Annotated in this window: 101 protein-coding genes, 5 tRNA genes and 1 pseudogene (2 of these 107 cut by a window edge); 36 read left to right on the forward strand and 71 right to left on the reverse strand. The window is 52.4% G+C overall.

Annotated elements, in window-relative coordinates; translation table 11 throughout:
- From KHS78_RS00265 to KHS78_RS00290, 6 genes are all read right to left on the reverse strand, one after another.
- Positions 1-763, reverse strand: the 5' portion of a protein-coding gene (locus KHS78_RS00265; RefSeq protein ID WP_211824080.1) for an MFS transporter. Its footprint begins 491 nt before the window's first position; the window shows 763 of its 1,254 coding nt (coding positions 1-763); it begins with the start codon at positions 761-763; its stop codon lies off the left edge, out of view.
- Between the two features lie 150 nt (positions 764-913).
- Complete coding sequence (locus KHS78_RS00270; protein WP_211824082.1) at positions 914-1,288, reverse strand: MerR family transcriptional regulator; 375 nt, start codon at positions 1,286-1,288, stop codon at positions 914-916.
- Complete coding sequence (ihfA, locus tag KHS78_RS00275) at positions 1,263-1,571, reverse strand: integration host factor subunit alpha (protein ID WP_211824083.1); 309 nt, start codon at positions 1,569-1,571, stop codon at positions 1,263-1,265. Before ihfA ends, KHS78_RS00270 begins: the two co-directional genes overlap by 26 nt.
- A gap of 3 nt (positions 1,572-1,574) precedes the next feature.
- Positions 1,575-3,953, reverse strand: a complete 2,379-nt coding sequence (gene pheT / locus KHS78_RS00280) for a phenylalanine--tRNA ligase subunit beta (RefSeq protein WP_211824086.1) — start codon at positions 3,951-3,953, stop codon at positions 1,575-1,577.
- A gap of 93 nt (positions 3,954-4,046) precedes the next feature.
- On the reverse strand, positions 4,047-5,048 hold the full coding sequence (gene pheS, locus KHS78_RS00285; protein WP_211824087.1) for a phenylalanine--tRNA ligase subunit alpha: 1,002 nt from the start codon (positions 5,046-5,048) through the stop codon (positions 4,047-4,049).
- A 212-nt stretch (positions 5,049-5,260) separates the two neighbouring features.
- Positions 5,261-6,877 (reverse strand): hypothetical protein, encoded by a 1,617-nt coding sequence (locus KHS78_RS00290; protein ID WP_211824090.1) that lies wholly within the window; start codon positions 6,875-6,877, stop codon positions 5,261-5,263.
- 352 nt (positions 6,878-7,229) lie between these two features.
- Between KHS78_RS00290 and KHS78_RS00295 the strand changes: the two genes are divergently transcribed.
- Together KHS78_RS00295 and KHS78_RS00300 are read left to right on the forward strand one after the other, a co-directional pair.
- Entirely contained in the window at positions 7,230-8,528 is a 1,299-nt protein-coding gene (locus tag KHS78_RS00295; RefSeq protein WP_211824092.1) for a hypothetical protein, read from the forward strand.
- A 471-nt stretch (positions 8,529-8,999) separates the two neighbouring features.
- Entirely contained in the window at positions 9,000-9,923 is a 924-nt protein-coding gene (locus KHS78_RS00300) for an esterase/lipase family protein (RefSeq protein WP_211824094.1), read from the forward strand.
- Between the two features lie 218 nt (positions 9,924-10,141).
- Here KHS78_RS00300 and KHS78_RS00305 read toward each other — a convergent pair whose 3' ends face one another.
- On the reverse strand, positions 10,142-11,257 hold the full coding sequence (locus KHS78_RS00305) for a hypothetical protein (RefSeq protein WP_211824096.1): 1,116 nt from the start codon (positions 11,255-11,257) through the stop codon (positions 10,142-10,144).
- 372 nt (positions 11,258-11,629) lie between these two features.
- On the opposite strand from KHS78_RS00305, the gene KHS78_RS00310 reads away from it, so the two are divergent.
- Entirely contained in the window at positions 11,630-12,778 is a 1,149-nt protein-coding gene (locus KHS78_RS00310) for a Na/Pi symporter (protein ID WP_211824098.1), read from the forward strand.
- 12 nt (positions 12,779-12,790) lie between these two features.
- Positions 12,791-13,060: a hypothetical protein gene (locus KHS78_RS00315; protein WP_211824100.1), complete on the forward strand. Its 270-nt coding sequence runs from the start codon at positions 12,791-12,793 to the stop codon at positions 13,058-13,060.
- 51 nt (positions 13,061-13,111) lie between these two features.
- Here KHS78_RS00315 and KHS78_RS00320 read toward each other — a convergent pair whose 3' ends face one another.
- Positions 13,112-13,657 carry a hypothetical protein gene (locus tag KHS78_RS00320; protein ID WP_211824102.1) on the reverse strand — a complete coding sequence of 182 codons (546 nt, stop codon included), beginning with the start codon at positions 13,655-13,657 and terminating at the stop codon, positions 13,112-13,114.
- Positions 13,658-13,946: 289 nt separating this feature from the next.
- Between KHS78_RS00320 and KHS78_RS00325 the strand changes: the two genes are divergently transcribed.
- Genes KHS78_RS00325 through KHS78_RS00340 form a run of 4 tightly spaced genes read left to right on the forward strand, consistent with a single transcriptional unit; the run spans position 13,947 to position 21,550 of the window.
- Entirely contained in the window at positions 13,947-15,308 is a 1,362-nt protein-coding gene (locus KHS78_RS00325; RefSeq protein WP_211824104.1) for a hypothetical protein, read from the forward strand.
- Positions 15,295-16,071: a chromosome partition protein MukE gene (locus tag KHS78_RS00330; RefSeq protein ID WP_211824106.1), complete on the forward strand. Its 777-nt coding sequence runs from the start codon at positions 15,295-15,297 to the stop codon at positions 16,069-16,071. The genes KHS78_RS00325 and KHS78_RS00330 overlap by 14 nt, the downstream gene beginning before the upstream one ends.
- Complete coding sequence (gene mukB, locus KHS78_RS00335) at positions 16,068-20,513, forward strand: chromosome partition protein MukB (RefSeq protein WP_211824108.1); 4,446 nt, start codon at positions 16,068-16,070, stop codon at positions 20,511-20,513. Before KHS78_RS00330 ends, mukB begins: the two co-directional genes overlap by 4 nt.
- Entirely contained in the window at positions 20,510-21,550 is a 1,041-nt protein-coding gene (locus KHS78_RS00340; protein ID WP_211824110.1) for a Wadjet anti-phage system protein JetD domain-containing protein, read from the forward strand. Before mukB ends, KHS78_RS00340 begins: the two co-directional genes overlap by 4 nt.
- Before the next feature lie 59 nt (positions 21,551-21,609).
- Here KHS78_RS00340 and KHS78_RS00345 read toward each other — a convergent pair whose 3' ends face one another.
- The 6 genes from KHS78_RS00345 to KHS78_RS00370 all read right to left on the reverse strand — a co-directional run bounded on the left by KHS78_RS00345 (position 21,610) and on the right by KHS78_RS00370 (position 23,486).
- Positions 21,610-22,470 (reverse strand): basic helix-loop-helix domain-containing protein, encoded by an 861-nt coding sequence (locus tag KHS78_RS00345; protein WP_343216849.1) that lies wholly within the window; start codon positions 22,468-22,470, stop codon positions 21,610-21,612.
- Positions 22,471-22,902: 432 nt separating this feature from the next.
- Positions 22,903-22,979 (reverse strand) — tRNA-Arg (locus KHS78_RS00350).
- Positions 22,980-23,024: 45 nt separating this feature from the next.
- Positions 23,025-23,101: transfer RNA gene (locus KHS78_RS00355), tRNA-Arg, on the reverse strand.
- 51 nt (positions 23,102-23,152) lie between these two features.
- Positions 23,153-23,229, reverse strand: a tRNA-Arg gene (locus KHS78_RS00360).
- 49 nt (positions 23,230-23,278) lie between these two features.
- Positions 23,279-23,355 (reverse strand) — tRNA-Arg (locus tag KHS78_RS00365).
- Positions 23,356-23,409: 54 nt separating this feature from the next.
- Positions 23,410-23,486: transfer RNA gene (locus KHS78_RS00370), tRNA-Arg, on the reverse strand.
- 141 nt (positions 23,487-23,627) lie between these two features.
- Here KHS78_RS00370 and KHS78_RS00375 point away from each other — a divergent pair.
- From KHS78_RS00375 to KHS78_RS00385, 3 genes are all read left to right on the forward strand, one after another.
- Complete coding sequence (locus tag KHS78_RS00375; RefSeq protein WP_211824114.1) at positions 23,628-23,993, forward strand: DUF3301 domain-containing protein; 366 nt, start codon at positions 23,628-23,630, stop codon at positions 23,991-23,993.
- A 45-nt stretch (positions 23,994-24,038) separates the two neighbouring features.
- The gene (gene efpL / locus KHS78_RS00380; protein ID WP_211824116.1) at positions 24,039-24,605 is read left to right on the forward strand and encodes an elongation factor P-like protein EfpL; all 567 of its coding nucleotides are present in this window, start codon (positions 24,039-24,041) and stop codon (positions 24,603-24,605) included.
- Positions 24,606-24,680: 75 nt separating this feature from the next.
- Positions 24,681-25,313: a DUF416 family protein gene (locus KHS78_RS00385; RefSeq protein ID WP_211824118.1), complete on the forward strand. Its 633-nt coding sequence runs from the start codon at positions 24,681-24,683 to the stop codon at positions 25,311-25,313.
- Positions 25,314-25,351: 38 nt separating this feature from the next.
- Here KHS78_RS00385 and KHS78_RS00390 read toward each other — a convergent pair whose 3' ends face one another.
- Positions 25,352-25,954 carry a hypothetical protein gene (locus tag KHS78_RS00390; protein WP_211824121.1) on the reverse strand — a complete coding sequence of 201 codons (603 nt, stop codon included), beginning with the start codon at positions 25,952-25,954 and terminating at the stop codon, positions 25,352-25,354.
- Positions 25,955-26,309: 355 nt separating this feature from the next.
- On the opposite strand from KHS78_RS00390, the gene KHS78_RS00395 reads away from it, so the two are divergent.
- Positions 26,310-26,510, forward strand: a complete 201-nt coding sequence (locus KHS78_RS00395; RefSeq protein WP_211824123.1) for a DUF2788 domain-containing protein — start codon at positions 26,310-26,312, stop codon at positions 26,508-26,510.
- Between the two features lie 38 nt (positions 26,511-26,548).
- Positions 26,549-28,204, forward strand: a complete 1,656-nt coding sequence (locus KHS78_RS00400; protein ID WP_211824125.1) for an acyl-CoA dehydrogenase family protein — start codon at positions 26,549-26,551, stop codon at positions 28,202-28,204.
- Positions 28,205-28,210: 6 nt separating this feature from the next.
- On the opposite strand, the gene KHS78_RS00405 is transcribed toward KHS78_RS00400, so the two are convergent.
- From KHS78_RS00405 to KHS78_RS00415, 3 genes are all read right to left on the reverse strand, one after another.
- Complete coding sequence (locus tag KHS78_RS00405) at positions 28,211-28,564, reverse strand: DUF4156 domain-containing protein (protein ID WP_211824127.1); 354 nt, start codon at positions 28,562-28,564, stop codon at positions 28,211-28,213.
- 158 nt (positions 28,565-28,722) lie between these two features.
- Positions 28,723-29,118, reverse strand: a complete 396-nt coding sequence (locus KHS78_RS00410) for a hypothetical protein (protein WP_211824129.1) — start codon at positions 29,116-29,118, stop codon at positions 28,723-28,725.
- A gap of 63 nt (positions 29,119-29,181) precedes the next feature.
- Positions 29,182-30,216, reverse strand: a complete 1,035-nt coding sequence (locus KHS78_RS00415) for a DUF2157 domain-containing protein (protein ID WP_211824131.1) — start codon at positions 30,214-30,216, stop codon at positions 29,182-29,184.
- 293 nt (positions 30,217-30,509) lie between these two features.
- Here KHS78_RS00415 and KHS78_RS00420 point away from each other — a divergent pair, with 293 nt between their 5' ends.
- A complete protein-coding gene (locus KHS78_RS00420; RefSeq protein WP_211824133.1) occupies positions 30,510-30,914 on the forward strand; it encodes a hypothetical protein in 405 nt (134 codons plus the stop codon).
- A gap of 57 nt (positions 30,915-30,971) precedes the next feature.
- Here the strand turns inward: KHS78_RS00420 and KHS78_RS00425 are convergent, their stop codons facing one another.
- The 3 genes from KHS78_RS00425 to KHS78_RS00435 all read right to left on the reverse strand — a co-directional run bounded on the left by KHS78_RS00425 (position 30,972) and on the right by KHS78_RS00435 (position 33,582).
- Positions 30,972-31,817, reverse strand: coding sequence for a methylated-DNA--[protein]-cysteine S-methyltransferase (locus tag KHS78_RS00425; protein ID WP_211824134.1), 846 nt, complete (start codon positions 31,815-31,817; stop codon positions 30,972-30,974).
- Positions 31,810-32,709, reverse strand: coding sequence for a DMT family transporter (locus KHS78_RS00430; protein WP_211824136.1), 900 nt, complete (start codon positions 32,707-32,709; stop codon positions 31,810-31,812). The genes KHS78_RS00425 and KHS78_RS00430 overlap by 8 nt, the downstream gene beginning before the upstream one ends.
- 213 nt (positions 32,710-32,922) lie before the next feature.
- On the reverse strand, positions 32,923-33,582 hold the full coding sequence (locus KHS78_RS00435) for a class I SAM-dependent methyltransferase (protein WP_211824138.1): 660 nt from the start codon (positions 33,580-33,582) through the stop codon (positions 32,923-32,925).
- A gap of 558 nt (positions 33,583-34,140) precedes the next feature.
- Between KHS78_RS00435 and KHS78_RS00440 the strand changes: the two genes are divergently transcribed.
- The gene (locus KHS78_RS00440) at positions 34,141-34,839 is read left to right on the forward strand and encodes an SNARE domain-containing protein (RefSeq protein WP_211824140.1); all 699 of its coding nucleotides are present in this window, start codon (positions 34,141-34,143) and stop codon (positions 34,837-34,839) included.
- Between the two features lie 446 nt (positions 34,840-35,285).
- Here KHS78_RS00440 and KHS78_RS00445 read toward each other — a convergent pair whose 3' ends face one another.
- On the reverse strand, positions 35,286-35,975 hold the full coding sequence (locus KHS78_RS00445; protein WP_211824142.1) for a DUF3047 domain-containing protein: 690 nt from the start codon (positions 35,973-35,975) through the stop codon (positions 35,286-35,288).
- A gap of 477 nt (positions 35,976-36,452) precedes the next feature.
- Here KHS78_RS00445 and KHS78_RS00450 point away from each other — a divergent pair, with 477 nt between their 5' ends.
- Positions 36,453-37,169 (forward strand): pseudouridine synthase, encoded by a 717-nt coding sequence (locus KHS78_RS00450; RefSeq protein ID WP_211824144.1) that lies wholly within the window; start codon positions 36,453-36,455, stop codon positions 37,167-37,169.
- Positions 37,163-37,624, forward strand: a complete 462-nt coding sequence (locus tag KHS78_RS00455) for a VanZ family protein (RefSeq protein ID WP_484825358.1) — start codon at positions 37,163-37,165, stop codon at positions 37,622-37,624. The genes KHS78_RS00450 and KHS78_RS00455 overlap by 7 nt, the downstream gene beginning before the upstream one ends.
- Here the strand turns inward: KHS78_RS00455 and KHS78_RS00460 are convergent.
- Positions 37,577-38,002, reverse strand: a complete 426-nt coding sequence (locus KHS78_RS00460) for an Mpo1 family 2-hydroxy fatty acid dioxygenase (RefSeq protein WP_211824148.1) — start codon at positions 38,000-38,002, stop codon at positions 37,577-37,579. The two genes, KHS78_RS00455 and KHS78_RS00460, sit on opposite strands and share 48 nt — an antisense overlap.
- A 264-nt stretch (positions 38,003-38,266) precedes the next feature.
- Between KHS78_RS00460 and KHS78_RS00465 the strand changes: the two genes are divergently transcribed.
- Complete coding sequence (locus KHS78_RS00465) at positions 38,267-39,079, forward strand: lipopolysaccharide kinase InaA family protein (RefSeq protein ID WP_211824150.1); 813 nt, start codon at positions 38,267-38,269, stop codon at positions 39,077-39,079.
- Positions 39,080-39,114: 35 nt separating this feature from the next.
- On the opposite strand, the gene KHS78_RS00470 is transcribed toward KHS78_RS00465, so the two are convergent.
- From KHS78_RS00470 to KHS78_RS00500, 7 genes and pseudogenes are all read right to left on the reverse strand, one after another.
- Positions 39,115-39,624 (reverse strand): DUF1439 domain-containing protein, encoded by a 510-nt coding sequence (locus KHS78_RS00470; RefSeq protein WP_211824151.1) that lies wholly within the window; start codon positions 39,622-39,624, stop codon positions 39,115-39,117.
- A gap of 395 nt (positions 39,625-40,019) precedes the next feature.
- Positions 40,020-40,911, reverse strand: a pseudogene (locus KHS78_RS00475) (IS5 family transposase).
- 356 nt (positions 40,912-41,267) lie between these two features.
- Positions 41,268-41,624 carry a 50S ribosomal protein L20 gene (gene rplT / locus KHS78_RS00480; protein ID WP_211824153.1) on the reverse strand — a complete coding sequence of 119 codons (357 nt, stop codon included), beginning with the start codon at positions 41,622-41,624 and terminating at the stop codon, positions 41,268-41,270.
- 42 nt (positions 41,625-41,666) lie between these two features.
- A complete protein-coding gene (rpmI, locus tag KHS78_RS00485) occupies positions 41,667-41,858 on the reverse strand; it encodes a 50S ribosomal protein L35 (RefSeq protein ID WP_211824155.1) in 192 nt (63 codons plus the stop codon).
- 141 nt (positions 41,859-41,999) lie between these two features.
- Complete coding sequence (gene infC / locus KHS78_RS00490) at positions 42,000-42,551, reverse strand: translation initiation factor IF-3 (RefSeq protein ID WP_425513951.1); 552 nt, start codon at positions 42,549-42,551, stop codon at positions 42,000-42,002.
- Between the two features lie 9 nt (positions 42,552-42,560).
- Positions 42,561-44,495, reverse strand: coding sequence for a threonine--tRNA ligase (gene thrS, locus KHS78_RS00495; protein WP_211824157.1), 1,935 nt, complete (start codon positions 44,493-44,495; stop codon positions 42,561-42,563).
- A 259-nt stretch (positions 44,496-44,754) separates the two neighbouring features.
- Positions 44,755-45,690, reverse strand: coding sequence for a substrate-binding domain-containing protein (locus KHS78_RS00500; protein ID WP_211824159.1), 936 nt, complete (start codon positions 45,688-45,690; stop codon positions 44,755-44,757).
- Positions 45,691-45,958: 268 nt separating this feature from the next.
- Between KHS78_RS00500 and mnmH the strand changes: the two genes are divergently transcribed.
- Entirely contained in the window at positions 45,959-47,074 is a 1,116-nt protein-coding gene (gene mnmH, locus KHS78_RS00505; protein WP_211824161.1) for a tRNA 2-selenouridine(34) synthase MnmH, read from the forward strand.
- Between the two features lie 72 nt (positions 47,075-47,146).
- Here mnmH and KHS78_RS00510 read toward each other — a convergent pair whose 3' ends face one another.
- The 3 genes from KHS78_RS00510 to KHS78_RS00520 all read right to left on the reverse strand — a co-directional run bounded on the left by KHS78_RS00510 (position 47,147) and on the right by KHS78_RS00520 (position 50,589).
- Positions 47,147-47,479 carry a DMT family transporter gene (locus KHS78_RS00510; protein ID WP_211824163.1) on the reverse strand — a complete coding sequence of 111 codons (333 nt, stop codon included), beginning with the start codon at positions 47,477-47,479 and terminating at the stop codon, positions 47,147-47,149.
- A gap of 2 nt (positions 47,480-47,481) precedes the next feature.
- Positions 47,482-47,904 (reverse strand): DMT family transporter, encoded by a 423-nt coding sequence (locus tag KHS78_RS00515; protein ID WP_211824165.1) that lies wholly within the window; start codon positions 47,902-47,904, stop codon positions 47,482-47,484.
- Positions 47,905-48,180: 276 nt separating this feature from the next.
- Positions 48,181-50,589: a CRTAC1 family protein gene (locus KHS78_RS00520; RefSeq protein ID WP_211824167.1), complete on the reverse strand. Its 2,409-nt coding sequence runs from the start codon at positions 50,587-50,589 to the stop codon at positions 48,181-48,183.
- Positions 50,590-50,743: 154 nt separating this feature from the next.
- Between KHS78_RS00520 and KHS78_RS00525 the strand changes: the two genes are divergently transcribed.
- From KHS78_RS00525 to KHS78_RS00535, 3 genes are all read left to right on the forward strand, one after another.
- Positions 50,744-51,895: a MalY/PatB family protein gene (locus KHS78_RS00525; RefSeq protein WP_211824170.1), complete on the forward strand. Its 1,152-nt coding sequence runs from the start codon at positions 50,744-50,746 to the stop codon at positions 51,893-51,895.
- An 80-nt stretch (positions 51,896-51,975) separates the two neighbouring features.
- Positions 51,976-52,719 (forward strand): tRNA (N6-threonylcarbamoyladenosine(37)-N6)-methyltransferase TrmO, encoded by a 744-nt coding sequence (gene tsaA / locus KHS78_RS00530; RefSeq protein ID WP_211824172.1) that lies wholly within the window; start codon positions 51,976-51,978, stop codon positions 52,717-52,719.
- Between the two features lie 134 nt (positions 52,720-52,853).
- The gene (locus KHS78_RS00535; protein WP_211824174.1) at positions 52,854-53,765 is read left to right on the forward strand and encodes a hypothetical protein; all 912 of its coding nucleotides are present in this window, start codon (positions 52,854-52,856) and stop codon (positions 53,763-53,765) included.
- 15 nt (positions 53,766-53,780) lie between these two features.
- Here KHS78_RS00535 and KHS78_RS00540 read toward each other — a convergent pair whose 3' ends face one another.
- The 6 genes from KHS78_RS00540 to rbsD form a co-directional block, all read right to left on the reverse strand.
- Positions 53,781-54,866, reverse strand: coding sequence for a substrate-binding domain-containing protein (locus tag KHS78_RS00540; RefSeq protein ID WP_211824176.1), 1,086 nt, complete (start codon positions 54,864-54,866; stop codon positions 53,781-53,783).
- Positions 54,799-55,728, reverse strand: coding sequence for a ribokinase (gene rbsK, locus KHS78_RS00545; RefSeq protein WP_211824178.1), 930 nt, complete (start codon positions 55,726-55,728; stop codon positions 54,799-54,801). The genes KHS78_RS00540 and rbsK overlap by 68 nt, the downstream gene beginning before the upstream one ends.
- An 80-nt stretch (positions 55,729-55,808) precedes the next feature.
- Positions 55,809-56,720, reverse strand: coding sequence for a ribose ABC transporter substrate-binding protein RbsB (rbsB, locus tag KHS78_RS00550; RefSeq protein WP_211824181.1), 912 nt, complete (start codon positions 56,718-56,720; stop codon positions 55,809-55,811).
- Between the two features lie 106 nt (positions 56,721-56,826).
- A complete protein-coding gene (rbsC, locus tag KHS78_RS00555) occupies positions 56,827-57,837 on the reverse strand; it encodes a ribose ABC transporter permease (RefSeq protein WP_246505960.1) in 1,011 nt (336 codons plus the stop codon).
- A gap of 14 nt (positions 57,838-57,851) precedes the next feature.
- Positions 57,852-59,366: a ribose ABC transporter ATP-binding protein RbsA gene (gene rbsA, locus KHS78_RS00560; protein WP_246505962.1), complete on the reverse strand. Its 1,515-nt coding sequence runs from the start codon at positions 59,364-59,366 to the stop codon at positions 57,852-57,854.
- Positions 59,366-59,785, reverse strand: a complete 420-nt coding sequence (gene rbsD / locus KHS78_RS00565) for a D-ribose pyranase (protein WP_211824183.1) — start codon at positions 59,783-59,785, stop codon at positions 59,366-59,368. Before rbsD ends, rbsA begins: the two co-directional genes overlap by 1 nt.
- 247 nt (positions 59,786-60,032) lie before the next feature.
- On the opposite strand from rbsD, the gene KHS78_RS00570 reads away from it, so the two are divergent.
- The 4 genes from KHS78_RS00570 to KHS78_RS00585 all read left to right on the forward strand — a co-directional run bounded on the left by KHS78_RS00570 (position 60,033) and on the right by KHS78_RS00585 (position 62,593).
- Positions 60,033-60,251: a YheU family protein gene (locus KHS78_RS00570; RefSeq protein WP_211824185.1), complete on the forward strand. Its 219-nt coding sequence runs from the start codon at positions 60,033-60,035 to the stop codon at positions 60,249-60,251.
- A 2-nt stretch (positions 60,252-60,253) separates the two neighbouring features.
- Complete coding sequence (locus KHS78_RS00575) at positions 60,254-60,667, forward strand: cereblon family protein (protein ID WP_211824187.1); 414 nt, start codon at positions 60,254-60,256, stop codon at positions 60,665-60,667.
- A 173-nt stretch (positions 60,668-60,840) separates the two neighbouring features.
- Complete coding sequence (iadA, locus tag KHS78_RS00580) at positions 60,841-61,977, forward strand: beta-aspartyl-peptidase (protein ID WP_211824189.1); 1,137 nt, start codon at positions 60,841-60,843, stop codon at positions 61,975-61,977.
- 208 nt (positions 61,978-62,185) lie between these two features.
- On the forward strand, positions 62,186-62,593 hold the full coding sequence (locus KHS78_RS00585; RefSeq protein ID WP_211824191.1) for a hypothetical protein: 408 nt from the start codon (positions 62,186-62,188) through the stop codon (positions 62,591-62,593).
- A gap of 61 nt (positions 62,594-62,654) precedes the next feature.
- On the opposite strand, the gene KHS78_RS00590 is transcribed toward KHS78_RS00585, so the two are convergent.
- The 24 genes from KHS78_RS00590 to KHS78_RS00705 all read right to left on the reverse strand — a co-directional run bounded on the left by KHS78_RS00590 (position 62,655) and on the right by KHS78_RS00705 (position 92,323).
- A complete protein-coding gene (locus KHS78_RS00590; RefSeq protein ID WP_211824193.1) occupies positions 62,655-63,233 on the reverse strand; it encodes a transglycosylase SLT domain-containing protein in 579 nt (192 codons plus the stop codon).
- A complete protein-coding gene (gene ligA, locus KHS78_RS00595; protein ID WP_211824195.1) occupies positions 63,230-65,266 on the reverse strand; it encodes an NAD-dependent DNA ligase LigA in 2,037 nt (678 codons plus the stop codon). The genes KHS78_RS00590 and ligA overlap by 4 nt, the downstream gene beginning before the upstream one ends.
- Positions 65,267-65,379: 113 nt before the next feature.
- Positions 65,380-66,459, reverse strand: coding sequence for a cell division protein ZipA (zipA, locus tag KHS78_RS00600; protein ID WP_211824197.1), 1,080 nt, complete (start codon positions 66,457-66,459; stop codon positions 65,380-65,382).
- Positions 66,460-66,701: 242 nt separating this feature from the next.
- The gene (smc, locus tag KHS78_RS00605; protein ID WP_211824199.1) at positions 66,702-70,214 is read right to left on the reverse strand and encodes a chromosome segregation protein SMC; all 3,513 of its coding nucleotides are present in this window, start codon (positions 70,212-70,214) and stop codon (positions 66,702-66,704) included.
- 346 nt (positions 70,215-70,560) lie between these two features.
- Positions 70,561-71,628 (reverse strand): ADP-heptose--LPS heptosyltransferase RfaF, encoded by a 1,068-nt coding sequence (rfaF, locus tag KHS78_RS00610; RefSeq protein ID WP_211824201.1) that lies wholly within the window; start codon positions 71,626-71,628, stop codon positions 70,561-70,563.
- Positions 71,629-71,672: 44 nt separating this feature from the next.
- The gene (gene ccmI, locus KHS78_RS00615; RefSeq protein ID WP_211824203.1) at positions 71,673-72,887 is read right to left on the reverse strand and encodes a c-type cytochrome biogenesis protein CcmI; all 1,215 of its coding nucleotides are present in this window, start codon (positions 72,885-72,887) and stop codon (positions 71,673-71,675) included.
- Positions 72,884-73,366 (reverse strand): cytochrome c-type biogenesis protein, encoded by a 483-nt coding sequence (locus tag KHS78_RS00620; RefSeq protein WP_425513947.1) that lies wholly within the window; start codon positions 73,364-73,366, stop codon positions 72,884-72,886. Before KHS78_RS00620 ends, ccmI begins: the two co-directional genes overlap by 4 nt.
- Positions 73,363-73,902: a DsbE family thiol:disulfide interchange protein gene (locus tag KHS78_RS00625; RefSeq protein ID WP_211824205.1), complete on the reverse strand. Its 540-nt coding sequence runs from the start codon at positions 73,900-73,902 to the stop codon at positions 73,363-73,365. Before KHS78_RS00625 ends, KHS78_RS00620 begins: the two co-directional genes overlap by 4 nt.
- A 7-nt stretch (positions 73,903-73,909) precedes the next feature.
- Positions 73,910-75,901 carry a heme lyase CcmF/NrfE family subunit gene (locus tag KHS78_RS00630; RefSeq protein WP_211824207.1) on the reverse strand — a complete coding sequence of 664 codons (1,992 nt, stop codon included), beginning with the start codon at positions 75,899-75,901 and terminating at the stop codon, positions 73,910-73,912.
- Entirely contained in the window at positions 75,898-76,365 is a 468-nt protein-coding gene (gene ccmE, locus KHS78_RS00635; protein ID WP_211824209.1) for a cytochrome c maturation protein CcmE, read from the reverse strand. The genes KHS78_RS00630 and ccmE overlap by 4 nt, the downstream gene beginning before the upstream one ends.
- Positions 76,362-76,538 (reverse strand): heme exporter protein CcmD, encoded by a 177-nt coding sequence (ccmD, locus tag KHS78_RS00640; protein WP_211824212.1) that lies wholly within the window; start codon positions 76,536-76,538, stop codon positions 76,362-76,364. The genes ccmE and ccmD overlap by 4 nt, the downstream gene beginning before the upstream one ends.
- A gap of 55 nt (positions 76,539-76,593) precedes the next feature.
- On the reverse strand, positions 76,594-77,331 hold the full coding sequence (locus KHS78_RS00645) for a heme ABC transporter permease (protein WP_211824214.1): 738 nt from the start codon (positions 77,329-77,331) through the stop codon (positions 76,594-76,596).
- A 128-nt stretch (positions 77,332-77,459) separates the two neighbouring features.
- A complete protein-coding gene (ccmB, locus tag KHS78_RS00650) occupies positions 77,460-78,155 on the reverse strand; it encodes a heme exporter protein CcmB (protein WP_425513948.1) in 696 nt (231 codons plus the stop codon).
- Positions 78,155-78,838, reverse strand: a complete 684-nt coding sequence (gene ccmA, locus KHS78_RS00655; protein WP_211824216.1) for a cytochrome c biogenesis heme-transporting ATPase CcmA — start codon at positions 78,836-78,838, stop codon at positions 78,155-78,157. Before ccmA ends, ccmB begins: the two co-directional genes overlap by 1 nt.
- A 136-nt stretch (positions 78,839-78,974) precedes the next feature.
- Positions 78,975-79,367 (reverse strand): rhodanese-like domain-containing protein, encoded by a 393-nt coding sequence (locus KHS78_RS00660; RefSeq protein WP_211824218.1) that lies wholly within the window; start codon positions 79,365-79,367, stop codon positions 78,975-78,977.
- Positions 79,368-79,502: 135 nt separating this feature from the next.
- A complete protein-coding gene (locus KHS78_RS00665) occupies positions 79,503-80,231 on the reverse strand; it encodes an RNA polymerase sigma factor FliA (protein WP_211824220.1) in 729 nt (242 codons plus the stop codon).
- Positions 80,232-80,233: 2 nt separating this feature from the next.
- Complete coding sequence (locus tag KHS78_RS00670) at positions 80,234-81,052, reverse strand: P-loop NTPase (protein WP_211824222.1); 819 nt, start codon at positions 81,050-81,052, stop codon at positions 80,234-80,236.
- A gap of 350 nt (positions 81,053-81,402) precedes the next feature.
- A complete protein-coding gene (gene fliO, locus KHS78_RS00675) occupies positions 81,403-81,849 on the reverse strand; it encodes a flagellar biosynthetic protein FliO (protein ID WP_211824225.1) in 447 nt (148 codons plus the stop codon).
- Entirely contained in the window at positions 81,818-83,272 is a 1,455-nt protein-coding gene (locus KHS78_RS00680) for a sigma-54 dependent transcriptional regulator (RefSeq protein WP_211824227.1), read from the reverse strand. Before KHS78_RS00680 ends, fliO begins: the two co-directional genes overlap by 32 nt.
- Positions 83,273-83,553: 281 nt before the next feature.
- Complete coding sequence (locus tag KHS78_RS00685; RefSeq protein ID WP_211824228.1) at positions 83,554-84,801, reverse strand: OprD family outer membrane porin; 1,248 nt, start codon at positions 84,799-84,801, stop codon at positions 83,554-83,556.
- Between the two features lie 147 nt (positions 84,802-84,948).
- Positions 84,949-85,278, reverse strand: a complete 330-nt coding sequence (locus KHS78_RS00690; protein WP_211824230.1) for a hypothetical protein — start codon at positions 85,276-85,278, stop codon at positions 84,949-84,951.
- Between the two features lie 138 nt (positions 85,279-85,416).
- Positions 85,417-86,538, reverse strand: a complete 1,122-nt coding sequence (locus KHS78_RS00695; protein WP_211824232.1) for a beta-ketoacyl-ACP synthase III — start codon at positions 86,536-86,538, stop codon at positions 85,417-85,419.
- A 93-nt stretch (positions 86,539-86,631) separates the two neighbouring features.
- A complete protein-coding gene (gene hrpA, locus KHS78_RS00700; protein WP_343216851.1) occupies positions 86,632-90,522 on the reverse strand; it encodes an ATP-dependent RNA helicase HrpA in 3,891 nt (1,296 codons plus the stop codon).
- Between the two features lie 103 nt (positions 90,523-90,625).
- The gene (locus tag KHS78_RS00705) at positions 90,626-92,323 is read right to left on the reverse strand and encodes an AMP-binding protein (protein ID WP_211824234.1); all 1,698 of its coding nucleotides are present in this window, start codon (positions 92,321-92,323) and stop codon (positions 90,626-90,628) included.
- Positions 92,324-92,514: 191 nt separating this feature from the next.
- Here KHS78_RS00705 and KHS78_RS00710 point away from each other — a divergent pair, with 191 nt between their 5' ends.
- Together KHS78_RS00710 and KHS78_RS00715 are read left to right on the forward strand one after the other, a co-directional pair.
- Complete coding sequence (locus KHS78_RS00710; RefSeq protein WP_211824236.1) at positions 92,515-93,528, forward strand: alpha/beta hydrolase; 1,014 nt, start codon at positions 92,515-92,517, stop codon at positions 93,526-93,528.
- Positions 93,449-93,958 carry a MaoC family dehydratase gene (locus tag KHS78_RS00715; RefSeq protein WP_211824238.1) on the forward strand — a complete coding sequence of 170 codons (510 nt, stop codon included), beginning with the start codon at positions 93,449-93,451 and terminating at the stop codon, positions 93,956-93,958. Before KHS78_RS00710 ends, KHS78_RS00715 begins: the two co-directional genes overlap by 80 nt.
- 22 nt (positions 93,959-93,980) lie before the next feature.
- On the opposite strand, the gene KHS78_RS00720 is transcribed toward KHS78_RS00715, so the two are convergent.
- Positions 93,981-94,232 (reverse strand): YkgJ family cysteine cluster protein, encoded by a 252-nt coding sequence (locus KHS78_RS00720; RefSeq protein ID WP_211824240.1) that lies wholly within the window; start codon positions 94,230-94,232, stop codon positions 93,981-93,983.
- A gap of 236 nt (positions 94,233-94,468) precedes the next feature.
- Between KHS78_RS00720 and KHS78_RS00725 the strand changes: the two genes are divergently transcribed.
- Entirely contained in the window at positions 94,469-96,874 is a 2,406-nt protein-coding gene (locus KHS78_RS00725; RefSeq protein WP_211824242.1) for a hypothetical protein, read from the forward strand.
- A 455-nt stretch (positions 96,875-97,329) separates the two neighbouring features.
- Here KHS78_RS00725 and KHS78_RS00730 read toward each other — a convergent pair whose 3' ends face one another.
- The 3 genes from KHS78_RS00730 to KHS78_RS00740 all read right to left on the reverse strand — a co-directional run bounded on the left by KHS78_RS00730 (position 97,330) and on the right by KHS78_RS00740 (position 99,936).
- Complete coding sequence (locus KHS78_RS00730) at positions 97,330-98,073, reverse strand: amino acid ABC transporter ATP-binding protein (RefSeq protein ID WP_211824244.1); 744 nt, start codon at positions 98,071-98,073, stop codon at positions 97,330-97,332.
- On the reverse strand, positions 98,057-99,046 hold the full coding sequence (locus tag KHS78_RS00735) for an amino acid ABC transporter permease (protein ID WP_343216852.1): 990 nt from the start codon (positions 99,044-99,046) through the stop codon (positions 98,057-98,059). The genes KHS78_RS00730 and KHS78_RS00735 overlap by 17 nt, the downstream gene beginning before the upstream one ends.
- A gap of 80 nt (positions 99,047-99,126) precedes the next feature.
- Positions 99,127-99,936 (reverse strand): transporter substrate-binding domain-containing protein, encoded by an 810-nt coding sequence (locus KHS78_RS00740; RefSeq protein ID WP_211824246.1) that lies wholly within the window; start codon positions 99,934-99,936, stop codon positions 99,127-99,129.
- Positions 99,937-100,567: 631 nt separating this feature from the next.
- Here KHS78_RS00740 and KHS78_RS00745 point away from each other — a divergent pair.
- From KHS78_RS00745 to KHS78_RS00755, 3 genes are all read left to right on the forward strand, one after another.
- The gene (locus KHS78_RS00745; RefSeq protein ID WP_211824248.1) at positions 100,568-101,827 is read left to right on the forward strand and encodes a cation:proton antiporter; all 1,260 of its coding nucleotides are present in this window, start codon (positions 100,568-100,570) and stop codon (positions 101,825-101,827) included.
- 791 nt (positions 101,828-102,618) lie between these two features.
- Positions 102,619-104,136 (forward strand): oligopeptide:H+ symporter, encoded by a 1,518-nt coding sequence (locus KHS78_RS00750; RefSeq protein WP_211824250.1) that lies wholly within the window; start codon positions 102,619-102,621, stop codon positions 104,134-104,136.
- A 75-nt stretch (positions 104,137-104,211) separates the two neighbouring features.
- Positions 104,212-105,600 (forward strand): aminopeptidase, encoded by a 1,389-nt coding sequence (locus KHS78_RS00755; RefSeq protein WP_211824252.1) that lies wholly within the window; start codon positions 104,212-104,214, stop codon positions 105,598-105,600.
- Between the two features lie 67 nt (positions 105,601-105,667).
- Here KHS78_RS00755 and KHS78_RS00760 read toward each other — a convergent pair whose 3' ends face one another.
- The 3 genes from KHS78_RS00760 to KHS78_RS00770 all read right to left on the reverse strand — a co-directional run bounded on the left by KHS78_RS00760 (position 105,668) and on the right by KHS78_RS00770 (position 108,524).
- Positions 105,668-106,267, reverse strand: a complete 600-nt coding sequence (locus KHS78_RS00760; RefSeq protein ID WP_211824254.1) for a YiiX/YebB-like N1pC/P60 family cysteine hydrolase — start codon at positions 106,265-106,267, stop codon at positions 105,668-105,670.
- A 69-nt stretch (positions 106,268-106,336) separates the two neighbouring features.
- A complete protein-coding gene (locus KHS78_RS00765; RefSeq protein WP_211824256.1) occupies positions 106,337-107,164 on the reverse strand; it encodes a hypothetical protein in 828 nt (275 codons plus the stop codon).
- Between the two features lie 91 nt (positions 107,165-107,255).
- A complete protein-coding gene (locus tag KHS78_RS00770) occupies positions 107,256-108,524 on the reverse strand; it encodes an alanine racemase (protein WP_211824258.1) in 1,269 nt (422 codons plus the stop codon).
- A 187-nt stretch (positions 108,525-108,711) separates the two neighbouring features.
- Here KHS78_RS00770 and KHS78_RS00775 point away from each other — a divergent pair, with 187 nt between their 5' ends.
- The 3 genes from KHS78_RS00775 (at position 108,712) to KHS78_RS00785 (ending at position 112,242) form a co-directional block, all read left to right on the forward strand.
- Positions 108,712-109,965: a valine--pyruvate transaminase gene (locus tag KHS78_RS00775; protein WP_211824260.1), complete on the forward strand. Its 1,254-nt coding sequence runs from the start codon at positions 108,712-108,714 to the stop codon at positions 109,963-109,965.
- A gap of 199 nt (positions 109,966-110,164) precedes the next feature.
- The gene (locus KHS78_RS00780; protein WP_211824262.1) at positions 110,165-111,553 is read left to right on the forward strand and encodes an amino acid permease; all 1,389 of its coding nucleotides are present in this window, start codon (positions 110,165-110,167) and stop codon (positions 111,551-111,553) included.
- 140 nt (positions 111,554-111,693) lie between these two features.
- The gene (locus KHS78_RS00785; RefSeq protein ID WP_211824264.1) at positions 111,694-112,242 is read left to right on the forward strand and encodes a PepSY domain-containing protein; all 549 of its coding nucleotides are present in this window, start codon (positions 111,694-111,696) and stop codon (positions 112,240-112,242) included.
- A 67-nt stretch (positions 112,243-112,309) separates the two neighbouring features.
- Here the strand turns inward: KHS78_RS00785 and KHS78_RS00790 are convergent, their stop codons facing one another.
- A complete protein-coding gene (locus KHS78_RS00790; RefSeq protein ID WP_343216853.1) occupies positions 112,310-113,794 on the reverse strand; it encodes a YfcC family protein in 1,485 nt (494 codons plus the stop codon).
- Positions 113,795-114,521: 727 nt separating this feature from the next.
- Here KHS78_RS00790 and arcA point away from each other — a divergent pair.
- A protein-coding gene (gene arcA / locus KHS78_RS00795) for an arginine deiminase (protein WP_211824266.1) crosses the window boundary here: on the forward strand, positions 114,522-115,343 show its 5' portion. Its footprint extends 402 nt past the window's final position; the window shows 822 of its 1,224 coding nt (coding positions 1-822); it begins with the start codon at positions 114,522-114,524; its stop codon lies off the right edge, out of view.

Here is a 115,343-nt window from a genome sequence, read left to right on the forward strand (position 1 = left end):
GCTGGGCAATCATGGACGGCAGGAACAGGCAAAAGGCTGACACTGTGCCGGCAATAGCCACCAACCCGATGGCAATTAACAGGTTCTGTCGGTTAGACCGCCACAATTGCAGGAAAGGCACTTTCGCTATCTCTCCCCGCTCCACGATGGCGATGAACAGCGGTGTTTCCGCAATATGTCGCCGCGCCAGGTAACCAACCACACCCAGCGCGCCGCCAGCAAAGAATGGCAGTCGCCACCCCCACTGCTGAATTTCTCCTTCCGTCAGTGTTGCGGCAATCAGCATGGCGACCGCGCCGGCCAGCACATGCCCCAGCGTGGCCGAGGTTATGATGGAGGCCGTCACCAGCCCGCGCCGGTTAGGCGGCACTTGCTCTGCGGCATAAATGATCGAGCCAGGTAACTCACCACCTACCGATAATCCCTGAATAATCCGGCACAGAACCAGTAACCCCGGCGCCAACCCACCCACCAGCGCATAACCGGGTAACAGCCCAATACCCAGTGTTGCCAACGACATCAGCAGGATCGACAACCGAAACAAGCGCTTTCGGCCAATGCGGTCACCAAAGTGACTGAACAGCAAACCACCCAAGGGACGGGTCAGATAACCCAACGCAAAAATAGCAAAAATCCACAGCCGACTGCCCTCTTCCCCCGGGATAAAAACCCGGGTCAGCACGTCCGCAAACAGGAACAGGATGGCAAAATCAAAGAATTCCAGGACGGCGCCTACGCAGGTAACCAGCAACAACTGCCGCACTTCAGACTCCGGAGGTCAGTGAATGTCAGTGCGGGAAATATAGAGCAGCCAACGACAGGCTGTGGTGGGAGGTATTAAAAAAACGGGAATAAACAAAAAAACAGGCAATAACACGTAATCACGTCTATTGAGCGCGCGGATAAAAAAATCTCAGCGGGATTTCAGGACATCCAGCACATCATCCAGCTCGGCCTTCATCTGCTTGACCAGCTGCCGGAACTGGCTGGCATCCTGGCTTTCCTCTTCGCCGGATAGCCGGGCGCGAGCGCCGGGAATAGTGTAACCCTGCTCGTAAAGGAGACTGCGGATCTGGCGAATGGTCAGCACATCCTGACGCATATAATAACGGCGGTTGCCACGGCGCTTGACCGGTTTGAGCTGGGGAAATTCCTGCTCCCAGTAACGCAGCACGTGGTTCTTCACATCACAAAGCTGGCTGACCTCACTGATGGTGAAGTAGCGCTTGCCGGGAATGGGAGGAAGAGAACCCTCCTCTTCCTCAGTTGCTGGTATCGCTTCCTGCATAGGCCTCTACTCTCACCCTGAGTTTCTGGCCGGGCTTGAACGTCACCACCCGCCGGGGAGTGATGGGGATTTCTTCACCCGTTTTCGGGTTGCGGCCGGGGCGCTCACCTTTGTCACGCAGGTCAAAATTCCCGAAACCGGAAAGTTTAACCTGCTCATTGGCAATCAAAGCCTGGCGGATTTCCTCAAAAAACTGCTCCACCAGGTCCTTGGCCTCGCGTTTGTTGAAGCCGAGTTCTTCGTGAAGATAATCGGCTATTTCCGCCTTGGTAAGCGCCCCCATCCCTTACTTCCTCAGTGTTGCCTTAACCCCGTTCTCCAGTGCACTGACGACACCGGCAAATAACGCGTTAATCTCATCATCCTTAAATGTGCGGGAAGGATGTTGCAAGGTCAACCCCAGGGCCAGGCTTTTTTGCCCTTCCGGCACACCTTGACCGGTGTAAACATCGAACACCGTCACAGTTTTCAACCATTCGCCCGCCTGCTTCCGGATAATCTGCTCGATGTCACCAGCCGGTACAGACTGGTCAACAACCAGCGCCATATCGCGACGTACTTCCGGGAACTTGGACAGTGCCAGGTATTCTGTCACACGACCCTGCTCAACGGCAGCAACGTTCACTTCAAACAGGTACGCAGGGCCATTCAGATCCATCAGCTTGACCAGGGACGGATGCAGTGCACCCACTACACCAACCACTTCACCATCACGCAGTACTTCAGCGCACTGGCCGGGATGCATGTTGGCACGACGTGCGGTACGGAAAGACCAGACCTGATCATCACCCCCAAGCGCCAGCAGGGCTTCCAGATCTCCCTTGATGTCGTAGAAGTCTACCGGCGCGTTATTGCCGGTCCAGCCTTCCGGCTCACGGGAACCGGTGATCACGCCGGCCAGCCAGAGTTCCTGCGCCAGTTCGCCGTTCTTGGTGACGAAGGTCTGTCCGGATTCGAACAAACGGACACGCTGCTGCTGACGATTCTGGTTGTACTGAACCGTTTTCACCAAGCCCGGCAGCAGGCTGGTGCGCATGACCGACATTTCACTGGAGATCGGGTTGGACAGCGCCACCGGTTCCAGCTCCGGCTCAAACGCCTTGTGCAGAGCCGGATCAATAAAACTGAAGTTGATCGCTTCCTGGTAACCACGAGCCACCAGTACACGACGCATAACTTCAATGCCCTTGCGGCCTTCATCGATCTGCTTCAGCTGCACCCGGGCCACCGGCGTGGTTTCCGGCAGGTTGTTGTAGCCGTAGATACGACCCAGCTCTTCGATCAGATCTTCTTCAATGCTGATGTCGAAACGCCAGCTGGGAACGGCCACCGTCCAGGTGCCTTCACCGGTTGCGGTCAGGGTCAGGCCCAGACGGCTCAGCAGGGCTTCGATATGGTCGTTTTCAATCGCTACACCCAGCAGGGATTCAACCTTTTCCGCACGCAGGCTGACCTGCTTCAGGGATGGCAGATCCGCTTCGCTGGCGACTTCAGAGACTGGGCCGGGCTTGCCGCCGCAGATTTCCAGAATCAGCTGGGTCGCGCGCTCAACAGCCTTGCGCTGCAGCTGGAAGTCCACACCACGCTCGAAACGGTGAGAAGAATCCGTGTGCAAGCCGTAGGAGCGTGCCTTGCCAGCGATAGTGATCGGGTTGAAGAACGCACTCTCAAGGAAGATGTTACGCGTCGCGGTGGTGACGCCAGTATTCTCGCCGCCCATGACGCCGGCAATCGCCAGTGCCTTGCTTTCGTCAGCGATGACCAGAGTCTCAGTGGTCAGCTTCACCTCGGAGCCATCCAACAACGTCAGCGGCTCATCAGCTTCCGCCATACGTACACGGATGGAACCGGACAGGGTGTCCAGGTCAAAGCCGTGCATGGGCTGGCCCAGCTCGATCATCACGTAATTGGTGACATCCACCACCGGGTCGATGGAACGGATGCCGGCACGACGCAAGCGCTCGCTCATCCACAGCGGGGTTTCAACAGCGACGTTCACATCACGGATCACCCGGCCCACGTAACGGGGACAGGCGGCCGGTGCTTCCAGGGCAACCGGGAAGGTATCATCAATCTGCGGCGCACATTCAGCGACTTCCGGCTCACAGACATCGGCCAGGTAGTTGGCACTGACCTCACGGGCGAGACCGGCAATGCTCAGGCAGTCACCCCGGTTCGGGGTCAGGTCTACGTCGATGATGGCGTCTTCCAGCTGCAGGAATTCGCGGATATCCTGGCCAACCGGTGCATCAGCAGGCAGTTCCATCAGGCCGTCAGAGGGAATATCCATGCCCATCTCTTCGCCAGCGCAGAGCATGCCGAAGGATTCCACGCCACGGAGCTTGGCCTTCTTGATCTTGAAGTTGCCGGGCAGTACCGCACCGATGGTGGCAAACGGAGCTTTCAGGCCCACACGCGCGTTGGGCGCACCGCAGACCACCTGAAACTCTTCACTGCCGGTGGAGACGCGGGTCACACGCAGCTTGTCCGCATCCGGGTGCTGTTCGCAGGCGACGATCTCGCCGACCACGATACCGGTAAACTCACCGGCCACCGCTTCAACACCATCCACTTCCAGGCCGGCCATGGTGATCTTGGCAGCCAGCTCATCGGTACTTGCCTCAGGGCTCACCCACTGGCGCAACCACTGTTCACTGAATTTCATGCTTTGTTCGTCCTCATCGCCTGACGGTGTTTTGAGGCCGTCAGGACACACTCAAATACTGTCAAATCCCGCCCTTTCCTGTGGGAAAGGTGATCAGTGGAACTGCTCCAGGAAGCGCATGTCGTTTTCGAAGAACAGGCGCAGATCCTTCACGCCGTAGCGCAGCATGGCGAAGCGTTCGACACCGAGACCAAAGGCATAGCCGGTGTATTTGGTGGCATCGATACCGGCGTATTCGAACACCTTCGGGTGTACCATGCCGCAGCCCAGCACTTCCAGCCACTTGATGGAACCGTCTTCATTGCGACCCCACTCGATATCCACCTCGGCGGAAGGCTCAGTGAACGGGAAGTAGGAGGGACGGAAACGGACCTGAAGATCGTCACGCTCGAAGAAGACGCGCAGAAAGTCCACCAGCACGCTCTTGAGGTCGGCAAAGCTGACTTTCTCGCCCACATACAGGCCTTCGACCTGGTGAAACATGGGGCTGTGGGTCTGGTCAGAATCGCAACGGTACACCTTGCCCGGGCAGATGATCGCAAACGGCGGCTTGCCGCTTTCCATCACCCGCACCTGAACCGGAGAGGTATGGGTACGCAGGACGGTGCCGGGGTTGAAGTAGAAGGTATCGTGCATGGCACGGGCCGGGTGGTGAGACGGGATATTGAGCGCTTCGAAGTTGTGGTAATCATCTTCGATCTCAGGGCCGTCGGCCTGCTCAAAACCGATGGTGCGGAAATATTCGGTAATCCGCTCCATGGTCCGGGTCACCGGATGAATACCGCCAATGGCCTGGCCGCGGCCAGGCAGGGTGACATCGATGGTTTCGCCAGCCAGGCGGGCTTCGAGCGCGGCGTTTTCCAGCGCCTCGCGGCGGGCGTTGATGGCGGCCTGCACCTGTTGCTTGGCGGCGTTAATACGGGCACCGGCGGCCGGTTTCTCGGCGGGCGGCACGTCACGCAGACTCTGCATCAGCAGGCTGATTTCGCCCTTTTTGCCCAGGTACTGCACACGTACCTGATCCAGGCTTGCAGCGTCACTGGCGACGGCGACGGCCTCCAGTGCGGCGTTGGTCAGAACTTCGAGATTTTCCATGGGATTTGAGCGTCGGAACCTTGATTCACGGATGATGCAAAACGGGCTAGTTTACCGGCAATGCTGAGACTTGAACAGCGGAAGGACTGGATGCAGCTGCGTTAAATCACTGACAAAGAATGCATGCAATCATAACATCCTCACGCAAAGAAAAACCCGCCGGAGCGGGTAATCAAAAGTGTCGTTTGTCATATGATCATTATTCTTTTGAATCAACTGCCCTTACGGGGAGGCTTGGGCGCTATTGTCGGATAGCCGGGCTTAGCCTTGCGCGGAGCCTCTGACACAGCACCCTGCTCGACCGAAGGCGGTGGCGGAAAATCATCTCGGTGATTAGCTGCAAACCCCGCGTCATCCACCTCTGGTAGAGGTGGTAAATCGTCGTCAGTCGCTTTGGCCTCCTCGGATTCGATATATGCTTTAGTCAGAGCTGGCGGAGGTGCCGGCCACTCTTCATGGCCATCAACTGCCGTTTCATCCTCCACAACTGGCTCACGCTCACAATCTTGAGTGGCAACGGTATACCTGTGACGAGGCACGTCATAGATTGGCTCATGACGGTCGGGTGATGCATCACGAGGTACAATCTCTTCATAAATCGGATCATCCACAGGACGGTTTGAAGGCGGCACATCATAGTGACCTCTATCATTTTCGACAGCCACAATATGTGGCGACATCATCTCAACGTATACCGACTCATCACTCCCAGAATGCACAGGACGATTGGATGTGGGCACATCATAATGGCCGGACATTGCTCCACTGATAAACGGAGTCTTTACCGTCATATCCATGTAATCAGACTCAACGTCCGACACTTCTTCCAAGCTGCCTTCTTCTAACAGATCAGCCAATGCAGAGGTATTCGGACCTGCTTCTACCAACCCTGCGGCTTTAACATGGAATTTGCTTTTCAACTTCTCAGCCAGCATGTAGCGTTCTTTGGCACTGAGTTCATCGCATGCATCGCTTAACGGATAAGTGACATCTTCTATAAATTTTTTGATCTCTTCCTGCATTCTATCGACCAACTCAAGCAGGCCATGCTTCAGCTCTGTGCGTCGGGACTCCTCCACCACCGAATCCCACCTGGACGTCTCCAACTCCTGCTGCAGGAGATTGTACTCACTGGCCAACCGCTGAAGCTCTGTACCCGGAGCGAACAAAACCATCAAAGAAGGGGAAATTACCTTGAAGTCCTTGGCTTTGACCTCCCCCTGATGACGAGCAACCAGGGTACGTACTTTTCGCTTTAGGTGTTGAAATAGAATCCATAAGCGACTGTATTGTTTCACAGCGACTTTCTTCGATGAATCCATCTCAAAGCTGTCAATGACGGCGTCTGCACCATCGCCTGCTTTCTGGTTTCGATCACCATCAACCACAATCCTGTCCACGACAGAATTTACCGGCAGACTCCTCTCTTCTGCCAACTGGTTCAGCACTTTGTCGAACTGTAACACCAGGATTGGATCCCGCTTGTCATTATTAGAAGATCCTGAAATTACCTCTTGAGACAGGCTCTCTGGGCGAGGACATGTGGCATAGGCTTTTTGGGCCGATTTTTTGATACTTTCTTCAAGTCCTGGCTGCTGTTTCAAGGTCATGATACGGTGTTCAAGTGACCGAAATTCCATGTCTGCCTGCAGCTCTGACAGAGGTTGGGAATGGCTGGCCAGTATTGATTCACCAAGCACATCCACCACATTCTGGCTGTTCAAACGTCCTTTTTGTTCTCGCCCTGCTGACTCAAAAGAAACCCCCGCCTGATTATCGCCCGGACAGGCAATAACTGTCCCTGCACCAGCTTTATTCAATCCTGACATAATACTCTCCTTGCGAACGCATTTTCATTTTTGTTGTTCAGCACACACTGCTGTTTATTAATTCAACCCCAACAAACACCAGATAAAAATAAAACATTCATCTAATAGAATAATTTGCACTAAAAACAACAAGAACATCTCAAATACCGCAAAACAAAAAAACACGATAGTTCATTTTGAAATAACAAAAACGTACAAGCTTTAAAAATTCATCACCAAGAAACAGATCACAAAAAAACAATCACAAAAACAAAGCAACCTCAAAAAAACGTTATATTTTATACAAAGGGCTAATATACCGAACTATCTGGTTTCTATTTAATAGCCAGATAACTCAAAAAAGGACTAAATCATGAAAATCAACAACAATGGAAACACAAGAAGTACACATATCGACAAAAAAAGCGACAAAGAAAATGTAAAAAGTGGCCGCGTCGAAAAAAGAGGGAAAAAGCGACTAAAAGGGAAAGCTGTCAAAACAAACCCAAACGTCATGCGCAACATTGCCGATAATAAGAAAGCCGGTGCTCAGGCTGATCCCAGTAATACCATGGAAAGAAAAAATTCCTCTCCTATCAAGACAGGTAACGTTACCTCACAGAATGAAGCTTTCAAGAAAGAATTAAACAAGCTACTTCAAGGACAGCTTGAATCAGCGCCATCCAGTAACCGATCTCAGTTTTTCGTCAACCTCTCAGATAAAGCCATTACTGAATGTTTATCCGACATACAGGAATCTGCTAGTGAGGCGAAGCCAGTAGAGGTTACATTATCAGGTCAGTATCAAACCTATCAAGATAGCCTGGACTCATTAAAAGAAAGTCTTGGCGGCGCACCCAACTATCAAGGCAAGAAACCCTCACTTGAACTGCATAAGAAGTTTCTTGGCTTACCTATAGACACAGTAAAAACATGGATTAGCAAATCACTTGAAAAGCGCTGGGCTCCTCGACCTTTATGGAAAGCACTCGGTCGGCGTTTCCAATTAGCAAAGACTGGAATGACGCATTACGAATATTTATCATTAACGCTGCAAAGCATCAATAAGATGAAGCAAAACCTGTCTCAAATACAAGATAAATTACGTAATAAAGATAATGCCTGCCACTTCTTCCATAAGGCAACGGGGTTGACCTTCCACGAGAAGCTTAACGATCCAACCATGCTAGCGAACTCATTGAATGACTATATAGAAATGTTCGAAAAACACATGGACAAGGCTGTCCGTGAAGGTACGCTTCAAGCGTTTGTAGAAGAGGCTATGCCTAAGACTGATGTTTGTTTCGAGGCCAGAATGAGCTCCATGATTGCATACACTGCATCTCACCCACTAGATGGAGAAGATTCAATTTCTCTGGATAACATTGCCGATTACAGCTCAGAATCATCAATGGAAGATGCATTGAATGAAGAATTGAAAGTCCTCCTGATGGGCGGCAATGAAATCGCCGAGATTGATGCCGAGTATATTTTTGACTACCTCGTCAACCAGAGAAATCTTGTGGGGCAAAAATTCCAGGGTGGGTACACCAATACCGAAGATTTCGCAGCCATGATCGGAGAAAGCACTGAAAATCAGGAAATCACTATTACTGAGGATCTTCTACGACAGTATCTTGATTATGCAGAAAATATCCTTTGTCTATTCTAACGTCTGAATAGACAAGCTTACCTGTTTAACGGTCGAACAGTAGACATATGACAACCGACATCACTCATGGCATTTCATAAATGCTGTGCCATGAGTGAAACAATCAAAAATCAACAATCAATATCACCTTACCCTTTATAAACCATTGACCACTGGAGTAGTTCACAGTTGATTCTGAGCATAAGATCAATAACACTCCAAAACAACTATTTCATACATACCAAGTCCTGCACAATTCCACTCAAATCAGAAGCTCGCCCTTTAGTTTCTATCTAAATCTTCCCGCAGCTAACATTGACCAATCCGTCTACGCTCAGCCTGAGTTTGGTGACACTACATCTTACAACGACCGAAGCCAAATTTAACAACCCCATAATTGAACAAATTATAACTTCCTCACTATATCGGCGATATTTTATCTTAAACTGATACAAATAAAACACACTCTACAATCATGAAAACAGGTAGACCATGAAAATAAAACCTAATAACGGATATTCTAATACCAACAAAGAACAATACCCCTCTACTTCCGACTCCTCTCCAGGAAAATCACATGGCCCCTGGAAAGTTACTACGACCCCCGGCCTAGAAAGATTGACGCGCATTCATCTAAGGTACTGGAAACTCCGCTCAGTTTTTGACAGAAAAGTTTCAAACATAAAATTTTCATACATGAAACTTCTACAAAGAGTTTATAACGCAAGCCCCTCTTTAGCGTTCATTCTTTCCGAGCCAGCGCAATTACTCAGGAGAACGATTCCTCACATAGCAGGTCGAAAGAAAAACTTCACAATGTATGGCATCAATACAGGAGAACCCTCATCGCAAGATGAGGTGTTTCGGCCGGTCATTCTCGTGCACGGAGATAAGGCAAATCAAGGATGCTGGTCTCAGCTTGGTAAAGCTTTAATGAAAGATGGTGGTGGTGATGTTTACACACTCAACCTTCCACCTAACCTCGAAGATCGACCCGAATCACTGTTAGACAAAATTAAAGAAGTGGCTCAAAAAATCCCAAAAGGACAACCTCTCTGCATTGATTTAGTTGGACATTCGAGAGGCGTAGAGACAATTATTGAAGCGTTAAGCCAGTTACCCGAAGACATCTACGTCAACTGTTGCTATCTATTAGGTCTTCCCGAAGCCAATATCAATATGCATTTCGATGCTTTCGCCAAGGCAAAGGAGAAGAAAAATGAGATTGTACAGTTCCATGGCCGGTATGATTTACTGGAAGACTCCAATGCCTTTTCGCCCGATACCAACTTAGATAGCTCCGACGATGTACATGTTGCCGAATGTGGACATATGGGTTTGCTTTCAAATCGTAAGGTCATCAAGAAAATCGTTGAAAAACGAAAACAATCACTTCAGCAAGCAAATAAGACATGAGGAACTGGCACTCAGATATGTTTGTGCCACGAACCAGACAGACAGGTTATTAAGATGAGCCAGCAATAGTGACTCATTGCGATAAAAGGGTTGAATGCCCCTACAGGTTTTGAATGCAGACAAGTGAAATAGAAGAAAACAACAAATAGGAAGAGTCTGATCTGACAGTATAAACAACGAAATCAAGAAAGCGTCAGATCATATCTCCCCCCTGTAAATCACGGCTTATTGATTGAACGTCCTGACTCATCCTCTGAATCCGGTGGTGGCGGCATTATTTGTACTGCCCCCATATCTTTCGCTTCTTCGTACAATTCTGGTGGAGGAGGCGGCAAATCTTCCATAGGGATTAGCCCATCATCGGTAACCAACTGAGCAGAGGCTGATTCACTATCTCTCCCGTCTTCAAGCGATGAGACTTGCTGTGATACATCGGCTTTTAGGCGATTTGGATCGAATCCTATACAGTCCTTTAATACCCTTTTTATCGCAGTAGCAGTATTCTGATCATCAATCTCCAGCAGGTCATGATTCAATAATGCATCTGCATCATCAACCAGCCTGCCAGCTTCCTCTATGATTGTGTGGGACAGTGCAACCAATTCATCCTTCAAACTATCCCGCTCTTTCTGCTCAAAAATTTTGTGAGCATCTAACAGTTGAGCACGCTTGAAGTTATAACTGTTTACGCTCTCCTTCAACGTTGTTCCCTCTGCCAGCACCTTAACCAGCTTAGCGGGAATCTCTTTAAAATCCTTGCCTTTGACGTTGGAAGCATCACCAATCAGCAGAGAACGAATAGCCTGTCGGAAGCGGCTCGCCCATAGCCTTAGGCGGGAGTGCTTTTTAAAACGCTCTTTTAGTTGATCAGGCTGAGCGACCGAAACGGTGGCCCGATCCAACGCTTCGACATCTTCTGCATTTTCAAGACCGAATGCAGTCTCACCATTCTCAGCGGCCTCTCCAAGGATCAGACCAAACTGAGCATGAGAATCCTCCCCTATGACGCTCTCTTGCAGCAAATTGCTCTGAGGATTGGGTACCGATACTTGCAGGTCCTGCGGTTTTTTCCCCGCACTCAAAACACTATTCTCAAAACCTTTACTGCCAGTGAGCATTTCTTTAATCTGCTCAATCGACTTTTCAGCCCCCGTAGAGATGGATGATTTTTTACCAGCCTCTTTCTGGATATGCTTCTCTCCTTCAGCAGCCTCCACGTCCAAAGACAAGCCCTTCATTCGCCCCTTTACCGGCTGATCCGGTGACTCCTTATGATCTTCCACTTCTCCACGTTGAACAGGTTGTCCGGCATTCGTTCTATTGATTTCAGGCATTACAGCATCCTCTCTGCACCTTTGTTTTTATCAGTATAGATAGGCCTGCAAAGAGTAAATCAACTGATCTCGCCTCTTTCCAGACCATCTAAAGCAACAGCTCCTGAAACCTTCGCCAACATATTGCGCAGAGCTAATATCACTGAGATACCTGGTGAGTAATAGATCTTTTTTGCATTGACAAAGGGTGGAATATCGTAAAACCAACTACGTATATCCCGCGCTGTAGTGATGCCAACCACTATTGTTGACCTCCACCCACCTGAATAAAGTGCGCGCTCATCCTGCCTGCAGGTGAATTGACAACCTTGAACGAATACAGGAACCATCCAAAACGGGTGGTTTTTGCATTTCCATGGTAAAGGTATAACGATGCAATCAACGCAAGCGGCTCCCCGTTCGGCAGCCAACCACAACTTCGCCCCCTGGCTGGGTGTTATCTTCCTGATCTACCTGCTGCTTGTGGCGGTTGGCATGATCGGCGCCGGCTTCAAATGGGCTTCCGGTGGCGCTGACGGTGCACGCCAGCTGTTCGCTTTTGCCACTAACCCCTTGATGGGCCTGGTGGTCGGCGCCATGGCTACCGCCCTGGTACAGTCTTCCAGCACCGTGACATCGGTCATCGTCGGCCTCGTGGCTGGCGGCCTGCCGGTACCAACGGCCATCCCCATGATCATGGGCGCCAACCTGGGCACTACGGTAACCAATACCCTGGTCAGCATGGGCCATGTCGGCAAGCGCAAGGAATTCCGTCGGGCGTTCTCCGCCGCCACTGTGCACGACTTCTTCAACCTGATGGCCGTGGCAATATTCTTGCCGCTCGAAGTCATGACCGGCTACCTGTCCAAGACATCTGAATACCTGGCCAACCTGCTGGTGGGTGGCAGCAGCGTCAGCATCAAGGGCCTGGACTTTATCAAGCCGCTGACCCAGCCAGTACTGGACGTCTTCAAGGACCTCTATGCCGGGCTGCCGGGCATCACTGGCGGCGTCATGCTGGCCCTGACAGGTCTGGCGTTTATCTTCCTGTCCATCGTCTTCCTGGGCAAGCTGCTCAAGCGGTTGATGGTCGGGCGCGCCAAGGCGATCCTGCACAAGGCGATTGGCCGTGGCCCGGTCACGGGTATTTTCTCCGGCACCCTGATGACCATCGCGGTACAGTCCTCATCCACCACCACCAGCCTGATCGTACCGCTGGCGGGGAACGGCCTGTTCAAGCTGAAGGAAATCTACCCCTTTACCCTGGGCGCCAACATCGGCACGACCATCACGGCATTGCTGGCTGCCACGGCAGTGTCTGGCAGCCATGCTTTTTTTGCCCTGCAGATCGCCCTGGTACACCTGGTTTTTAACATCAGCGCCGTTGTCTTAATTTATGGCATTCCACAGCTGCGGAAAATCCCCCTGCGTACAGCACGGCGTTTCGCCCAGATTGCCAGCCGCCGCAAGTGGATTGTTCTGGCTTATGTTGGCGGGGTATTCTTCGTTATCCCCGGCCTTTTGATTGCTATTACTGCGTAAGAGAACCCTGCCATGACGACGATGAAGGAATACAAGGCACAGCGAAAAGCCCTCAAAAACCAGATTGAGGAAACCCGGGCACTGCTTGAGCGTCTTGAGGCGGAGCTGGAAGAAGACCGGCACGAGATGCAGCATGAAGAGGTGGACCATCTTGAGGAATACATCGAGAAGGCCCAGCCGCATATCGGCGACTTCCGGACCCTGACCCAGACGGCGATGGAAGACCTCGGAAAATCTGTTCACCGCCTGATCGATGCGATCCGCGGCCAGAAAAAAGACTGAAAAAAATGCCCCGAAAGGGGCATTTTTTATGCGTGCATGACAGGAAAACGTTCAGCGGACAATTTCATGGAAGCGGGAAAGGATGGTATCGGCAATATCCAGCCGTTGAAACGCTGAAAGATTACTCATGCGTTCAAGATCGAGCCAATGCAGGTGCAGGTAAGGGGAGCGGGCCTTGAACTCGCGCAGATCACCTTTCTTGATGAGCGGAAGAAAACTGTCCTTTTTACTGAGCACCCGGTCAAAGGCTTCGCTCAGAGGCATCGTTACCCATTTCTTATCCCCTTTGACAGGCATTCGCACAAAGAAACCCTCTTTACCCAGAAGCTCCCCAGGAAACAGCATGATATTGGAGGGTCTTACAGCTTCCCCCCTGACCGAATCAAATGTCTCATGCCAAGCCTGCTCATCGGGCAGGATCTGAATTTCGTTTTCACCGAGTCCATCGATGTAATGCAAACGGTAGTTACTGTAGAGCTGACACACACTTTCAGAATAAACGCAAAACACATCACGAAACTGATGCATGTAATCGTAGGCTTTCTGCTGGTGAATAATATGCTTCAAGCCCCAGCGTAAGTCCGTATTCGTTTCCATAGCCCCCCCATACCAGGCGTAGATCTGCCACTCACTCCAGCATCCTGCTATCGGGCAATGCATTTTCATCACAGGTTATCAGAGCGCGGCTTCCTGTACTGTGAGCAATATCAAGCTATCACACATAATACCGATGATGAATCATCGCGTTCTATCAACATTCTGTAAATGGATACGCATTCATTTCATTCCGCCATCAATACCACGCACATACCAGCTATGTAATCCCTTTGCCATGCCCACCCTATTTTCAGATAATTGGTGTTTTATACAGTAAATGGAGCCGCCGTTGGCAGATCACAAGGACATCCCCCACCTGGTCAGCGAAATTATCACTGCCGGCCTGCAGCTGCAGTTACAACCTGCCGACCTGGCCTTCCTGGCCGCCCTCCACTTCTGGAAAGATCAGGAATCCCAGCCTGAGTTCGGGGAAGATGAGCTGCATGTGGTCTACGAAGTCATTGATCGCACCCAGCTCGACAGCAGTGAAGAGACCCGCCGGCAACGCTGTAACAATGTCATCCGCCGATTCCTGGACCAGCACCTGCTGCTCTGCTTGGAAGGCAGCGGCCAACGAGCCCATGCCTATCTGCTGACCCCCATGGCTGAGCAGATTGTTGAGTCAGTCTGCAGTGGCTTCGATGCCTCGCGCACCGCACTGAGCACACTGTTCATGACAGTGAACAGCAACTTGCGGGAAATCCGGGATGCCGCAGAGACCGGCGGCAACGAGCCTTTCTGGCGGCTCCAGGTGGAAGCGCCACTGGATATCTCCGTACTCCAACTGGTGAACACCATCGACCATCGCCAGCGCCAGCTGGACCGGGAAGCGGTCGACACCCGGAAAACCGTGGTCGCCATGCTGAAGCAGGACTGGCAGGATGCCATCAGCCGCTGCGAAACATTACTGGAAGAAACCCAGGAACGCCTTCAGGATCTGCAACAACTACTGTTGGCCAACTGCCAGGAAGCACGGCGCCTGCTGGAAAGCATTGCCGCCACCGCTGAGTCGGCCGGCCGCAACCGTGCACTGGACGCCATCACCCGACTGGAACAGCACCTGGATCGCATCGAGCACTGGAGCGGTGAGCGCCTGGAACACTGGGAAGGCTTCCACCTGCGGGCGCACCAGTATCTGCGCCAGTTCATCAATATGGATGAGCGCAAGGCCCTGAGCGAGCGACTACTTGACGCACTCAAGCGTTACCAGGCACTGCCATGGTCCCTGAACACCATCGCGGCAGAGCCACTGCCTCGCCTGCGAGAAATCGAGCCGCCGCCGGAACAGAAGGTGACCGCCCGCCTTATTCTCGACGAAGAGAGCGTGGTCGACAGTGATGACCAGGACAGCCTTCGCCGTGAGATCAGTCTTTGGCTGGATACCGTCACCGCCAGCCGCGGCACCTTGCCCGCCTATGAAGAGGCTATGACAGAACTGGCTGGCCGCTACCCGCTGCACCGTCTGTTCCGCATTGCCGGCTGGCTCTTTGAAGCCATGACCGAACGGGGCAGCGCCCGCCACCAGAAACAGATACCCGAGACCCGATGGCATCCCATCGTGGAAGACCTGGAAGTGGAGTCCCTCAGCCTGACCCTGCGTCAACCTTCCCACACCACCGCAACCGAGGAAGCTACTGTTGTCGGCGAATAATCTGTTTGAAGACGCGGCACCGATCGCCGCTGACAGCCCCTACACCTGCCTGGCGGATATCATCGGCGATGACCGGTTCCCGGAACTGGACAGCCGCCTGCGCCAGGGGGAACACATTGATATCCGCCATACGTACCTGTTCGCCATGCTGCGTGACGGGGAAATCTGGCTGAGTGGGCACTACCGGCGCTATGGCGTTGAACTGATTCAGGCACCGGAGGATTACTGGTACCTGAAGCCCAACCTGGGCAGCCGCAACCTGATCCGCTCCCGCAAGTTGGACGAACTGCAGATGATAACCGGCCAGGTACTGGCCATCTGCCACCTGGACCCGGAACAGCTGGAAGACAGCGGCTGGATTACCACTGAATCGTTATTTGACCGACTGCGTCTATTGCTGGAGGAGGAACACCTCTGCCGCCTGCTGGAACGGAAAAAAATCAACACCCAGCATGACCAGCAAAAAGCCATGGACGTGTTGAAGCGCTGCCTGCGCCAGCTGGCGCGGCTGGGCATGATCCGGCTGGACGGCCAGCAGGCGGAACGCTTCCAGACCCAGTCGCCCCTGATGCGCTTTGCCGAGCCGGTCCGTGCAGCGCCGCTCACACGCGAAGCCCTGGAGAGATTGGTCTCAACCGGCTTTATCAGCCTGGAAGCCGACAGCGAAGTCGCCGATGACGACACTTCCGCCACCGCAGAACCATCCGATGCCAAACCGGTTGAATCCGCTGCAGAGATCGAGGCACAGGAGGACACCCCATGAGTCCATCACAAAGAACCCGTATCCGCAGCCTGTCGCTGGTCAATTTCCGAGGGATCTTCTTCAAGACCCTCAACCTGCACCATCTGATGAGCAACCTGATCGGCCACAATGGCGCAGGTAAAACCACCATCATGGGTGCCCTGCTGATCAACCGGGTGCCGGACAATCGCCTGGTACGGCTGCGTAACAATTCGGACAGCGCCTCAGATCGCAGCGACAACGGCATCTATGGCCGGATCGAGGCGGGCACCTGCTACAGCCTGGTGGACTACGACCTGTACGATGGCCGGCGTGTCATTGCCGGCGTACAACTGCGCCGGCTGGCGGCGCCCCGGGTGGAACTCAAGCGCTTCGCCATTACCGGCATTGATCCGGACATGTCAATACGCGACCTGGTCATGGAAGCGGTCGACAGCAACCTCTTTGAACCACTCGACGGCAAGGCTCTCAGAAACCGCATCGCCCGCCTTGGCGGCACCATGGAAACCTTTGACAACGTCGCCCACTACATGCGATGGCAGTTTGACTGCCGCATCATCCCCCGGGCCATGGAAAACAGCGGCGACCGCCAGCGTTACTACCGGATGCTGGAAACCAGCCTGTACGGCGGCCTGTCTGCCGAACTGCAGAAAGGGCTGCGTGATTACCTGCTGCCCGCTGACGACCAGGTAAAACGCTCGGTCAGCTCCATGCAGAACGCATTGATGGAAACCCGCAAGACCCGGGTCAAGATTGAAGCGACCCGGGATAAGCGCCAGTTTATCCAACGCATTCTTAACGACAGTTATGCATTGGGTGAACAGGTGCTGGCCCTGTCCGCACAGGAACATCGCAAGCAGAATGATCGGCTGGATACAGCCCGGTCAACGGCATCCCGACTGGAAAATGACCGTGAGACTGCCCGCCAACAGGCCCAGGGCCTGCAAGATCAGCTTGATCGAATGGATGAAGAACGGGATCAGCTGGAGCATGACCTGCAGGCTGCTTCCCACACCCTCAGCCAGGCAAAGGACCTGACCCGCCTGCACCAGGAACAGGCGCAACTGGACAATGAACTGACGAACATCCGTTCGCGCTTAGCCGAGAAACGGCAGGAACACACCCTGTTTGAAGCCCAGCGGCAAGAACAGGCCGCCGAACAGTCCCTGCTGGAAGAAGACCTTGAAAGCCTGGTCAACCAGCTGGCCAGCGCAGAAGACGCCTATTCAGAAGAAGCCCGTAAGGCCGGCCTCTACCAGGACGCCATGCGTAGCCTGGAGGAATCCCGGGCGGCCAGTGGTGACGATACCCTCTCAGCCGAATCGCTCCCTCCCCTGCTGACGCAATTGCAGCATCAACGTAACACCGAATCCGATCAGCTCCATCAGCGCCGGCCATTGCTGGAGCAAGCTGAAAAGATCCGGGAACAGTTTGCTGTCGCGCTGCCCATCATTCAGCGGCTGGATAACACCGATATCACACCCGCACAGGTCGCCGAACGCACAGCGTTCTGGCTTAGCCACTGGCGCACTCAGAAAGATCTGGCCGGCACCCAGGGACAGTGCCAGCAACACATGAAAAACCTGGAGAAAAGCCGTCAGGCACGTGAGCAACTCCTGTCCGCCATCACCCCTCTACCTGAGGCATGGCGCACCCCTCTCACCAGTGCGGAAAGCTGGCAGGAAACACGCGAACAAGCTAATGCAGCTTTTCAGGAAAGCCGTGCGCAACTGGAAGTACAACAGGAAGCACTTCGAGAACTCAACGACGGCCTTCATAGCCTGCGTCTGCAGCTGGATCAGGCACAGCGCGACCGGCAGGCCTGGCTGCAGGCCACTGAACTGACAGCCGAAATCACCCGACTCCACCCGGAGGCCCGACTCGACGGCCGCGATCAGCTTCACTCACTGCGTCAGGCACTGAATGACCAGCGGGATCAATGCGGCCAGCGTGACAGTGTGATCACTCATGAGCTGGACACCGTGCGCCAGCAACTCCGCGGGCTGGATCAGGACGACTCCGACGAGCGGAACCAGCTCCACCGCCTGGCCGACCTGACGGGCGGCACACTGGTCAGCGACTATCTCGACAGCGATGACATCTCGCTCGACGAGGCGGCCTACCTGGAAGCCAAGTTCGGCCCACTGAGGCAGGCCCTGCTGGTGCCGGACATGGAACGGGCCGCCGCCCTGATCCGGCAAGAAGCCGACCGCCCGAATGATGTCTGGCTGCTCCAGGGTAACCCGGGCGATGCATTCTCTGAGGAAGACTACCTCCACTCACCGGACGATCAGTCAGAAGATGACGATGGCAGCGTATTCGTCCATCAGGCCGACCGTATTGCCCGGGTCAGCCGTGAACCCGAATTCCCAACCCTGGGTCGACTGGCGCGGGAACAGGCGCTCAAACGCCTGACAGAGCAGGAACAGACCCTGCTGGATGAACGCCAGACCCTGGCCGTCAACCGCCATACTATCAGCCGCATCCAGGGCCTACTGGATGAACTCGCCCCCATGAGCACCTGGCTGGGTGTCGACGAACCGCCTGTCTCAGCACTGCAGGCACAACTGGAAACACTGGATCATCAGCAACAGTCGCAACAGCAGGCAATTGCCGCTGGCAAGCAGGAAGTGTCGAACCTGCAACAGGTCTGCAACACCCTTGATATCTGGCAGGCTAGCGCATCACTGCTGACAGAAAACAACCTGGATGACGCGATCCAGACGGCGGCAACCACACTGAACGAAAGCCTGGCGGCACAGACCTGGATCACAGACAACCAGGCCGACATGCTGTCACTGGAACAGCGCCAGTTCTACCTGCAGACCCCACCGCCCGATAACATCGGCACACTGCGTGATGAACTAAATCAACTGCAGACCTCTATCAGCCATCTCGGGCGCGTCATCAGCCTTCTGGCCAGCACTGCAGACAAACTGCCCAACCTCCGCTTTGCTGCTTCTGTCGAGCGCAAGGATGCATCAGGCTCCCTGCGTAACACCTTGCGCCAAGAGTACGAGCAGAAATCCGCCCAGCACAAAACGGGCAAGCGAACCCTGGCACTGACCATTGCCCAGTGTAACGACCTGAACACCGCGATCCGGAGTGATGAATCGCGACAGCACGATAAAGAGGGCGCCCACCTGCTCAAGGGGCAGGAGATTCGGGAGATCCCCCTGACCTGGCGTGAAAACCTGGTCGTCCAGTGCGAGGAACAGTATGAGCAATTGCGCAAACACGTGCGAGGCCATGAAGAGAAGCGACGACAGTTTATTGATACCCTTGCGGAAACCCGTTCAACCCTCAAGCAGCTGGAGCTTCAGCACCAGGAAGCAGTCGCACACATTGCCCGACTGAAGCCTGTTGCCGAAGCCGCCACCGCCAACTGGCTGGCAATCAGCACGACCGCGGAATCCTCAGGGCTGGCCGGACGACTGCACCGTGAGGGATTGCTCGCCACCGAGAGCGAACAACTGAAATCAGGCATTGCCGATGCCCGTGCCAGTCTGATCCAGGCGCTGGCTGCTGAGCCGGACAACCGTTTACGTCAGGTACTGGAAGCCACCGCATTACACGACTTGGCACTTCTATTTCATTGCGTGGTTGATGCCCAGCACTTCTTGGCCGAACGAATGGACCAGACACTGGTCAACGCAGAAGATCCTAGACAGGCACTTGAGCAACTGGAACATCAACTAACCCGGCTGGAAGCCCGCCTGAAAGACGCCGAGAGCCGTTTTCTCGCCGAGTCTGACCGTATGGGCCAACATATTGAGCGAAGTATCAACCGGGAACGGAAGCAGATTCACCAGCTCAATAGCGCACTGTCGAGCGTACACTTTGGAACCATTCGCGCCATCAAGGTGGAGCTTGAAGTCATCGACAGTTTCCGCAAGGTGCTGGAGGCCCTGCAACAGCGCTTCTATCCGGATCTGTTCAACCAGCCGGATATGAAAATTGAGGATGCGTTGGCGGAAATTTTCAAAAAGGAAACGGGTGGCAGCATCGCCGGGGAAAAACTGCTGGATTACCGGGAATACATCAAGCTGCAGGTACTGGTGCAACGGGCCAACCACAAGCAGTTCGAGCCGGCCAACCCCACCAACCTGTCAACCGGCGAGGCCATCGGCACCGGTTTGGCCGTACTGACCATGGTACTGCACTCCTGGGAAGTCACTACCCACAAACGGGTGGGTCATGGCCACTCAGCCAACCGGTTGCTATTCCTTGACGAAGCAGCCAGACTCGATGCCAGAGCCTTGGCAACCCTTGAGGAACTCTGCGCCAACCAGTCACTGCAGTTGCTGGTCGGTGCACCGGATAATGTCCTGCCCAAGAATGGCGTCACTTACCGGATGGTGCGGCTCATGGAACCTTATGAGCATGTGATTTTCTCAGCCGTACGGGGCAAGATGCCTGCTGCACCGTTACCGGCAACAGAAACGGCCGAGCTTGGCGCATGACTTCAGTCATTAGACCTGCTCAATTAGGCGACATCCCGCTGGCTGTCGCCCGCCCAGTCGCTTCAGCACTGCTGGATACAGGCGAATGCCGCTGTTCCCACAAAGCAAAAGCGTTTCTTGAATATCTCCATCATCATGAAGTCATTGATGAATGTCCTGACCGGCGCAACACAACCTATCAACTAACATACGACGGTGACTTCACACTCAGGGAAATGATGTGCAATTGCTACGGTGATAACTGGCATATCAATCCCGAAGAAAGCCGTCAAATACAGCGAGAATTGTTCCTTCAGATGGTATTGGTCTCACCCTTACCAGATACCACCCATGAACGCGTTGCCCAAGCCATCTGGGCACAACATTCCAAAGACCGAAAAGCAGACAACACCTACATCCCCGCCCAACTGAATACCCATCGAAACGATATACTACGCCTTCGAACCCATGCCCCAATGCGGATTCATGGTGCCGGTTGGGTGATTGACACAGAAGCCGATATGCAGCGCTTTGGTGAGATAATCCTGAATGAACATGTGATTTCCAACATTCAGCAAATCGAGTCACATGACCAACTGCCAGTCATGACGATTGAAAATATCGGCGCCTGGGACAGCTGCCCCTTAATAAACAACCTGCTGACCATTTTCACACCGGGTCATGATACCCGGCTGACAATCCGGTTTCTCCAGCATCTAAACACTTTTCATTGGCAGCATTTTGGAGATCTGGACTATCACGGCATAAAGATTGCGGAACAACTCTCACAAAAACTGGAAAAACAGATACAGTTATTTATTCCTGATTGGTGGAATGAATATCTGCCCACTCACGCCCTGACCATCACAGAAGCTGATAAGAAAAAACAGTGGCCCAGCACAACGCTACTGTCCAGATTAATACGTCAACACCGAGTGATTCGACAGCTATGCTCGTCACAATCATGGCTGGAACAGGAGGCCATAATGCTGGACAGACGGTTGCCAGATGCTCTCCACTCATTCATAAACCCGAAGGAAAACAAAGGAGGGTTCTAATCTGACGATGCGTTCTAGCAGTTATACATTTGAATTCAAAGCCACATATTGACAGATATTTATTGAGATTTATCTGAAATGGTCGGTAAGAGTTGATCGCGCTGTGCTTTCAATGCCCTGATCATTTCCAACGCCACCTGTAGCGTCAGTATTTCAGAGAACTTTCGCTTAAACGGTTCAAGCCCCTCACACATCAGATCTATGCGCATCCTCTCTAAATCACTATCTGTCATTCCTCCAGAAGCATTAATTCCTAAACCAGCAAGCGTCTCTCTCAAGGTTTCAACGGCTTGGGTAATAACTTCGTGGCGATAGTTTTCTCTTTCTGCAGAATTACCCCGTGGCGTCTTTCTTGTTATGAGTGCTGATGCTGAGAACTGCTCCACTGAACCGCTGAACCGCTGAACCGCTGAACCGCTGACATTTATATTATCCGTTAACCGAATAATCTCACCGCCTAACTCATTGAGGTAATCAACGGTGTAGGCAACCACAAATTTTTTCTGAATATTTGCCCTTCGATGAGTACGATTTTTGAATTTATCAGGCAATTCATCCCTAAGCCCATTCAAAGCCTCTCGAATTCTATCCATGCGATTCCTTTCCGCAATATTCGTTTCCTCCCTGGTCATTCCTGGAGTCCTCGCTCGTCTTCTTTGTCTTCTTCGCCTCCCAGTGATGTTTCGACTCAACACTGATCGCTCTAAAACACCCGAAGCTTCCAACTGAAAAGCACTGCTGACTACAGTCACTTCGCTCGTCGTGCGAGCTGGCAATCCAGAGGTACCGGGTCGATCCTCAGGTAACGCAACTACGTCAACAGGCATTTCAGATGAACCATCAACTGGCCGCTCATCGTGCTCTCTCGGCGCTGCAAATGTTGCCAGTCGGTATTCCTGAGCTGAATGAGCCCCATTCATGAGTGGATCACCATACGAAAATGAATATAAACAGTCGAACTAACAACCGAAGAATGGGATTGACTAAATAGTTGCACATCCGGTCATACGGGTCAGTCAATAGCATTTTTTACATCAATATCTTTCTTCCCGTTACAACATTTTTGTTAGAAATATGAACTAAATGACGGCATTCAAGACAAAAAAAAGGCCGCACAAGGCGGCCATAGATATGGGGTTTGAGCCACACCACCGGTGCAACCTGTCATCCCGTGACAGGCACTGGAGAAGCAACCGATGACAGGCTCAGAATAACGCGGTGCCCGACGACTGACCACCGGCTTTACGGAGTCTTACGCATAGCTGACTGCCGCATCGAAACAGATACAAAAGACTACAAACCACACGTTCTGTAGTTTTTCAATGCAATGAATAAAGGAATTTAAACGAAGATGGCGCGCTCGGGAGGATTCGAACCTCCGACCGCCTGGTTCGTAGCCAGGTACTCTATCCAGCTGAGCTACGAGCGCGCAAAAGATGTGACAATCGGCATTGTCAGATTGACTTGCAGAATATGGCGCGTCCGGGAGGATTCGAACCTCCGACCGCCTGGTTCGTAGCCAGGTACTCTATCCAGCTGAGCTACGGACGCACATGAACTGCAATTTCATCACACACTGCAAGATGCAATGCTTTAATGAACTGGCGCGCTCGGGAGGATTCGAACCTCCGACCGCCTGGTTCGTAGCCAGGTACTCTATCCAGCTGAGCTACGAGCGCGCAAAAACGGATCAGGATGATTAATATCACCCAAAAGACTGTCAGGAAATGGCGCGTCCGGGAGGATTCGAACCTCCGACCGCCTGGTTCGTAGCCAGGTACTCTATCCAGCTGAGCTACGGACGCACATTATACTGCAGACTTGCCAGCCAATATCTTGCGATATTGCCTGAGTAAGTATGGCGCGCTCGGGAGGATTCGAACCTCCGACCGCCTGGTTCGTAGCCAGGTACTCTATCCAGCTGAGCTACGAGCGCGTTGCCTTACGGGATGCGAACTATAGAGATACGCGGTGTTTGAGTCAATATGCGGGAAACCGAACCGCCGTCTTTTTTATGCCTCTCTTATACCGGATCAATCCGTCGCAACAGGCACGGCTTTCTCATACAATACGCGCCATGAGCGAACTGATAGCACTGTTGTTGCTGATTGCCGGCATCTGGTACTGGCAAGACACGGCCATAGCCCGCGAGATCGCCCTGCGCCAATGCCGCAGGAGCTGCCGGGAACTCGGTCTGCAGTTACTCGACCAGACGGTCGAGCGAACACGCAGCCACCTGATACGAATCAACGGCGGGCCACGGGTATTGCGCCGGGAATACCGGTTTGAGTTCACCACCACCGGGGAACAGCGTTATGCCGGTTTCATCTGCATTGTCCGGCGGCAGGTGCAGGATCTACACCTCGACCTGCCGGGTGAGGCAAAAGATGGCCATGCAGCGCCACACCAGCTTTTCCTGCAACCCGAACAGCAAGAGCATTGATACCGTCAGGCCGCACCACACGCTTTATCACAGGGATTACTGACAATGCCCAACGCAAACGAACTCAAGAAAGGCCAGATTGTTGAAATCAACGGCCACTATTACATGGTCAAGAATATCGAGTCGAAGAGCCCGTCCTCCCGCGGCGCCCAGACGCTTTACAAGGTGCGCTTCAACCAGGTGCCCGGTGGCCGCAAGTATGACGACACCTTTACCAGCAACGATATGCTGACGGATGTCAACATGATGCGTAAGCCGGTTTCCTTCCTCTATAAGGAAGGCGACCTCTATACCTTCATGGATCAGGAAGATTACAGCCAGTACACCCTGGAAGCCTCTGCGCTGGAAGACCAGCTGCCCTATATCCAGGACGGTATGGAAGGCATCACCGCCCTGCTGGTAGACGACAGCCTTCTAGCACTGGAGCTGCCACAGTCCGTAATCATGGAAGTGGTCGAGACCAGCCCGGCCATCAAGGGCTCCACCGCGGCCGCCCGCACCAAGCCAGCCCGCATGGCCACCGGCCTGGAAGTCCAAGTGCCGGAATACCTGGAGCAGGGTGAAAACATCAAGATCAACACCGAGACCGGCAAATTCATGTCCCGGGCTTGATTCACTCAAAGCACAAATGCAGAAAGGAATGACCGGCAGCACCGCCGGTCCGATGGCAAGCACAGGTTGATGACCGTGAACACACAAGCAATCCTACTCGACAGCCGGGCCAACGCCCGTCAACTGAGCCACCGCCTGAAAACCTTGAAACCCTGGCAGCAGGCGGCCTTCGCCATTGCCATGGCGGAACGGGGCTGGCCTAACTTTGCCCTGTTTGCCGATATCGCGGAATTTGGTGAGCCGGATGAAGTCCGCCATTGCCTCAATATGCTCTGGGATTTTGTGGCAGGCCATCAGTCAGCCAAGAACTTCGAGCGGCTGCTTGAAAGGCTCGACGAGCAGACACCGGATGTCGATCAGTATGATATGTATGGCGTCTATCCGGCGCTGGACGCCATTGTTGCCATCACGACGGCGGTTCAGTGCGCCATGGAACCCTCGCTGGAAGAAGCCGCCAGTACCGGCGCGCTGACCCTGGCCACGATCGGTCGGTTCATCCGCTTTCGCGAGGCCGAGGAGCTGAGCGGTACGGAGCTGGCCCAGTACATTGAAGAGCACGAACTGTTTGAAGCGCAACAGGCGTTCATCAGTGATGTGATTGATTGCCTGGAACAGGCTCCAGCACAAAAACCCGAACTGAAGAAAACCTTAAAAGCCCTGGCGTCCAACGACAACACCAGCCACCTGGGCATCAGCCTGGACGGCTAACATTACACCCCCGTTATACCTTCCCGGGTATAACGGGGTCACCGGTACAGTCTGACCAGATTTTTCACTATCACCTCGCGAATCTGCACTACATCAATGGCAGGTACTTCAGACAGCTGAGAAACATCCAGCGTATGGAGCGTCAACGCAGGCATGCCCTGCTCAAAATCATCCAGCTCTTCCCGAACGAGTACGGGTAAAAAGTCATGACCAAGAGTCAGGTAACGGTTGACCAGCTTCTTCAAGCCTACCTGGAAAGGCACTTCCCGTGACCCTACCAACCGGTTTCTGGCAGGAATTTTCAGGTAAAGGCCTGAAGCTCCGACACACTCACCGGGAAACACCGTAATGCCTGTATCCACGACTGCATCCAGTGGCAAATCCCGAACACTGTCGTCTGAACCGTCGTCCGGCAGTAAAACCATGACGGGCTGTTCATCATTCTCGGGAATCACAAACCGGTACTGGGTATAAAGCTGCTGGTCTGCACGGGAATACAGGCAGAAGCAGCCTTCAAAGCGAGCAAGAAAATGGAGCGCAGCAGCGCGGTCGTCAATACTCCCCAGCTCCCAATCCAGCTCATCCTGCTCCAGCAGGTCCCGCCAGCTGGCATCTGCAACGGCCTCGACAGACTGACTCATGCCCCCTCCCCACGGTAGCAAGATGCAACATTGCACATGTTGATAGCGTTATTATTCTCTGTCGTCCCTTATCGCACAGACCATGCCACTGGGACTGCTTTTCTTCCGATCACACCTGGCACGACACAAAACGTTAAATCCGTCACAAAAATAGCCTGAAACCGCCTGTTTAATGTACAAATCACGCACCCAACCTGTTCCCAGCCACCGGCCTGTTGAAAGCAGAGAGCCTGGTCTGACAAAAACGGTCACCCTCCCCCCTGCCCCTCTGTGACAGATTTATGACGGCAGCCTGACTTTCAATACCGCGACCAGCCGATATAATCCAGCCACAACTCTTCATTCGGAACCCACCATGGATATAGCCGCCTTTGATGACCTGATGCTAACCCTGCTGGTTCCCGGGCTTATCCTGTTCATGGCGTTTATTGTCTGGGACCTGGCCAAGCACTCCAATGCCGGCAAGTTCGGCACCCTGGTGCTTTTTGGCGTTCTGGGGCTGGGCGTATTGGGCTTTGTCATCAAGAAGCTGGTTGCCATGAACCTCGGGCTATAACAAAACAATAACAACAACCCGATAGCTGAACAGGGAGCATGATCATGAACAACCCCTGCAATGCCACTGAAACCCACACGGTATTCAACCAACCCCCATCACTCGAACCCTACAACCTGTTCACGACCGACACGGCGTTACGTGAAGCACTGCAACAGGCTCCCGTACAATGGGCTGAAACCCAATTAAACGACTATGGACACCTGTCCGGCCATGCGTTGTTTTCAGCCGGATTCCTTGTCAACGAAAACCTGCCACAACTGCACACCCATGACCGTTTTGGACATCGAATAGATCAGGTCGATTTTCACCCTGCCTACCACCAGTTGATGCGAACGGCCATTGAACACGGGCTGCCCTCATCCCCGTGGCAAAAGCCACAGCCGGGCGCCCATGTCACCCGGGCAGCCATGATGTATCTCCACAACCAGATGGAAGCCGGCAGCTGCTGCCCATTAACCATGACGTTTGCCGCGGTACCGGCCATCCGTCATCAGCCGGATATTGCAGCCCACTGGCTGCCACTGATCACGGCACGCCACTATGACTCAGGCAATAAACCCTGGTTCGAGAAACCCGGTGTCACCATCGGCATGGCCATGACAGAGAAACAGGGCGGCACGGACGTAAGGGCCAACACCACCCGTGCCCGCCCGCTTGGCCAGAGCGGTCCCGGTCGGCTGTATACATTGACCGGCCACAAGTGGTTCTGCTCGGCTCCCATGTGTGATGCGTTCCTTGTCCTGGCCCAGACCGATAAAGGACTTTCCTGCTTTCTGCTGCCACGCTGGCGTGAGGATGGCCAGCGTAACGGCATGCATATTCAACGCCTGAAAGACAAGCTGGGGAATCGTTCCAATGCGTCCAGCGAAGTGGAATTCCGTGAGGCACATGCCTGGCTGATTGGCGAGGAGGGTCGGGGAGTCGCCACCATCATCGATATGGTGGCGCTGACCCGTTTTGACTGCATCACCGGTTCCGCCGCATTGATGCGACAGGCGGTCGCTCAGGCTGTCCATCACTGCAGCCACCGTCAGGTCAGCGGTAAAGTGTTAACAGATCATCCGCTGATGCAGAATGTGCTGGCCGATCTGGCGCTGGAAAGTGAAGCCGCCCTGGCATTCAGCCTCCGAATCGCAAGAAGCCTGGATCACCCGGATGATCAACAGGAACAGCTGTTTTGCCGAATTGCCACGGCTATCGGCAAATACTGGGTCTGCAAACGAGCCCCGGGCCATATTAATGAAGCGCAGGAGTGTCTTGGCGGCACCGGATACGTGGAAGAATCGATCCTGCCACGCCTTTACCGGGAAGCGCCGGTGAATTCGATCTGGGAGGGCAGTGGTAACGTCCAGTGCCTGGATATCCTGCGGACCATGCAGCGTCAGCCCGGCTCACTGGGCGCGGTCTTTGCCGAACTGGAAAAAACCGCTGGCGATGATGCTCAACTGGATCAGTGTGTCGCCACGCTGAAAAACGCCATGACCAACACCAGCGACTTCCACTACGAGGCCCGACGGCTGATCGAGAAACTGGCCATCTGTCTCCAGGCCAGTTTACTGCTGCAGGCGGGCAATGCCCTGGTGGCAGTTGCCTTCCTGCGCGCCAGACTGCAACCCGAAGGACTGGCTTATGGTACTCTCCCTAACGGTATTCCCTGCCCCCATCTGATTAAACGGGCTCGCCCTCTCTAGGCCGGTTCAATACCGTTCATGGCGGCCACAGCGGTAGACCTTGCCGACGATTGTGGTCGCCGTGGTACCCAAGGAGTCCGACCCACGGGTGTGGCTGACATCCTGAACCTGCACAACATCGCCGCCAAACCGGGCCGCCTCATTCCGCAACTCATTGCGGGCTCCCGCCATCAGGTTCTTATTGGAGGTGAAATCCCCGGTAAACCAGTTTCCCTGGCTGCCATAGACTTCTCCCAGATAGGTGCAACCCTCTGGCTTGGTATCAACCAGCTCAATCCGATAGGCTTCTGGTTTCAGAGTGTTGGCAGAACAGGCAACAAGCAGGAAAGAACACAGACCAACAACAACGTGTTTCAACATGATAATTAAGGGTTCCGTACGGTATTCCGATAGAGCAGACAGCCATGAAGAAAACCGGTTTTCCCTAGAAAACCATTCCCTTACACAGCATTTACAATTTCACGGTAGTGTATGTGTAGCTTGCTTGGAATGAAAGACAATGATGTACCATCACTTTTTTATACGGCAATCATCTTAAAAATAACAGGAACCCACGCACTGGCCGTACCTTGCTGCGTCTCTAGTTCGACGTAAAAATACAGTCCAACATAAACCGTTGCTCCCCATATCAATCCACCGAGATACAGAAGCCCCTTCCCCCATTTTGTCCGATAAAACCAATGCCCTAGCCATAAACAGCACAAGGCGATCATTAGCAGACCTACAACTAACCACAATCCATAAACAGGCAGGTCACCCCCATGACTGATCAGCAAGTGTATTGGCGCCGCAAGGATGAGCGGAATATTGAGAAACAACGCCAGGAAATCACGGTCTCCGGTAAGCGTTGCAAAGAAACTGATGACCAAGACCCCTGAGCCAATCAATAAAATCGATAGAATCAGTCTTTTCATAAGTCCTTTTGTACCTTATCAAAAGCGACTGCTTTCCCAAAATACAGCCGCACTCACACACATTTACGTTGTTAACTTTGACTCTAGCAGCTCTTTCAACGGTGTGGGCAATTTTGCCCTCAGCTTCACACTGGCTACCTGTTCGTACTTCTGCCAGAAAATGCCGAGAGAGATAACCAGCAGACCAATCGCAGTCAATGCAACAGGGAAAAACCAACTGTCCCTGAACACTGAAAAAGCCAGATGCCCGAGGTAAAGACTCACCCCCAAGGCACCAAATACCACAAAAACCCGCCTGATCAGCGTGACACCAACCACCATTAGCACCAGATTGATACAACAATAGAGGAATTTGCCAATCTCACTGTTCGAATCCTGCAGGGTCATGCCAACCCAGAATGCCATGATCCCGAAAAGATACAGCCAGAACGCATAGTCAGCGGTCTGTCTAATCCGCATATCGACCCAAAGCGCCACCAGCACCATAGCGAGCCCACCCCACATCGACACTAGCGCACTCATCTCGCCATCAAACCGATCACCAGCCAACATGGCCATGACATCCATGAGCAATAGCCAGAGCGTTACCGCCAGAGGCATGACCAGGAAAGGGTAGCGGTAACGCCATAGCATCACCGTTCCCGCAGTCAACGCACCCATCTCCATGGACAACCAATGCCAGTGGAGATCACCATGATATTGCAGGTAGATTTTCCCTTCAGGCCAATACCCCAGCGCCAACTGCAGACCGTAAATCGAAAGAGGCACAAGAACCACGACAAAGACAGCACAGATACCTGCTGGAATCCCATGCCCTTTCTGCTGAAAAATACCCATCAGCGTAAATCCCGCCAGAGCATAGGCAAGTGAAATCCCGACAATCCCCCAACCACCAAACGCCTCCCAGCCCAGGTTCATGAATAACGACATAGCACCAATGGCAATCATTCCACCCAAGTAATAAAGAAGGTGCGTGAAATCAAATACCGGCCCAGTGACAGGCTGCTGCTTCAGAAATGCGATCAGGTCATCCGCTTGCTGGCGGCTGATAACCTGCCGTGACACCGCCTGTTCGAGCTGCTGCCGCGTTAGTTTCATAGTGGATACAGATGTGAAGTCGACATTCTGAACATTTCTATTCCTTTACGGTCAAAAGAGCAAGTTCGAGCATAGTGCTCTGTCGACACAAAAACCTGACCATGGAAGGTATACCAATGGAGGTCTCACCAGAACGGATAATTCGAGGTTCCCATAGGGGGAATCTCCCAGAATCCTCTGGCCATACAAAGGTCAGCCCTCAAAAACTGCTCTTATGCTCATCTGACTGTCAGTACCGAGCTGCCCACATATATAACAGAACCATTGAGGCAATAGACAATAATGAGACCTGTATGGTTGCCTATCGCTATCTGCAAAGCAGACAGGGTGCATACAGCGCTGGTACAGAAACAACCCTCTATGCCCTTCTCTCCGCTTTTCTCGGTTATATTCTTTACGGTGCAATCCAAGAAAACGACCCTCGGTTATCTGCACTGTCTGGTTTGATAATGATTATTGCAGCAGGCTATCTGACCGTAGATTACCGAAACACCAGGCGCTATCAGGAAATCAATGCCCACGCACTGGAATATCTAAAACACAACTTCACACAAAGGCTGCTAAAAAAAATCAAAAGGCTGGAGTATGACCAACAGGGAATAAAGCAACTTTGCCGAACCCTTTCAACAGCAGACATTTCAACTAGTGAACTTATTAATCATCTGCGCAGCAAAAATCCACGCTCCCATATCGCTTGATGACAATCACCATCAGCACATACTAAAACACTTGCTCTTCCCAACAGATTCGCTGATTCACTCATCTAAACAGGCCTCCCAGGCCTGTATCGCCTGCTTGCGAGCCACACCCCAGCGAAAGCTGCCCAACTCACCATCACTCCTGATAACACGATGACAGGGGATCAAATAACCCACCGTATTGGCTGCCAGCGCGCTCCCGACTGCCCGCTGGGCACTGGGCACACCGGCCAATTCCGCCAGTTGCCGGTAAGAAACCACCTGGGATGATGGTACCGTCAACAGCGCCTCCCAGACCTTGATCTGAAAATTGGTGCCACGAATCACCAGATGCAACTTGCCACGCTCAAGTTCCTTGGCAAAAATCTGGCCAGACAACAGAGAGGCCGCCTGATCATCCCGCTGCAGCGTAGATTCAGGCCAACGGCTCTTCAATGATTCGACCTGCACAGCCTCATCACTGTCACAGAAAACCAGATGGCAAATCCCCCGCGGCGTCCAACCTAGGAGCGCCAGCCCAAAAGGGGTCTGCGCCAGACCAAAACCAATCACCAGCCCCCGTCCCAATGCTTTGATTTCACCAGGTGACATAGCCTCACAACTCACCATCAGATCATGGAGTCGCCCGGGGCCCGACAACCCGGCATCCAGGGAGACACCCAACACATCCTGTGACGCCCTGAGCGCCTCAAGTGCATGCGACTTGGTGACGTATTGCAAAAATCGTTTGGGTGATACACCAGCCCAGGCGGTAAACACCCGTTGCAGATGATATTCACTAAAACCCATCACTTCCGCGATCTCTTTCAGTGTTGGCTGACACCTTGCATTGGCACGTATATAGTGAATCGCCTGAGCAATAGCCTGATATTGTTGTGCCGAATCCAGCGCACAGTCATTCATAATCAACCGCCTTAGAAAATCTAACCTGCCTGATCCGCGGCAGAAAACCTGTAACCAGTGCAGTTCCGAGGAGAACCAGTAGTGTACCCAACACGGTATGCCAGCCCACAAGTTCCCCCAGAAAGAGATAGCCCCAGAATATACCAAACACTGGAATCAGAAACGTCACCGACAATGCCGCTGACGCACCCACATCGGCAACCAGACGAAAATAGAGGAGATAGGCAAAGCCGGTACAAAGCACACCCAGCATCAGCACCGCCAGAAGAATCGGGACATCTGGTGCAGTATCGACCGATGAGAATGGCACCAAGGGCAACAGTAGCAATGTCGCTGCCCACATACTGCCATGGGCATTATCAAATGGCTTGATATGAGCCACTGATTGCGCATAAACACTGGCCACACCATACAGGCAGGCAGCCCCAAAACCGGCCACCAAGGCTAATGAAGCCCCTTCTAACTTAGCTGCACTATCAAATCCGACAAGCACACTGACACCCGCAATCCCCAGAAACAGCCCTGTCATTTGGCGCGGCATCAATGGCTTCCTATACCATAACGCCCCGATCAACGCGCCCCAAAGTGGCGCCGTGGCATTAATAACCGACAGTAGTGATGCGGTCAGCGTCTGCACAGCATAGGCAAACAGGAGAAAAGGTAACGCTGAATTCACGAAACCAAGAATCAGGAAATGACGCCAATTCTGGATGGGGGGTAGCGATTTTTTCAGTACGCCGGCTGTCATCAGCAGAAACACTGCCGCCAGAGCAACCCGAACTTCCATTAGCAAGGCCGGTCCCAGCACCGGTACGCCTATACGAATGAAAATAAAGGAACTTCCCCAAATCGCGGCCAAAGACACCAGACATAACGCACTCGCCCAACGCATAATCCGCTTCCCTGTGATGACGGGTATGGCTCGACGATAAACACCTATACATCCGTCAACCACCCGTTTCTTGCGCTCCCTTCACTCTCGCATGACAGTGCGCAAAATGGAATTCCGGATAATGTGCACACCGGTTAAAAAGACCAGTACTATCAAGCACGGATAAAACCTGCCGCAGATTAAGGCTCCAGCCCCAATCCACCCATCACTCCCTCATACCATGCCTGAAAACAGTGCAACACAGCCTTGTGTTTGAATGGCAACATTCTTGAAACGTTTTTCCAGAGCCCGCTTTAATTCTTCCAACGTATCGGTCAGATTAGAAAAAATGCCATGACGGTTGTAATGTCGCATCAATTTGACAGCAGCCCAGTTAGGCACGCCTTTGTCGTTCAGGATGGTTGAACCAAAGACTGTTGCTCCCGGCTTCGTAACAGCCTGAAGGTAATCAAACACGGCCGCCTTCTCAGCGATAGTGCCAGGTAAGCAATGCAACAGGTAATTGAGCGCCACAGAGTCAAACGGTGCTATCTCACGGTGAACGGGTTCAAGAACATTTTGCTGATACACCTCAGGCGAATAGCGCGCCACCCGTTTGGCGGTAAAAGCTAAAGAATTAGGGTTCATATCCATCAAGGCCAGCCGGGGTGACGGGGCAGGAAAACGGCAGCGATCCAGAAAGTAACCAGAGCCCACGCCCACATCAAGGTGGTTATTGGATAGATGCTGGTTGTAATGGGCTACCAGCTTGGGTGATGGGCATTTCCAGACAAGCCGGTTGGACAACAGAAGAACCCGAATATCATATATCAGGAGCATTCTCCGGGTATAAACGGCTTGACCAGCCTCTACCTCCTGTTCACTGGCATGCATGGTTCACCCTCTCATTATTCAAAGAATTGATTGTCGATTTACGACGATATAGTCGATCATAAGGTGAAAAGCGCCCCCATTTAACAACTAGTAGCTTATTACAGTATTTGACAAACCACATAACAAACATTAATAGACTTGGCCAATCTACTTACTTTAATTAGAAGACATAAAAGACCGCTATTGGTTCAGACCACGCCATAAACGCTAAGAATTCAATGAAATTCACATAGCAAAACTAGCTTTCGCGATTTTAGCGCCGCCTCTGTGAGACTTTTTGTTATAGAACAATACTTAGCCTCAACATTCGCCTAACAAAGCAAACAGAATAACTGTCACATTTAGCGCGATAAAAAGGAACTTTTCCATATACAGGAATGTCTATATAACTAGTCATTTAGTATCGGTATAAAAGTAACTTCATAGTTATAGCATGCCGCCTACATCACACTAGGCTTGACCACTTGCCATTTGATTAGTTACTAACTTTTAGAAAATTTAACGCATGGCAACGAACACTTTTAGCATTTACATACGGTAATTTAGAGGAGATTCAGCATGGAAGGTGCAAAATCGCCTGATTGGAAAGGATCAAACCCATCACCTCATAGTGACAATGCCCCCCCTCCCTCCCCTCGACAAGGAAGCAGTCGCGGGTTCTCCCACCGAGAAACTACAGAGGCATCTTCTACAACCCCGATATTGCAGCAGCTCCAATCTCAAGTTGAAAAACTTCCCGGTATAATGCATGTCGATGTCGGTAAGGTGCTGAATACAAATCAAGCCAGAGAGGCTGATTCAGATAATAGAGCCGACGATCCAGAGGATGCAACAAAACAAAGGGAGAGCCCCCCTCAACGACCAGATGAAGGGCATCGTTGTATTCACAGCTTCGCAATCAAAGCACTAAAGGTTACAACCCTTATTATTGCTACGCCTGTCATAGTCCTTGGAGTATCCATTATATGCAGTGGGGGCCTTGCAGCATTCACGGCGAATCAGACTTACAAGGCGCTGACCGAAAAAAATGTGCATTACGTCTGTGCGGGAATAGCAGCTTTTGGCGCCGGTATGCTGGGTGCCACAGGTGGGCTTGTGGCTGGTCCAGTTATCGCTATCGTTGTTGAATGCATAACTATCAAAGATGAGATCTTTGATAGTAGTACGCTGCGACGGATCTTCGAATCATTTAAATCAAAAGCTGCCGATGAACCCAATCAAACTGAAGATACACCAAAGGCACCTGACACCCCATAAAGCTCGAGCGGTATTGCCGCTTATTGACTGCGAAGATAGGCGTGAATATACATCTTTCTATCCCAGTCAGACCTGTGCCGCTGAACAAGAGACCGTCATAACGAACAGACTAAAACATGCCACCAGTCACTATTATGACATCGGGGAAGGGGGAAGGGAGAAGGGAGAAGGGAGAAGGGAGAAGGGAGAAGGGAGAAGGGAGAAGGGAGAAGGGAGAATTGGCAGTATCCAACATAATACCCGCCATGACTAACCACCTTTTTCATGGTGGTTAGTCATGGCAAAAAAAATCCCCGATGACATGATGCCACCGGGGATTAAATAAAAACGAACATGACAAGAGATAAGTGTTACGGAGCAGCTTATCTGGGTACAGATTATCCAGACCCAACCGATTAAAACCTATTCGTAGATTTACGCGACACTTTTCGGATACTGACAAAACGCTAACGTTCAACCGTTATCGGATCCTGCAAGGCTGCGATGCGTCCATCCTGTAACGGCGCAAGCCGTAAATCGGCGTACCAAGCCTGAGCCAGGCTGCCAGAATTATCGGAATCCGTCATGATGGCAACCAGGTCAACACTGTCGATAGACTCACCAAACACCCGCATCCAGTCTTCCACCACATTGCGCTGAACCTGTCGCCACTGGCCCGCGCCATGTCCACGACCATTGACGGCAATCACATGAATTTGATCACTGAAGGGACTTTTCCACTCATCCCCTGTTCGGTGCTGGTCAGACCAGACATAGACGATACACTTCGCCCCCCACACCCCCAGCATTGACATTCGCCCGATATAGACCCTGGCAGCAAAGTCCTGACCTTTATCACGGGCTGTGCCATCGCTAATGTCGGGAAAACGGTCCACCTTCCAGGCCCATTGAAGCACCGGTGTCTCATCCAGATGAACCGTACGCCGGTGATAATAGCCGGACGCACTGCCATGGCTGGTTGCTTTCAAAACACGTCCGTAGATTTTATCCATAGCCGGTGAATAGTCAGTCTCCCCCTTAAAATGGTGAGATTCCCAGTCATTCAAACGTGTGATATCCAGCAACGGTTTGTCAGCCTTCGCAACACCCACTGCAAGACAACATAACAGCAAGCCTTCCGTTATTTTTCGCGCCATGGTCTGTACCGGCTATTTTCAGTGACACTTTCCATCTGACCACAGCCTGTTCAACAGTGGCAAGTTGACCAGCAAGAAATCTGATTACGCTGCGTCAACTTTCCAAGCCAGTTCACAATGAAGCACAACAGATACCGACAATGACTGATCAACACGCTACACAACTTGCGCATGGACACCGCGCTATCGTGATCAGCGGCCGCATCGTGGAACTCTGCGCAGCCCGGCCATCAGTGATTTTTGTGAAGAAGTGATCATCATCGAACGTGACTCACTGAACAGCGCTAACGTTAACCGCAAATCTACCAACCATAGCCATTATCTTTTATATGGTGGCACCATCATGGAACACCTCAAGACCATAACGACAGTAACACCATCTCCGGGCGCAGGCTCAACTTCCTTTCCAGCGCAATAGCACATAGAGTATGGCGTTTACAGGCCATTACCTCGCCATCGTCTGGCGTCAAAGATACCATGCAAGACCACACACCCGCTCAACACACAACACTGTTGTTTAATAAACCTTATATGGTATTGACTCAGTTTACGGATACGGAAGGACGTGCCACGCTGGCCGATTACGTGCCGATCAAAGGTGTCTATGCCGCCGGCCGACTGGATCGGGACAGTGAAGGACTGCTGCTGCTTACCAGTGATGGTCAGCTGCAAAGCTATATTGCCGGCCCCCGCTTCAAACAACCCAAAACGTACTGGGTACAGGTCGAAGGCATTCCCTCAAACGACAAACTGGCACAACTGCGCAAAGGGGTCATGCTCAAAGATGGTATGACAAAACCTGCAGAGGTTCGCCAAATACCAGAGCCGGATCTCTGGCCTCGCAACCCGCCAGTACGTTACCGCAAATCAATCCCCGACTGCTGGCTTGAAATCACGATTCGGGAAGGCCGCAATCGCCAGGTAAGGCGCATGACCGCAGCCATCGGCCACCCCACCCTGCGCCTGGTGCGTTACCGGATTGGCCCCTGGACACTCAACGGACTGGCACCCGGGGAATATTGCGAGACCACGCCACCGGCAATACCCTGCCAGCCCCAGGCGCGCCCGTCAGGGCCATTCAGCCATAAAGAAAAGACGAAAACTTATCGCGCATCGGGCAAACGAAACGCCCCACCCGGGAAAAAACGCCCCTATAAATCCAAATCCAAGACGGAGCAACGAAAGCCATGGTGACCCGCCCCCCATTGAGCCTTCTGCGCATTGCGTTTATCACGGCACTGATTGTCACCATGGCGCTTTCGCTCATGCCCAATGCCTATGACCCGATACTGAGCGTTTGGGACAAAGCAAAACATTTCGCTGCTTTTTTTCTGCTGATGGCTCTCTTTCATAAAGCCTGGCCCAATCGACCGACTTTTCTGAAAAAGTGCCTGCTGCTGGTGCTGTATGGATTATTAGTAGAAAGCCTGCAAACACTGACGCCTGACCGTCATTTCTCTCTGCTGGATCTATTGGCCAATACCACAGGCATTGCTGCCTTTGCGTGCGCAATGCGCATGAAAGCTCTTATTTCAGAAAAATTATCTAACGGAAAAAAACAGAACAAGGTACAGGTGAATCCACCTGTACCCAACAAAGAATCAATAACTGATATGGAAACGGCGGAACAGGAACGCTACCACCCATAGCGGGCCAATCAACAGGAACTGCAGATCCTTGAAAAAGGACGGCTTCTTGCCTTCAATATGGTGCCCGATGAACTGGAAGATCCAGGCAATGACAAACAGAGTCAGCGCCACGGGCACGAGTACAGGCTCAATGTTGACAATAACCAGCAACATCAACGCCACACTGACAGCCATGGCTACCGCCAGCTTGATAGACAGACGCACATAAAACAGCAATGCTCCCACCATGAATGCGGTCGCCACGCTCCAGTGCAGGGCCCAGAGTAACCCGATCACGCAAAACGTGATCAACGGTACACAAACCCAGTGAATCAGTTTATTGGTTTTGTTGCGGTGACTATCACCGTACTCTACAAACCACTCCTCCAGCGATTTCATGGACAATTCTCCTGTATTCATTGTTATTGTCAGGCAAGACAATGACAGGCTACCCCGGTGGAACACCTGAAAAAACACCATCGGGCGCACAATCAACGGCTCATTGTTTGCCGTTTACCGGACAGTGTCAACATGAAGAACCATGGTACCAAGTACTATTAACCGCCCTACCGATAAACTTCAGCGGTCAGTCGGCCATATCTCAAGGCTTTGTGTATAATGCCCGCTGTTTTTTCAGCAGTCAGTATACGGGATCCCCTATTCATGGAGTCTTTTCTCAACGAGGATATTGCCAACCTGTTCGCCCAACAGGGGCTGGGTGACTTTGCCAGCCTGTGGGATCTCAAGCTGGACTGGTTTGAGCCCGTCAATGAGCGACGGGATGGCTGGAGCGGTGTGAGCCGTTACACCCTGCCTGGCGACCAGCCACTACAGATTTTCATCAAGCGCCAGCAAAACCACAACACCCGGCAACTACTGCACCCGATCCGCGGGGTGCCAACCTTTCAGCGTGAATACCATAATATCCGGCTGTTTCGGTCACATGACATCCCGACCCTGACACCCCTCTATTTTGGTGAACGCCGCTCAGAGAACAATGACCAGGCTATCCTGATCACACTGGCACTGGAGGGTTACGTGAACCTGTTTGACTGGTACCGCACTATTGCCCCCACCCAACCGGAGGCCACCATTCAACGGGTACTGGAAAGCATCGCCCAGGTCGCGCACAGGTTACACGATCAAGGCCTTGCCCATTACTGCCTATACCCTAACCATATCTTTGTCCGGACGAGCGACACAATCGTCAACGCGTTGTTGGATGCCAACCCCGAAATTATCCGCCTGATCGATCTGGAAAAGGCGCGATGGCAGCCCATCAACCATATCCGACGCTTCAAGGATCTGGAGTGTTTTATGCGTCACGCCCAAGGCTTCTCACTGTCTCACATCCACTACCTGCTGGATTGTTATTTCGGTGAAGGCGTAGTCCCGGGCGGGAAACGCCTGCATCAACGGCTACTGAAAGCCCTGAAAGACAAAAAGCAGCGGCTGCCTGACTTTTACCGGGATTAAATGACCCACTATCGCCCTATGACAGAGCCTCCCGGTCAACTGTTTTGGGCGTTGTCTTTTTTGGGGCGCAGGGTTAACTCGCCGTCCATGATCACCATGGAAACAGGCCCTTCGACCATCACACGCCCTATGGCGCTGTCTTCCGGTACCGATATCAGATAAAACGGATCCAACCGGCTACCAATCAGCGACGCCAAACCGCCCCCGAGCAAAGGCTGAATGGCATCCAGCCCAAGATCCAGGTCAGCCGAACTGATGGTAATATCATCCAGAACAACCGCCTGCTCTGCAGTGCTGAAAATCAACCGTGCTGTACCCGTGAGTGTGATCGGGGCAGGCTCTGTCAGCAGGGCGCCCGCGAGATCCACATCAAACCGACCCTTCAGGGTAAAACTGACCCTATCGCCATTTCGATCAAAATGGATAGACGGCGTATCCAAATAGAGCTGTGAACGGATATTGGCTGGCAGATCCACTGCCACCAGGCGCGGTGCCTGAAACTGGCTGTTAACCAGTGCTTGAAACTTCGGCTCCGGCAACGTCACTTCAGAGTTCGAGCATGCCGACAATGTAAGCAAAACTACAACACAAACAACCAACCGGTTGATTACCGACACAGCGTACCACCCCTTCAATCAGAAACCAGCATCTGAGCTTAACGGAAACCAGAACCTGTTGACTACCGATTTGTACCCAACTGAACATGTCTGGATCAACAGACTATCCATCCTTAAATACGACAACCAAACAAAGGTATGAGTTTCTATTTCCAATAACGGTCAACCTTTTAATATCAATAGAGAATAAATATATTAGGGAACCTGCGAGCAAGTAACGTTAAAGAAACACAGTGAATGAAAAGTCATTAATTCACTATTATCCAACCTGAAAATTACTCAGGTTCTTGCCATTGAAGCCGATTTTCCGGCTTTCGGATACATTAACCCTGCATCCGAATCATTTGATCCAGTCTAACCATGTTTGCCAGAGCGAATAACATCGCCAGCTTGCCATCATTTTTCCGAAGTCCCCGATAACGGGCTTTGATAAATCCAAACTGGCATTTGATGATTCTGAAGGGATGTTCCACCTTGGCCCGGATGCTGGCTTTAAGGTATTCCGTTTTCAAAATGACTTTATTGATTCGAGGATGTTTCCTGAGTCTCTTCAACTTGCCTGGTTGTTCGGCTATATGCCACTGTACAGCGTCTGTATTGAGCTCTTTTCGCTTCTCAGCTCCTCTGGAGCCGGCATCAGCAAAGACAAACTGTTCATCACCATGCAACAGGTTACTGGCTTGATTAAGGTCATGCTCATTAGCGGCCGTTGTCGTCAGGCTATGGATTAAACCTGTACGGGCGTCGACACCGATATGTGCTTTCATGCCGAAGTATCATTGATTTCCCTTTCTGGTTTGATGCATTTCAGGATCTCGCTGCCCCGTCTGATTCTTTGTGGATGTCGGAGCTTCGATGATCGTGGCATCGACCAGTGAACCTTCTTTCAGAACGATACCAGACTCTGTCAGCCATTGGTTTACGTCCGTGAAAATAGCCCGAGCCAGATTGTGAGCCTCCAGCAGGTGTCGAAAGTTCATAATGGTTGTGCGATCTGGAATTGCTTTATCCAGAGATAATCTGGCAAATAATCGCATGGACCTAATTTCATAAAGGACATCTTCCATGGCCGGATAACTGAGGCTGTACCATTGCTGAAGGCAGTGTATCCAGAGCATGGTGGATAACGGGTAAGGTCTAAGCCCCATTACCGGATTTGGGGTAATGAGGCTCAATAATGGCCTCAAGACGATGCCAGGGAATCAGTTTATCCATACGGGCAAGAAATATTTCTTTGCGGGTCTGGCGACGCTTTTGAGTAAATTCTGAGCCAGAAAAGCTGAGCTGTTAGTCCATGACTAATCTCCGGCAAAGGCTGAGTGGAGATTAACTTATTATTGGGGACTAATCGCAGGTTCATTACTAATGAAATACATCACATAGAAGGCGAGGAAAGAAAAATCAGTCAACAAAAGTCAGTAATGGAAGCTGCAGATCAATATCTGAGATGGTGTGAGTATGATTCGGAAGGCTCAAGCATCTCTTATCGCTCAGATATGACAGCATACAAATAAAAAAGGGAGAGCTGGCGGACTCTCCCTTTTTCGTGTGCTGACGGAAATCGTTTGCCGTTAGGCCAGAGCGCCCTTGGCGTGCTCTACGATCTGGGTGAATGCACCCTTCTCGTGGACAGCCAGATCAGCCAGAACCTTACGGTCGATCTCGATGTTGGCCTTCTTCAGACCCGCAATCATGCGGCTGTAGGTCAGACCGTTTGCACGGGCGCCGGCGTTGATACGGGCGATCCACAGTGCACGGAACTGACGCTTGCGCTGACGACGGTCACGGTAGGCATACTGGCCAGCCTTGGTAACCGCCTGCTTGGCTACACGGAATACTCGTGAACGAGCGCCGTAGTAACCTTTGGCCTGCTTCAGTACTTTCTTGTGACGACGACGGGCGACGACACCACGTTTTACACGTGCCATAAGCTTAACTCTCCAAAAACCTTAAACTGAACAAATAGACAATTAGACGCGAAGCATCCGCTCAACCAGCGGCTTGTCGGCAGGGCACACCAGATTGGTGCCACGCAGCTGACGCTTACGCTTGGTGGTCATCTTGGTCAGGATGTGGCTCTTGAAGGCTGACTTACGCTTGAAACCGCTGGCGGTTTTCTTGAAGCGCTTGGCAGCTCCGCTTTTGGTCTTCATCTTAGGCATTGCTAAAACTCCGCATTTGGGCGATCGGTCCCACTTCCATGGAAGGGTTAACCCGATGCCGATTTGATAAAAAAACAAAGTATTCCGAAAAAAGGAAACCTGTCCGACCGTGAGACCGGACAGGTTTACCGGTTTACCGAATTACTTTTTCTTTCGGGGTCCAAGGATCATGATCAGTTGACGGCCTTCCATCTTCGGACGCTGTTCCACGACACCCACTTCTTCCAGGTCTTTTTCAACCCGGTTGAGGAGTTCCATGCCCAGCTCCTGGTGAGCCATCTCCCGACCGCGGTATCGCAGCGATACCTTGGCCTTATTGCCCTCTTCAAGGAAACGTATCAGGTTGCGCAGTTTTACCTGATAATCCCCTTCTTCAGTCCCGGGACGGAATTTGACTTCCTTCACCTGGGTCTGTTGCTGCTTCTTCTTGGCAACCGCTTTCTGTTTCTTTGTCTCGTACAGATGCTTGCCATAATCCATGATTTTACAGACCGGTGGCTCGCTGGTCGCGTTGATTTCCACCAAGTCCAGTCCAGCACTAACGGCCTGCTCGAGAGCGTCACGGAATGCGACTATGCCAACCTGCTGGCCATCAGCGTCTATCAGACGTACTTCTTGTGCACGAATATTCTGATTTATCGGTGCAGCAGGTGCCTGCCGCCGATCCCGTGGGTTAGGACGTTTAATTGCTATATCTCCTGTCTATTCGTCGGAAGCCGTCGCTACACGGCCACGTCTGGCAATCTCTGCCGCCAGCATTCCCTGGAATGCTTCGATCGTCATGGAACCGAGATCTTCCCCGGAACGCGTACGGACGGCGACAGTGCCGGATTCTACTTCCTTATCCCCTACAACAACGAGATAAGGTACACGTTCAATCGTGTGCTGGCGGATTTTAAAGCCGATCTTCTCATTTCTCAAGTCCGCTTTTACCCGGAAACCCTGTTCTTTAAGGGTTTTTTCCAGTTCAGTGACGTAATCGGCCTGTGCATCAGTGATGTTCAACACCGCGACCTGCACCGGCGCCAGCCAGATTGGGAACCGGCCTTCGTAATGTTCAATAAGAATACCGATGAAGCGCTCAAAGGAACCCAGGATTGCACGGTGCAGCATGACCGGGGTCTTGCGCTCACCATCCTCGTCCACGTACTCGGCGCCCAGTCGGCCCGGCATGGAGAAATCGACCTGTACAGTGCCACACTGCCAGACACGACCCAGGCAGTCCTTCAGGGAGAACTCAATCTTCGGACCATAAAACGCACCTTCACCGGGCAGTTCTTCCCAGGGCAAACCCTTCGCATCCAGGGCTTCGGCCAGGGCTTTTTCCGCCTTGTCCCAGCTTTCATCGGAACCGACCCGCTTTTCCGGGCGAGTGGACAGTTTGTAGATCAGATTCTCGAAACCAAAGTCATCGTAGACTTCGTGCAGGAAATCGATGAAGTCAGACACTTCGTTCTGGATCTGGTCTTCGGTCACGAAGATATGCGCATCATCCTGAACAAAGCCACGCACGCGCATGATGCCGTGCAACGCACCAGACGGTTCGTTACGGTGACAGGAACCGAATTCCGCCAGACGCAACGGCAGGTCACGGTAGCTGCGCAGCCCCTGATTGAATACCTGGACGTGGCAGGGACAGTTCATCGGCTTGATGGCAAAGTCGTGGTTTTCGGAACTGGTCGTGAACATGTCGTCCTTGAACTTGTCCCAGTGACCGGACTTTTCCCACAGGCTACGATCAACCACCTGCGGCGTTTTAATCTCCAGGTAGCCGTGATCATGCTGTTTCTGGCGCATGTACTGCTCCAGCACCTGGTAGATGGTCCAGCCGTTCGGATGCCAGAACACCATGCCTGGCGCTTCTTCCTGCAGGTGGAACAGATCCAGTTTCTTCGCCAGCTTACGGTGATCCCGCTTTTCCGCTTCCTCAATACGCTTAATGTAGGCTTTGAGCTCTTTCTTGTCGCCCCAGGCGGTACCATAGACACGGGTCAACATCTTGTTCTTGTTATCGCCCCGCCAGTAGGCACCGGCCAGCTTGGTCAGTTTGAACGCTTTCAGGAAACGGGTATTGGGTACGTGGGGGCCACGGCACATATCCACGTATTCTTCATGGTGATAAAGACCCACCTGCTCAACGGAATCATCCATCCCGTCGATGATTTCCATCTTGTAGGTTTCACCACGCTCTTCGAAGAGTCGGCGGGCTTCCGCTGTTGGCGTCCACTTCTTGATGACGTCGTAATTCCTGCCAATCAGATCCTGCATCCGCTTTTCCAGCACCTGAAGATCTTCCGGTGTGAAAGGCTCATCGGTATCGATGTCGTAATAGAAACCTTCCTCGATCACCGGTCCGATCGCCATTTTGGCATCCGGGCGTAATTGCTTGATCGCATGACCGATCAAGTGGGCGCATGAATGGCGGATAATCTCCAGACCTTCCGGGTCGCGGGGAGTAATGATTGCGAGTTCAGCATCATCACTGATGGTTTCACAGGCATCCATCAGCTGACCGTTCACACGACCAGCCAAGGTCGACTTGGCCAGGCCGGGACCGATATCGGCAGCCACGTCCAGGATAGTCAGAGGGTTATCGTATTGGCGCTTGCTACCATCAGGAAGGGTAATTACGGGCATCAGGGGTCCTTAGTGTTGTCAGTGGCGACCCGTACCAAGGGCCGCATGAGGCTCAACGTTTTGCCTGCCGACATCATGTCTGTTATCTGAAGCATCATTAGCAACAGGCCACAGACAAATAAAACAAATAGAATCAGGCAGGCATACAAAAGAAGTTGTTATACGGGCTACAGAAAAATTGTCAACCGCAAACACGGGAAACAGTAAAAGTAACACGGCCATTCACCCTGCACACTGTGGAAAACCGACACCGTCATTGCTACCAGAAATAGCGCACCTTTCGACTCATGCCCGGCGATGGATAGCGATCCATATTCTCAGCGGTCACCAGCGCCACCGGCGTATACTGATTGCCTTTGCAATTGCCCATCGCTTTATTGATACCGTAGATGCCCTGTTTTTCAGGAAACCATTCCACGGTCGCCAACAGCTGACCATTGCGCAACCAGGGACGTGCCGACATCAGATTATCAAACCCTGTCACCACAATATGGTTTTGCCGGCCAGCCGCCTCAATCGCTATCAGGGCACCAACGGCCATATTGTCGCCAGCTGAAACAACCCCTTTCAGGTTGGGGTATTTTTTCAACCACCCAGCCACAATCTTTTCAGCCCGATCCTGTTGCCAGCCTGCAGCTTCAATAGCGACCACTTTCAAACCCGCCGCTTTCAGTGCATGCCGAAACCCCGTCACCCGCTCGAAGGAACTGGTATCACCTGGTCGGCCCGCCAGTATGGCCACCTGATCGCCCGGCGAAAGTCGACTGGCCACCAGGTCCGCCACGTCTTTCGCTACCGCCCGGTTATCCGGACCAACCCAGGGAATGACCAGCTGTTTATTGCCCATCAACCGGGTATCCAGCCGACTGCCAATATTGACGACACACACACCCTTCTTTCTGGCCTGAAGCAATTCAGGTAACAGCGCCTGATCATCAGCGGGCGCCAGAACAATACCCGACACATGACCTGCCAGTAATTGCCGTAAAAAGGCACGCTGTACATCCACATCCCCTTCCTGCAATGCCCCACCTGCATTCAGCCTGAAGGGTGGCTTGGCGGACTGCTGGTAGGTTCTCACCGTATTCTCCACCGACTGGTAGAGCTGACCATCCAGCCCATGCAGCACCAGCCCGATCACTGGCAGCGGCTCCACCGTTTTCCCTGCGGGCGGCTGACCTTGCTCGACAGCCATGGTATCAGCGCTGCAATAAAGACAAATAGCCAGCGTGTACCTGCTGATGCACCTCATCACTTTCTCACACCAGGCTTGCTCAGGAGCTTACAGTGTAGCCTGCAAATCGACAGACACGCCGTCAGCACGCGTTGACTGTCGTATTCAACCGCTGAAAGACACGTGCCTGACCACGTGTTTTCAAAATCGACGCTGCCCTTTGTCCGTATAGTGTATTATCCCGCTACTGATACAATGCCCACACTATGATCATTGCCGACCTGAATAAATGACCAACAAACGCCCGAACACTGACAATTACCTGGACATTTTCCTGAACGACCGCCCGCTCATGGACGTCCGTGCACCGGTGGAATTCAGCAAAGGTGCGTTTGCCCATTCAACCAACCTGCCATTGATTAATGACCGGGAACGGGAACAGGTTGGCATCTGCTACAAGCAACAAGGGCAGACGGCCGCCATTGCGCTTGGCAACGCGCTGGTCTGCGGTCAGGAACGTGATGCCCGCATCGCCGCCTGGATGCAATACGTCCAAAACAATCCGGAAGGTTACCTCTACTGCTTCCGGGGCGGCCTGCGCTCCCACACCGTACAGGCCTGGCTTCGGGAACAGGGTATCGACTATCCGCTGGTCACGGGCGGGTACAAGGCACTGCGCCGATTCCTGATTGATGAGATGGAGCACTCCGTCAACCAATGTCGTTTCTTTATCCTGAGCGGCAAGACCGGTACCGGCAAAACCCGGTTACTGACCACCCTCCCCGGCCATGTTGATCTTGAGGGGTTGGCCAACCACCGTGGCTCCAGCTTCGGACGTCGCATTGGCGGCCAGCCCAACCAGATTGATTTTGAAAACGCCCTGTCTGTCGCGCTGTTGAAAGAACGGCATTTCAGGACGGGCACGGTCATCCTGGAAGACGAAAGCAAACTGATTGGCCGTTGCAGCCTCAGCCAGGAATTCCGGGAAAAGATGCAACTTGCGCCCATTCTGCTTCTGGAAGAAGATCTGGAATACCGCGTGCAGATTACCCTTGAGGAGTATGTGGAAGAAAACCTCAAAGAGAATATCGCTGCATACGGGGAGGAAGGTTTCGAACATTATGCCGAGGCGCTTCTGGCCAGCCTGGACAGGATTCGCAAACGCCTGGGCGGCGCCCGTCATCAGGAGCTGCGCGCGACTATGGAACAAGCTCTGACCGAACAGCGCAACGGTTCAGTCGCACGTCACAGAGACTGGATTCGTACCTTGCTGGCAGACTATTACGACCCCATGTACGAATATCAGCTAGCCAACAAACAAGGTGAAGTCGTATTAAAAGGAGACCGTAATACTCTCCGCCAGTGGGTGATGGAGAACCTGCCCAACCAAAGCGCAGCCGCATAAGCGACGAAAGACGTACTGCGCAACTATCGCAGTACGTCTGTATTGAGCACTTTCTGAAACCTGCCAGCAGATCTAGATAGCCAACTTCATCGCCACCAATCCTCCCAGCGTAAACGCAATACCCAGCACTTTCACCGGGTGCAGAGTCTCGTGAAAAAATAACCGACCAATGATCGCTGTTGCAATGATCCCAAGACCACCCCAGACCGCGTAGGCGACACTGAGATCAATATGGCGTATCGCCAGGGCCAGAAAACCAAACGCGGCAATCTGAACCACCATCACCGCCACCGCCAGTAACTTGTGGCGGAAACCATCCGACAACTTTGTCATGACGTTGCCCACTACATCACAGGCTGAAGCAGCGACCACCAGCATCAGGGCAAAAACAGGTACGTTATTCATTATTATGCAACCCCCTCTACAGACAGATCACTCAGCACTGCCGAGTTCGGCACTTCACTGCACGGGTTATTTTCAAGTCTCTCCCTGTCGTCTGACTTTTCGGCCAGCTTTTCGCCAAGATTCATCAAAACCAACCCTGTCAGCAGACAACCGATCGCCACCAGTTTCCATGTTGAGAAAGTTTCGTGAAAGAACAGCCAGGAAATCCCACTGATCAACAGCAGCCCAATCCCTTCCCACATGGTATAGGCCAAGGCCAGGGGGATTTTTCGCACCGCCTGCGCCAGGCAGTAATAGGACAGGGAGATAAGAACCGCCATGGCGCTATAGCCAAGCCAGGGATTCTGTTCCGCCGCGAGCTTCATAAACGAGGTGCTGGCCACTTCGGTCACAATCGCCGCCAGCAGCATAAGCCAGTAATACATGATGACACCTGCGTCACACAGTAGTGAATGGTTGAGAATCAGAAAACGAAACGGCAGGTAAGCCTGCAAGGCTTATCCACCCGGTGAGCAGGTGGTGAGCTAAAGTTCTGAGCGCCAGTAGCGTTCAGCTTTGTGGAAGGCGAGAAGACTGTACATCCAATACATACTCAATCTGTGAATGGGTAATCCCATTAACGCCAGAGCCTAACCGCTCCGGTCAAACACTGCAATGGCGGGGAATACGGTAAAAACACCCGCCATGACTGCCATGAAAGATCAACGTCGTTTACCCACCTGCAGGATAGCCGGTGGTTTTGCCCACAGCACCCGGTAATTGCCTGTGCGCTGTGAAACTTCGATTTCCTGGTTGGCATCCAGGTTTTCAATCACGGTTTCCTGCAGCTTCCGGTTAGGCCAGCGAATGACAATCTTATCCACCTTTGTATGCTTGGCCAGACCAAAATGCAGCACCAGGGAATTCGTTGCACCAAACTGTCCGCCGGACTGCACTTCCTTCACCTGCAACATATCATTGGCATAGAGGGTTACTCGCGCGCCGACCGCCATGGCATTGGTATCCGGCAGCTCCGCCTTGAGCTTTATTCTCAGCCAGTGATTGTCATTGCCCTTGTTGCGCAACAAAAGGCTGGGCCAGAGATCCCCGGGCGCTGCACCGCCATTGTTAGTCGCCACATCCAGGAAACCATCATGGTCAAAATCGGTAAAAGCAGAGCCGTGGCCCTTGCCAAACAGTGACAACATCTCAAACGGTGTAATGTTGGTGAAGGTATCGTCGCCATTGTTTTCATAAAACAGGAAAGGCTCAGCCTGCTGCATATAAGGCCCACCGGCGCCAAACAGCAAATCTTCATAGCCGTCATTATTCCAGTCACCATGATTGGAGCCCATCATGCCTAACGGGATAAATCGGGAAGATGCCGCGATATTGGTAAATGTGCCATTACCGTTATTTTTGAAAATCGTGGTCGCTGATTGCCATTCCCGCTCAGAATAGCCTTCATCCGCCAACAGGTTGCTGCACGTGCAGATAGGGCCAAACCCCCACTTTTCATCAGACGACACCACGTACTGCCCGGCAAACAAATCCATATGACCGTCATTGTTGTAGTCGAACATAAAAGACATATAACCTTTCTGACCTAACTGCTCGCCTAAACCAGCCTCTTCACTGACATCAGTGAAAGTACCATCTCGATTATTGCGATACAGCCACTTGGCATCCCACCCCTGAGCCCAGATATCCGGCCAGCCATCATTGTCATAATCCCCGAAACTGATGCCGACTGTCGCCTTTGTCCTCAACCCGGCACTGGCTGTGGTGTTTTCATACGTACCATCGCCCCGATTCCGGTAGAGGCGATTCGGTCCCCAATTATCCGCAATGACAATGTCCAGATAACCATCCAAATCATAGTCTGACCAAGCCACCACCATACCGGAACCCTCGTTATGACCGAGCCCTGATGACTCCGTGACATCTTTGAACGTCAGGTCACCCATGTTCTTGAGAACCTGAGTCGGACCGGGGCCATCGTAATTGCAGCAATGTCTGAACAGATCAGGTCGTCCATCGTTATCCATATCACCGGCGCTGAAAATGATCGGGCTACCAAGGCTGGCCACGAGGTCATCTGCCGGAATCTTACGGAAGGCTTTGCCTTTCAGGTTCTTATAGATCTGGGGCGGCATGTATTTTCGCTCCCAGACCAACTCATCCCAGTTGTCATTATCCAGGTCAATGAACGAAATGGAGCCGGTGCCTCCCCAGCGATCAATGCCCATCGCCTCCGTTACATCTTCAAAGGGAAACGACTCCCAATCACGAAATGGAAACAGGTGCCGGATAGAGGACTTGCCGTAAGTGCCAGTATCGGGTTCATCCAGAAAACGCCGCCCCTGCAGCCCCAACTCTATCAACATCACATGCCACCGGGTATCCAGGATTGAGTCGGTCAATAGACGGTTGGCGCGAACACCATAGGGATAAGCCTCCCGGTATTGCCCCAGCCGGAAATAAGCCTGACTAATCGCAAAAATGATTGAGCCGTTCTTTTCTGCAACCGGATTGTACTGACCGGATGGCCCAAACAATCTAAGTACAGTGTTGAACTCTCCCAGGTACATCATCAGCCAGGCATAGTTCTCCAACGCCCTAACCTGCTCGCTATCAGGCAACTGTTGAATATAGGTTGCGATTTTCTGCTGCAACTCATTACGCCGGTCATAATAATCCGACTCATGCATGAAGCAGATAATGCCCGGGAAAGGCTCATCGCGGATAACAACTTTGCTGATGATAGTGCGGATATAATGCGCATCGGCATTTTCACCCTCAGCACTGGCCGCTTTACAGTCATCGTAGATTTCCGTCGGGAAAAAATTCTGCGATTTCGGCGTTCTGGGGAGATCGGCCGTATTAACGGTCGCAACCGCCCCAATCAGAAAAGGGTCATCCCAGTCGTTATGACTGGCAACAGGTGCAACAATCGATTCAGACGGGTTGAGAAAACCATCACCCGACGACACGGTGGCACTATCAGGCTCTTCTTCGACATGCGCATGATCTTCATGCGCCTTGACCTCAGGAAACACACACAGCACTGACAACAGGCAACCGACAAAGAATAAAAGGCAACGACGACCGGCTACAGGGTAATCATCCATGAACACACCTTATCCTTGGAGCATTGGGTATCACTGTTATTAAAGCACCCTCTTAATAAAGCGACACACCGATAACATGGGTGACCCTGTCCCCGCTACAAGGTTAGAATCCACAGGCAACAACAAAACAGCCCGCATCAGGATCACGGCTATCATGACAACACTTTTCGACCAGGTGGTGGATCGCACCCAGACCAACAGCCTGAAATGGGATCGTTACCAGGACCAGGACATCCTGCCCATGTGGGTAGCGGACATGGACTTCCGCTCACCGCCGGAAATCATCGCAGCCCTCCACGAGCGCATTGAGCACGGAATATTCGGCTACACCCATGCCAGTGATGCACTGGTGCAACGGGTCGTAGACCGGCTGCAGAACCTGTACGACTGGCGGATTGAACCGGACTGGCTGGTCTGGTTGCCCGGTACGGTCTGTGGCCTGAATATTGCCGTACGCGCCGTCGCTGCAGAGGGAGAAACCGTGGCCGTTCCGGTGCCAGTGTATTACCCCTTCCTGCTGGCACCACCGCAAGGTGGCCGTCGTATGATCAGCGCCAACTGGCGTCAGGGGGAGAATAGCTGGCAACTGGACCTGGATGAACTGGAAGGTCGTATCACCAGCGACACCCGTCTGTTCATGCTCTGCAATCCCCAAAACCCTAATGGCCGCGTACTGACCCGGCAAGAATTGCAGGCGATTGAAGCCTTCTGTCGTCGGCACGATCTGGTCGTCTGTTCCGACGAAATTCACTGTGACCTGATACTTGACCGTGAGCGTGAGCATATCCCTTATGCCAGCCTGAGTGACTTCAGCTCGGAACGCTCGATTACACTGATGGCGCCATCCAAAACGTTCAATATTGCCGGCCTGGCCTGTGCGTTTGCCGTCATCCCTGATCCGGAACTCCGCAAACAGTTCAACAAGACAAAAGCCGGTATCGTTCCTTCTGCTGATGGCATGATCACCGGCTATACCGCCGCCGAAGCGGCTTACACCCACGGCGAGCCCTGGCGTCTGGCGCTGCTGGACTACCTGCGCGGTAATCATGACTACCTGCTCCAGACCATTAACGATATGCCCGGTCTCTCCATGCAGCCGCTGGAAGCGACGTATCTCGCCTGGATCAATGTGGCCGAGTTGGGATTGAAAGATCCGAAAGGTTTCTTTGAACAACATGGTGTCGGTCTGTCGCCCGGCGCCCAGTTTGGCGATCCCGACTACTTGCGCCTGAATTTCGGCTGTCCGAGAAGCCAACTGGAACAAGCCCTTGAACGGATGCGTGCCGCATTGACGAAACACATTTAGGACTGTCTCGTAGTGTCCCAGTCGTACTTTCACAGTATGCTGGGACATCGTTCTGTTTTTATGCTGGTAGCAGGATTCCTGTGCAACAATCGCCATCGTCTGTTTACACCCTTGAGCCCATTGGTATCGTCCACTCCTGCTATCGGGAAAAATTCGGCATTCCCCGCCAACCCGGGCTTGCAACCGCCGCAACCGCCTTTATTGAATTGCTGCCGCCGTTTAACCGGCCGGAAGCCGTCCAGGGGCTGGAAGGCTTTTCCCATCTCTGGCTTCAGTTCATTTTCCACCAGACCCTCGCGGAAGGCTGGCGTCCCACCATTCGTCCACCACGATTGGGTGGCGAAACCCGGGTCGGCGTTTTTGCCAGCCGATCCACACACCGCCCCAATGGCCTGGGACTCTCAGTGGTGAAACTCAAAGGCATTGATACACTACAGGGTAAGGTTATCCTTGAACTGGAAGGCAGTGACCTGCTTGATGGCACGCCAATTGTCGACATCAAACCTTACCTGCCCTGGGCGGATGCCGTCGCTGACGCAGCGTGTGGATTTGCACCGGAGCCACCACAGATGCGGGAAGTCCGCTTTTCACCCGAAGCGACGCTCGCCTGCCAAGACTACGAACAGCTTACGGGTCGCCCCCTGGCAACACTCGTTCAGCAAGTGCTGTCACAGGACCCTCGACCGGCCTATCTTCAACGTCGACCGGGCCGTAGCCATGGTATACAGCTGTGGGACAGAAATGTCCGCTGGCAGGCCAATGACGACCACTTTCTGGTAACAGCCATCGAAACTGTCGAGATGATGCACGAAAGTCCTACATAATCTTTCGACCCGTGATCGGATAAGGTACAGTTAGCATACCCTGTCACTGACACAGCAGGTCTGACATATTAAGCCTGGGTCGTCAGTGACTGACAATAATAAGAAACCTGTCCTGAGACGGGTCGGATTCGATCATGAAACAAGCCATTATCCTATCCCTGCTGGTTACTACTGCTGGCGTGAGCGGCTGCGCCACGGTTAACACGCCATCGACAACGGCCGCAACACAACCGGCACCCCCTTCACCTCCCGATGCCGAACAGGAACTGAAGGATTTCGCCTATTATTCGAGACCTGCTCGAAATGGCCTTAAAGCAGTAGGACGCTCCATCTACTGGTTGTTTGACAGCTCCGCCAGCCTGATTGGCAATGGGCTGAGCGCGACCCGTGATGCGATTCCTGAAACCGTCCGTACGACGGTCTCCGATGGAACCGCCAAAACAACAGAATTGACCAAAGACGGTGCGCTTTATGCCCTGTCCCTGATGCCTGATGACATCCATCCCTTGTTGCCGGATGAAATCGTCCGCAGCATGCCCGCCCCTTCTGAACCTGAAAAAGCCAATCCAGCTGCATTGCCAGAGCAGGGGCAGGCGATGGTCTATGTGATCCGCCCCCACTTTACCGGCGTATTGAATCATTTTGAGGTTTACCTTAACGGCAAGACAGCGGAAGACCGGGTGGGTTATACCCAGCATTATGAATACCTGGCGTTTCCCGTCGAACCGGGCCGCCACACGATCTATTCCAAGGGGGAAAACTGGTCGGAAATAGGTATTCAACTGCGTGAAGGGGAGTTTATTTTCCTTGAGCAGAAAGCCAGCCGCGGCCTGTTCCTCAGTAACCAGACCCTGCAGAGCCTGCCACTGGACAAGGCTCGCACCTACCTGGCCTTTACGGAACCTGGCACGCTGGAAAGTGGTGAAAGCGTGCCGGACTACCGGCACAATGCGTCACACCTGTTCGTTACGGCCACGGAACGAACAGGTAAACGCCTCGACAAGGCGACCGCCGTTATCACTGAGACTCTGTCATTCAACGAATGAGTGACATGAGACTATTCAGTGTGGTCTCTGGGCAGCAGCGGCCACCGTACCCCGCAACACCAGCTCTGGCTCAATTACCACTGAGTGCTCACGTTCACCGTCCCCGGCAATCGCTGCGATCAACACCTCCGCCGCCATCTGCCCCATCTTGTCACCAGACTGCCGGATGGTCGTCAGTGGCGGGCTCGTGTAGGCGGTCAATGCAATATCGTCATAACCGACCAGGGCAATATCTTCGGGAATGCGTAAGCCCTGCTCTTGTATCGCGCGCATTGCCCCCATGGCCATCAGGTCGTTAGCGGCAATCACTGCATCCGGCCGTTCGGGCAGATGCAGTAAACGACGCATCGCTGAATAACCGGATTCACAGTCAAGGTTCCCGTCAATGACCCAGCTGTCCGGTATGCCAACTCCCTGTTCAGCAACCGCGCGCCTGACGCCCTGTAATCGCTCTTCAGTGACTGGATGGCAAGCCGTATGACCGATGAAACCAATCTCACGCCGCCCCCGTGCCAGCAGGCAACGGGCCGCCTGATAACCGCCTTTGTTGGCATCACCCTTAACACGTAACGCTTTTACACCCGCAATGTCCGTATCGAGCAGTAAGAGAGGCATCTCACTGAGTGTTGCCAGTTGTTGCCGCAACAATGGCGTATCCGCAATGGACAGAAGAATCAGGCCATCCACACGACGCTCAACCAGTGATTGCAGGCAGGCCAGTTGTCGTTGTTCATCATTCGCCGTATTACTGAGGAGCAGCTGGTAACCTTTGCGATAACAGGCATCCTCAACCCCCTGCACCACTTCTGCAAAAAACGGGTTGGCGCTGCGGGTCACCAGCATACCCAGCGTACGGGTACGGCTTTGCTTAAGACTCCGTGCTACCGCGCTGGGTGCATAATGCAGCCCAGCCACGGCAGACATCACCTTTTCCGCTGTATCCGGACTGACAAACCGTGTTCCATTCAATACGTGCGAGACCGTGGAAATTGATACCCCCGCCACTTTCGCCACATCCTTGATCGTGGCCATATCAGCGTTGGTTATCAGCGACGAGTTGTTCGACGTCTTCACGGGAAGGAATGGAGGGCTGCGCACCATGGCGCGTCACTGACAACGCAGCAGCGGCGTTCGCAAAATTAGCCGCTTTGTCCAGGCTTTCTCCCTGGGCCAGTGCAACCAGCATGGCGCCATTGAACGTATCACCTGCCGCGGTGGTATCTACCGGGGTAACGGAATAGCCTTCAACTAAACGACCATTGCCTTTTTCCGAAATCCAGACACCCTGGCTGCTCAGAGTAATCACCACAGTAGTGATACCCATTGCATGCAGCTTGCCTGCCGCTTCCGCTGCACCCACCACATCATTGACCGGAATCCCCGTGAGCAATTCTGCTTCCGTCTGATTCGGGGTGATCATATCGATCCGAAGCAGCAGTTCATCCGGCAGGGCTTTGGCTGGCGCCGGATTCAACACAACTTTAACATCAGCGTTATGGGCAATTTCCACTGCTTCGAGCAAACCGTCCAGCGGCGTTTCCAACTGCATCAGCAGGTAATCACTGTCAGCAATTAACGCGTGCTGCGCCTGTACCCGGCTGGTCGTCAGCTTGGCATTCGCGCCCGGGGCAATCACAATGCAATTTTCTGCCTGGTTATCCACACAGATCAGGGCAACACCAGTCGTTTGATCAGCAATCTGGCATACCGCCTGGGTATCAATACCATCCGCCTGAAAACGCTGAATCATGTCTGTACCAAAGGCATCATCACCAACGCAAGCGATGAAGGCTGTCTGCCCACCCAGTCGTGCGCAGGCCACCGCCTGGTTTGCGCCCTTGCCGCCGGGAATAACTTCATAGTCCTTACCGGCCACCGTTTCACCCGGCTTTGGCAATCGTGGCACACGCACCAGATGGTCAGCATTCACACTGCCAAGGACCAGAATTTTCTTACTGCTCATTGTTCCGTTTCCTGGATACAAAAAAGCCGGCGCCTGTCAGGAACGCATCCTGCCCATCGCCGGCCTGATATCAATCACACTCAGTTGGCAATCAGTTGCAGTTCGACCGGGGTATAGGCATTCACATTCTTGCCCTTTAAAACCTTGTCCGCCGTCGCAACAGCCACTTCACCAATCATGTCTGCCTGCTGAGCGATCGTTGCCGCCATTTCACCACTGGCCACTGCGCGAACACCATCTTCGGTGCCATCAAAACCGACTACCATGATATCCATCTGCTGCGCTTCTACCGCACGCAGTGCACCCAGCGCCATTTCATCATTCTGGGCAAAAATCGCTTTCACATCCGGATTCGCTTCCAGCAGGTTTTCCGCCACATTCAAGCCTTTGGTCCGGTCAAAGTCTGCTGGCTGACTGGCCACGACTTCAACAGATGTACCACCCAGAGACTGCATAAACCCCTGGCCACGCTCACGGGCAGCAGAGGTACCGGGAATCCCTTCCAGCTGGATCACTTTGCCGTTACTGCCAATTTTCTCAACGATATACCGTCCGGCCATTTCACCGCCGGCGGTATTGTCTGACGCCACATGGGAGACCACCTTGCCACCGGTCGCACCGCGGTCGAGGGTGATCACCGGAACATTGCGGTTATTGGCGAGGCGTACGGCACTGGTCGCCGCATCGGAATCCACCGGATTTAGCAACACCAGATCCACGTTCTTCACCAGCAGATCTTCAACATTGGTCATTTCCCGGCTTGAATCATTCTGCGAATCCAATACCAGAAGCTGGTAGCCCAGTTCCTCCGCTTTCTTTTCCGCGCCTTCTTTCAAGGTGACGAAAAACGGGTTATTCAGGGTTGAAACCACCAGCGCCAGGGTTTTGGGCTGATCTGCAGATTCGGCAGATGCATCTTTATCACTGTCCTGCTGGTTACAACCAGCCAGGATGAAGAGCGATGCCAGTACAACAGACAACAGTTTTTTCATCGTATCCAGAACAGCGCCAGGGCTGTACTCCTCCGTCTAGTGAAAAGCCTTCAGAACACACCCCACTATCTCTCGGGTAGTAGGGTTTGGTATCAGTAATCCAGCATCACGCCTTTTTTCCCATCCGGGTATCCACCAGGACTGCCAGCAAAATCACAGCTGCCTTGGCAATCATCTGGTAGTAAGACGACACGTTGAGCATATTGAGCGCGTTGTTGAGGATACCGATAATCAATGCGCCAACCAGTGTGCCCATGATCCGGCCCCGTCCACCGGCCAGACTGGTGCCGCCCAGCACTACCGCCGCAATGGCATCCAACTCATAACTGGCACCCGCCGTCGGCTGGGCGGAAGAGAGACGGGCTGTAACAATGATGCCCGCCAGGGCTGACAAGGCACCGCTGATGCCATACACCGCCAGTTTGATCCGGTTCACATTGATACCGGACAAACGGGTCGCTTCTTCATTACCCCCCAAGGCGTACACATAGCGCCCAAGACGCGTGTGATTCAGTACGTACCAGGCAACCGCGAAAACGATGGCCATCAGGTAAATGGGCAGTGGAATGCCGAGAAAATAACCCGTACCCAGCCAGGAGAACGCATCGGCAGTGGCCGAAAATCCAGTTGAGATCGGACGTCCATCGGTATAGACCATGGTCACCCCGCGCAGCAGGGTCATGGTCACCAATGTAGCGATAAACGGCTGCACCCCGCCACGGGCCACAATCAGGCCACTGCCGCAACCCAGCATGGCACCCAGTGCCAGCGTTGCCGTCAACGCCAGCACAATATTCACATCCATACCGATCAAGGTGGCACAGACGGCGCCGCTGAGCGCCAGTACCGACCCCACAGACAGGTCAATACCACTGGTCAGGATGACAAACGTCATCCCCACGGCAATGATTGCGTTAATAGACGTCTGCCGCAGGATATTTAACAGGTTATCAACGGTGAAAAAGCTGGGGCTGAACAGCGAGACCACCAGCATGAACACCAGCAGGGCAATCACTGACTTGTTATCAAACAGGAATTGGCGGCTGCAGACTCGCTGACATAACCGGCTTACCAGGGGTTTCTGATGGTCGGCCATCGACATTGCTTTACTACTCATAATTCTCTCAACATTCACAGTGCTTGCGTGCGACGGCCAACGGCGCACTGCATCAGTTTTTCCTGATCGGCTTCGTGGTAATCAAATTCACCGGTCAGGCGACCGTTGTGCATCACCAGGATCCGGTCGCTGATACCCAGCACTTCCGGCAAGTCAGACGACACAACAATAATGCTCATGCCCTTACGCTTGAACTCATTAATCAGTTGGTAGATTTCCTTGCGGGCACCCACATCTACGCCGCGGGTCGGCTCATCCAGAATCAGCACCCGCGGGTTATTCAGCAACCCTTTGGCGATCGCCACTTTCTGCTGATTGCCGCCACTGAGATTGCGGATCAGCTGACTGGACGACGGCGTCTTGATATTGAAGGAGCGGATGTAATCATTGACGCTGACCATTTCAGCATTCAAATCCAGCCGACGGGATCGACCGGTAAACTGCGCCAGCGACGACAGCGTCATGTTTTCCCGGACGGGAAGATCAAGCACCAGCCCATCCCCTTTACGATCCTCGGAAACATAGACAATGCCGTGGGCCAGTGCATCTGCCGGACACCGGATAGAAACCGCCTCGCCGCCGACACGGATCACACCTTCCGTATGCGGTCTGGCGCCAAACAGCGTACGCATCAGCTCTGTACGGCCCGCACCCATCAGGCCGGAAATGCCGAGCACTTCACCAGCCCGCACCCCAAAATTGACATCATCGAGACCGGGGCCGCTGAGCCCCTCGATTTCCAGCACCCAGTCACCGGCATCGCACACCAGGCGCGGGAACTGATCGGTAATGCTGCGGCCGACCATCTTTTCGATGATCCTATCTTCCGTCAGTTCACTGACCGGCGATTCGCAGACAAACTCACCATCACGCAATACGGTCACATCGTCGCAGACCTCAAAAATCTCTTTCAGGCGGTGAGAGATATACACAATCCCCCGACCTTCTTCACGCAACTGCCGGATGACTTTAAACAGGCTTTCTGTTTCCGTATCCGTCAATGCGTCGGTCGGCTCATCCATGATGATCACCCGGGACTCCATGGAGAGTGCACGGGCAATTTCCACCATCTGCTGCACGCCGATACTGAGTGTGCCTACCGATGTGGTTGGATCAAGGTTCATATCAAGACGCTGAAGCAGCGCGGCGGTATCCGCCAGCATTTTGCGCCGATTAATATGACCAAAACGCCCGACGGGCTCACGGCCGAGAAAAATATTTTCCGCAACGGACAGTTCACCGATCAGGTTCAGTTCCTGGTGAATAATGGCAATGCCCTGATCTTGAGAGTCGCGGGGGCCTTTGAAAACGGTTTCTTTGCCCTGGTAAGTCAGCGTACCGGCATCCTTGCTGTAGATACCGGTCACGACTTTCATCAGGGTGGACTTGCCCGCGCCATTCTCCCCGAGCAACGCCATCACGCGCCCCGGATAGACGCGCAGAGTCGCTTCATTCAACGCCTTGACGCCGGGAAAGGTTTTCACGATCCCCGTCATTTCAAGGACAGGTTGCACGCTTCTGTCCGGCATCAGAACACAACCCCGGACTTGAGGATGATATTGGCATAAGGAGTGAATTCGCCCGTGCGAACAATACCCATTGAGTCATGGCTCTCTGCCTTGAAAGCTTCATGGGAGAGTTTCAGCACTTCCACCAGCTGCCCCTGCTCTGAAGAAAGCTGACCGATACGGGACATCAGCGCCTGATACAGTTCCGGGCTGGCAGCGGCCATTTCTTTGGCAATAATGACGGATTCCACCTGCATTTCTGCCAGCAGAACCTCCAGGGTTTCGAGGAAGCCCGGCACCCCTTCAGTGAGAGCCAGGTCGATACGGTGACTGCCAAGCGGAATCGGCAACCCGGCGTCGGCAACAGTCACAGACTGGCCATGCCCCAGTGAAGCGATCAGCCTGGACAGTTCGGAATTGAGGAGTCTGCCTTTCTTCATGCGTTATCACGGTACTGCGGTGATGAGAGAAAACGTTTACGCAAACGTTTTCCTGAATGGATGCGGACTATAAATCAGACACTTTTCCTGCGCCATTGACGCAGATCAAAAAACAACAACTGCAAACGTCAGGCAACGCGATTGCCAACAGATTCGAACAACACATGAACACACAGGATAGTCGCTGCCGGACAACCATGCCTTCTGATAAACTGTCACGCTATCTCCCCGCACAGGCAAAATGCACATGATTATTCAGCCCAATATGCTGGAAGAAGCAACACTGAAAAACCTGGTGGAAGAATTCGTCACACGTAACGGCACTGACAATGGCGATGATTCCTCCCTGCAACAGCGGGTCAATTCGGTGATGAATCAACTGGCATTGAGGCAGGTTGTGATCGTTTATGATGATGTCACAGAAACGGTGAACATCGTCCCGGCAGACTCCGTGGCCATGGCTTGATCATGGCAACGGCTGGTACAGATCAGATCAACCGTTTTCTGGACGGCATTATTGAAGACGCTGTAAAGAACCCGGTAAAAGATCAGGAAGATATTTCTGCACACTCAAGGAAGAAACTGGCCTGCCACCACTGCCTGAATCCTGTCACGACAGAAGCCTGCGCTATCAGCATGGCCGGCAACCACCGACATAGCCAATGTAATCCCCATGGCTACTTTTTCCATTTTGCTTGTTTCAACGCAGCCCCCGGATGCCGGGTCATCGGTGATCCCGTCACCACAGACAGCTGGTTCAGCGGCTATGCCTGGCAAATCGCCAACTGCAACCATTGCCAAATCCATCTGGGCTGGTACTTTTCCGGGCAATTGCCAACCTTTTTTGGCTTATTGCATAACCGCCTGATACCTACACCATAACCCCTGCCATATCCATAGCAGACCAACCGTCAATGACACATATCAGCACAGGCTCACTTTGTTATTGCCGGTTTGGCATCAACTCAATGGATTGCGCACTTCCGTTCCATCGATAGATCACGGATAGTCGGGGTATTCGATGAAACATACCCTGACCAGATGGGAAGCTGTCCATGTTCACGCTGTTGAAAAATGCCAATCTCTATGCACCGGAACCGATGGGAAAAAAGGATGTTCTGATCTGCCAGCATCTCATCGCCCATATCGCCGATCACATCGACAGCACAGGTCTGCCTGGCCCATGCGACATCATGGACCTGGAAGGCGCCATTCTCGCCCCTGGGCTCATTGACCAGCATATCCACCTCATTGGTGGTGGCGGTGAGGGCGGGTTCCACAGCCGTACCCCCCAAGTCACCCTGTCCAAGCTGGCGCAGGCGGGTATCACCACGGTGGTGGGTGTCATGGGCACTGACGGCACCACCCGCAGCCAGCGGGACCTGTTTGCCAAGGCCAAGGCGCTGGAAACAGAGGGTATCACTGCTTATATGCACACCGGCTCCTATGAAGTGCCAACACGCACCATCACCGGCGCCATTCGTGATGACCTGGTATTCCTTGATAATGTATTGGGCGTCAAGATTGCCCTCGCTGATCACCGTTGCTCATTTCCCACCACGGATGAACTGGCGCGTATCGTGGCCGACATTCGTATCGCTGGCATGATCGCCGGTAAGAAAGGCCTGCTGCACATCCATATGGGCGAACTGGCGCAGCCCTTTGCACAGATCAATGCCCTGCTCGATAAAGGTCTGTCCATCAAGCATTTCTCACCAACCCACGTCAGCCGTGCACCTCACGTTTTTGATGAGGCTATTTGTTTTGCCAAGCGTGGTGGCTACATCGATATGACGCCTGACGCCAGTTATGCCGATCCTGTCGATTTGCTGTACCAGGCGCTTGAGGCAGGGGTACCCGCCAGCCAGATCACCTTTAGTTCTGATGGCAATGGCAGTATGCCGGTCTTTAATCAGTCAGGAACACTGACAGGCATCACCGCAGCTCCAGTGAATGCCTGCATCAAGACCCTTGCGAAATTAAGGGAATCTGGCATGCCGTTTGAAAAAGCGATTGCCTTTTTTACCAAAAACGTTGCCGCATCCTTGGGAATAACTAAAGGAAGCATCCAGATTGGCTCTAGTGCCGACTTAATCGTTTTCAACGAAAAGACGCTTCCTGCTAATGTTATTAGCAAAGGTCAGGCTTTACTTAAGGATAATGAGTTAATTACCCAAGGAACCTTTGAATAAATCACTTGACCAAAGCCAGTATAAGTACCGCCAAGTAAGGGGACTGTAAAAATCACTCAATTTTTACAGTCCCCTAAAAAATAAAAATAACCTACAAATTCAAATAGTTACAAGAAATCCAATTAAACCATCAGGCTCAGGAACTTAAACACTGCCAGCAAGTCTAAATAAACAGAGAACTTATAGCTTATTGCAAGGAGTGCAAAATATGCCTGAAGTTAATCAACCAAAGCCTAATGCCTCGCCCGTCCAATCGACCATGGAGTGGTTAGGTAATGCTACTTTCATCGGTGCTGCACTATGGGGAGTTTTTAGCGTTACATCCTTGCCAGTGACTATTTCTTTCGGCTTAGGGATTGCGGCGGGCAACCAAAAATGTCGAGAGAAATTCGTGGAAGGGTCATGCTACGTTGCAGGGAAAGTTGCAGAAAAAATGACAGATGCCGCCTCTGCCACTAAAGCCCTTTGTGAACGCCAAATTGAGCTTTATCAAAAAGATCAGGAGTACCGCAACTACGATCGCGGAATCCCTAACATGGAAGAATCTGAAATTAAGAAATTATCAAAAAAATCAAAGCCACTCGCTGAGTCATGGATAAAATTCAGCTTTGTGTAAATCAGGGTGTGAAGAGCAGTTTGTTCTCCTTTTAGCAAACTGCTTGCGCTTATCTAGCTATCTATAGGTTACACCGTCGAAGCTGCTCCCCGTACTCACTGGCGCGCCACTTCACCTTCTTAGCCACATTCATCAACCAGGGCTTTTTCTTGTAAGTACCTCTGCGATAACCGGCCCAGCCTTCATGGTAATTGAGGTACTGTTTGTCAGCATGCCAGAGAGAAACCCCATTTTTCTTTCGACTGGTGTTGGTATACCAGCCAATAAAATCGATGGCATCCTCAAAATCTTCGCGGCTCTGGAACCAGCCACTGACCTGATTCAGGTACATATCCCAGGTGCCATCCTGGGCTTGGGCATACCCATAGGCTGACGAGCGTCGCGGCAACGGGATAAACAAAAACCACGGCCGAGGTGGACGCGCATCATGCCGGAACCGGGACTCCTGATGCATAATCGCCATCATCACCTGGATCGGGGTTCCCCAGCGCTCATTGGAGCGTTTCGCCGCCTTATACCAGGACGATTTCTCCTTGAAGATTTTGCACAGATTATCAGGACGTGCCGGTGGCGTGGTCGATGCACAGCCGGCCAGCACTAATAACAACCCTGTCAGTATGACGCCTGACAGGCGCCTCATGACATGACAATCCCATGCTCTTGAAGAAATGCCATAAAAGCCTCCTCATCCATGACTGAAACGCCCAGACTCTGCGCCTTGGACAGCTTGGAACCCGCTTTTTCACCCGCAACCAATGTCGCCGTCTTGGCAGAAACGGAACCGGCGACTTTCGCACCCAGTGCCTGCAGATAGGCCTTGCCCTCATCACGGGTCATTGCGGTCAATGCGCCGGTCAGCACCCAGGTCTGTCCAGTCAGTGGCAGTTCATCCGATTCCACCGGCTTCTCAATGGCTGGCCAATTGAGCCCTTGCGCCAGCAAGGCTTCGATGACTTCCCGGTTATGCGCCTGTTGGAAAAACATCGCAATATGTTGCGCCACAATAGGGCCCACATCATCGGCCGCCTGGAGTTCTTCCTGAGTGGCCGCCTCAAGTGCCTCCAATGTGCAGAAGTGACTCGCCAACGTTGCCGCCGTTGCCTCACCCACTTCCCGAATACCCAGTGAATAGATAAACCGCGCCAAAGTCGTTGTTTTACTGGCTTTCAACGCCGCCACCAAATTGGCGGCAGACTTCGCCCCCATCCGCTCAAGTCGGATCAGCTGTTCTTCTGTCAGTCGGAACAGGTCCGCAATGGTGTTCACCAGTTCCTTATCAACCAGCTGCTCGATCAGTTTTTCACCCAGCCCATCGATATCCATGGCCTTTCTAGAGGAAAAGTGTCGTATCGCTTCTTTTCGCTGTGCTGAGCAGAACAAACCACCCGTGCAACGGGCGACGGTTTCTTCTTCACTGCGCTCGATATCTGAGCCACAGACCGGACAGGCTTCAGGCAGGGACGGCGGTAAAGCGCCTTCTAATCGCTTTTCCAGTACAACCTTCACCACCTGCGGAATCACATCACCAGCCCGCCGGATAATGACGGTATCACCGGCCCGTGCATCCAGCCGTTCCACCTCGTCCATATTGTGCAGCGTGGCATTGCTGACCGTAACGCCACCCACGAAGACAGGTTCCAGTCTTGCCACAGGCGTAATCGCGCCGGTTCTTCCAACCTGAAATTCGATACTTTTCAGTACCGTCATCTCTTCCTGTGCCGGAAATTTCCGGGCAATGGCCCAACGCGGTGCACGGGCAACAAAGCCCAGCTGCTGCTGGAGTTTCAGATCGTTCACCTTGAACACAATGCCATCGATGTCATAGGACAGGCTGTCCCGTTTTGCCGCCAGGTTCTCGTAGTAGTCGGCACAGGCCTCTATGCCTGTAACGATTCGCATCTCTGGATTGATTTTCAACCCCCAGCCCTGGAACTGCGTCAATACATCACCATGCTTCTCAGGTAACGTGCCACCATCGACCAGTCCTGCGCTGTAGCAGCACATTTCCAGCGGACGGCTATTGGTAATCCGGGGATCCAGCTGTCGCAGGCTGCCGGCCGCAGCATTGCGGGGATTTACAAACGTCTTCTCGCCAGCTTTCATCGCCTTTTCATTCAAAGCCGCAAAACCAGCGCGAGGCATATAGATTTCACCGCGCACTTCCAGTCGCGTGGGCCAGCCACTACCCAGCAGCTTCAGTGGGATGGAAGGAATGGTCCTGACATTCAAGGTGATGTCTTCCCCCGTTTGACCATCTCCACGGGTCGCTCCTCTAACCAGCATGCCACCTTCATAAAGCAGGCTGACCGCAATACCGTCCAGTTTCGGTTCACAGGCATATTCAATGGTTACATCAGACTTGAGCCGATCGTGAATACGCCGATCAAAATCCTGCAAATCGTCCTGGTTAAAGGCATTATCGAGGGAAAGCATAGGGACTTCATGCCGGACCTGACCAAACTTGGCCAGCGGCTGGGCACCTACACGCTGGGTTGGAGAGTCAACACTAACGAGTTCGGGGTACTGCGATTCAACCGCCCTGAGCTCCTGCATCAGGCGATCGTATTCACTGTCAGATACAGCAGGATCATCCAGCACATAATAACGGTAATTATGCTGATTTATGGTTGTGCGTAACGCCTCAAGCTGCTGGCTGACTTCTTCTATCGACATGAAACTATCCGGGAACCTCAAATAAAACTGGCCATACCCTCACAGGTATGGCCAGATAAACTCGTCTTACAAACAGCGTTAATGTAGTACGCTGTTAAGAATGCTGTCGCTACTCAAACTCTGGCCTTGTTATTACGGCGATGCGTCATCCTGCGACGTTCAAAATCACTGATACGCTGGCGGTAGTGCTCCAGTGTCTGTTGCGTCAGTACACTGTGTCGCTCATCCTTCAGCACGCCCCCAAGATCTTCGGCAATATGGTAAACCGCTTCCACCATGATCCGGAACGCCTGCATGGATTCAGACCCCTCAGGCCCAGGCAAGCCCATGAAGAAACTCAGGGCTGACGTGGAATCCTGTTCCATCGTTTTCAGGTTGAAGGTTCCAGGCTCAACACCGTTAGCCACACTGTAGAGAATATCACCTTGCCCATCCGGTTGGATGTGGCGGTGGAAGATATTCATCTCCCCGAAACGCAACCCTTCAGATATAAACAGCGACAACAGATCACTGCCTGCAAAGGACTCTCCCTTCCGTGCCATCAGGTTGATGATCAAAACCTCTTCAACCTGCCTCAAAGCACCAGGATGTGGCTCATCAGAGAAATCAGGGGGAGACGGTTCAGGATCCAGCGCAGAAAATGCCTCGACAGTCTGCCTTGGTGAAGGTTTATCCCTCACTGCCACCACATCAGGCTGCTCATCAATGGCTTGGCGCCGGTCATCAACATCCATCAACACAGGAACAGGCTGATCAAGATCAAGGCTCTGCTGGCCTTTCTCTTCAACAGCTTGCTCCTCAGCAGTCAGCTCTTCACGTGCGACCCTGACCTCAGACTCAATCCCGTCATCCTCATGAGAAAGATCCACCTGCCGTTCAACAGGCACATCCTCGATAACGTTGCAGGGATCGGGCTCGGAAAAATCGGAAATAAACGGCTCTACACGTTTATCTTGCGGGACACCAGCGTCTGGCATACCGTCCCGGCTATCCAGCTCGCCATGGAGGGCAGCTCTAGCGCCGCCATTGGGCAGCTCACTGCTAAATTCATCATCCTGCCACTTGATCTCTTCAAGCCCGAAATTAAGCTCATTGGCTCGACGGCGGTGAAGCCATACACGACGAAAGCCGTCTGCAATAATCAGTACGACAGCCAATACGCCAAGAATGATCAGCCAGTCACGAAAACTCATGCCTTTGGTTACCCGTTAACCCTGTAAATTGCGTTCCATTGCCTGGGACTGTTCATTTTCACGCTCAACTTACGCATCCCATGCAGTCACCGGTGGAATAGCTGAATTTAAACGCAATCGGTTGTCAATCACAATATCGCAAAGCCACATAAAATCACATCAAACAACCACTATGCGTCGTCTTTTCCAGTCTGGCAAAAAAGCGGGGCCATATCGACCCCTTTTGCACTTTTCTTACATGCTTAGACCGCAGCCAGCACCGCCGCCTGTTCGATATCCACCGATACCGGCCGGGACACACCAGGCTCATGCATGGTGACACCGATCAGCTGGTTCGCCGCTTCCATCGCAATCTTGTTGTGACTGATATAAATGAACTGCACCTTTTCCGACATTTCCGTCACCATCCGCGCATAGCGACCGACGTTGGCATCATCCAAAGGCGCGTCGACCTCATCCAGCATACAGAAAGGAGACGGATTCAACTGGAAAATAGCGAATACCAGCGCAATCGCCGTCAGCGCCTTTTCACCACCGGAAAGCAGGTGAATAGTACTGTTCTTCTTGCCCGGTGGCTGCGCCATGATGGTAACCCCCGTATTGAGCAAGTCATCGCCCGTCAATTCCAGGTACGCACGCCCCCCACCAAAGACCTTGGGGAACAGTTCCTGCAAGCCGCTGTTGACGCGTTCGAACGTGTGCTGAAAACGATTACGGGTCTCTTTATCAATCTTTCTTATCGCACCTTCAAGGGTTGCAATCGCTTCCGCCAAATCGTCATTCTGGGCATCCAGGTAATGTTTACGCTCAGACTGCTGCTCATACTCTTCAATCGCCGCCAGGTTGATGGCGCCCAACCGCTGGATACGCGTTTCCAGGCGTTCAAGTTCTTCTTCCCAGGCGGTCTCCGTGGCTTCATCCGGCATATTGGCCAGCACGGTCTCCAGGTCGAACTGGTCTTCTTCCAGCTGCTCCTGCAACGTGGTACGTCGCACCTGCAGAGCCTGCCAGTCCATCCGCAGTTTTTCGAGGCGATCACGTAACATCTGAGCTTCGTGCTCTGCCTCGCCCCGGTTTTTCTCGTAGTCCCGCATCTGGTGCTCAACGTCTTCCAGGAGACGACGGGCTGCCATCATTTCGTCTTCGACTTCTACCCGCTGCGCCAGCAGTTCTTCCAGCTCGATCTGCAGATCTTCAACAGGATCATCGCTCTGGGCAAGATTTTCACGAAGCTGTCCAAGGCGCTCATCAAGCCGTTCCCCCTGAATTTTCAGCCGTTCAACCGCCTGCCGGGTAGAATCAATCTGGGCCGTCAGCGATTGTTTACGCAACTCCAGCTGATGGGCCATATCCTTGCTGTGCCGGGCCGTCTGACGAATACGATCCAGATCCGCCCGAATCTCATCACGACGGGAAAGCAGTGTCTCACGACGCTCAGCATCCCCTTCCATACAATCCAGCGCGTCCTGCAGACGCAGTCGGGACTCACCCATGGACTCCTGCTCCAGCGCCTGCTGCTCCTCGATTTCGGAGATTTCTTCCTGCAGACGGCTGTAACGGGTCAACAGCTGTTCAACTCTCACCTTTCGAGCGGTCAGGTCTGACTGCAGCTCGCTTTCCTGACGATTCAATGTAGAAAGCTGACGCTGCCCGTCTTCACGCGCCTGTTCCAGCTGTTCCAGACGTTCTCGGCTTTCCGTCAGTGATTCTGCCAGTGTCTGTTCCTGATCATCCAGTTCGGCCAGTTCAAGCTCCAGCGACTCAATTTCCTGTTGACGCGCCAGGATACCAGTTCCAGCGTCATTGTCGCGGATGACACGTAACCAGTTGGCGCCCAGCCAGACGCCTTCCTGTGTCACCACGGACTCACCGGGCGCCAGTTTGGATCGCAAGGTCAGGGCTTCGTCTAATGTTGAGGCGCCATAAATACCCTGAAGCAATGTCTCCGCCGCTTCCGCACCTTCGACACAGTCGATCAGTGCCGTCGCCTTATCCATCGCTTGTCCGGTGGACGACGCGACGGTATTGGTGGCAAGAAACGTCAGGTTGGCTTCCACCATGGAATCCAGCACCGTTGCAACCGCATCCACATCATCGACACAGACAGCCTGGAGATAATCACCCAGCACGGTTTCAACAGCCGTTTCCCAGCCTGGCTTTACCTTGACCTGCTGACCGAGACGGGGCTTCTCTGCGAGCCCCTGCCCGGCCAGCCACTCAATACCACCGTCGCTGTGGCCCAGAGCAGCCTGCTGAAGAGCCTGCAATGAGGCAAAACGGCCACGCGCCTCATTCAGACGACGGCTGCAATCATCTTTCTGCCGGGTGGCGTCGGCTATCGCCTGTCTGACCGTATGAATCTGATCACCCGTTTCTTCCTGGGTGTGCTGTAACGTCTCAATCTGTAATTCCAGCTCAGTCAGCTGTTCAGTTAACAGCTCAATCTCTTCTTCAACAGGTTCAGCCTGCAGCCCGGACATCTCTTCCTGATGTTTTCTGAGGCGCTCTTCCAGACGATCCAGCGCCAACTCAAGATGCTGGATTTTAGACTGTTCTATTTCGGCCTCACGACGCGACTCACTGGCAGAATGGTTGAACTCATCCCAGGCGTGCTGCCAGGTCTGCATGGATTCTTCCGCTTCCATCAGCGCCATAGCATGCTCTTCTTCACCGGCAAGGCTCAGTTCCAGCTCCGGCTCAATGGACAGCACTTCCTCTTCCAGCTGCTCAAGTTTGAGCTGATCCGACTCCAGGTTTTCCCGATTCTCCCGCCAGGCGGCTTCGGCTTCCTGAAGGTCCCGACCTAACTGATCAGCGCGTTCCCGGCGGTGGGCAATGGTCTGCTCCAGCTTGGTAATCTCATTACCTGTGCTGTAGTAACGGCTCTGTACCTTGCTGAAGCTGTCCGCATACTCCGTCTGGCTCTGGCGCAGTTTTTCAATATCCGTATCGCTGGAACGCTGCTTGGCAATCGCCGCTTCCAGTCGAATCTCAAATTCCCGAATGGCACTTTCCTGGGACTTCGCACCACTATCGACACCCTGCCAGCGCAAGGCATGCAGCTGGGCACGCTTTAACCGTTCTTCTTGCTTGTATTGCTTATACTTCTCTGCGGCTTCAGCCTGACGTTTTAAATGCGACAATTGCCGTTCAAGCTCTTCACGCAGGTCAGTGAGACGCTCCAGGTTTTCATTGGTTCGCCGCAACCGGTTTTCCGTTTCACGACGACGCTCTTTATAACGGGAAATGCCCGCCGCCTCTTCAATAAAGACCCGAAGCTCTTCCGGCTTCGATTCAATCAGGTTGGAGATGATGCCCTGACTGATAATGGCGTAACTTCTCGGACCCAGACCGGTGCCGAGGAAGATATCCATAATATCTTTCCGCCGGCATTTGTTGCCGTTGAGGAAGTAAGTGTTCTGGGCGTCACTGGTGAGCTTCCGCTTGACAGAAATTTCACTGTAAGCGGCATATTCGCCGGTGATCCGACCTTCGTTGTTATCAAACACCAGCTCCACATGTGCGTAACTGGCAGGCTTACGACTATTGGAGCCCTTGAAGATAACATCGGTCATGGAGTCGCCGCGCAGGTTCTTGGCGGAGGACTCCCCCATCACCCAGCGGACGGCATCGATAATATTGGACTTCCCGCAACCATTGGGGCCGACAACGCCACACATGTTGCTGGGAAAATATACGGTGGTCGGGTCTACAAACGACTTGAACCCGGACAATTTGATACATTTAAGACGCATGGAGTCCTGAAATCCTGTTCTGAGACAGCGTTCGGTCTATCTGGCTCAGGGCTGTTGTCGCACTCTTGTGTCATTTGCCTGGCAACGGCTGTCAGCGCCTATCCTTGACGCCAGGAACACCGGACTGCGGCCGCCTTTTGGTCACTGCTGGAGGCTGCATTCCAGTAACGGGTACTACAGGCTGTAATGCCAAATGCACACCTTCTGTGTAGTTTAACCACAAAAGTTATTAGAACAGGATAGGCTTGGGAATTGCAACTGCGGCTACTAACAGGGTTGACAGGGAGACTGTCAATGCCCCCTCAAACGGATTCCTTTTCAGGCTAAGAGCGCTCGGTCTGCATGATCAAACAACGATTTCACGCTTACTGGCCTTCTCGGAACCCAGCACCTCCTGCAGCGCATCGATTGCCATTTCCGGAGAAATATCGATCAGGCTCTGGTGGTAGCCCTGCTCACTATCACCCTTACGGATTTTCAGGTACCCGGTAATTAACCGGAGCACTTTGGCCTGATCACCCAACGGGGGAGTGAAATCTGGACTGGAGGGACCATAGAGCGCCACCAGTGGCAGCCCAACAGCCGCCGCAACATGCATCAGCCCCGAGTCATTACTGATAGCAGCCCGGCATTGTGAAAGAATTTCTACTACCTGTCCTAAGGTGGTTTTACCTGCCAGATTCAAGCATCCGTCTCGATGTACAGGCGCAATCGCACTCACAATGGCGTCCCCTACCGCCCTGTCATTGCCAGAACCAAACAGCAATACCTGCCAGCCTTGGGTAATCATGGATTCAGCCACTTTGGCATAGTGATAGTCAGGCCAACGCTTGGCAGGACCAAATTCTGCGCCAGGACACAGGGCCAACGTGGATTGTTCCATCTTCAGGGATAAGGATTGCAACGTCTGTTGCACGTTTGCTGGATCAACAACCAGCAGAGGCTTCAATAAAGGTTCCGGAAGCGCCTGTGCCGACGTCATCATGTTTTTTTCAAATGCCAGCGCCACATAACGCTGCACCATCAGAGGGAAAGCCTGTGCATCCAGCGTACGGATATCATTCAGCAACCCATAACGCATCTCGCCACGCCAACCGGTCCGTTTTGGAATGCCGGCAAACCACGGAATCAGTGCCGATTTGAGTGAACCGGGCAAAACAATCGCCTGATCATAATGCCTAGATTTCAGTGACAGCCCCAGCTTTCGTCGCACGCCAATTTCCAGCTTGCCATGCCCCAACGGCATGGCAATCGCCTCATTCACCTCTGGCATACAGTCCAGCAGAGGGCGACACCAAGCCGGCGCCATCACATCAATGATGGCGTCCGGATGCCGGGCTTTGAGTGTGCGATAAAGGCTCTGCGACATTACCATGTCGCCAACCCAGGAGGGACCAATGACCAGAATCTTCACTGTCAATTCCTGAAGTGTCGTAGAAATATCAGGGCATTCTGACCTTAACCGGCGCCGCCATCAATCTCCAGCTCAACCGTTTTACGTGAAGAGACCTCAACACCTTTGACCAGGGCTTCATAGTCAGCGTTACGCACATCGCCACTTTTAGAAATCCTGGCCACGACATCCACTTTATCAAAACCGGACAGTTTCAATTCCGGCATCATGGCCATGGCATCATTTAACAGTACCGTCTTGGGCAGTTCACCCACGGTGACCGGTGCAACGGCCAGCGGCATGGGCGGACCATCAGACGCACGCGCAAAAATGAATACCCGTGTTGAAGGCGGCAAGGTCTTCAATTGATCAGAGAGAGCAACACGCACCTCCAGCCCCGCCACAGGCGCTTCAACCTCTTGTCTGACCTGTTTGGGCGACTCCCCCAACATGGCACGAGCCTGGGCAATACCGGATGTTAACGCTGCACGGGATTGAGGGTCCGCCGTCACTGCCAGCAACGATTCCCAGGCTTTGATCGCTTCTCGAAACTGCTCATTCTCAAACGATACAATGCCTTTCAAACCGAGCGCGGTGACATTATCCGGCTGCACGGCCAGAGTACGATCAATCAGGTCTTCAACCTGTGGCGTTACTCGATTGTTCTGGGCCAGAAAGAGTGCCTGGGCGTACTGAGACAAGGGTTCCGGGTCATCACCTACCAACTTCACAACGCGCGCAAAAGCATCAACCGCATCCTGGAAGCGACCCATGGTCATGTAAGAGCGCCCCAGTAGGTAATAGCCCTGGTAGTTTTCGGGCTGACGACTCAGCACCCGTTCCAGCTTACCGGCCAACTGCTCTATCGATTGCTCCGGCGATGGCTGATTCAGCGCTGACGCCAAGCTCAATTCATCACTGGCGCCCCAGCGCAAGTACATCAAAACCGATACCACCGCCATAGAGAAACACAAGGCCAATGGCATGACCCAACCTGCTTTGCTGGAGGCTTGTGCCAACTCTGCAACGTCATCCACATCGCCCAGCAGCGAGGTTTCAGCTTCCTGTTTTAGCTGTTCATAACGCTGTGTATCAATATCGCCACGCTGCAGCTGCTCGTCTAATTCACCCAGGCGTTCGCGATACAATCCCAGGTTGGCCTGTTCACGGCTCTGAAGCTCTTCAACGGGTGGGCGTTTACGCCAGATCAGTAGCGGTACGAGAATAAAGCACGCCGCCAACAGCAACAGCGTAACGACCAGTCCCCAAAATACCGTCATGATGACTCCCGTCCTTCCAGTAACTGCTTCAACCGGTCTTTCTCTGCCGCCGTCAGATTATCAGCCTGCGGGCTTGCCTGGCGATTTCGACGGATGATCACAAACAAACTCACGCCGCCCGCCACCAGAAACAGTAGTGGACCGAACCACAACAACAACGTGCCTGCAGAAAGGCGTGGCTTGTAGAGGACAAAGTCCCCGTAACGGTCCAGCATGAAATCGACAATCTGCTCATTGTTCTGACCAGTCTGCAACATCCGGTAGACTTCCGCCCGCAAGTCATTGGCAATCGGGGCATTGGAATCCGCAATATTCTGATTTTGGCATTTGGGGCAGCGCAGCTCTTCCGTCAGCGTCTTGTAACGGTCGAACTGGGCCGGATCGTCAAATTCCCAGGTATCAATGGATGCGCTTGCGCCCAGCGGGAGCAGCAAACAGAAAGCGATGACAGAACGCTGGATAAAGACCGACATTCTCATTGTCCAGCCTCCTCTCTAAGCATTTCAACCCGAGGTTTCAGGATATCCTGCCAGACCCGACCGTCGACGACGCCAACATGCTTGTAACGGATCACGCCACGGGCATCAATCAAATAGGTCTCCGGCGCGCCATAGACTCCAAGATCAAGCCCCAGACGCCCCTTTTCATCCATCACACTGAAGCGGTAAGGGTCACCCAGCTCTTTCAACCAGCGACGGGCATCGTCAGGATTATCCTTGTAATTCACCCCGTAGACCGGGATACCTTGGTCTGCAATTTTCAGTAACCAGGGATGTTCGGCTCGGCAGGAAATACACCATGTCGCCCAGACATTGACCAATGCAATCTCACCTTTGAGCGCTTGCTCGGTCACTGGCTTGTCGGGCGTTTTTAGTGTTCCGAGACTAAAGACCGGAAACGGCTCATCCAGCAATGGCGACGGCAAGTTTTCCTTGTCCAGAAACAGGCCAACAAACAGAAAGCAGGCCAGCAGCACAAAGACTGCCAGCGGTAAAAACAGTTTCAGTCGCTGCATAACACCCTCATACCGCAGCTGACAAGCCGTCATCGGCCTGTGTTCGTGGAGCAGCAAACCGCTGACGCGCCTTCACCCGATAACGGCGATCCAGCGCAGCCAGTCCACCGCCCAGGGCCATAAACAGAGACCCCAACCAGATCCAGCGAACAAAGGCTTTTACCTGAATACGCACCGCCCAGGCCCCCTCTTCGAGGGAATCCCCCAGCGCGATATAAAGATCCCGGGTCAGACCGGCATCAATGCCCGCTTCACTCATGACACTGCCCTGCACCTGGTAAAGACGCTTTTCAGGATGAAGGGTGGTCAGTACTCGGCCATCACGGATGACCTGCAAGGTACCGTAGTCGGACAGGTAATTTGGCCCTCTGCGCCGCTCGACACCATCAAACCGGAAGGTATAGCCCGCCAGCTCGACCGTCTCTCCTGGCGCCATGCGCAGATCGCGCTCGCCACTGTAAAAAGACACCATAGCAACACCCACAATGGACACCGCCAGACCAATATGGGCCAGGTGCATACCCCAGGTACTGCGCCGTATTGATTGCAGGCCTACGATCAATGAAGGCTTGTTACGGCACCGGTTAAGGATATCCTTGATCGTTGTCAGCACAATCCAGCAAACCAACATCATGGATAGCGCAACGGCTAGCTCGAAGGTTGCCCCCTGAAGCAGACTGATTGCCAAACCAAGCACAATAGAAGTGAGCAACACCCAACGCAGCTGATTAATCAGCCAGCTACCCTCGGTATCCTTCCAGCGTGACAGTACGCCAACCCCCATCGTTAAAGCGGTCAGGAACGTAAGCGGCACAAACAGGGTATTAAAATAGGGAGGTCCTACCGATATCTTGCCCAGGCCCAGCGCATCAAAAATCAAGGGAAACAGCGTCCCCAACAGTACCATCGCACAGCTTGTCACCAGCAGGATGTTATTGATGAGCAGGAACGTTTCCATGGACAGCAGCCCGAAACCGGCGCGGCTTTTGACGACGGGCGCCCGCAGTGCGTACAACGTCAGGGAACCTCCGACCACCAGCAGCAGAAACATCAGGATAAAGCTGCCCCGCGCAGGATCCGTGGCAAACGCATGCACCGAGGTCAACACCCCGGAACGCACCAGGAACGTACCCAGCAGACTCAGAGAAAACGTCAGAATCGCCAGCAATACCGTCCAGCTCTTAAAGAGGCCACGCTTCTCAGACACCGCCAGCGAATGAATCAACGCGGTACCCGCCAGCCAGGGCATGAAAGAGGCATTTTCGACCGGATCCCAGAACCACCAACCGCCCCAGCCCAGCTCATAATAAGCCCACCAACTGCCCAGTGAGATACCCAGCGTCAAAAAGACCCAGGCGACAATGGTCCAAGGCCGACTCCAGCGGGCCCAGGCTGCATCCAGTTTCCCACCCAGCAGGGACGCAATGGCAAAAGCAAACACCACAGAGAAACCAACGTAGCCCATATACAGCATCGGTGGGTGAATGATCAGGCCGAAATCCTGTAGCAGTGGGTTCAAATCGGCTCCGTCTGCCGGCGGATACAACAGCAGCCGCTCAAACGGATTGGAGGTGATAATCATAAACAGCAGGAAGCCGACGCTGACCATCCCCATCACAGACAACACCCGCGCCAGCATGATGGTTGGCAGCGAGCGGGAGAAAATGCTCACGGCAAATGTCCAGCCGGCCAGGATCAGCGCCCATAACAGGAGTGAGCCCTCATGTGCCCCCCAAACCGCACTGACCTTAAAAGGCAATGGCAGCAGGGTATTCGAGTTTCGTGCCACATAAGCGACAGTGAAATCATCCGCAACAAAGGCTTCAACCAGAATCAGGAAGGCAACCAGCAGGAAAAAGAACTGTCCCCAGCTCAGGGGTTTTGCCAACACCTGCCAGGTTCGATGTCCGGTATAAGTGCCCACCAGCGGTACAATGGACAGGATAACGGCAAAGCATAACGCAATAATTAACGACAACTGCCCCAGTTCTGGAATCATGCGCCGGGCTCCCTGTAAGTCACGGTTTTTTCGGGCTGCCCGTGCGCTTTGTCTATCGCATCCTGAACTTCCGGCGGCATGTAGGTGGAATCATGCTTCGCTAGCACTTCATCCGCATAGAAAACCCCATCGCTGCCGAGCTTGCCTGTTCCCACAATGCCCTGACCTTCCGCAAACAGGTCCGGCAGGATACCGGTGTATTGCACCGTAATCGTTCCAGCACCATCGGTAATATCAAAGGCGACATCCAAGCTTTCCGGGTCACGAACAACAGAGCCGGCCACCACCAGGCCGCCACCACGAATTTGGACTCCAGAGGGTGCTTCTTTTCCAATCATCTGGGCCGGGGAATAATACAGATTGATATTCTGCTGCAGGGCCATCAACACCAGTCCAACAGCAATACCGGCACCGACGAGAATGAACAGCAATAGAAAAAGGCGTTGTTTACGAATCGCTTTCATGCCCTCTCCTCCCGGCGGATACGGCGACGGATGGCATCCATCGCCCGCTTGCGCGCGCGCAACGGACTGACCAGGTTGTAACCCACCACCAGCAGCGCGATCAGATAACATGTCCAGACGTAAGGACCGTGTCCCCCCATTTGAACCAGGCTGTCAAACGTTTCAAAATACATCTATCGTCCTTCTATGCCCGTCTTAGTCTTGTATTCTCATTCACAGCGATCTTTTTCACGACGCCACCAGCTGCTTAACCCAGCGCGTTCGCTGTTCCCGCTCCAGTATTTCGGCACGCAGTCGCAACAAAAATACGAACAGGCAGAACAAATAAAAACCGGCGATGGAAATCAACAGCGGCGTCAGCATTTCCGGCGCCATGGTGGTTTCACCCGTCACCTTGATGGATGGTCCCTGGTGCAACGTGTTCCACCATTCCACGGAATACTTGATGATCGGAAGATTCACCAGACCAACCAAGGCGAGAATGGCACAGGCGCGTGCAGCGGTATCCTGGCTGTCCATCGCTTCACGCAGCGCAATCAAACCGAGATAGAGGAACATCAGAATCAGTACCGAGGTCAGCCGGGCATCCCATACCCACCAGGTGCCCCACGTAGGCTTACCCCAGATCGCCCCGGTGAACAGGGCCAGCGCGCAAAAGGACGCACCGATAGGCGCCAGGCATTTGACCGCCATATCCGCCAGTTTTATCTTCCAGATAAAGCCAATACCGGCAGTGATCGCCATTCCGGCATACACCGACATGGCCAGTGACGCCGACGGCACATGAATAAAGATAATGCGATAACTGTTACCCTGCAGGTAATCAGGAGACGTCCAGAACAGCCCCCAACCAACCCCTACCAGGATCAGCACAGAAGCCAGCAATCCAATCCACGGCAGCCACCGGCCACTGATGTCATAGAACCACTTGGGTGAAGCAAACTTGTGAAAAAATGTCCAGCGCATACTTATAGTAACTTTCTGTTCTGTCGCGCCATATTATGGGTATTTACCGTAAATACCACATAAACCGTTCCCCTCATGGCGCTTCGTTGATCTGGCGCAATACTACCATGGCTGCGCTATTTACTCACTTAACCGCTGATACTGATCCGCAGTCCCGCACTGATAGCAAAGGGCGCAAAGGTCACCCCCAGCATGAGCATGGCACCCAGCCAGAGCAGATAGCCACTCCAGGCCAGGCCATTCACTGCGGCATCTATGCAGCCGGTTCCCAGAATTAAAACAGGGATATAGAGAGGCAGAATCAGGAGCGACATCAGCACCCCTCCTTTTTTCAACCCCACAGTCAAGGCAGACCCAATGGCACCGAGCAAGCTCAGCAATGGAGTACCCAGCATCAGTGTGGCGATCAATGCAGGAAACGCTTTCGCTGGCAGGTAAAACATCACAGCCAACACCGGAGAAAGGATCACCAGTAACAAGCCACTCACCAACCAGTGAGCTAACACTTTCGCCATCACCAGGACATAGAGGGGTTGTGGACTGAGCATGATTTGCTCAAGCGAACCGTCATCAAAATCAGACCGAAACAGACTATCCAACGACAACAGCGTCGCCAGCAGGGCGGCCACCCAGATGATGCCGCTACCAATCATGGTCAGCGTTTTTGATTCTGGCCCAACCCCTAACGGAAACAGGCTGGCCACCAGGATAAAAAACACCAGTGGATTCATCAGATCACCACGCTGCCGGAAATGCAGCCTGAGATCCCGGGACAACACCTGACAAAACGCATGAAAAACAGAAGGGGCTGTCGATTCCATCATTACACGGCCTCTACTGATAATGAATGATCCGACACAGACAGCAACTCAGCAAGATCAAGCCGCTTTAACCCCTGATACTGAATGCTCAGTTCATGGTGAGTCGTCAACATCACCATCCCACCCTGCTGAGCGTGACTGATCAATAACGATTCCAACGCTTTGACGCCGGCACGATCAATCGCGGTAAACGGCTCATCGAGTATCCACAAACACTGCCGACTGAGATGCAAGCGCGCCAGTGCTACCCGCCGCTGCTGCCCCGCTGACAGCTGATAGCAGGGCACATCCTCAAAGCCATAGAGATCGACCTTACCGAGCGCGTCAAGAATATCCCCATTCTTATACTGCCCATACATCCCCATAACAGCCTGGAGGTTTTCCTCCGGCGTCAAGGCCGCCTTGATTCCCACCTGGTGACCAATAAACAGCAGATCCTGCTGGTAGGCCAACCGGTTACGCTCAGCCCCAATACCGGACCACGTAATTTCGCCCTCAAAATCGAGCGACAAACCCGACACAATGCGCAACAGCGTGGTCTTGCCGGAACCGTTCGGCCCTGTCACCTGAACGATTTCACCCGGTGCCAGATCCAGTGCCAGTTCAGAAAACAGTACGCGATCATCCCGGATGCAACACAGTTGCCTGAGTGTCAAAAGAGGATCGTTAGGTGTGACGGCAGCCATGCAAATGCGTTAAAACCTGCAGTTATAGTGAGCTGACTTTATATAGAAAGAAGCAGGGTTTTGCAAAACAGGAAGTGAAGATGATGTATTGACCGGGTCGCGATAACTATTCCGTTCGCAACCCGGCAATCTGTCATTACTGCTTGTCGCTCCGCATGACGACAGGCAAGTCAAACGCCAGCCAGGAAAAATACCCTTCCCGGAAATAGAAGACTTTTTCGTAGCCCCACAACACGGCCAGATACGACGCAAAAGCCGCGCGAATCCGGTGAGTACCACTACCATAAATCACCACCGGCGTTTTTCGATCCATGAAGCCATCATGGTAAAGCAGGGCAAAGGTTGACTTGAGTCCCAGGTGGTGTGCACCTTCCACATGCCCCCAGTTCCACTCCCGCCGTGTGCGAATATCGATAAACATGGCGCCCAGCTCATGAAGACGCATGGCCTGTGCCGTATTGACCGTTGTCGCCCCCTTGACATGCTCTGGCGATTCACCCGCTACCGCTTGCCCCCAAAGTACTGCCACAAACAGCACCATACATCTGAATACGCGTATTATATGTTGCATCCGATACGTCCTTGTATAACTGCTTACCACATGGTCTTCCTGACCGCTTACGGCAAAACATTGCCCAGAAACCACCTGACTGCAGCGGGCAACTTACACCCAGCTCTGCAACCGGGCCCTCAGTCTTAACGCCGCCTGGCTGTGGATCTGGCTGACCCGCGACTCACTCACCCCCAGCACCTTGCCAATCTCCTTAAGATTGAGTTCTTTTTCGTAATAGAGGTTCAACACCAGCTGTTCACGCTCTGACAAGGTCTCAATGGCAGAGCCCAACGCCTTGCGAAACTTCTCCGTCTGCAGATCCATTTCCGGGGCATTGTTGTCCGACCGGCGCTGCAGGCGAGACTCCTCGCTATCAAACATGTCTTCAAAACTGAACAGCCGACAGCCACGCAAGTCCTGCAGAATGTTGAAGTATTCATCCAATGAGAGATCCATCTCTGCCGCCACTTCAGCATCCCGGGAGTCTCTTCCCAACCGGGCCTCAACCGCGCGAATTGCTTCGCTGACCCGCCGACTGTTGCGGTAGACTGAACGCGGCCCCCAGTCTCCACGGCGAATTTCATCCAGCATGGCGCCACGAATCCGGATGCCGGCAAAGGTTTCAAAGCTGGCCCCCTTATCGACATCAAATTTACGCGCCGCCTCCAGCAAGCCGACCATGCCCGCCTGCACCAGATCATCAAGCTGGACACTGGCCGGCATCCTGGCGGAGAGATGACGGGCAATCCGCTTGACCAGCGGTGCATGCCGTTCAACCAGCTCGGCGTAGGTTCTCCGGCTGGCGCTTTTCTCCGCAGTTTCCCGAATCAACGCTTCCATAGCTAACACCCTCCTGCGAGAACCTGGTTCTCGAAGAAGAACGTCATCCCACCTCTCGGGTAATACACGCGAGACTGCTGGTTCATGCCATCGGCAATGGAACGCATGCCGCGGCAAACCTTGGAGTCAGGGCTGGTCTGGAAGAGTGTCATGGCACGATCGCTGGCCTTACGCACTGCGGGGTCATACGGGAGGGTGCCGGCATGGCGGATCACAAGGTCATGATCAAAGCCAATCTGCGACTGCAGCGCCTGAATCAACTGGGATCCTTCCCGTTGACTCCGAACCATGTTGGTCACGACATTGAAATGCTGAACACCGTATTGCAGACGCAACGTGCGGATATAGTCCGCCGTATCTGCAATGGTGACCTTATCCGGTGTCACCAGCACCATGACATCCGATGCAGCAGCCACCAGGCGCATATCCCGCTCGCGTAAGCCGCCGGCCGTATCCAACAGCAGAATATCGACCTCACCGGCAATGTCATCGACGGATTGAATCAGGGATAACAGACTGCTCCCATCAATACCGGCAAGGTCTCCCCCTCCTCTGACACCGGGCACAACCTTGACCTCAGCAGGCCCAGGCAGGAAGGTGTCCGCAATTGAACACCGCCCCGCCATCACATCTGCGATGGTTTGCTCCGGCGTCTGCCCAAGCATCAAGTGCACATTGGCAAGATTAAAATCAGCATCCATTAACAAGACACGATTGCCGGCACGGCTTAATGCTTCGGCCAGGTTAATGGAAAAACTGGTTTTCCCTACACCACCTTTGCCGCTGGCGATCGCAGCGACTCTCACTGGTTTAACGTCCATAGTTCCTTTACGGTCCGTTAGTTATCATGGGATAGACATCAGCCAACACCAATCCTTGGCGCCAGCAAGATAATAATTGCAATAGCTATGCCAGAATCGAAACCATCAGAAATAAATATTTATCCTATTGTTTCTATTATGTTTTTTATTTTAACATCCTGAAAAACGACGCCTTTAATCCATTATTCGATCGAAAATAAGCATGTTTTTTTGACTATTCAAAAAACAGGCGACAGATTCCCGCCATTAAACCTCAGCGCCATAGACAGATAACCACCACTTCCGGCATACCTATGCAGCAGAGAGGAACGACATCGGTTTAATTGGATAGTAAAAAAGGAGGGGGACTATCAGGATCGACGAAGTAGTTGTCGGAACTTTTCTTCAACCGGTGTATTAGATGATTCTGTATCAATCACGGGCTCATCAAAGGATTCCACCAGCATCACACGCCCTGGCGAAACGCCCAGAAGCAACTGCTTACTGCCAGCCTCCACCAATACCAGTCGGTCTCGCCCACCCAGTGACAACGCGCCGATGATTTTCATACCATGGCCACTTTGAGACATCGCGGGATTGAAACGCTTGAGCAACCAGGCTGTACCGAAAATCAGTCCTGTTACCAGTATTAATGAAAATAGCGCCTGAAAAACGGCGTAACCACCAAGGGAAGGGGTCTCTGCAGCCTCGTCAGCTGCTGTTGCCAGTGACGGCAACAGCAGCAACATCGACGAGAGAAAACGGGCAGGAAAAAACCTAGCGACGTTAAAGTGTTTCTGAATCATCAGTCTGGGCATAACGATTCAGTTCATATTTCCGCATTTTCTCCACCAGCGTGGTGCGGCGAATCTGTAACTTGTCTGCAGCACGAGCTACAACGTTATTACAATCATCCAGCGCCTGACGAATCAGCTTCTTCTCCAGCCGACCCAGAAAATCTTTCAGATTCAGGCCATTGACCGGCAGGATAGCCAACTCATCCAGGCCGGAAGAACCCGGTGGCTGAAGTGTATTGGGAAACATCTCGACCACTCGACTATCCTGGACTTCCTGCCCCGCGAGCTTCTGGAACTTTTCTGGCAATTCTTCCACACCAATAACACCCATTGGGTAGATAATCGACAGACGCTCCACAAGATTCGCCAGTTCACGGACATTTCCAGGCCAGTCATATTTGCACAGCAGCATGATGGCTGCCGAACTGAACCTGACTGAGCCTCGCTGATCCCGCTCCATACGCGTAATCAGGTCGTTGAGGATCAGCGGCAGGTCTTCGGTGCGATCCCTTAAGGCTGGCATATCAATAGGGAACACATTGAGGCGGTAATAGAGGTCATCACGAAACTTTCCGGATGCCACCATTTCCTCCAGGTTCTTGTGCGTCGCGGCAATAATTCTGACATTGACGTGAATCGGTGCGGATCCGCCCACCCGTTCAAAGCTGCGTTCCTGCAATACCCTCAGCAGCTTAACCTGCATATTCAGCGGCATATCGCCAATTTCATCGAGAAAGAGCGTGCCACCATCCGCCAGCTCAAAACGGCCTTTGCGGGTGGCTATAGCACCGGTAAAGGCACCCTTTTCATGACCAAACAATTCACTCTCAAGTAACTCAGCCGGTATCGCACCACAGTTGACCGGTACAAATGGACGCCCCTGACGACCGGAGTGTTCATGCAGGTTTCTGGCAACCACTTCCTTACCGGTACCCGATTCACCGGTAATCAGTACATTGACGTCCTTCTTCATCACTTGGCTCATCAGGGAACGTACCTGACGAATAGGACGACTGCTGCCCACCAGGTTTCTGAACACCTGGACATCATGATACCCGGAAGCCATTTGGCCATGACGACAATGCGCGCGATAAATCTGCGACATATGCAGACTTTCCAGCATCTGGCTGTGAGTTAACGGTGGACGAAGCTCAGCCACCACCTGGCGACGCATACTTCCCTGCAACTGTCCGGGGCGTGATTGCCCACAGAGAATCACGGGAAGACCGGCATGGTGACGATTCAGAAACTTAAGCGCTTCATCACTCTGGCCCCGCAAGCCAAGCACAGCGGCGTTGAAATTCTGATCATGACCTAGCCTCTCCTGGAAACGCTGCGTGGAGGCATATTCAGTTTCGCAACCCATGAACTCAAGAATGGTGTTCAACACCTGGCGTTGCTGTTGATCGTCATCAATGATTAATATCCGACTTCTGTTACCCATGCTACTGATCATCCTTGTCAGTAAGGGCTCTATCCGGTCACACTGCAGCGCTGATAGAGGCGGGATAAATGAAAAAAATCTCTATGAGACACCATCAATATCCAGTTAAGGCGGAAGATTTCGGTTCGTCAAATAGCCGTTGTCTTCAATAGGTTTCTACTGATTCTGACATCTAAAATAAAAAACCCCGCGGGGGAGCGCGGGGAAAAACAGAGCAAGTACAACACAGGTGACAAGGCAGTGCCTTTCGTCCAGGCACCGCGCTCGAAAGGCACTAGTGGTCAGAAAACAGACATACTGTAGTTTACATAAAAGCGGTTATCGTCAGTGTTGGAATCACCACCGTGTCCACGGTTGGTATAGTTCTCCCAAGCCAGGTCCAGTCCCTCTAGATCACCACCAAACGCGTAGGTCAGGATGGTGCCGCGCTCCCAGCGGGACGTATCCACGCCACTCTGATCGATTTCACCGCGGGCATAATACGTATCGATTTCCAGGCCTTCGATACCCATATCAGAAAAGTCGTAGCTCACACCGACTAGCCAGGTTCTCTCATCTTCATCCGCAAAATCTTCATGCAGAGAGACTGATGAACTCCACTTGCCATGGTCATCATCGAAATAGGCGGTATCCCAGTCGCCATCAGTGACCTTGTTGTAACCGGCATAAAGCGTTGTAGCGCCCATTTCCAGAGCGGCATTCAGGTTAATAAATTTGGACTCGTGCTGGCTGCCATAGAGGTCCCCGTCATCTTCCTGCTTACCGTAACGAACATCCAGCCCCAGCGTCATGTCGTCATTCAGATCAATATCGTAACCGGCCTGAGCATAGCGCTGCTGGAGATAATCCTTGGAAGCACCCTGTTCAACCTGGAAGCTCACCCCTGCCAGCTTACCTTTCAGTCCATAGATACGCAGGTTATCAATCTTCTCGGTGCCGTTTGTAAGGTCTTCTTTGAAATAGCTCTGATTACGGGGCGAGAAACCGGTGATTTGTGCTGCATACAGATCAAAGTCATTAATACTCAGGGTACCTTCACCGCCGAACGTAGCGGCAGGCAGTGCCCGTGAGCCAGAGTCACTGTAAGTCTTGAACTTACGCTTTTTCTTGCCGTAGTTACCGGAAAGTTCAACGTCATCCAGGCCATACTTGAATTTCGCATAAGCTTGATGGATGCCGCCGATATCATTCAGATCACACTGGGTCTTGTCACCGCCATCCAGGGGCAGGTTAGAGTTTTTACAGTTATTCTTTTCGCCATCCATCTCGTTGGCCAGCGCCATGGCACCGCCCGCAGACAGGTCGAAGCCAATCACATCGGCAAAGTAGCCAGACTTAAAATCGGCAATTAGCGCTTGCACCCATTCACGACGATCCTTGGTATTTTCATCACTGCGGCCCATTTCATTGAAATAGACATTTCTGAATTTGATCTTCAAACTACTGTCTTCAATAAAATCACCAGCGCTGGCCATATTCGCCAGACCGGCAGCAACAACAACGGACGCTGCAAGCGGTTTCAGTTTCATCAAAACACTCCTCGGTGTGGTCTTTTGTTTATTGTTTTTTGTCTTCGCGAGGTAGTGTGGTATTTGAATATGACAGGCGGGTTAAATAATTATTAACGTTTTATTGATGTTTATTGACACTCACCCAACACATTGATGACAGACGGATCAATACCCTTCTTCTTCATAGATTGCATGATGATTTTCAGGGCTACCATCGTACCTCTGGCCATTCTGCTCAGAAGATTGCTCATTAACATCATCGCTATCCGGAACATTAAATTCATTATTAAATTCCTGACTTTCAGGCTCAGCATGATGTATTTTCGATGAATCACCTTCTGCAAAAGTCTCAAGTGGCTCTGATTCCATCAGCGATTCGGATTGATTCAGAGACTCCGTTGTTTCAATCTCATCATAACGATCATATTGATTAGCCAATAAGGGAAAAACCAGCAACAAAGGAAACAGTGAGAAAGACTTCTGGCAAAGGCTCATGATCAACTCCAGAGCAATTGTTAGAACGAAAGGACAATTCCAAGTGTCTAAACAGTACTTAAGATAGAAGAGACTGGTGGCTTGGCAATGTCAGAAAATACATCACAAAACCACCAGAAAAGAATCACTCAAAAAAAATCAACAGGTTTCCAGAATCACACTACCGATAGAATAACCCGCACCAAAAGAACAGATGATGCCCTTGTCGCCAGCCTCCAGATCCCTGCGATACTTGTGAAATGCGATGATGGAGCCTGCAGAGCTGGTATTGGCATATTCATCCAGAATCACCGGCGCTTCAGAAGTACCAGGCTCTCTCCCAAGCACCCGCCTTGCAACCAACTGGTTCATATTCAGATTGGCCTGATGCAACCACATTCGTTTCAATGCTGAAACCGGTACGTTAAGCGCATCAAGATGACCGGAAATATGACGCGCAACCTGCGGGCAGACTTCTTTGAACACTTTCCTGCCATTCTGGACAAACAGCTTATCCAGTTTGCCAATGCCGTTTTCATCACCCCGATTGAGAAAACCGAAATTGTTGCGGATATTGTTGGAGAACTGCGTCCAAAGCTGCGTACCTAATACTCGGTATTGGCGCTCTGATCGCGCAATACTTCCCTCTTCCAGAACCACTGCCGTACAGGCGTCACCAAAAATAAAGTGGCTGTCGCGGTCCCTGAAATTAAGGTGACCGGAACAAATTTCCGGATTGACCATCAATACCCGTTTCGCACTGCCTGCGTGGATGGCATTGACCGCAGCCTGAATCCCAAATGTCGCGGACGAACAGGCAACATTCATGTCATAACCAAAGCCCTGGATGCCCAGAAAATGCTGAATTTCAACGGCCATGGCCGGATAAGGCCGTTGCATGTTGGAGCAGGCGACAATAACAAAATCAATATCCGATGCTTCCAGGCCCGCATCGACCAATGCAAACTCTGCCGCTGCCAGTGCCATTTCACACTGCACAGAGGGGGTATCGTTATCTCGCTCCGGAATACGCGGTGCGAGTCGCTCGGGATCCAGGATTCCATCCCGATCGACAACGTACCGACTGCGAATACCTGACGCTTTTTCAATAAATTCGCTGTTACTTTCCGGAAGGGGTTCCACTTCACCGGCAGCAATGGCCTGCCGGTTGTCGTCATTCGATTGCCTGACCCAGGCATTAAAAGCTGCTACCAGTTCATCATTACTGATGGCGTAAGGGGGCGTATACAGCCCCGTACCACTGATTACTACCTCTGTCACATCCTGTCCTCAGGTCACTGCCCCGGAAGGCTTTTTTTCTTTAACACTGACCGATGATCTTATAGGAGCTGTCATGGTTTTGAAACATCCGTCTCAGGGCTGGGCAATCTCCTCCCAAGCCTTGCGCAACCGCTTCTCAGAGACCGGCATCCGGGTTTTCAATGTCTGCGCAAAAACGGAGACACGGTATTCCTCCAGCATCCACCGGTACAACCAGAGGTTCTCATCAACCACATGCTGTTTCTCCAGTGCCGCTTTTCTGGCATCCCAGGCTTCGCGCCATCCCTGTAGTCGATCGGTTTCAACCCGGTCACGGTTGCTGTTGGCTGCCAGTTTCTCCAGCCGCATTTCTATCGCGGTGAGATATCGGGGATATTGCTGCAGCCATTCCCAAGGCGTGTTGGATAGAAAACCACGGTAAATCAAACCACTCAGCTGCTGTTTGATATCCGCCATGGACAATGCCAGCTGGAACGAGATTTTGCCTTTTAATTGACGACTGATCGCATTGAATTTCTCAAAGACTGCCAACAGCATAGCTTCCAGCGCTTCTGCAGCGGGCGCCAGTTCTGATCGCCCCTGATCAACCCACTGGTTAAACGACACTTCATCACGGGGCCAGGATGCCGGATCTTCCAGATAAACTCGCTCAATAACTGCCAGCTGGATGTCATCCAACAAGCTTTTCTTATCAACAGCGTTAACGGCCAACAGCGTGATGCGATTGAAATGCTTCAACTGTTTAGCCATGAACTTCATTTGTTCTGGCAATGCCAATTGAATCAATCGTGCAAGGCCTAAACGGGTCTGCTGTTGCGCCAACTGGGGATTATCAAACAAACGCAAGGCGACGGAGGTCTTTTCATCCACCAGCCCCGGATACGATCGGAACAACAAACCACCACGCTGACGTTGCATTTCTTCAGGGAGATCCCCAAAGCTCCAGGACGTCAGTCCCTCCCGTTCCATATCTCGATCCGTCTTGTCCCGTAAACCTTCCCGGGTCTGATCCGCAAACTGCTCCCGCAGGCTGGACAGGTCACGTCCCTGCCCCAGCATATTTCCATCGTCGTCCAGCACCCGGATATTCATTCGAAAATGATCATCCAGCCTACCGGTATCCCAGGCATCCTCAGGAACACGTGTGCCGGTCATACGGAACAGCTTCTCACCCAACAACAACGTCAACGGCTCATCACAGGGGTTTAACGCCTCGAGCGCCGCACGGGCATAGTCTGGAACCGGCACAAAGTGCTTACGCACCTGCTTTGGTAATGACCGGATCAGGGCAATCACCTTGTCAGGCAGCATGCCGGGTACCAGCCACTCCAATCGATCGCGAGGCAGCTGCGACAAAAGGGAAACGGGTACAGACAGCGTAACGCCGTCATCTTTTTCACCCGGTGCAAAATGGTAAGACAGTGGCAAAGCCAGCCCCTGCCATTTCAGCCGTTCCGGGTACTGGGTTTCGGTGATATGTGCGGCATCATGCTGCATCAGATAGTCTTTGGTGAGATACAACAACTGTGCATCATCCCGCTCGGTGGTCTTACGCCATTTTTCAAAGCTGCTGCCGTTACAGACTCCCTCAGGAATACGCTCATCATAAAAAGCAAACAATGTTTCTGGGTCGACCAGAATGTCCTGTCGCCGAGACTTCGCCTCAAGGTCTTCGACCTCGGCAATCAGGCTGTTGTTATGGGTATAAAAACCGGCTCGACTTTCATAGCCACCTTCCACCAGCCCCTGTCGAATAAACAGCTCTCGGGAGATAACCGGATCAATAGCGCCATAATTCACCTTTCGTCGGGCCACAATCACCAGGCCGTATAACGTGACCTGTTCATAAGCGACCACCTGCGCCCGTTTTTTCTCCCAATGCGGCTCAAAATAATTTCGCTTAACCAGGTCACCGGCCAGGGGCTCAATCCATTCAGGCTCCACTTTCGCGACACTGCGTGCATAAAGGCGGGATGTTTCCACCAACTCTGCCGCCATCACCCACTTCGGTTTACGCTTAAACAGGGCAGACCCTGGAAAAACCCAGAATTTTCGATTGCGTGCCCCGAGATAATCCGCCTCTTCATGACGATTACCCAGATGACTTAGCAAACCGGCAAGCAGTGCCTTGTGAATAGCTGCGTAACCAGCCTCATCCGTATTAACGGTTAACTTGAGGTCTTTGCAACTCAGCATTAACTGGCGATGCATATCCCGCCATTCACGCATGCGCATGAAACTCAGGAACTGTTGTTTACAGAGCTTGCTTAGCTGGGATTGCGATAAATCCTGCCGCTGCTCTTCATACCATTTCCACACATTCAGCAGTGACAGGAAATCGGAATTATCATCATAAAATTCACGGTGTTTTTGATCCGCCGCCTGCTTTTTCTCAGCCGGCCGTTCACGGGGATCCTGGATGCTCAATGCGCTGGCAATCACCAGCACTTCCTGGACGGCACCGGTGTCATGGGCAGCCAGCAACATGCGACCAATACGCGGATCGATCGGCAATACCGCCAGCTGACGGCCAATACGGGTAATACCGTTATCGCCGCCGACTGCGCCCAGCTCCTGCAATAACTTAAAGCCGTCGTTAATTGCCTTATTGTCAGGTCGATCAACAAAAGGGAAACGGGCAACATCGCCCAGCCCCATTTTCAACATGTGCAGGATAACGGCGGCCAGATTGGTCCGCAGAATCTCGGCATCGGTAAATTCGGGGCGATTAAGGAAATCCTGCTCATCATAAAGACGAATGCAGATGCCATCAGCAATACGACCACAACGCCCCTTACGCTGGTTAGCGGACGCCTGGGACACCGCTTCAATCGGTAAACGCTGCACCTTGGAGCGCACACTGTAACGGCTGATCCGGGCAAACCCCGGATCAATCACATAATGAATACCGGGTACCGTCAGCGAGGTTTCGGCGACGTTGGTCGACAGGATAATGCGACGTCCGCCATGGGACTGGAAAATACGGTTCTGCTCTGCAGCACTCAGGCGGGCGTAGAGCGGCAGGATTTCCGTATGCGCCAGCTTGGCATCACGCAGGCATTTGGCCGCTTCCCGGATTTCCCGCTCCCCACTCAGAAACACCAGCACGTCACCGAGCCTGTGTCCCTTACCACTGCGCTCAAGTGCCTCGATCTCCCGTACCGCCGAGAGAATCCCCTGGTATTGCAGCTGATCGCCATCCTCGTCGACATCCAGGTCTTCAAGCGGACGGTACAGGACTTCCACCGGATACGTTCGACCAGAGACTTCAATGACGGGTGCATTGTCAAAGTGGCGAGAAAAGCGTTCCACATCAATCGTGGCGGACGTGATGATTAACTTCAGATCTGGCCGTTTAGGCAGCAGTAACTTCAGATAACCCAGCAGAAAATCAATATTAAGGCTGCGCTCATGGGCTTCGTCGATAATCAGGGTGTCGTACTGGCTCAGAAATCGATCATTCTGGATTTCAGCCAGCAGGATACCATCCGTCATCAGCTTGACCTGGGTCTGGTCGCTGATTCGGTCAGCAAAGCGCACCTGGTATCCGACCTGCGCACCTGGCTCGACCTGCAATTCTTCAGCAATACGTGCAGCCACTGAGCGGGCAGCCAGACGACGTGGCTGTGTATGACCGATGGTACCGAAGGTGCCACGTCCCAGCTCCAGACAGATTTTGGGTAACTGCGTCGTTTTACCAGAGCCGGTCTCACCCGCCACAATGACGATCTGGTGATCCCGAATCAATTCAGCAATAGCGTCTTTCTTCTGTACGACGGGCAATGCATCGTCATACATGACTTTGGGCGTATTCTGGCGCCGCTGTTCGGCACGCTGCATGGACACCTCAACAGCCTGCTGCAGTCGTGTACGCCTGGCGTCATCACCACTCAGAGAACGCCACTGCCGACGAAACCGGTGACGATCCTTCATCATGCACAGGTTGACGGCTTTTCGAAAATCAAAGGAAGCTTCTCTGGTCACGCGCGGTTCTCAGTCAAACGGTTCAAAAACACGGTATTTTCTGCAAAGTCACCATAAAAAAAGCCGGGCACGCTCAGGCGTCCCGGCCTTTTTCAAACGGTGATTACTCTGCCGCCTTGGCCTGTTTCAACTTGGCCAGCTCTTCATCACGGAGTTCACGTCGCAGGATTTTGCCTACGTTGGTCACCGGCAGCTCATCACGGAATTCAATCTGACGCGGTACTTTGTAGCCCGTCACACTCGCACGAATAAAGGCTATGACGGCTTCCTGAGTCAGTTCCGGATTGGACGACACGGCAAACATCTTGATGCTTTCACCGGTCTTGCTGTTCGACACACCAATGGCGGCACACTGAACAATATCGGGATGTGCCGACAACACATCTTCCAGTTCATTGGGATAGACGTTAAACCCGGAAACCACAATCATATCTTTCTTACGGTCGACGATTTTCACATAGCCGTCTTCCATGATGGTGGCGATGTCGCCGGTCTTCAGCCAGCCATCTTCGGTCAACGTGTTAGCCGTTTCGTCAGGACGCTCCCAGTAACCTTTCATCACCTGGGGGCCACGGACACACAGCTCGCCAACTTCACCAAATGGTAGATCTACACCATTTTCATCAATCAGCTTCAACTCGGTAGATGGCAGAGGCATCCCGATGGTACCCACCTTGTTGGCGCCCAACGGGTTAACCGTGACAACCGGTGAGGCTTCGGTCATCCCATAACCTTCATTGATTTCACAGCCTGTAATTTCCTGCCAGCGGTTTGCAGTATCAGACTGCAGCGCCATCCCTCCAGAAAGCGTCAACTTGAGGGACTTGAAATCCAGTTGCAGGAAATCCGGATTTTTCATCAAGCCTACAAACAGGGTGTTCAGCCCCACAAAGACTGAGAAACGGACTTTCTGGAGTTCCTTGACGAAGGCCGGCAGATCCCGGGGGTTCGTGATCAACAGGTTGTGCTGACCGGTGGTCATCCCGATCATGCAATGGAAGGTGAACGAATAAATATGGTAAAGCGGCAGCGGTGCCACCATCAGCTCCTGGCCATCCACCAGGTTATGCGCCATCAGCACCTTGGCCTGCATCATGTTGGCCAGGATATTGTGGTGAGTCAGCATCGCGCCCTTCGCCACTCCGGTCGTGCCACCGGTATACTGCAGGATGGCCACATCCTGTGAATCGCACGTATGATCCTTGACCGTGTGCCGGCTGCCCGCCGACAACACTTCATTAAAACCCAGTGCGCCGGGAATGGACCATGAAGGCACCATCTTTTTTACATAGCGAACGACACTGTTTACCAGTATCCGCTTGGGCAACGGCAGCATGTCGCCGACCTGCGTCACCACCACATGACGAATGCCCGTACGTGGCACTACCTTCTCTGCCATATGGGCCATATTGGCCAGAATTACCAGCGCCTTGGCGCCGGAATCATTGAACTGGTGCTCCATCTCCCGCTCGGTATACAGCGGGTTGGTGTTGACCACGATCAGCCCCGCCCGCAGCGCACCGAAGACGGCAACAGGGAACTGGATCAGGTTCGGCATCTGCACGGCAATCCGGTCACCGGGCTGCAGATCGGTCTCATTTTGCAACCATGCGGCAAACCGACCGCTCAGCTCATACAGCTCACCATAAGTGATGGTTTTACCCAGGTTGGAAAAGGCGGGCTTGTGCGCGAACTTCTGCCGGGATTCCTCCAGCACATCGAGGATGGAACGGTAGTGTTCGATGTCTATATCTGAGGGGATCCCTTCGGGATATTTATCCTTCCAGAAGTGCTCACTCATACTGTCTTGCTCCTGATCATGCGTTGCACTATATGCCGTTGTCGTCCGTTGAACGGTTCTCTTTGGCCGACCGCTTTGCGGCCGGAAGGGTACCATTTTTGATAGGTTTCGGGTAGCGGTGGGATTGTCATCGCCTGCAACTGCTGTAACCATACAAACCATGACTGAACAATAAAAAGGTTTACCGCGACATGCAGGCTCAGATTCTCGCCCTACCGGCACAGGATGGTCGCTCCATCAACACCTCATACTGGCATCTGGACACCCCGAAAGGGTTTGTGATCATCAACCATGGCATGGCCGAATATGCCGCGCGCTACGATCACCTGGCCCAGACACTCAACGACGCCGGCTACACGGTCATTGCCCACGACCACCGCGGCCACGGCCCGGAAACACCCACCGATAACATTGGCCATTACGCTGACAGCAGCGGCTGGGACCGGGTGCTGAGCGATGTCCAAACGGTCTACAGCTTCATCCGTGAACGCAGCCAGGGCCGCCCGGTGTTCATGCTGGGCCATAGCATGGGCAGTTTCATCACCCAGGCATTTCTGATTGTCTACCGTCCGCAGCTGACAGGCTGTATACTCTCGGCATCCAACTATGCGCCGCGCCCCCTGCTGCATGCTGGTCGCCTGGTGGCCCGCTTCGAAGCCATTCGCCAGGGACCAAGGGGCACCAGCCCGCTGATCAACGCCCTGACGTTCGGCGCATACAACCGGTCCTTTGCTCCGACCCGTACGGATTTTGACTGGCTCAGCAGGGATGCAGACGAAGTAGATACTTACATCCGCGACCCGTTCTGTGGTTTCTCCTGTACCAATCAGCTCTGGCTTGACCTGTTTGACGGACTCCTGTCGATCAATTCGGTTTCTGCCCTGAAAAAACTCGATTCCGGTCTACCCTTCTATGTGCTGGGCGGCGATCGCGATCCTGTGGGTGCTGCCGGCAAAGGACTGAAAAGGCTGTGTCACAAACTGAAAACTGCCGGCATCCAGGACGTAGAACTGGCGCTGTACCCCGGTGGCCGACACGAAATGTTTAACGAAACCAATAGCAAAGAAGTCCAGCAGCAACTGATTGCCTGGCTGGATGGCCGTTTGCAACAAGGAGCCCGAGGCGATGACTCTGCAGCGCTCGAACCCAGAGCCAAACCAGACCCTGCGGAACACCCCGTACGACCAACTGAAGATCGGCGATAAGGCCACCTACCAGCGTACACTGACCGAACGAGACCTGGTGTTGTTTGCCACGGTCTCCGGTGACTATAACCCCGTTCATCTGGATGAAACCTTTGCCGCCGGCACCCAATTCGGCGAGCGTATCGCCCATGGCATGTGGACAGGCTCGCTGATCTCTGCCGCACTGGCTATGGTCATGCCCGGCCCCGGCGGCATTTATGGCGGCCAGGAGCTGAAATTCCTGCGCCCGGTCAAGCTGGGCGACACCCTCACGGTGGAGCTGGAAGTTCTGGAGAAAAATGAACGCAGAAAGAAGGCACTGATCCGGACTGACGTCATCAACCAGCACGGAAAAGCCGTGGTGAAAGGGACTGCTGAAGTCATGCCTGCAACAGAGGATGTGTGCGTTGAGCGGGCTCACCTCCCCAATGTCATCATAGAAGGCATGTAACCTTCTGATGAAAGCTGGCAGCTCAGGCTGTCAGCTGTTCAAGATCAATCAACGTCGCCAATGCGTCCGCATTACTCACACCACAAACCGATTCATCGGCTGAAAACTGGCCACATACCAAAGGCCGCTCCGGCTTGCCAAATAACAGGCAGCGGTTTTGATCATCCAGCTGAATACAGCGTTCACCCGCAGGTTTGCCATTTGGCATACCGGGTATAGCGGTGGAAATTGAGGGGGCGATACAGCAGGCACCACAGCCAGCTCTGCAAATCATAGTCATCCGGTATTCAAAAGACGAGAATAGGAAAATACGAAGATTTTACAGATTTGCATACGATGGGTCGACTGAGAACAATCCCTAAAGGGGCAGACGGACACTACCATAATAACAATTTGAAATATAAAACTTCAAAATCAAGAAACTCATCAAAAAGCATTATTTGATTGACGATTCAGAGAAATTAAAATTGCTAGACTATTAAGATTAATAATGCTCAAGGAATCTTTATTGTGGGCACAAAGTTATTGAGCCAGAATCGCTTGGCAAACTATGCCAGGCAGGCACTGAGCAAATTCACAAAAACAGATAAAGCCAAATCCGGCAAGCAGAACACTCGAACAATTACCATTATTGATGCAAAAAAACAGATTCCAACTGAAACAACACATAATAAAAAAACACCAATCAGCGATCATACCAGCATACACGTCACCACACCTTCGCCCGAATCAGGCACAATACCCACCCCCGAAAACTTCAAAGGCGACATTAAAGATCACGAAGAGATCGTCAACTCCAGAAAAACCGAGAAAGATTCCATTGACATAACCATAGACAGACTATCAAAAAAGTCCGAATGGAAATTAATGAATAAAACCCTAACAAAGCGAGGTGGGGCAACAAGTAAAAAAGGTTTCAAAAAGATTATTGAATCAATGAAAAACATGTCATTCGCAGACAAACGTGACATACAACGAATGGCTCTTTTTGCCGCTGACAAATATGAAAAAAAACAATTTAATGAAGAACAAATGGCCGAATACATGGATGTATTCATGCAACGCTTTGATCACGAAAAGACACAACTACAACTAACGAGTGCGCGTACTGTTATCCACCAGAGCAATACAGACCCGTTGGCCATTGCACTCGAATTAATCGCCACCATACATGAACGCATAGAGAATAAATTTGCCGAATACTCAAACCATATCAAAAGAGAGGTACCTGTCGATCTATTTGGCTGGAAAGAAATAAACTATAAAATGCATGCTAACCAGATAGACCATGCTTTAATCAAAGCAATAAAACTGGAAATAAAAAACCTACCCAAAACAAACATCAACATTGGAACCACATTAATAACAACCGAAAAAATCGTTAACTCTTCTGTTAAAAGCCACATGGCTAATACTGCTTTTTCTGTTTGGATTAAAGAAATGCAAAAAGAAGGTAAATCCTTCGAAGAAATAAAAACAAAAACAATCAAAAAATTCGAAAAACGATATGACAGTATGACTAAAACACTTCTAAACCTGGATTTCAAATCTACAGAAAAGGCACTTAACGATAACAGAACATTATTCATAGAAAATATTACTAGAGAAGTACATGAAACATTAATTGAAAAGCACGGCATGAAACCAAGCAGTAAAGATATACTGAATCATGCTCCTGCCACGGAGCGTAAACAATTTGCTCCAGACATGACTGAAGCAGTCTCACTTGAAAAAGCAGAAAAGCAGAATGTTATGGATGACGCCACAGTAAGCGCCACCGCATCACATCGCTCATCCGTTGACGACACCTTCCTCGAAACACATCTGCCACGCTCTATCTTAAAAGAACTCGCAACAGAGTCATCAACAACCGCTGAAGAGTGGAGGGCATCAGGAAAGTTAAACAAACTTGAGCCAGAAAAAACTGAATTAGCAGACAAGGCAGAAGAGACCAATAAAACCACGAAAGGTGAGGAACAAAGTACAGAGTCGCTGCCCCAAAATACCACGCCCCCTATAAAAGAAAAACCTGCCCCAAACAAAAAGCCAACAGGGTTAACACTTAAAGGAAGTACAAAACAACAAGTGACAACCAACACAGAAACCCTGAAAGATGAACCAGCATACAAGAAAAAACCTGAACTTCCCAAAAAGCCAGATAAACACATACTGAATAGCATCGCAAAAACCAATGAGCCCTCACAAACAATCGCTCAAAAGGTAAAACCTGCACTCAAGCCAAAACCAAAATTCATCAAACAACCGGATGAATTAACATCCACAAGCACTGCAAAAGCACAAGAAACCAAAAAACCTGAAAATCAACAGGGTAAACCAGCATTAAAACCAAAACCTGTATTACCTAAAAAACAGGATGAATCAGAAAATCAAAGCACGATAAAAACACAAGAAACCCAAAAGTCTGAAACTCGATCAGCCAAGCCGCCTCTACCTAAAAAGCCAGCCAAGCTGACACAGGCACAACATCAAAAACCTGCCACATCAACAACACCGCTAAAAGAAAAGCAGGTCGAATCTGACGTCAAAGAACATTCAGGAAATGATAGCCAGCCCCATAAACCGGGAACGGTACAGCAAGATAAAAATGACCAAAATACAATTCCTCCTACCGTCACGGCTGATTTTATTGTGGCTAAAATAACAGGTCAGATCGAAGGCGAAGAATATAAACTCCAGGCGGAAGTAATGTCTGATGTACTGAAACTGGCAGGACAGCCCGACCAGTTGAGAAAACTACTGGAACAGCTTGATCAAGCCATGACGGCTGGCATAGACATTAAAGTGATTCGCGGGAAAGAGCAGTTCTTTAAAGATGAGTTGATTACACTCATTGACAACCAAAAAGCTAACGCGCTGAAGTCTAACCACAGAACAGGTATTCAGGTAAAACACTAAGAATAGGTAACAATAATATTCACGACAGTGTAAAGATGCTCTATTACATAGTTCACAGATGAGGATAAAAAGTATCAATACCTAAACATCAAGTGTAATTAGCTTTGGATTTGAACGCCGATGAAACACATCATATGGATGTGACAATAAACCAGTACTTTCAGGCTAACCCGTTTTCCAGTTTAATAGATTTCCTTTGTTAGAAGGCTTTTCTGTGCCTGCCACCTACTGCAAAAGAGCCATGCGAAAAGCCAACTATTAAGCGCATACCTTCCAAACGAAACTAATGCAGAACCTCGCCACCGGACAAAAAATGAATTGAAACATTGAACTAAAATGACAACGTTTCATTCTCACGGACAGGCAAAAAATAACATCTCATGATAAGCATGATATATAGCCTCTCACTTTAGAGGCTATATACTCCAGCGACAATGCCCTATATCAAACCGGGCTCAAATGACTTGCTTCAGAAAAGCCTGCAACCGTTCTGCCTGTGGATTATCAAAAAAGTCATCCGGCTTGCTATCCTCAAGCAGCTCACCAGACTCCATAAACATCACCCTGTCCGCCACTTCCCGGGCAAAACCCATCTCATGGGTCACGACAACCATTGTCATACCTGAGTTCGCCAGATCTTTCATGACATCCAGCACTTCACCGACCATCTCCGGATCCAGGGCACTGGTTGGCTCATCAAAGAGCATGATCCTGGGCTGCATGGCCAGCGCCCGTGCAATGGCGACACGCTGCTGCTGACCGCCTGACAACTGCGGCGGATAACTGTCTGCCTTCTCACTTAAGCCAACTTTCAACAGCAGTGCCTTGGCACGATCTTCCGCCTCCGCCCGGCTAAGTTTTCTGACTTTTTGCGGCGCCAGACAGATGTTGTCGAGTACCGTCAGATGCGGGAAAAGATTAAACGACTGGAACACCATCCCCACTTCTTCCCGCAAGGCATTGACATCACCAGGCGTGGTCAGGGAGATACTGTCGACAACAATTTCACCGTCATTGATGGTTTCCAGCTGATTCAGCGTACGCAGGAAGGTCGATTTTCCCGAACCGCTGGGGCCGACTACCACCACTACTTCGCTTTCAGCAATATCCGCCGACACCTGTTTCAGGGCATGCACCCCGTTGGGGTAGATCTTCTCGACCCCGGTTGCACGAATAATGTAATCAGTCACTGACGGCATACCTCACTTCCAGTTTACGCACCAGCAGACTTAACACGCCGGTAAGAATCAGGTAGCAGAGCGCCACACTGAACCACACTTCAAACGGACTGAAGGTTGAGCTGACCACTTCCCGCCCTGCCTTGGTCAGGTCAGTGATGGATATAACGGAAACCAGTGAAGAATCCTTGATCAGGTTGATAAACTGGCCGGCCAATGGAGGCAAAACACGCTTGAAGGCCTGAGGTAGAATCACGTAACGCATGGACTGATGCCAGCCCATTCCCAGGCTGCGGGCAGCTTCCATTTGTCCCCTGGAAATCGACTCTATGCCTGCTCGAACAATTTCAGCAATATAAGCGCCAGTAAATACCGAGAGTGCTATCACCCCGGCGGTAAAACGCTCCATATCCAGTACAGACCCCAGGAAGAAATAGACCAGGAAAATCTGCACGAGTAATGGCGTCCCCCTGACCAGCTCAATATAAAGAATGGCCAGTTTCTTCAACGCTGGATTATTGGATATACGAAAAAGCCCGGTGATGGTGCCGATAATAATCGCCATCACAATCGACACCAGCGACAACTGCATTGTCATCACCATACCGTCTACCAGTGGCCCGGCTTCCCAGTAAGTGATGGCCGCGAAGCTGTCACCTTCAAACACAAGATCCCCGTCGTCTGCAAAGAGCAACTGGGGCTGCATGGCTATCTGCACGGTATCGGGGTTATCGTCAGACACCAGCTGTACGGCACCGTTTTCACCCAGCGTAACGACGCCGTCAAATTCGGCGATATAGTCTTCCTGAGCCTGATAAAAGAGGTATTGCGGAATGCGCTCCCAGCGCCAGATATAATCTATGGACTGACTCGACTTGTAGATACCCAGGCCCGTCAGAAACACGATACCCAAAAACACCAGATTCCAGAGAAGCTGGTTAGGCTGTTTTTCCATCTGCTTCGGCTGGCCCGTCACGGGTTTACTTCCAAACACCGGATTGAAACTCTCCTGATTGGTTTGACCTGTCTCCCGCTACCCATCCGACTGGACAGGTAGCGGCGAACACTCAGGACTTATTTGAGTTTTTTCTGCCAGTCAGAGTTTGCGAACCAACGGTTGTAGATCTTGTCATAGGTACCGTCACCGCGGGTCTGGCGCAGGAAATTATTCAGCCAGTTGGTGAAATCAGGATCCCCCTTGCGAATGGCCCAGCCCAGTGGCTCATAGGTAAAAGGCTGGTCAATGTGCACCAGGTTTTTACCATTCTGTGCGGAATAGATCGCGTTATAGGGCAAATCATAGACAAAGGCATCCGCACGGCCGTTAACCACTTCCAGGGCACCATCAGCCTCAGTTTCAAAGAGACGCAACTCAGCCTTCGGCATATATTTCTTGATGGCGTAGTCACCGGTTGTACCCAGCTTGGAGATGACCTTGAACTTAGGATCATTCAGGTCCTTGTAGCTCTTGATCTCGCCTTCCAGCCCCTTGCGCAGCAGGATGGTCTGACCCACAACGATATAGGGATCAACAAAGTTCACCTGCAGGTTACGCTCGGCAGTCACCGTCATGCCGGACATGATGATGTCGAATTTATCGGTCATCAGTGCGGGAATGATGCCATCCCAGGCGGTATTGACGATCTCGAGCTTAACGCCCATGGCCTTGGCCATTTGCTTGGCAAAATCGACATCAAAACCGATGTACTTGCCATCCTTGCTGGTCATTTCAAACGGCATGTAGCCGGAGTCCAGCCCAACCCGAAGCACCCCGTCTTTCATGATACGGTTCAGCGCCGACTGCTCCCAAAGGCTGTTGCTGGACGCCCAGGCATTGCCCATCACGGCGACCAACATGGTCAGCATTAACGCAATCTTTCTCATTGTCTCACTCCGTCATTTTTGTTCTTTAATACCGAGACCTGTGCCCTGCCTGCGCTCCCCATGCAGACGACAACTGACATCCATTAATCACCCGGTCAGGCCAACATTGTACTGATACATACGTATAAATACAGACCATTTAGAAAGCAATATTCAGGCCCAAGCACAAAAATACCGTCATCGTTCACGCATAATCCTGAGGACAACCATCACATTTGCTCTATGATGCGTCATATGATCCTCACGAAAGACAGGTCTACTGGAAAAACAATAAACAGCGTGGAAACGAGACAGGGAATCACCATCAGAGAAATCTATTTCCCACATAAGAAATACCATTGCTCGTGACGATCAATTTCTGCGATTGATGCTTCTTTTTACTGCCAGCCGTGGTTACAGTGTATAAACGGTTTTTTCCAGTCTATAGCGGTCCTGGGTCTACCCATTCCTGTGCATGGGCTTCAAGGCTGGCTCCTCGCGTCTTCATCTGTCAGCCCTGTTCGTATATCGATAAAAACCCTGCTCAGCTGCACGCTGTACTCCTATGCTTTTGACACTTGCCGATTAAACAACTGAGCCCAGGGCTCAGGGTCACATTGCATACGTTTGTCTTTACACAACGAGGTTAGCCATGCATCAAGCCGACCTGGCGCTGCCAGTGTTAATTTTCACCGGTCTTTTCATGTTGACCACAGGCTCTGCCATCTGGCTCAAGTTCCTGCGGGTGCCTTATACCATCGGCCTGGTGGTGATAGGGATGGCGCTGGGGTTACTGGCCAAATATTCGGATTTTCTCGCCCCCGTGCTCCAGGTTGAGCTGACCCATGACCTGATTATGTACGTCATGCTCCCCGTACTGATTTACGATGCCGCGATCAACATCAAGCTGCCCATGCTGATCAAGGAGCTGGTACCGGTGCTGATGCTGGCCATTGTAGGGGTTGTCTTATCCACCCTGGTGGTTGCAGGCCTGATCGGCAATTACACACCCATGACGATGGCGGGAGCGCTCCTGTTTGGCGCCCTGATTTCCGCCACGGACCCCGTCGCTGTCATTGCCCTGTTCAAGGAAGTGGGGGCTCCCGAGCGCATGGCCCTGCTGATGGATGCAGAAAGCCTGTTGAATGATGCCACGGCCATTGTCATGTTTGGGATTGTCATGGCCGTACTGCAAACCGGACAGGGCTTTGGGCTGGATACCGCTTTCATGGCCATCTGGGATTTTTGCCGGGTCTTCTTTGGTGGTATTGCCGTTGGCGCCATTCTGGGCATCGCCATGCTGTTCCTGCTGCGTCTTGGCCATGCGATTCCCTATGTACAGATCTCCCTGACCACCATTCTGGCCTATTCCAGCTTCATCATTGCTGATCACGTGTTTGGCATGTCAGGCGTGATGTCCACGATCGCCGCCGGTATCGTCACCCGCACCTGGTCAAAAAAAGTACTATGCGAGCCCGTACAGCAATACCTTGGCCCTTACTGGGAATTCATGGCCTTTGTCGCCAACAGCTTTATTTTCCTGCTGCTGGGTATGCAGGAAGATTTCCTGTTCAAGGATATGGATCACCTTTACGAGAACACCCCCTTCCTGCTGCTGACCATTGCCGTGGTCTTGTTTGCCCGCTTCCTGGTTGTGTACCTGTTATTGCCCATCAGTAACCGGTTACCCAAAAGTTCCCCGGTTGATAACAAGGCCAAGGCCGTTATGTTCTGGGGTGGGTTACGCGGAGTCGTTCCCGTTGCTCTGATGTTGTCCATACCCGTCGATATGCCGGAACGGGGCGCGATCATTCATATGACATTGGCTGTGATTCTGTTCTCACTCCTGATTCAGGGAACAACGATTGAGCGCCTGATGGATTTTCTTAAGCTCAAGAACCCCTCCCGGTGAGGACACAGGATAACCGCACACGTTACGTCGAAACATGCACAGCGTGTTGGAGATAGTCTGAATGCTTACCTGCCCATCCGACGATGGGCAGGTATTTTGGCTCAAGAAAAGATGATTAATGATCAAGCGTAAGCATTAGCCCGCTTCAGAGTCATGCATTAGCTTACACAACATTTACTTTGTCATCGCCATACAATCTATTGAAAAAATATTTCGCACATACACTTTTCGACAAAATAAATAATTACACACCCATCCATTAACAGGTTTTTTTCCACAATTTAAACACAACAATAACAAAACCAAAAAACTGTTTAATTGTTCAATTTCACAATAATTAAACAAACACTGAAAACACTTTTCCATTAAGCATATTTCAATTTCAAATATATTTTCCACACATTTAGAAAAATCAGAAAATATTATCAACCCAATAAAAACAACATGATTATCCGCATAAGCCAGCGAATACATAGCCAGAACGCAAAAATTTCACCACAGCTATCCTTTGCCACAGATCAAAACTCAGACCTCTCAGCCATCGCAAAATACGCCCGCACTTGACTCAGGACAGAAAACCACTGACCGTCATATTGACCTGACGGGGAACAATAATCAGTTAACCATGCTTACTTAATAAAAAGCAGCACCAACTGATTTCAGCCAATTCTGCCTGAAAAACAATCGTTCCGTTGTTTAACAACAGCCCTGTTTATTGAAGCCATTCATTGACTGATTAGCCATTAAACCATGGAACGATCGGCTATTGGGATAAGAAAGAGGGAAGTCCTATGCCCACATCCATAAAGACCACGTCACAAAAACACCCCGCAACGTTTTATATTCTTCTGTTCTGGCAATTCTGGTGGGCTTTTTCATTTTATGGTTTATGGTCGTTGTTACCGGTTTATCTGAATAAATACCTGCAACTCAGTGAAGCGACATCCTTTGCCATCTTTGGCGGTTATACCGCCCTTGGCGCCGGCCTGCTCTTTATCGGTGGCTGGATTGCCGATAATTACCTCGGTGCCAAACGCAACCTGGTCATCGGTACTGCATTCCAGAGTATCGGTTATTTCCTGGTGGCGTTTTCCGCCGTCAACAAAACGACCCTGCCTTTGTTCCTGGGACTGGGGTTTGTCATCATTGGCCGCGCCACGGCCAGCACCTGCCCGCCAGTGGTACTCGCCAGCGCCTATGATGGCAAAGATGATCCTCGCCTGGATGGTGCCTTCACGTACCTGTACATGGTGAACAATGTTGGCTCCTTCACCACCATGCTGGTGATTCCGCCGATCGCCAGCAGCATTTCCATGACGCTGGCATTTGCGCTTTGCGGCGCCGGCATGGCGATCAACGTCATCGGACTGATCCTGATGCGTGGCCCCATGAGAAAAGCCGGTTCAGCGCCAGACCTTAAACCAGCTGGCGCCCGCAAGCTGGGTACCTTTACCGGGGGAGCCCTATTGGCCGTTGGCGCCGCCACCTACCTGCTGACCAACCTGCCGCTGGCACAGACCCTAATGGCTGTTTCCGCCATTGTCATCTGTGTGCTGATTGTCCGGCATATGCGCCAGGAGTCCCCGGCGGACCGCAAACGGATGATTGTCGGCATGGTGCTCATGCTGCAGGCGCTGGTGTTCTTTGTCCTCTACAACCAGATGCCCACCTCCCTGAACTTCTTTGCCATTAATAATGTGCAGCCCTTCGTATTTGGCTTTGAGATTGATCCGGTCCAGTACCAGTCTCTGAACCCATTCTGGATCATTGTGATCAGCCCTGTACTGGCGAAAATTTACAGCTACCTCGGCGCCCGTAACAAAGACCTGTCCATGCCGGGTAAGTACGCGCTGGGTATGTTGATCTGCGCTATTGCCTTCGGTTCTGCAGGTATTTCCAAATACTTTGCCGATGAAAATGGCATGGTGTCCGCCTTCTGGATCTTCACACCGAATTTCTTCTTTGCCATTGGTGAACTGCTGATCAGCGCCCTGGGCATGTCAGTGGTCGCCAAGCTGTTCCCGGTTCACATGCGTGCCTTCACATTTGGCGCCTGGAACATGACCCTGGCACTGGCTTCCATTGCCGGCGCTTGGGTCGCCGGGTTCTCGTCATCGGAAGGCAGCAACATCACCCCCATGGACAGCCTTCAGCTCTATGGTGACTACTTCATCATTCTGGGGGTTGTCACCGCAGTTATCGCCCTGCTGATTGCCTTCATGGTGCCGAAACTGAATCGCTTCATGGAACACCGGGAGGAAGAGCCAAGGAAAAAAGAGGATTCGCATGGCGAACCGGTGCCGGCCTGATTCAGTCTTCATCAATCGTAACGTTTCATAGATAACCGCGCCGGATTCACCCTACATCCGGCCAAGGGGAGAAGCATGTTTTATCAACGTAACAGCGGCTGGGAAACCACCAGCACCGAGCGAAAAGCCGATATTTTTGAATTCTGCGAAAGCTATAAAAACTACCTGGATACCGCTAAAACCGAACGCGAATGTGTCGCAGAAGGCATCCGTCTGGCGACAGCCCGGGGCTTTTTTCCCGCCGACAGCAAAGATACTTTTAAGCCTGGTGACAAAGTGTGGTTCAACAACCGGGACAAAAACCTGGTACTGGCGGTGATCGGCCAACAGGATATTACCGATGGCACTAACCTGGTGGTTTCTCACCTGGATTCCCCCCGCCTAGATCTGAAGCAGCATCCTCTGTACGAAGATACCGGCCTGGCCTTGATGAAAACCCACTACTACGGTGGCGTAAAAAAATACCAATGGGCTTCTCGCCCACTGGCACTGCATGGCGTGATTGTTCTGAAAAATGGCCACAAAGTGACCCTGACCATCGGCGAAAAGGCAGACGATCCCGTCTTTACCATTCCCGACCTTCTTCCACATCTGGATCAGCATGTACAGCGCGAGCGTAAAGCGTCAGAGGTGCTAAAGGGCGAAGAGATGAACATCTTGGTGGGTTCTATCCCCACCCCCATTGAAGACAAAACCATCAAGGATCAGGTCAAGCACACCGTCCTGAAAAAGCTCAATGAAGACTACGGCATAATAGAAGACGATTTCATCTCGGCAGAACTGCAACTGGTTCCGGCAGAAAAAGCGCGCGATGTTGGGTTGGATCGTGGTCTGGTGGGTGCTTATGGTCACGATGACCGTATCTGTGCCTACACCTCCATGCAGGCCATGCTGGACATGGACACTATTCCGGAGCGAACAGCCATTTGTTTCCTGGTCGACAAAGAAGAGATCGGGTCAACGGGCGGTACGGGGCTGCAATCCCGTTATTTGGACTATTTCATGGAAGAGATTGTTGGCAAATGCCGAAATGGGGACTTCTGCAGCCGGGCCACTCGCCAATGCCTGTGGCACTCACGGGCACTCTCTTCGGATGTGAATGCCGGTATCAACCCATTATTCAAATCTGTCCATGACGAACAGAACGCTGCGCGACTGGGCCATGGCCTGGTTCTGACCAAATACACTGGCTCTCGCGGAAAAGTCGCCACGAATGATGCTGATGCGGAATTTGTAGCAGAACTCCGTGCCCTGTTCGATGAAGCTGATATCAAATGGCAGACCGGCATGCTGGGCAAGGTGGATGAAGGCGGTGGCGGTACCGTGGCTATGTTCCTGGCCCATTATGGCATTCGCACCATTGATGCCGGTGCGGCCCTGCTATCCATGCACGCGCCGATGGAAATTGCCTCAAAATTTGATATTCACGAAATCTACCGAGCGTATCAGGCCTTTTATGACTGATCGTTTCATCGGTTATTAGACGCTAAATCTGGCAACGACTCCCTGAATTCATCCTGGTGAATCGTTGTCAGATAAAGCGCCCAAAACTGAACAACGGCCTCAGACATTTTGCACGGGATAAATGGGCAGGATGAGAGCCGGGTTTCCCCTGAGGTACTGCCTTTCCCATGCCCTGATAGTATTGAATCCAGAAATCCAGCAATACGCCGGTTGTCGGATCGAGGAAATTCATCGGCGTTTCCTCAAACAGGAAAACACCTTCATTGGCATGACAAAAGGCATCGACAACCAATTCGCTACAGTAATAGGAATCCTTTCGCTGGCCATAATCCCGGTTATACGGCATCCCCAGCCACTCCGCCGCCTTTCTGATTGCCCGGGGAATGCAGGATTGCCACTCGGGCTTCAGGCGACATGCCAGCACTCTGGGGTTACCTGCTGCATCCGTCACAGAGCCCGCCAGGAAATCCTGTACGGGTATGCAATGTACGCGAGGGCTGACCGCTTCAATCACATGATGCGAATCCACATAAAGCCCCACATGATCAATTAAGTAACCATCAATACCGGTACAGACTTGCCGTATCGCCTCGCAACCACAGGCGATCCCTGGCCGTTGCTGAAACAACAAATCTCCAGGCTGTAACAGGGTAATCTGCGCGGTCATAAGGGTCGGTGCGAAGCTGTGTTCTCAATAAGGTGGCGCTGAGTATAGGCAAAATAGAACAAACCGGTATCAAGGCTGCTGATGTAGCAGCCAGGGAAATGACGTCTCCACCTGGCTCCGATACAGATGATCTCCGATCATGGAAAGCGATGCTGACAGCCCCGGATTGTTTGGCAGTTTCACCCGGAAATAGTGCCGCTGCAGGCACTGGCCCAGGCGCCAGAAAGGGATCGCATCATCCAGCTTTCGCTGTAATCGCTGAACGGCTGCCACATCTTGCGATGTAGATAACTGCGCTTCAAGCTGCTGGAGATACTTCCCCATACAGGCTGGATCCACCTGCTGACGCTGCGCCTGCCAGCGATTCAATTCTGCAGCAACATCGTCAAATCCTTCCAGTGTGACCTGATGGCTGTTAAACAGCCCGACAGTGTAAAGATCACTGAACAAACAGGCGGTTGGGTTATCGGAATCCGTGGTTAATGTCTTGCCAAAGAAATCCCGGATCAGGTTGGCTGGCAAAGCATGCAGGGTATGCAAGGCAGAGCGACATAAATATAACGGTTGTTCCCGGAGATAAGAGACCGCCTGTTTAACATCCGTATCAGACAACCGTTTCAGCGCACCGCGCTCGGCGACAGACAATCCGCTGCGGCGATGACACCGAACCAGTCCTGTCGCCATCAAGGCAAAATCGGCACGAACACTGGCACAGTCCGGATGCGCTGTTGCAGGTTCGAGCCAAAGCTCCGCTAACCCTTTCTGCAAACTTCCGATGGTTTGAAGTGACAGACGTTTTCCAGCAAGCTGCGCAATAGGCTGACAGCGCCTTATACACCGGGCAAGTGACAGTGGCTCTGGAACGTATTCTGCTTCTTTTTCAGTGGCGTAATCCATGTTGCGTGCTCAGACAATAACAATGTATCGCTGTTATCGGCCAAAAACACCACGACAGAAGCGTCAGACATCTCACCACCGCAACCATCCATCACTCTTTGAAGACGGACCAGAAACCAATCACTTCATCACCCCGCACGACCCGAATACCGCCAAACTGCAGCATCACCCGCTCACTCTGGGTGGGGCGCAGGAACACCGTATCATCAACATTCAAACCCGTGCCCTTCGAGGCCGTCAGCATTTCCTGGTTAGTGCTTCGTCCATAAATGCCATTATTTCGCAAACCCTGAGGCGCGCAGGGTTTGGCTTTCCACCAGCCACCATAGACAAAAAACGCCTTCTGCCAGTTCACATTCAGTTTGGCCAGCCAGGGTGCAAAACGCTCCAGGAAAGGAATCACCAGGCCATCCAGTTTTTTGAGTACCGGTGTGGCGATAAACATGCCCGGCTGATGGTCAACCAGTGTGGGCAGGTCAAAATCCGTTGGCTTCACGAACGATGAGCCAATGGTAAAGTCATTCAGGCAGCCTTTGTCACCTTCCGGATAAAGCTGGTAGGTCATGCTCCCTGCCCCGTTAAAACAGAGATCATCCCGATAGGAATCCGGCCACGCCTCGCGCAGATGATTCACAAATCGCTGGTAGATTGCCATCGCCTCGGAACGGGCCTGTTGACGCGCCTCACCTTGCTTCCAGGGTAAGGCCGGCGCCTTGGCCAGGTGGGCGTCGTATCCCATGAAACCGGAAAAAACGAGGTGTTCAGGATGGTCATTGATCAGCGCCATCATTTGATCAAGCGCTTCCAGCGTTTGAATCCCGCCACGGTGCAGGCCCACATCGATTTCGACATTCACCCTGAACTGCAGCCCCTGCTCACTGGCAAGCGCCAAGTACTGATGCAAACGTGACGGGGTATCAATCAGCCACTGAATTTCAACGATTCGTGCCTTTTCTTCGTCGGAGAGGTTACGCAGGAACGTCTTGACCGCAGTGACCGGAAAGGGTTTCCCCACCAGGAAATCACTGCCAGGAAAACTGCGAAACTGCTGTAGAAGAAACGGCAGGTGAAATGACATCAACCGGTTACTGCCCAGTTTTTCCAGCAAATAACGAATCAATTCCGGTGATGGCAGAGACTTGGCCGCTATCCGTACCTGGGATGGGTCCCCCAAGTGAGCCTTGACCCGCTCGAGGTTCTGATCCACACGGTCCAGATCAACAATCAGCACCGGACACCCCGGCATCTGCTGACGCACCAGTTGGTTCAATGCCGAGAAATAATGATCGTAGGGCTTGCCCTGACTTCTGGGCCATAGAATTACCACGAGTACCACAACAGCAACAAACAACCAGAGCATCCTGAGTCCTGCCTGTAATCAAACTGTAATTATTTTAATGAGGTACGATCGTACCACATACCTTTTTCCGGCGCACCTTAACAACACGCCATGGATTCACTTTTGCCCTTTAAAAGCCCGTACTCAAATGCAGGATCAGGCTGTAAGATAGTCAGCCATCGCATTCACCGGCAGAGATGAGGTAGGTATGAAGCTTTCCGCCTTTGGCGAACAATTCACGGGACATTCAGGCATCCTCTCGCTGATGGATGACCTGGGCAACGCGCTGGCCGGTAACGACGATATTATTATGATGGGTGGTGGCAATCCCGCCCATCTGCCCGAAGTAGAAGCGGTATTCCGTCAACGTCTGAGTCGCATTCTCGACAACCAGAAAGAGTTTACGCGTTTTGTCGGCACCTATGATCCACCGGCGGGCGAAAAGGATTTTCTGCGGGAACTGGCTGCGATGCTCAAGCGACGTTTTGGCTGGAACCTGTCAGAACGTAACATCTGCCTGACCCACGGCAGTCAGTCGGCCTTCTTCATGCTGTTCAACATGTTTGCCGGTAAGAACAGCCAGGGCCTGCACCGTCGCATTCAGCTGCCTATGGCTCCGGAATATATTGGTTATGCCGACAGCGGTATTGAACAGGATATTTTCGCGGCGGAAAAACCCGAATTCGAATTTATCGACGAGCATACCTTTAAGTATCGGGTCAATTTCGATGCCCTGGATCTCACCGGGGATACGGCAGCCCTGTGTGTATCAAGGCCCACCAATCCGACTGGCAACGTTCTGACTGACGGTGAGATTGAACACCTGGACGCACTGGCCAAACAGCATGATATCCCACTGATCATTGACGGCGCGTATGGCCTGCCCTTCCCGAACCTGATCTTCACCGACGCGACACCTTACTGGGATGAACACATCATCCTGTGCCTGAGCCTGTCAAAGCTGGGACTCCCCGCCACCCGCACCGGGATTGTCATCGCCAGTGAGGAAGTCATCACGGCCATGACGAATATGAACGCCATCATCAGCCTGGCACCGAACAGCAGCGGCGCCTTGCTGGCACTCGACATGGTGCGTGATGACAGCATTATGACACTGAGCAACCAGCATATTCGCCCCTGGTACCGTGAACGGATGGAAATGGCCACCGGTTACCTCAAAGAGCTGATGGGGGATCTGCCCTGGTATATGCATAAACCGGAAGGCGCCATGTTCCTGTGGCTGTGGTTCAAGGATCTGCCCATCAGCAGCCTCGAACTTTACGAACGCCTCAAGAAGCGTGGTGTACTGGTCGTTTCCGGACATTACTTCTTCCCGGGCATTGATAGTGATTGGCAACACAGCCATGAATGCCTGCGCATCACCTACACCCGTGACGCCGAAACCGTCAGAAAAGGGCTGGCCATTATTGCGGACGAAGTACGGAGCCTATACAACCGCTAACCACGAAACAGACAGGCCCATCCCCGGCACAGGCTGCGAACGGGGACGGGCCTCTTTTTTACCCACCCACTAGGCACATCAAAAAGCCGAAAATCGTGTAAATAGGCATGCACCGCATATTCCAAAGGAATATTACGAATATATACCTAAATAACATATTCATATTATGATCGCACTTTTTCCAAAAAGACGCTGATCGATGACAATAGAGACTACAGTAGACGGCTCAGCAGGCCTGCCCGGGAACGGCAAAAAAAGCAAACTGGGTGTATGGATGTGTGCCGCCCTCGTCGTCGGAAACATGATTGGTTCAGGGATCTTTCTACTACCCGCCTCCCTGGGCGCCTATGGCCCCATCAGCATTGGCGGCTGGTTGTTCACTGGCGTCGGCGCCCTGCTCCTTGCATTGACATTTGCCCGGCTCAGCCAAATGATCCCCTCCGCCGGTGGTCCTTACGCCTACTGCCGTGCCGGACTGGGTAGATTCATGGGCTTTCTGATCGCCTGGGGATACTGGATCGGTCTCTGGTCGGGCAATGCCGCTATCGTGGTCGCCATGCTCGGCTACTTAGGCATCTTCATTCCGGAAATCAACCAGAACCCCATGCTGGGCGCCGGCATTGCTGTAGGCACCATCTGGTTCATGGCCTGGATTAACTGTCGCGGTGTCAAATCTGTCGGTGTGTTCCAGCTGGTCACCACTATTCTGAAAACCCTGCCGCTTGTGGCTATTGCCATCTTTGGTATTTTCCAGATCAACCCCGAACACTTCACCACCATCAATACCAGCGAACTCAGCAACTTCAACGCACTGACCAGCTCAGCGGCACTCTGCCTGTGGGCATTCCTGGGACTCGAATCGGCCACCGTTCCTTCAGAGAACGTGCACAACCCGGAAAAAACCATCCCCCGTGCGACCGTTCTGGGCACACTTTTCGCGGCTGTCCTTTATATCATTGCCACAATTTCTCTGATGGGATTGATTTCACCCGCTGATTTGGCGCAATCCACCGCCCCATTTGCAGATGCCGCAGCCATCCTGTGGGGCCCGGCCGGTACCGTCGTCATTGGTATTGCCGCCATCATCTCCTGCCTTGGCGCACTGAACGGCTGGACTTTGATGACCGCCCAGATCCCCATGGCTGCCGCCCGTGACGGCCTGTTCCCGGAAAGCTTTGCCAGACTCTCCAAGCGTGGCACCCCGGCCCTGGGCATTATCATTTCGTCAATCCTGGTCACCCTGCTGGTATTGACCAACTACAGCCGCGGCCTGGTGGGCGCCTTCAACTTCATCATCAGCCTGGCCGTGATGACAACGCTGCTGCCCTACACCATGTCGACCATGGCGCGTCTGGTACTGCAAATTCGTGAACGGGAAAAACTGGGCACCATTATTCCCAAGCGCGACATTGTCATTTCCCTGCTGGCGTTCTCCTACTCCCTCTGGGCACTGGGCGGCAGCGGCATGGAAACCGTGTACTGGGGCTTCCTCCTCCTAATTGGCGGTATCCCTGCCTATATTTGGATTTTGTGGAAAAAATCCCCTCCCGCCACAGAATCCGATACCTGCGTGACGACCGCAGGATAAAACACCCAAGGCGCAGCACTGTCTGCGCCTTTTTTCTGCCTGAGCCGGTAATCATACGACACCAAACAACCATCAGACCCAATGGAAAAACCGGAGATTCCCTTCTACGTTATTCCCAGTAGTCTCCCAAGGAGAATCTCATGAAAGCGTTCAAGATTTCCGTCGCTATCGCATGTGGCAGCCTGATCACCTGCGCCACCCTGCCCGCCTTTGCCAGCCAGACCGGAGGCACCGCCACCCACCAGACTCAATCCGATGCTCCGGTCATGCCGCTGGAAAAACTGCTGGTCAAGGCAAAAGACAAGCACCCGGGCATGCGGATCATCAACACGTATTCGGAAACCACGCAAAAAGGTAAGCACGTCGAGAAAATCTACTACCTGATGCCGGACAACACCGGCGCCTGGATCATGACGCTGGATCGAACCAACGGCAAAATTCTGGATGACCACCCCTATAAATTCCCGGAAAAAGCCGACGTCATACCACTGGAAAAAATCTTGCAAGAGGTTAAGGAAAAGTACCACGTAAAGAAAATTGTCCGCACCCGGCTTGAACAGGAAAACGGCCGGAAACTTCGGGTGATTTACTATATCGACAAACTCAAGCAGCAACGTACCATGGTCGTTGACGAGAAAACCGGCGCCGTACTCTCTGACAAGGCACGGAAACTTACTCCTACCGGCTAAAAGCACATTATCACGGGAATAAAAAATGCGAGCACCTTGCTCGCATTTTTCTATATAACATGGCGAATCATATCGCCCCAAGACTCAGACCTATCATCAGGCCAATGGTCAGAATCAACAGTAACGGCCAGACATACTTTAACCATTTCTCATAAGGCACCCGCCCCATGGCCAGCGCCCCCATCACAACACCGGAGGTCGGTGTCATCAGGTTTACAATACCACTGGCAGACTGATAAGCCGTGACAACCAGATCACGACCGACATCGGAAAAATCAGCCAATGGCGCCATGATCGGCATGGTCAGCACCGCAAGCCCTGAACTGGATGGCACAAAGAAGGAGAGCAGGATCTGGATCCAGTACATGACGTTGATAAAGACAATAGAAGACAGTCCACTAACGGCCTGCTCTGACCAATACAACACCGTATCGGTAATCATGCCGCCATTCATGACCACCACGATGCCGCGCGCTATACCGATGATCAACGCCACACCGAGCAGATCCCTGGCACCATCGACAAACGTATCCGTAAATTCCGACTCACTGAGCCGCCCCACAAAAGCAACCACTATCGACATCACCAGAAACAGTGCAGACATTCTGGCCATCCACCACCCTTCGGCGGCCACCCCCCAGATCATGATCCCGAATGCCACCAGGAACAGCAAAAGAATCAACTTGCGCCGACCGGTCAGCTCGGGCACATCACTGGCGTCAGTGGAGGTTAAAAAGTGGTCCCGATTGGATTCATACATATCCGCCACCATCGACGCCTTCGGATCCTGCCTCACTTTCTCCGCATAACGCATCACATACACGATGCAGATCAGCAGCCCGACAATATAGAAAACCAGCCGCAAGAGAATGCCATCCGTAAAGGAGACCCCGGCGGCATCCGACGCGATAACCGTGGCAAACGGATTGACCGTTGAACCCAGCGTACCGATGCCGGCACCCACGAGAATCACTGCCACCGCCGTCATTGCATCGTAACCTGCGGCAATCATGACCGGTATCAGTAACGGATAAAACGCGAGACTCTCCTCCGCCATCCCGTAGATAGTCCCCCCCAACGAGAACAGCACCATCAGCAGGGGGATCATCCATTTTTCCTTCCCCTGCAGCGCCTCCATCGCTTTTGCAATCCCGGCATCAATGGCTCCGGTTTTGGTGACCACCATCAGGAAGCCACCAATGATCAGTACAAACAGGGCCACATCAATACCGTTGGCCTCATAGGACTCCGGGTTATAGAAGCCAGCAATAGGCGCCAGCACCACATCTTCAAACCCCTGGGGGTTGGGTTCGACATGATGATAAGTACCGGCAACAGGTACATCCTTACCGATCGCCTCATCCAGACGGGTGTCGTATTTACCCGCTGGCACAATCCAGGTCAGTATTGCGACAAAAATGATAATCAGAAAAAGAATGGTATACGCCGAAGGAAACTTGAACTGCTTCATGACTGAAAAGACCTTTTTCAGAGCCTGTTCATGGAACCGGGAGGCGGGAACCGGACCTGCCAGACCGGCCGGCGCTGACACGGCTGTCAGCCAGCACCATGTAGACGTCAGTCATAGTGACAGCCACCAAAGCCATTAGTCACTGGTAGTCAACGGATAACGCGGGTCGCAGGAAAACAGAGAAAGGCACATTTCGAACCCTACCGCTGAACACTTCGACGCTCCGGTAACCGGCCAACACCGACTCTGGGACTCATGCAGACTGATTTGACGTGTTCACTATATAGTCGATAGACATCCTTTTTGCATAAACGACACTGACACAAAAATGCCCTCATAAATACTATCAATAACAGCCATAACCTGTGCCCAATCAAAAACGACAGCGCTCAACCATGATTTTTATCAAGATATTTGCCGATTTAATCACTAATTAATCACTGTTTTCTGCCACGAATCCCAAACTTTTTTTTAATAGTAAAACAAACGTATTAGTTAGAGGCTAAAAACCGGAAAATGGGTATTAATACGTAATGTCAAAGGATTACTGCAGGTCTAGTCTAGGCACCGCATTAGGGGGCATCCCCTAACGAGATTTAAGAATTTTCTAATGCTATGTCGATATATCCAGTACTTTGGTAAGCACAAATCGACATACATTATACATACCGGATTTCTATCGCCTTTATAACAGTCACTCGACTGCCTCAGCCCAACGGACTGACCCAGCCAGACTGCGAAGGCGACTTAAGCTTATGCACAGTCATGTGCACTTATTCATGTACATCAGACATTCAGGAGAAAGATGATGTCACGCTTCTACGTTGGTTCCGAGGTTGGTCAACTTAAAAAGGTATTGTTGCACCGTCCCGAACTGTCCCTGCGCCGCCTGACACCTTCCAACTGCGAAGGCCTGCTGTTCGACGACGTTCTGCGCGTTGAGCAGGCAGGTAAAGAACACGACGCTTTCCAACAGGTTCTGCGTGACAACGGCGTTGAAGTATTCCTGCTGCGCGACATGCTGGCAGAAACACTGGCCAACCCTGAAGCCAAGTCCTGGGTACTGGACCGTCAGGTCAACCCTCTGCGTTACGGCAACGCACTGGCCAAAGACGTTCGCAGCTTCTTCGAAGAAATGAGCGACAAGGATCTGGCTTCCCACCTGATCGGCGGCCTGACCGTTTCTGAACTGAATTCTTCCTGCGGCAGCCCCACTCTGGGTGTGATGAACCAGACTGACTTCATTCTGGATCCGATCCCGAACCACCTGTTCACCCGCGACACCTCCTGCTGGGTATACGGCGGCGTTTCCGTGAACCCAATGGCCAAGCCGGCTCGTAAGCGTGAAACCGTTCACATGCGCTCCATCTACAACTTCCACCCGATGTTCAAGGATGCGGACTTCCACACCTACTTCGGCAACGAAGACCGTAACTACGAACTGTCCACCATTGAAGGCGGCGACGTACTGGTTATCGGTAAGGGCGCGGTACTGATCGGCATGTCCGAGCGCACCACCCCTCAAGGTGTTGAGCACTTGGCTCGCGGCCTGTTCAAGACCGGTCAGGCTACCAAGGTTATCGCCCTGGAACTGCCCAAGCTGCGCAGCTGCATGCACCTTGACACCGTC

The organism is Kistimonas asteriae, from assembly GCF_018263925.1.
Taxonomy (GTDB): Bacteria; Pseudomonadota; Gammaproteobacteria; order Pseudomonadales; family Endozoicomonadaceae; genus Kistimonas; species Kistimonas asteriae.

Excerpts from the sequence above, each read along its gene's own strand:
- KHS78_RS00740 (WP_211824246.1), bottom strand. The coding sequence starts at position 99,936 with ATGAGAAAGATTGCGTTAATGCTGACCATGTTGGTCGCCGTGATGGGC.
- KHS78_RS00425 (WP_211824134.1), bottom strand. The coding sequence starts at position 31,817 with ATGAATGACTGTGCGCTGGATTCGGCACAACAATATCAGGCTATTGCT.
- KHS78_RS00465 (WP_211824150.1), top strand. The coding sequence starts at position 38,267 with ATGGAGTCTTTTCTCAACGAGGATATTGCCAACCTGTTCGCCCAACAG.
- ccmD (WP_211824212.1), bottom strand. The coding sequence starts at position 76,538 with ATGTATTTTGAAACGTTTGACAGCCTGGTTCAAATGGGGGGACACGGT.
- KHS78_RS00400 (WP_211824125.1), top strand. The coding sequence starts at position 26,549 with ATGATCATGAACAACCCCTGCAATGCCACTGAAACCCACACGGTATTC.
- KHS78_RS00780 (WP_211824262.1), top strand. The coding sequence starts at position 110,165 with ATGACAATAGAGACTACAGTAGACGGCTCAGCAGGCCTGCCCGGGAAC.
- KHS78_RS00515 (WP_211824165.1), bottom strand. The coding sequence starts at position 47,904 with ATGTATTACTGGCTTATGCTGCTGGCGGCGATTGTGACCGAAGTGGCC.
- KHS78_RS00310 (WP_211824098.1), top strand. The coding sequence starts at position 11,630 with ATGCAATCAACGCAAGCGGCTCCCCGTTCGGCAGCCAACCACAACTTC.
- rbsC (WP_246505960.1), bottom strand. The coding sequence starts at position 57,837 with ATGAGTAGTAAAGCAATGTCGATGGCCGACCATCAGAAACCCCTGGTA.
- KHS78_RS00775 (WP_211824260.1), top strand. The coding sequence starts at position 108,712 with ATGAAGCTTTCCGCCTTTGGCGAACAATTCACGGGACATTCAGGCATC.
- KHS78_RS00500 (WP_211824159.1), bottom strand. The coding sequence starts at position 45,690 with ATGGCTGTCGAGCAAGGTCAGCCGCCCGCAGGGAAAACGGTGGAGCCG.
- KHS78_RS00315 (WP_211824100.1), top strand. The coding sequence starts at position 12,791 with ATGACGACGATGAAGGAATACAAGGCACAGCGAAAAGCCCTCAAAAAC.
- rpmI (WP_211824155.1), bottom strand. The coding sequence starts at position 41,858 with ATGCCTAAGATGAAGACCAAAAGCGGAGCTGCCAAGCGCTTCAAGAAA.
- KHS78_RS00450 (WP_211824144.1), top strand. The coding sequence starts at position 36,453 with ATGCAAGACCACACACCCGCTCAACACACAACACTGTTGTTTAATAAA.
- KHS78_RS00270 (WP_211824082.1), bottom strand. The coding sequence starts at position 1,288 with ATGCAGGAAGCGATACCAGCAACTGAGGAAGAGGAGGGTTCTCTTCCT.
- KHS78_RS00705 (WP_211824234.1), bottom strand. The coding sequence starts at position 92,323 with ATGAGTGAGCACTTCTGGAAGGATAAATATCCCGAAGGGATCCCCTCA.
- iadA (WP_211824189.1), top strand. The coding sequence starts at position 60,841 with ATGTTCACGCTGTTGAAAAATGCCAATCTCTATGCACCGGAACCGATG.
- pheS (WP_211824087.1), bottom strand. The coding sequence starts at position 5,048 with ATGGAAAATCTCGAAGTTCTGACCAACGCCGCACTGGAGGCCGTCGCC.
- KHS78_RS00405 (WP_211824127.1), bottom strand. The coding sequence starts at position 28,564 with ATGTTGAAACACGTTGTTGTTGGTCTGTGTTCTTTCCTGCTTGTTGCC.
- KHS78_RS00630 (WP_211824207.1), bottom strand. The coding sequence starts at position 75,901 with ATGATTCCAGAACTGGGGCAGTTGTCGTTAATTATTGCGTTATGCTTT.
- ccmB (WP_425513948.1), bottom strand. The coding sequence starts at position 78,155 with ATGATGGAATCGACAGCCCCTTCTGTTTTTCATGCGTTTTGTCAGGTG.
- KHS78_RS00395 (WP_211824123.1), top strand. The coding sequence starts at position 26,310 with ATGGATATAGCCGCCTTTGATGACCTGATGCTAACCCTGCTGGTTCCC.
- rbsA (WP_246505962.1), bottom strand. The coding sequence starts at position 59,366 with ATGCCGGACAGAAGCGTGCAACCTGTCCTTGAAATGACGGGGATCGTG.
- KHS78_RS00745 (WP_211824248.1), top strand. The coding sequence starts at position 100,568 with ATGCATCAAGCCGACCTGGCGCTGCCAGTGTTAATTTTCACCGGTCTT.
- smc (WP_211824199.1), bottom strand. The coding sequence starts at position 70,214 with ATGCGTCTTAAATGTATCAAATTGTCCGGGTTCAAGTCGTTTGTAGAC.
- KHS78_RS00525 (WP_211824170.1), top strand. The coding sequence starts at position 50,744 with ATGACAACACTTTTCGACCAGGTGGTGGATCGCACCCAGACCAACAGC.
- KHS78_RS00575 (WP_211824187.1), top strand. The coding sequence starts at position 60,254 with ATGGCAACGGCTGGTACAGATCAGATCAACCGTTTTCTGGACGGCATT.
- KHS78_RS00665 (WP_211824220.1), bottom strand. The coding sequence starts at position 80,231 with ATGGAAGCGTTGATTCGGGAAACTGCGGAGAAAAGCGCCAGCCGGAGA.
- KHS78_RS00300 (WP_211824094.1), top strand. The coding sequence starts at position 9,000 with ATGAAAATAAAACCTAATAACGGATATTCTAATACCAACAAAGAACAA.
- mnmH (WP_211824161.1), top strand. The coding sequence starts at position 45,959 with ATGACCAACAAACGCCCGAACACTGACAATTACCTGGACATTTTCCTG.
- KHS78_RS00520 (WP_211824167.1), bottom strand. The coding sequence starts at position 50,589 with ATGGATGATTACCCTGTAGCCGGTCGTCGTTGCCTTTTATTCTTTGTC.
- KHS78_RS00290 (WP_211824090.1), bottom strand. The coding sequence starts at position 6,877 with ATGTCAGGATTGAATAAAGCTGGTGCAGGGACAGTTATTGCCTGTCCG.
- KHS78_RS00375 (WP_211824114.1), top strand. The coding sequence starts at position 23,628 with ATGAGCGAACTGATAGCACTGTTGTTGCTGATTGCCGGCATCTGGTAC.
- ligA (WP_211824195.1), bottom strand. The coding sequence starts at position 65,266 with ATGTCGATAGAAGAAGTCAGCCAGCAGCTTGAGGCGTTACGCACAACC.
- KHS78_RS00720 (WP_211824240.1), bottom strand. The coding sequence starts at position 94,232 with ATGATTTGCAGAGCTGGCTGTGGTGCCTGCTGTATCGCCCCCTCAATT.
- KHS78_RS00620 (WP_425513947.1), bottom strand. The coding sequence starts at position 73,366 with ATGAGAATGTCGGTCTTTATCCAGCGTTCTGTCATCGCTTTCTGTTTG.
- KHS78_RS00540 (WP_211824176.1), bottom strand. The coding sequence starts at position 54,866 with ATGGTGCGCAGCCCTCCATTCCTTCCCGTGAAGACGTCGAACAACTCG.
- ccmI (WP_211824203.1), bottom strand. The coding sequence starts at position 72,887 with ATGACGGTATTTTGGGGACTGGTCGTTACGCTGTTGCTGTTGGCGGCG.
- KHS78_RS00590 (WP_211824193.1), bottom strand. The coding sequence starts at position 63,233 with ATGAGGCGCCTGTCAGGCGTCATACTGACAGGGTTGTTATTAGTGCTG.
- KHS78_RS00685 (WP_211824228.1), bottom strand. The coding sequence starts at position 84,801 with ATGAAACTGAAACCGCTTGCAGCGTCCGTTGTTGTTGCTGCCGGTCTG.
- rbsD (WP_211824183.1), bottom strand. The coding sequence starts at position 59,785 with ATGAAGAAAGGCAGACTCCTCAATTCCGAACTGTCCAGGCTGATCGCT.
- pheT (WP_211824086.1), bottom strand. The coding sequence starts at position 3,953 with ATGAAATTCAGTGAACAGTGGTTGCGCCAGTGGGTGAGCCCTGAGGCA.
- KHS78_RS00710 (WP_211824236.1), top strand. The coding sequence starts at position 92,515 with ATGCAGGCTCAGATTCTCGCCCTACCGGCACAGGATGGTCGCTCCATC.
- KHS78_RS00340 (WP_211824110.1), top strand. The coding sequence starts at position 20,510 with ATGACTTCAGTCATTAGACCTGCTCAATTAGGCGACATCCCGCTGGCT.
- rbsB (WP_211824181.1), bottom strand. The coding sequence starts at position 56,720 with ATGAAAAAACTGTTGTCTGTTGTACTGGCATCGCTCTTCATCCTGGCT.
- KHS78_RS00715 (WP_211824238.1), top strand. The coding sequence starts at position 93,449 with ATGACTCTGCAGCGCTCGAACCCAGAGCCAAACCAGACCCTGCGGAAC.
- KHS78_RS00295 (WP_211824092.1), top strand. The coding sequence starts at position 7,230 with ATGAAAATCAACAACAATGGAAACACAAGAAGTACACATATCGACAAA.
- KHS78_RS00750 (WP_211824250.1), top strand. The coding sequence starts at position 102,619 with ATGCCCACATCCATAAAGACCACGTCACAAAAACACCCCGCAACGTTT.
- ihfA (WP_211824083.1), bottom strand. The coding sequence starts at position 1,571 with ATGGGGGCGCTTACCAAGGCGGAAATAGCCGATTATCTTCACGAAGAA.
- KHS78_RS00345 (WP_343216849.1), bottom strand. The coding sequence starts at position 22,470 with ATGAATGGGGCTCATTCAGCTCAGGAATACCGACTGGCAACATTTGCA.
- rplT (WP_211824153.1), bottom strand. The coding sequence starts at position 41,624 with ATGGCACGTGTAAAACGTGGTGTCGTCGCCCGTCGTCGTCACAAGAAA.
- KHS78_RS00445 (WP_211824142.1), bottom strand. The coding sequence starts at position 35,975 with ATGGCGCGAAAAATAACGGAAGGCTTGCTGTTATGTTGTCTTGCAGTG.
- KHS78_RS00680 (WP_211824227.1), bottom strand. The coding sequence starts at position 83,272 with ATGGGTAACAGAAGTCGGATATTAATCATTGATGACGATCAACAGCAA.
- KHS78_RS00420 (WP_211824133.1), top strand. The coding sequence starts at position 30,510 with ATGGTTGCCTATCGCTATCTGCAAAGCAGACAGGGTGCATACAGCGCT.
- zipA (WP_211824197.1), bottom strand. The coding sequence starts at position 66,459 with ATGAGTTTTCGTGACTGGCTGATCATTCTTGGCGTATTGGCTGTCGTA.
- KHS78_RS00440 (WP_211824140.1), top strand. The coding sequence starts at position 34,141 with ATGGAAGGTGCAAAATCGCCTGATTGGAAAGGATCAAACCCATCACCT.
- KHS78_RS00570 (WP_211824185.1), top strand. The coding sequence starts at position 60,033 with ATGATTATTCAGCCCAATATGCTGGAAGAAGCAACACTGAAAAACCTG.
- KHS78_RS00785 (WP_211824264.1), top strand. The coding sequence starts at position 111,694 with ATGAAAGCGTTCAAGATTTCCGTCGCTATCGCATGTGGCAGCCTGATC.
- KHS78_RS00430 (WP_211824136.1), bottom strand. The coding sequence starts at position 32,709 with ATGCGTTGGGCGAGTGCGTTATGTCTGGTGTCTTTGGCCGCGATTTGG.
- KHS78_RS00645 (WP_211824214.1), bottom strand. The coding sequence starts at position 77,331 with ATGCGCTGGACATTTTTTCACAAGTTTGCTTCACCCAAGTGGTTCTAT.
- KHS78_RS00455 (WP_484825358.1), top strand. The coding sequence starts at position 37,163 with ATGGTGACCCGCCCCCCATTGAGCCTTCTGCGCATTGCGTTTATCACG.
- KHS78_RS00760 (WP_211824254.1), bottom strand. The coding sequence starts at position 106,267 with ATGACCGCGCAGATTACCCTGTTACAGCCTGGAGATTTGTTGTTTCAG.
- KHS78_RS00625 (WP_211824205.1), bottom strand. The coding sequence starts at position 73,902 with ATGCAGCGACTGAAACTGTTTTTACCGCTGGCAGTCTTTGTGCTGCTG.
- KHS78_RS00730 (WP_211824244.1), bottom strand. The coding sequence starts at position 98,073 with ATGCCGTCAGTGACTGATTACATTATTCGTGCAACCGGGGTCGAGAAG.
- KHS78_RS00390 (WP_211824121.1), bottom strand. The coding sequence starts at position 25,954 with ATGAGTCAGTCTGTCGAGGCCGTTGCAGATGCCAGCTGGCGGGACCTG.
- KHS78_RS00410 (WP_211824129.1), bottom strand. The coding sequence starts at position 29,118 with ATGAAAAGACTGATTCTATCGATTTTATTGATTGGCTCAGGGGTCTTG.
- KHS78_RS00690 (WP_211824230.1), bottom strand. The coding sequence starts at position 85,278 with ATGAGCCTTTGCCAGAAGTCTTTCTCACTGTTTCCTTTGTTGCTGGTT.
- KHS78_RS00535 (WP_211824174.1), top strand. The coding sequence starts at position 52,854 with ATGAAACAAGCCATTATCCTATCCCTGCTGGTTACTACTGCTGGCGTG.
- KHS78_RS00770 (WP_211824258.1), bottom strand. The coding sequence starts at position 108,524 with ATGCTCTGGTTGTTTGTTGCTGTTGTGGTACTCGTGGTAATTCTATGG.
- ccmE (WP_211824209.1), bottom strand. The coding sequence starts at position 76,365 with ATGAAAGCGATTCGTAAACAACGCCTTTTTCTATTGCTGTTCATTCTC.
- KHS78_RS00755 (WP_211824252.1), top strand. The coding sequence starts at position 104,212 with ATGTTTTATCAACGTAACAGCGGCTGGGAAACCACCAGCACCGAGCGA.
- thrS (WP_211824157.1), bottom strand. The coding sequence starts at position 44,495 with ATGCCCGTAATTACCCTTCCTGATGGTAGCAAGCGCCAATACGATAAC.
- KHS78_RS00305 (WP_211824096.1), bottom strand. The coding sequence starts at position 11,257 with ATGCCTGAAATCAATAGAACGAATGCCGGACAACCTGTTCAACGTGGA.
- KHS78_RS00585 (WP_211824191.1), top strand. The coding sequence starts at position 62,186 with ATGCCTGAAGTTAATCAACCAAAGCCTAATGCCTCGCCCGTCCAATCG.
- KHS78_RS00415 (WP_211824131.1), bottom strand. The coding sequence starts at position 30,216 with ATGAAACTAACGCGGCAGCAGCTCGAACAGGCGGTGTCACGGCAGGTT.
- ccmA (WP_211824216.1), bottom strand. The coding sequence starts at position 78,838 with ATGGCTGCCGTCACACCTAACGATCCTCTTTTGACACTCAGGCAACTG.
- KHS78_RS00460 (WP_211824148.1), bottom strand. The coding sequence starts at position 38,002 with ATGAAATCGCTGGAGGAGTGGTTTGTAGAGTACGGTGATAGTCACCGC.
- KHS78_RS00435 (WP_211824138.1), bottom strand. The coding sequence starts at position 33,582 with ATGCATGCCAGTGAACAGGAGGTAGAGGCTGGTCAAGCCGTTTATACC.
- fliO (WP_211824225.1), bottom strand. The coding sequence starts at position 81,849 with ATGCCCAGACTGATGATTCAGAAACACTTTAACGTCGCTAGGTTTTTT.
- KHS78_RS00670 (WP_211824222.1), bottom strand. The coding sequence starts at position 81,052 with ATGGACGTTAAACCAGTGAGAGTCGCTGCGATCGCCAGCGGCAAAGGT.
- efpL (WP_211824116.1), top strand. The coding sequence starts at position 24,039 with ATGCCCAACGCAAACGAACTCAAGAAAGGCCAGATTGTTGAAATCAAC.
- KHS78_RS00320 (WP_211824102.1), bottom strand. The coding sequence starts at position 13,657 with ATGGAAACGAATACGGACTTACGCTGGGGCTTGAAGCATATTATTCAC.
- KHS78_RS00510 (WP_211824163.1), bottom strand. The coding sequence starts at position 47,479 with ATGAATAACGTACCTGTTTTTGCCCTGATGCTGGTGGTCGCTGCTTCA.
- rbsK (WP_211824178.1), bottom strand. The coding sequence starts at position 55,728 with ATGAGCAGTAAGAAAATTCTGGTCCTTGGCAGTGTGAATGCTGACCAT.
- KHS78_RS00765 (WP_211824256.1), bottom strand. The coding sequence starts at position 107,164 with ATGGATTACGCCACTGAAAAAGAAGCAGAATACGTTCCAGAGCCACTG.
- mukB (WP_211824108.1), top strand. The coding sequence starts at position 16,068 with ATGAGTCCATCACAAAGAACCCGTATCCGCAGCCTGTCGCTGGTCAAT.